Raw genomic sequence first — 115,343 nt, 5'->3', positions numbered from 1 at the left:
GCAGCCCGAGCGTCATCAGCACGAGCAGCACGTAGCCGACGTTGGTGAACAGCGTGATCAGCGACACGCGCATGCCCGTATCCATGCCGAGCGCGGGCATGAACTCGCCGTCGAGCCAGCGGCGCAGCGAGCGCAGCAGGTACAAGCCGATCGCGAAGCCGATCACGGCGTTCATGATCCGGTCGGGCATGATGTTCAGGCTCTGCAGCCGCTGGCTGCCGATCATCGCGACCGCGCTGTCGAGCAGGTCGCTCGGCGTGGTACCGAAGCCGCCGGTCAGCAGCGCGATCGCCGCGATCAGCATCAGCAGGCTCGTGCCGAAGCCGGACAGGACCGTACGCGCCTGGTCGAGGTGGCGGTCTTCGAGCGCGAACAGATGCTTGATCTGCTGGCCCGACGACAGGCTCGACGAGAACAGGCTTTCGCTCGCGTCGCGCGTCAACTGAATCAGGATGTAGGTCGCGCACAGCACGATCTCGAACCACACGAGCTCGTACGTGATGAAGCGCGCGACCGTGATGTAACCGATCAGGAGTGCGATCAACGAAGCGACGATCGCGAGCGTGACGCCGGCATGGATCAGGCCGGCGAGCGTCGAGCGTTGCTCGGGTGCCTCGCCTGCCGCCGCGAGTGCGCTGCGCGCGCGGTTCGCGCGCAACAGCGATGCGCCGACCGTCAGCGCGACGACGAGCGATACGATGCCGCGGCCGAGCAGCGTGACCGACAGGCTGGTATCGACGATCCGGTTGATCGATTCGAGCGTGCCCGACACCAGCAGCAGCGCGGCCAGGATGCTGGGGAACGGCTTCATCGCGAGCGCGACCGGGTCGGCGAGCGCAGGCAGTCGCCACGACGGATGCTTCGTGCAGAGCAGGGCGCGGCCGAGCCCGGCGATCAACGCGCAGGTTGCGGCGAGTTTCGCGAACTGGTCCCACAGATCGGTCAGCGACGGCGTGAGTTCGTAGTGGCGCGCGACGGCGAGGTAGAAAATCTGAATCGCGATGGCCGTCGCGAGGAAGGTCGACAGCGCGGTCGACAGCGCGAGCGCACTGCGGCGCAAGCGGGTGGGCGGCAGGCGGGTCAACGCGATCCACGCGAGCCCGCGCTCGATGAGCCGGCGGCCGCCGAGCCATGCGGCGAATGCAGCGATCAGCAGCAGCGTGGTGATCGCCCGTTGCCCGGGGACCCACGACGAATGCAGCATGTCGAACAGTTCGCCGTTGAAATCATCGAGCCGCTGGCGATCGTCCGGCGACAGGTGGAACAGCGGCAGCCAGAACTGCGCGCTGAAGATGCTGCTCGAACGGAACGCGAGCTGGTTCTTCAGCAGGCTGCGGTGCAGCTTCGCGAACTGCTCGGTCAGGTTCGCGAGGCTCGCCTTCTGGTCGGCGGCCTGCTTCAGCGCGGCGTCGATCTGCGTCTTGCGCGCGTCGAGCGCGGCCCGCTGCTTCGCGACGGCTGGCGTTTCCGGCGCGGCGCCCTCGGCCGGCGGCGGGCCGAGCACGTCGAGTTGCGCCTGGACCTGCGCGCGTTGCGGCGTGAGATCGCTCTGCAGTTTCGCGACATCGGTGCTCAGTTCCTGCGCCGAATCGTCGAGCGCGTCCAGCTCCTTGCTGTTGGACGTGGTCGAGGTCTGCTGCTTGATGCGGTCCAGCTCCGCCTGCATCTGTTTGAGCTGGGCGACGGCGTCGGACAGCGAGATGGCCGGCACGGATGCGCCGACGCCGCTCGCGACGGGAGCGGAAGCGGCGGCCGGGAATGCCGACGCGGTCGCGATGGCCGCGAACTGCAGCAGCGCGATCAGCGCGATCCGGCGGGCGTACGTGGATAGTCGTTGTATGGACATGGAATGCTTACGATTTGCCGACAATGCCGGTTGCCGAAAGGCAGCCGGAAGCCGGTAGTTGGCCCGCTAGCATGTTACCGGGGCGCGGAACGCGTGGTTGTACCGATTGCGTCTTGTCGTCCGCGGCGATTTCAGCGGCGCGCGCCCGCGCGAAACGGCGCGGCAGCCCCATTATTACCGGCCCGCGCGGCCTGCGCGCGCGGCCGATGGCACCGGAACGCCACGCGGACGCGCCTTTCGTCCCCGACACGCGGTTACGGAAGTTACACATTATTCGACGGGGGAACCGGGCATCGAATGGCCGCGGTGCCTGCAAGGCCTCCGGCCTGCTGGCTTGCCCATGCGTCGAGCGGGCGTGCCGGTACAATGCAGCGATTCGCCCGGCGGCGGTTCGGCAGTCCGCCGGACGGCGACGCACGACACGATACGACACGATCAGGAGACGCGCCCAAGATGGCCTCAACGGACAGCCTTTCCCAGGCACCTGCCCAATCCCCCTCCATCGACCCCGGCTCCATCTCGGCCCGCCTCGATCGCCTGCCGCCGACGCGCAGCGTCTGGAAGCTCGTCGTGCTGCTGAGCCTCGGCTTCTTCTTCGAACTCTACGACCTGCTGTACAGCGGCTACATCGCGCCGGGCCTCGTGAAAGGCGGCATCCTTTCCGCGACCACGCACGGCCTGTTCGGCACCACCGGCGTCGCGAGCTTCATCGCCGCGCTATTTTCCGGGCTCTTCATCGGCACGATCGCGTGCGGCTCTCTCGCCGACCGCTTCGGCCGCCGCGCGATCTTCACGTGGTCGCTGCTGTGGTACACGGCCGCGAACATCGTGATGGCGTTCCAGGACACCGCGGCGGGGCTGAACTTCTGGCGCTTCGTCGTCGGTCTCGGCCTCGGCGTCGAGATGGTGACGATCGGCACGTACATCTCCGAACTCGTGCCGAAGCAGATTCGCGGTCGCGCGTTCGCGTGCGAGCAGGCGGTGGGGTTCGTCGCGGTGCCGGTGGTCGCGTTCCTCGCTTACCTGCTCGTGCCGCACGCGCCGCTCGGCCTCGACGGCTGGCGCTGGGTCGTGCTGATCGGCGCGCATGGCGCGCTGTTCGTGTGGTGGATTCGCCGCGAACTGCCGGAAAGCCCGCGCTGGCTCGCGCAGCAGGGCCGGGTCGACGAAGCCGACCGCATCATGCGCGCGCTCGAGGCGAAGGTCGAAGCCGAATACGGGCGGCCGCTGCCGCCGCCGGCACCGGCCGAACCCGTGCCGCCGCGCGGCAGCTTCCGCGACATGTGGGTGCCGCCGTATCGCAGCCGCACGATCATGATGACGATCTTCAACGTGTTCCAGACGGTCGGCTTCTACGGGTTCGCGAACTGGGTGCCGACGCTGCTGATCAAGCAGGGCATCACGATCACGTCGAGCCTGATGTATTCGAGCGTGATCGCGCTCGCGGCGCCGATCGGCCCGCTGATCGGCCTCGTGATCGCCGATCGCTTCGAGCGCAAGTCGGTGATCGTCGCGATGGCGGCGGCGATCGTCGTCTGCGGGCTGCTGTTCAGCCAGACGACGGTGGGCGTCTTCCTGATCGTGCTCGGCATCGGTCTCACGCTGGCGAGCAACATCATGTCGTACAGCTTCCACGCGTACCAGGCCGAGTTGTTCCCGACGTCGATTCGCGCGCGGGCCGTCGGCTTCGTCTATTCGTGGAGCCGCTTCTCGGCGATCTTCTCGTCGTTCGTGATCGCGGCCGTGCTGCGCGGTTTCGGCACGTTCGGCGTGTTCGCGTTCATCGCGGGCGCGATGGTGATCGTGATGGCGGCAATCGGATGGATGGGGCCGCGCACGAAGGGCATCGCGCTCGAAACCATCTCGAAGTAGCGGACAGGTGCGCACGCGTGCCGTACGGTTCGTTGCGGCATGCGTGCGATGCGGTCCAACGTTTCCGGTTTGGGCCGTCCGGTCTCCCAGTTGCTTTGTTGTGCGAATCAACAGGGAAGTGCGATCGAACCGGCTCGAGCGCGCACGCGTTCGGCCGCGGGCGAAACGTCAACACACGAGCCTGCCACGCACCGACGACACGAGCGGCAACGAGTTGAAACAAAGCGTGACGAAGCGCAATGACACCGTGAAATCGCGATTTGCATCGCAGCCGATTCGCGTATGGACGAGTAAAATGAGGGGCCTGACGACTCATTAGCCGCCATCGGAGCGCCCGCGTTGGATCAGCGAACGGCTCCGCCGCGAAGAGGCGTCGGCGCCGGGCGCACGCGATGCGCCGGACGTGTCGATGGCTTGCGCGGAAGATGCGCCGCTCGCAACAGCACGCTGCGGCGTGCCGGATCGGCCGATGGCTTCGAACGTATGATTCTTGCCCACCTGGCGCGGCAATTTGCAAAGCCGCGTTGCCGTCACCGCGCAGTCGTCGCATATGTGTGGCTCGCGGCGACGGTGTCGATTTCCGTTCTCGCCGAACGGCCTGCCTTTGCCGCGCCCGACGCGCCGTCGTCGGCCGTGCAATCGTCATCCGGTGCGTCGCCTGCATCGGCGGCCTCTCCCACGCATCCCGCTTCGTCCGCGCATGCGGCGTCGGGCGCATCGGCCGCCGCGCCGACATCCGCCGCGTCACAAGCGAATCACGTGAATCACGCGGAACCCGCGAGCGCGGGATCGGGGGCGTCGGCCGCTTCCGCCGTGTCGGCCAGCGCGCCTGCGTCGGCTGCCTCCGGCACGCCTGCCAGCGAGGCCGAGCCGCCACCACCCACTCCGCCGCGTCGGCATCCGCCGCTGTCGGCCGAGGAGGCGCAGAACGCGACGACGCGCGCGCTCGACATGCGCAAGCGTTTCACGCAGGAAGTCACGCGACGCCTGAACGTGCCGGCGAGCGAGCAGCGCGCGTATGGCGAGCGGCTGCAGAAAGCGCTCGCCGATGCGGATCTCGGCGATCTCGCCGGCGAATACGTCGCGATGGTCGACCGCGCGCCGAACGTGCAGGCGCTGTTCATCTATTTCCGCGCGACGCCGGCCAATGCATGGCTGATGATCGGCGCATCGCCGGTCGGCACCGGCTTGCCGGGCCAGTACGACCATTTCCTGACGCCGCTCGGCGTGTTCCATCACTCGCCCGACACGATGGATTTCCGCGCGGAAGGGACGACGAACGAGAACGGTATTCGCGGCTACGGCCGCCGCGACATGCGTATCTACGACTTCGGCTGGGTGGACGGCGAGCGCGGCTGGGGCAAGGGCGGCGTGTCGCCGATGCGCTTCCAGATGCATGCGACCGATCCCGACCGGCTCGAGGCGCTGCTCGGCATCCGGCACTCGAAGGGTTGCGTGCGGATTCCCGCGTCGCTGAACACGTTCCTCGACCGGCACGGCCTGCTCGACGACGATTACCAGGCGCGTGTCGAGGCCGGCAAGTCGCTGTGGGTGCTGCGTCGCGATCGCGACATCACGCCGATCGCGGGCCGCTATCTGGTCGTGATCGACAGCGCCCGCAAGACCCGCCCGGCGTGGTCGCCGATGCCGGGGCGCGGCGCATGGTCGAAGCTGCCGAAGGGCGGCGACACGGCAGACTGAGCGCCGGCGCGCCGAACGCGGGCGCGCGAGGATGAGAATAAATCCGTTTTATCGAGATATAAAGAAAGCAAACTTTTATTATCCGATCCGGGTTCGTATAGTCGAGGCCAGTTTCGCGGAACCCTGCCGCGCCTGGACCACCACCGACCACACGACCCGCATGAAAACTCTTTACAAGCTCGCTCCGCTCGCGATGCTCGGCGCCTTCGCGACCCATGCCTGTGCGCAAAGCAGCATCACGCTGTACGGTCTCATCTCGGCCGGTGTCGGGTTCGCGACGAACCAGGGCGGCAAGAACGCGTGGCAGGCGCTGTCCGGCACGAACCAGAACCCGCGCTGGGGGCTGAAGGGCAAGGAGGATCTCGGGCAAGGGTTGTCCGCGGTCTTCCAGCTCGAGAACGGCTTCAACGTGATGACGGGCACGGCCGCGCAGAACGGCCGCGAGTTCGGGCGCATGGCGTACGTCGGCCTGGCCGACCGCACTTACGGCTCGCTGACCTTCGGTCGCCAGTACGACGCGATCCACGACTACATCGGGCCCGTGATCATCGCGAGCAACGGCGTGAACATCGGCGACAACGACAACGGCTACAACGACATTCGCGTGCAGCACTCGGTGAAGTACGTGAGCCCCGTCTACTACGGGCTGAAGTTCACCGCGCTGTACGGCTTCAGCAATGCGACCGGTTTCGCGAACAACAGCGCGTACAGCTTCGGGCTGGGCTATGAGCATGGCCCGCTGCGCTGGAGCGCGGTCTATGCGCAGTACAACCATCCTTACAGCGCGACGAACCAGGACGGCGCGATCGCGAACGACTACGCGTCTCCGCTGCTGATCTTCAGCAAGAGCGCGATGACGCCCGCCGCATATGCGAGCCGGCAGCGGATCGCGGGCACGGGCGGCTTCTACACGATCGGCCGCGCGCAGTTCGCCGCGATGTTCACCGACGTGCGCTACGATTACCTCGACAATTCGCACCTGCACCTGCAGAACCTCGGCGTGAACGTCGTCTACACGATGACGCCGCAGCTCTTTCTGGGCGCCGCGTATGCGTTCACGAACGGCAAGTACGACGTGATCGACAAGCGTCCGAAATGGCATCAGGTGAACCTGCAGGCCGATTACTTCCTGTCCAAACGCACCGACGTCGCGCTGACGGTGATCGCGCAGCAGGCGGCCGGCGACGCCGATCATGCGCAGATCTTCGCGTATGCGCGTTCGACCGGCACGCGCCAGATGATGGCGACGCTCGGCGTCCGGCACGTCTTCTGAGTACCCGACCATGAGCCATCCGGTCCCATCCCGCCGCACCTTCCTGAAACTGTCCGCCGCGCTGGCCGGCACCGCGCTGTTGCCCGAAACGGGGGCATTCGCGGCCGGCGACGCCGCCGCGCGCCGCACGGTGATCATCGATACCGATCCGGGGCAGGACGACGCCATCGCGATCCTGTTCGCGCTCGGCGCGCAGGATCGGCTCGACGTGCGCGCGCTGACGGCCGTGGCGGGCAATGTGCCGCTCGACCTGACCGAACGCAATGCGCGGATCGTCCGCGACTGGGCCGGCCGCACGACGACGCTGCCGGTGTACGCGGGCTGCCCGCGCCCGCTCGTGCGCGACCTCGTGACGGCCGCGAACGTGCATGGCAAGACGGGGCTCGAAGGCGTCGAACTGCACGCGCCGCGCGCGCCGCTCGCCGCCGGTCACGCGGTGTCGTACCTCGTCGATACGCTGAGCCGCGCGGCGCCGAACAGCGTGACGCTGTGCGCGCTCGGCCCGCTGACGAACATCGCGACCGCGCTGGTCGAGGCACCGCAGATTCGCGCCGCGCTGCGCGACATCGTGCTGATGGGCGGCGCGTTCTTCGAGCGCGGCAACATCACGCCGGCCGCCGAGTTCAACATCTACGTCGATCCGCAGGCGGCCGACGTCGTGTTCGGCAGCGGCGTGCCGATCGTCGTGCTGCCGCGCGACGTCGCGGTGAAGGCGCCGATCACGCCGGCGCGCGTCGCGCCGTTCCGCGCGCTCGGCAACCGCTGCGGCGCGATCGTCGCGGACATCATGGAGGCGGAGCTCGCGTACAACAAGAAGCGGCGCGGGATCGACGACGCGCCGATGTACGACCCGACGGCCGTCGGCTATCTCGTCGATCCGACGCTGTTCGGCGGACGCAAGGCGAACGTGGTGGTCGAAACGACCGGGCAGTGGACGCTCGGCGAGACGATCGTCGACTGGAACGGGCGCAGCGGCCGTGCGGCGAACGCGACGTGGATCAACGAGGTCGACGCGGACCGCTTCTATGCGACGCTCGTCGAGCGCATCGCGAAGCTGCCCTGAACGCGAGCGGCACGCGCGGCGAACGCGGCATCAGATGTGCTTCGCAATCCACTCGCGGCACGTGCGTACATGCGGGCCGCGATCGTCGGCGGCGAGCGAGATCAGCGAGATCGCACGCGTGACACGCGGTTTGTCGACGCGTAGTGCGACGAGTTCGGGATCGTGCAGATGCATCGTGTAGAGGCTCGGCAGCACGGCGGTGGCGAGGCCGTTGCGCGCGAGCGCGTAGAGCGGCTCGGTGTATTCCATCCGGTACGCGACGTTCAGGCGCAGCTTCCCGGCGCCGCCGGTGCGATGCAGCGATTCGCTGACGCTGCCGCGCACGAACACCGCGAGCTCGCGATCGACGAGCTTCGCCCACGTGACGCTCTTCGCGCGGGCGAGCGGATCGTCGTGCCGCACGACGATCACGATCTCGTCCTCGAACAGCTGCCGGTAGCGCAACGTGCCGTCGTCGCCGTCCGGTTCACGCACGCCGATGCCGAGATCCGCGACGCCGTCGCGCACCGCTTCGACGAGCGCGCTGTTCGGTAAATCGGTGAGCGTGAAGCGCAGCGTCGGGTGCGTGCCGCGCAATGCATTGAGCGCGGGCAGCAGGCGGCCCGCGACCGACGGAATGAACGCGATGCGCACGGTCTGGATGCGTTCGCCGATGAGCCGCGTCATGTCGTCGAAGGTGCCGCGCGCCTGGTTGAGCAGGCGTTCGGCGAGCGGCAGCACGGCTTCGCCGGCCGTGGTCAGCGTGAGCCGGTGCGCGGTGCGTGCGAACAGGCGGCCGCCGAGCAGGAACTCGATCTGGCGGATCGACGCGGTGAGCGCCGGCTGCGTGAGCGACAGCGCCTGCGCGGCTCGAGTGAAGCTGCGTGCATGTGCAAGGACGACGAAGTGCTGGACCTGCCGCAGCGTGAGCGCGGGGAGCAGCGACGAGCGGTCGGACATCGGGCAATAACGGTCGGGATGCGGTACGCGGCAGTATAAGGCCGCGCTGCACGAACCGACACGGGACAATATTCGGAATCACGGGAGAACCACCATGTCAGCGACTGACACGATGCCGGCACGTGCGCCGGCCAACTGGATCGAACGCCGCTTCGCGCTCGCCGCGCGCGGCACGAGCGTGCGCACCGAGACGATCGCGGGCGTCACGTCGTTCCTCGCGGCCGCGTACCTGCTCGTCGTGATTCCGTCGCTGCTTGCGACGGGCGGGATGGAGCGCGGCGCGGCGACGACCGCGACGATCGTCGTGTTCGTGCTGTTCACCACGCTGATGGGGCTGTACGCGAACCTGCCGTTCCTCGTCGGCCCCGGCATCGGCGGCTCGGTGATCATCGGCGTGACGCTCGCGACGACCGAGCACGTCGGCTGGCAGACGGGCCTCGGCATCGCGTGCGTGTCGGGCGTGCTGTTCTTCCTGCTGACGATCCTCGGCGCGCGCGGCGTCGTGGTGCGGCTGATTCCGGTGCAGATCAAGCTCGGCCTCGGCGCGTCGATCGGATTGTTCGTCACGATGCTCGGGCTGCGCAATGCGGGGATGGTCGTCGCGAACGCGAAGACCAACGCGTTCGCGCTCGGCGACTTCTCGCGGCCGGGCGCACTCGTCGCGCTGATCGGCCTCGCGGTGGCGATCGTGCTGCAGGCGCGCAAGGTGCCCGGCGCGATCCTGATCGCGATCCTCGTCGCGGCCGCGGCCGGCGTACCGCTCGGCGTCACGCACCTGCCGGCGTCGTTCGTGTCGCTGCCGCACAGCATCGCGCCAATCGCGTTCAAGCTCGATATCGGCAGTGCGTTGAGCGTGGCCGCCGCGCCGTACCTGTTCGCGTTCTTCGCGGCGGAATTCTTCTCGACGCTCGGCACCGCGCTGGCGGTCGGCGCGAAGGCGGACCTGCTCGACGAACAGGGCAACCTGCCGAACATCAATCGGCCGTTTCTCGTCGATTCGCTCGCCGCGACGCTCGGGCCCGTGTTCGGCATTCCGGCGCTGACCGCGCTGATCGAATCGGCTGCAGGCGTGGAAGCCGGCGGCCGCAGCGGGCTGTCGTCGCTGGCCGCGGCCGTGCTGTTCGCCGCGATGTTGCTGTTCGTGCCGGTCGCGCTCGCGATCCCGAAGGAAGCGACCGCGCCGGCGCTGATCCTGATCGGGCTGTCGATGTTCGCGACGATCCGCCATACGCATTTCGACGACTTCACCGATGCGCTGCCCGTGATGTCGATGGTGCTGCTCACGCTGATGTCGAACAGCTTCGGCACCGGCATTGCCGGCGGGCTGCTGTGCTACGTGCTCGTCAAGCTGCTGGCCGGCCGCTGGCGCGACGTGTCGTGGGGGCTCGTCGTGCTCGCGATTCCGCTCGGCTATTACTTCTGGACCGTCGTGAAGCCGCACTGAGAGACGGCTTGCGCGACGCATCGCACTACCGCAAAAGAGACTGACATGAAGGGAACACCAGGCAACGTCCCGGCCGCGCGCACGGGCATCGACATCACGCCGGCCCATCGGGCCTTCTTCCACGCGCTGCCGAAGGTCGAACTGCATTGCCACCTGCTCGGCGCGGTGCGGCACGACACGTTCGTCGCGCTGGCCGAACGCAGCGGCGCGCCGATCGAGCGTGCGCAGATCGATGCGTTCTATGCGCGCGGCGAGAAGCCGGTCGGCGTGCTGCACGTGCTGCGCGCGCTCGACCGGTATCTGCTGACGCAACCCGACGATCTGCGGCGAATCGCATACGAATATCTGGAAGACGCGGCTGCGCACAACGTGCGGCACGCGGAGTTCTTCTGGAATCCGACGGGAACGGTGCGCGTGTCGGGCATCGCATATGCGGACGCACAGGCCGCGATCGTGACCGCGATCCGCGATGCCGCGCGCGATTTTCGGATCGGCGCGCGCCTGATCCCGAGCATCGATCGCGAGCAGGACCCGGACGAAGCGGTTGCGATCGTCGAGTGGATGAAGGCGAATCGCGCGGACGAAGTCGCGGGGCTCGGCATCGACTATCGCGAGAACGACCGGCCGCCCGAGCTGTTCTGGAAGGCGTACCGCAATGCACGCGCGGCCGGTTTTCGCACGACCGCGCATGCGGGCGAGTTCGGGATGCCGTGGCGTAACGTCGAGACGGCCGTCGATCTGCTGCAGGTCGACCGTGTCGATCACGGCTATACGATCGTCGACAACCCTGAGCTGTGCGCGCGCTACGCGGAGCGCGGGATCGTGTTTACCGTCGTGCCGACGAATTCGTACTATCTGCGCACGTTGCCGCCGGAGCAATGGGCCGAACTGCATCCGATGCGCAAGATGCCGGGCCTCGGGTTGAAGATTCATCCGAACACGGACGATCCGACGTTGCACAAGGTCAATCCGAGCGAGGCGTGGGAACTGATGTTCAGTCATTTCGGCTTCACCGTGGCCGACTTGAAGCAGTTCATGCTGAACGGGATCGACGGCGCGTGGGTCGACGATGCAACGAAGGCTGCGTGGCGTGCCGCATGGGCGCCGGCGTTCGATGCGCTGGCTGCAACGCTCGCGGCAGGCTGAGCGGGCCGCCGGCATCGCGCAACCCGGCATAGCGGGGCAGCGGGTTCGCGATTTCGGTTGTGCCCGACGTCATGCGGCGTTCGGCGTCGATGGACGACGAAGCGGGCGGTGATGCGTGCCAAGCCCGCTTCGTTCAGGCGGGCCAGGGAGCGCATGAGTCGGTCGGGCCCGATGTCCCGCATCCGTAGCGTCGTCGCTGCGCACCGCGTGGCCGCAGTAGGCCCCCTTTCAGGCTGGCATACGCCGCTTGCGTTCGCTATATTGGCGTCCGGCGGCATCCGATTGCGATGCCGCTGCCGTGCGCGCCCGCGCCGGCATTCCAACAGCAATTCGAACCTGAGAGGCTCCGCCGTGCGCATTCCCGTTTTCTGTCTGATGTTGTTCGTTTCGCTGTCCGCGCGAGCCGGCAGTGCCTGCGATGGGCTGCTCGGCGATTACGCGCCGGCCGCCGGCAAGCCTGCGACCCTGCGGGTCGAGAAGGTGGGGAGCGACATCGTGCTGCGTGCGCGCGATGGCGGCCGCTGGAGCGTCGATACGGCTCCCGCGCACGAGGCCGAACTCGATACGGACGGTCCGGAGAAACCGCCTGCCGACGCATGCGTGCTCGAGGTGCCGGGCGGCCAGCTCGTCAGGATGACGATCGGTATGCCGTATCAGGTCACGTCCGTCACCGGCAACGGGTTCACGACGAAGCGTTCGACCACCGGCGTCCTGCTGCTGATGACGCAAGGCTTCCAGGTCGACGGCGTCGAACTGTATCGGGTCGCGCGCAGCGGCGATTCGCCGTCGGCGCCGTGAGGGCGATGGCCGCGCGCGGATGGCGAGCGGACCGGCGGGTTGCGGCACACGGCGACACAACAACGAGGCGACTCCTTCCGATGGGCAATCGAGCATGGCTGTATCTCCAGGCCGGTGACGGCGACGACGCGCGAACGATCCAGTTCGCGGAATCCAATAACCACTTCCCGCTGCTGTGGCGCGTGCTGCTTGCCGACGGCGGCGCAGGCAACGCGATTACCGATCAGCGCGTGTTCGGCGACGCCGGCACGCCTGACCTCGTGAGCGACGCCCGTGCCGCGCATGCGCGCGTCAGCCGGCTCGCATCGTTCGTCACCGCGTATCCGCTGCCGGGCGACGATCCGGCGCTGGCGCGCCAGTTCGATGCGCTCGTGCGTCATCTGGGCGAATCGATCGATGCGCTCGGCGACGCGCATGGCGCGCCGCGGCTGTCCGCGAACCTCGACGAACTGTCATGGTTCGACGGGGGCGACTCGAACGACTACATCGCCGGGGAGCGCGATGCGTGCACGCGCCTGTGGTGGCGCGTCGCGAACTGCATGGACTTCCGCGACGTGCGCGGCGTGCGCGACCTGCTGGAGATCGACACGCCCGCCGACTGGCGCGACTGGGCATGGGGCTTCGGGTTCGGCGGTGTGTCGCACTACTACTTCTGGCGGCAGGAGCCGCCGCGCAGCGCGACCTACGACGATCTGTTCGGCGGCGGCGAACTGCATGGCGACTATCTCGGCGACGGCACGTTCAGCTTTCGCTCGCGCAACGGGCAGTGGGGCGTACGGCGCGAAACCGACGATGCATGGCGCGTGATCGTGCCGCCGGAATGGGCGAACCTGTGGGCGAGCGGCGCGCGTGGCGACCGGTTGCTGTGGGCCGCGCGCGACGGCAAGGTCGGGCTGTTGCTGGCCGACGGCGACGAGGCGCGGATCGTGCGCGAACCGGCGTTCGACGCGGTGTGGGATTTCAGCGGCGACGTCGCCTGCGTGCGCGTGGGCGAGCGGTTCGGGCTCGTGCGCACGGATGGTGCGTGGGCGATCGAACCGACGCTCGACGATTTCGGCGAGTTCACCGGCGGCGTTGCGTCCGCGAGCTTGGGCGGCCGTTGGGGCTTCGTCGACACCCAGGGCGCATGGGCGATTCCGCCGCGTTTCGACGACGCGCACGAATTCGTGAACGGCGCCGTCGCCGCGGTGGCCGAAGGGGAGCGGTGGGGGCTGATCGGGCGCGACGGGCAATGGCGCGCGCAGCCCGAGTGGGCCGCGCTCGAATGGTCGTCCGAGTGCGGCGCGTTCGTCGCGCGGCGCAACGGTCACGTCGGTCTCGTCGATGCGAAAGGCCGGGTGATCGTCGAACCGTGTTACGCGGAAGTGGCCCCGCTGACCGACGGCGACCGCGCGGAAATGTTCGACGAACTCGGTGCGATCCGCCATATCGTGCGGCGTGACGACGGACGTTGCGCGATCGTCGACGGGCAGGGCCGCGTGCTGACGCCGTTCGACTTCGTCAACATGAGCGCGCTGTCGTGGTTGCCCGACGACGAAGCGGTGCCGGGCGAGCTGTTCACGCGTTACGCGATCGGCGTCCTGCCGGGCGAGCCGGTGCAACTGGCGATCTGCGATCTCGAGACGGGCGCGACGATCGCGCAGGGACGCTACGACGACGTGGCCGGGCTGTTCTGGGGCGCCGATCACGGCTGGCTGGCCTGCGTGCAGGATGACGACGGCGACGACGTGCGCGCGACGGTATTGCGCGCGGACGGCACCGTGCTCCATCCGGCGCATTACACGCGGCTCGGCGACGACACGCTGTTCGACGACGACCGCGACGACGATGCCGCGCCTGCGACGTCGATGCCGTGGTTCGTTCGCCGTGTCGAGATCGCGCAGCGCTGGAGCATGGACGAACCGGTCGCGGCACTGCGCGACGACGGCGTGCCCGTGTGGCTGTACGTGGACGGACACGCGACGACGACGCCCCGGTAGCCCGGAGCGTCGCCGGCACGTCAGCGAAAGAATCTCAGCCAGTCGAACAAACCCGAATGCTGCGCGCGCCGCTTCGGCGCCGGTGCGCTGCGCGGCCGGAAGTCCGGCGAGAACTGCACGTGCGGATCGATCGCATGCGCGCGCAGCGCCGCATCGTAGAACGATCCGACGATCGGCAGCGCGCTGTGCGCGCCCGCGCCCCAGTAGTCGCTGCGCAGCGTCACGCTGCCGTCGTCGAAGCCGACCCACGCGCCGGCCACCAGTTGCGGATGCATCAGGATGAACCAGCCGTCCGTGTTGTCCTGCGTCGTGCCGGTCTTGCCCGCGACGTCGATCCGGATTCCGTAGCGCGAGCGGATGTCGGCGCCGGTGCCGTAATCGACGACGCCGCGCATCGCGTCGACGAGCGTCTGCGCCGCGGCCACCGGTAACGCACGCTCGGGCGGCGCGCTGCCGAACGCGGCGAGCACCTTGCCGTCGCGATCCTCGATGCGCGTGATCATCTGCGGTGCGACGTACACGCCGCGGTTCGCGATCGTGCCGTACGCGGACACCATTTCCTTCAGCGTGACGGGACTCGTGCCGAGCGCGAGCGACGGCACCGCATCGAGCGGGCTGTCGCGCACGCCCATCGCACGCGCGAGCTGCGCGACCTTCGCGGCGCCTTCGTGCTGCATGACCTGCGCGGTGATGCGGTTGCGCGACAGCGCCAGCCCGTCGCGCAGCGTCATCGGCTCGCCGGTCGGCGGCTCCGCATCGGTCGGACGCCACACCGAGTGCGCGTCGATCGGGATCGCGACGGGACGGTCGACGAACGTGTCACCCGGCCGCATCCCGTCCGCAAACGCGGCGCCATAGACGAACGGCTTGAAGGTCGAACCCGGCTGGCGCCGCGCCTGCGCGACGTGATCGAACGGCGCGCTGCCGAAATCGGGGCTGCCGACCCATGCGCGGATCGCGCCGTTGCGCGGATCGATCGCGACGAAGCCTGCCTGTACCTGCGTCTTGCGCTCGCACAGCGCGCGCATGAATGCGCGATTCGCGCCGAGCTGCTTCAGCGCAATCTCGTCGGCGAGCCCGGTGTCGCGTGCCTGCCGATACTCGGGCGTCTGGCGCATGAAGCCGCGGAACAGATCGTTGCGCAGCCCGCAGCCGGACGGCCCGCGCCACGCGCCGTCGGCGATCGCCTGCAGCCGTTCGGTCTGCTGCGTCAGCGCCTGCGTGGCCATGTCCTGCAGCCGCGCATCGAGCGTCGTGCGCACGACGAGGCCATCCGAGTAGAGATCGTGGTCGTTGCGGTCGGCCCACGCGATCAGCCACTTGCGCAGTTGCACCGCAAAATGCGGCGCGAGGCCCGGCTGCGCCGTCTGCGGCTCGAAGTCGACGCGCAGCGGCTGGCGCTGCAGTTGCGCGAGTTGCCGCGGCGACAGCATGCCCATCTGCGCCATCCGGCCGAGTACGATGTTGCGCCGCTGGACCGCGCGTTCCGGATTCAGCACCGGATTGTAGTAACTGTTGCCCTTCAACATCCCGACGAGCGTCGCGCTTTCCGCGATGTCGAGCTGGTCCGCCGACTTGCCGAAGTAGGTGCGCGCGGCCATTTCGACGCCGTATGCGTTGTACAGGAACGGCACGGTATTCAGGTAGGTTTCGAGAATCTCGTCCTTGCTGTACACCGATTCGATCTTGAACGCGGTGATCAGCTCCTTCATCTTGCGCGTGAGCGTCGGTGCGCGGCCGACTTCGTCGGGATACAGGTTGCGTGCGAGCTGCTGCGTGATCGTCGAGCCGCCCTGGCGGCTGCCCGAGAACGTATGCAGCCCGGCCGCGAGCGTGCGGCGCCAGTCGACGCCGTGATGCGTGTAGAAGCGGTGATCCTCGGTCGCGATCAGCGCGTCGACCATGTGCGGCGAGATCTGCTCGAGCGGCACCCATTCGCGGTTCACGGACCGGAATTCGGCGATCAGCTGGCCGTCGGCCGACAGCACGCGCGCGGGGCGGTCGATGCGCGCCTTGCGGATGTCGCCGATGCTCGGCGTGAACGGAACGAACGCGAGCAGGACCAGCAGGCCCAGCACGGGGAGCGCGGCGAGCGTCAGCGCCACGCCGCGCCGCGCCGGGTCGGATGGCGCAGGCGATGCAGCGCGCCGGCACACAGTGCGCGCACGCGCGTGCGGCACGCGGCGGCGAGCGGCGCGACACGGGCGCGGCAACGGAGCCACGCGTCTCGGAGAAACGGCACGAAGCGATTCAAGGCGGCAGGGGCGCGGAACGAAGACGCGCGATCCTAGCAAACGGAACCCGCGCGCCGGCCGCCGAAACGGCCGTTTGCTTGCAGGATTTACAGACGATTACGTTTGTTGCCCGCCGCCAACCTTTTATCGCGTTCGGGGCCGCGATTCCACCGACGAAACCACGTCCGCGAGCCGCTGCGCGGCCGCTTCCATCTGCGCGCGGCCGAATCCGCCGAAGCCGAGCACGAGCCCGGGGCGCGCCGTGCCCGGCGCGAACATCGGCGACACCGCCCGCACCGCGACACCGGCCCGGGCGGCGCGCGCGACCACGTCGAGATCGTCGATGCCCGCCGCGAGCCACAGCACGACGTGCATCCCCTGGTCGCCCGGCTGTACCCACGCACGCTCGCGCGGCAGCCGCGCGCCGAGCGTGTCGATCAGCAGCGCGCGCTGTTCCGCATAGACGCCGCGCACGCGGCGGATGTGGCGATCGAGATGACCTTCGGCGATGAACGCGGCGAGCACGTGCTGGTCGGCGGTCGGCGCGTGGCGGTCCATCAGCGCGCGCGCGCCGCAGAACGCGGGCACGAGATCGTCGGGTGCGATCACGTAGCCGAGCCGCAGCGACGGAAACAGGATCTTGCTGAAGGTGCCGAGATAGATCACGCGGTCGGGCGCGAGGCCCTGCAGCGACGGGAACGGATAGCCTTCGTAGCGCAATTCGCTGTCGTAGTCGTCTTCGACGACCCATGCGCGGTGCGTGCCCGCCCACGCGAGCAGCGCATTGCGCCGCGCCATGCTCAGCGGCATGCCGAGCGGGTACTGGTGCGACGGCGTGACGAACGCGGCGCGCGCATCGGGCGCGAGACGCACGCCGGCGTCGACGTCGAGGCCGTCGGCGTCGACCGGCACGCGCACCATCGCGTCGCGCCGCCCGGTGCTTTCGAGCAGTGCGGTGATGCCGCGATAGGCCGGATTCTCGACCCACGCACGATCGTTCTCGCCGAGCAGCACCTGACTCGCGAGATGCAGCCCCTGCTGCGTGCCGCTCGTGATCACGACCTGGCCGGCATCGCAGCGCACCGAGCGCGACCGGCGCACGTAGTCGGCGATCGCCTCGCGCAGCGGCAGCGCGCCTTGCGGATCGGCATAGCCGGACGGCGCGCCGGCGCCGCGGGCGCGCAGGCGATTGCCGAGCCGGCGCCAGATGTCGTCGGGCGCGGTGAGGCCGAGCGGCACCGAGATCGCGAACGGCATGGCCGGCAGCGGACTGAATTCGTGGGCGAGCCGCGCGAAGGTGGCGGCGGGCTCGGGCAGGCCGTCGCGCGCCGGGCGCCGACGCCGGGCAGGCGGCTCGGGCTCGGTGCCGGGCGCCGCCTCCGCGAGCGCGTTCGCGACCCGCGTGCCCGCGCCGCCGCGCGATTCGAGAAAGCCTTCGGCGACGAGCTGCGCATACGCGTCGACGACGGTGCCGCGCGCCACCTGCAGCGACGCGGCTAGCAGCCGCGTGGAAGGCAGCGCGTCGCCGGGCCGGACGTCGCCGCGGCGCACGGCGTCGCGCAGCGCCTGCGCGAGCTGGCGGCTCAGGTCGCCGGCTGCGCGGTCGAGCGCGCCGAGCGACGGGATTTCGACGATCCGGGCCGTTCTTGCCATGATTCTGGTCTGCTGAAATTGTTTCAAACCGGCTCTACAGGATAAACCAGTTTGCAGCCACAATCGAACCATGACGGGTCAGCACCCGCGCCATTTCCCACCCCGTACGACCGTGGAGCCGACATGTACATCCCTGCCGCTTACAACGAACCCAACCCCGACGCGCTGCGCGAGCTGATCGTGCAGCATCCGTTCGGCAGCCTGATCACGCACGGCAAGAACGGGCTCGACGCGATCCATATTCCGTTCGTGCTGATGCCCGACGACGGCGGGCTCGGCGAACTGCACGCACACGTCGCGCGTGCGAATCCGATCTGGCAGGACGTCGCGGACGGCGACGAGGTGCTCGCGATCTTCCGTGCCGGCGACGCATACATCTCGCCGGGCTGGTATCCGAGCAAGCAGGCGACGCACCGGGAGGTGCCGACGTGGAACTACCGGGTCGTGCATGCGCACGGCCGCATCACGGCGCGCGACGACGAGAAGTTCGTGCGCGGCGTGGTCGCACGGCTGACGCGGACGCACGAAGCGTCGCAGCCGGTGCCGTGGAAAATGGGCGACGCACCGCAGGACTTCATGGACGAGATGCTGCAATCGATCGTCGGGCTGCAGATCAGGATCACGCAGCTCATCGGCAAGCGCAAGCTCGGGCAGAACAAGCCCGTGGCCGATATTCGCGGCGCGGGCGAAGCGCTGGTCGCGAACGGCAATCTCGCGATCGGGGAGGCGATGCTGGCGGAGGCCGACGCGAAGCGTACTTGAGCGCATGAGGACTGCAGCGCGCGGGCGCATGTCGCGCTCGCGCGCCGCGTCGGGTCACTCCGTGCGCGTCGCGCTCTTCATGCCTTCTCCCGCCTGCGCCAACGCCCCCCGAATCGCGGCCTCCGTCTTGTCGTACCCGCCTTCGCCATAACGCGTATAGACGATCTTGCCGTTCGCATCGATCAGGTACAGCGCGGGCCAGTACTGGTTGCCGTACGCGCGCCACGTGTCGTAGCGGTTGTCCTGCGCGACCGGATACCGGACGTCGAAGCGCCTGATCGCATCGGCGACGTTCTTCGCGTCGCGCTCGAACGGATATTCCGGCGTATGCACGCCGACCACGACGAGCCCCTGGTCGCGATACTTCCGATACCAGTCGTTCACGTACGGGATCGTATGAATGCAGTTGATGCACGAATACGTCCAGAAATCGACGAGCACGACCTTGCCGCGCAACTGGTCGAGCGTCAGCGGCGGGCTGTTGTGCCAGCGGTCGATGCCGGTGAAACCGGGCGCCGTCGCGCCGGCCGGCGACGCCTGCACGCCCGCGTCGTCGCGGGTGCCGGCGAAGGCGGCGAGCCCTGCCGTGGCGGCGAGGGCGATGACGAGGGCGGCGGTCTTGAGTCGGGGCAGCATGGCGTTCTCCTGATCTTTGGGGGCAGCGGCGCGATGGCGGCGGCCGGGACGGGTTTCGACAGGCCCCATTAGGCGGCGCCGACGTATCTGCGATGTGTCCGGCCGGCCGCGCGTGTGCAATGTTGTGTGTCGTCGCGGCGGCGCGATACATTGGGATACAAACGCGTGGCCGCCGTGCGGTATAAAAGCGGACATCGCCCGCCCGAACGAACCCCGACACCGATACCGACAACGACTCATGGACAAGATCGACCACGTGCTGATCGTCGACGACGATCGCGCGATCCGCGAACTGATCGCGGACTACCTGGAGAAGAACGGCATGCGCGTGTCGCTGGCCGCGAACGGCCGCGAGATGCGCAACGTGCTGGACGACGGCGCGCCCGACCTGATCGTGCTCGACCTGATGCTGCCTGGCGAGGACGGCCTGACGCTGTGCCGCGACCTGCGCGCCGGCAAGTTCCGCACGGTGCCGGTGCTGATGCTGACCGCACGCGGCGAGGAAACCGACCGCATCATCGGCCTCGAGATGGGCGCCGACGATTACCTGGCCAAGCCGTTCGCGGTGCGCGAGCTGCTCGCGCGGATCCGCTCGGTGCTGCGCCGCGCGCGCATGCTGCCGCCCGGCATGCAGGTGACGGAAACGGCCGCGCTGCTGGCGTTCGGCGAATGGCAGCTCGACACGACCGGGCGCCACCTGCTCGACGCCGACGGCACGCTGGTCGCGCTGAGCGGCGCCGAATACCGGCTGCTGCGCGTGTTCCTCGACAATCCGCAGCGCGTGCTGACGCGCGACCAGTTGCTCAACCTCACGCAAGGGCGCCAGTCCGATCCGTTCGACCGCTCGATCGACCTGCTCGTGAGCCGGCTGCGCCAGCGCCTGCGCGACGGCGCGCGCGAACCGCGCTACATCAAGACGCTGCGCAACGAGGGCTACGTGTTCTCGTCGGCCGTGACCGCCGTCGGCGGTACGCCGTGAGCGCGCGCATGTCGTGGCGCTGGCCGCGCTCGCTGTTCGCGCGGCTCGCGCTGATCCTGTGCGTGGGCCTCGCGCTCGCGCAGACGCTGTCGTTCTGGCTCACCGTGACCGAGCGGGACCAGGCGACCACGAACCTGATGATGGGCTACATCGAGCGCGAGGTCGCCAGCTCGGTCGCGCTGCTCGACCATCTGCCGCCGGCCGAGCGGGCCGCGTGGTTGCCGCGTCTCGCGCGGCGCAGCTATGCGTTCATCCTCGGGCCCGGCCAGACCGGCACGCCGCCGGAGGCGCGGCTGTCGGCGCGCGTCGAGCGCTCGATTTCGGACGGCATCGGCGGCGACTACCCGCTGACCGCGAATTCGATCCCCGGCGACCGCGAACATCTGCAGGTCCATTTGCGGCTGACCGACGGGTCGCCGCTGACGATCGACATCCATCCGATGTCGACGGTGCCGCTGTCGGGCTGGCTGCCGGCCGTGCTCGTGGTGCAGCTCGCGGTGCTGGCCGCGTGCTGCTGGCTCGCGGTGCGGCTCGCGACGCGGCCGCTCAAGCAGCTCGCGCAGGCCGCCGACGCGCTCGGCCCCGATCTGAAAGGCGAGCGGCTGAGCGAAGAAGGGCCGTCGGAAGTCGCGCGCGCCGCGCGGGCCTTCAACGCGATGCAGGACCGCATCGCGCAGTACATGGCCGAGCGCATGCAGATCCTCGCGTCGATCTCGCACGATCTGCAGACGCCGATCACGCGGATGCGGCTGCGCGTCGACGTGATGGACGACGACACGCAGGGCGCCAAGCTGCGCCAGGACCTGCTGGAGATGGAGCATCTGGTGAAGGAGGGCGTCGCGTACGCGCGAACGCTGCACGGTACCGAGGAAGCCGCGCGCCGCATCGATCTCGACGCGCTGCTCGACAGCATCGTGTACGACTACACGGATGCGGGGCAGGACGTCGCGCTGCACAGCCGCGCGCCGCTCGCGCTCGTCACGCGGCCGAAGGCGCTGCGCCGCATCGTCGGCAACCTGGTCGACAACGCGCTGAAATTCGCGGGCGCGGCCGAGATCGACGTGCAGGCGGCGCCGGACGGCGGCGCGGTGATCGCGGTGCTCGACCGCGGGCCCGGCATTCCGGACGATCAGCTCGACGCGGTGTTCGAGCCGTTCCGGCGCGTGGAGACGTCGCGCAATCGCGATACGGGCGGCACGGGGCTCGGCCTCGCGATCGCGCGGCAACTCGCGCTTGCGATGGGCGGCACGCTCACGCTGAACAACCGGCCCGACGGCGGTGGGCTCGAAGCGAGGCTGACGCTGAGGAACGCGGGATGACGCGATGCGGCGCACGAGCGTCGCGGTTTCTGTCGCGAGCCGATGCGTGTGACGCGTGCGATATGTGCGATGCGTGCGACGTCGTACGCGTTGCGGATGCGCGTCAGCAGCGGCCGGTGCGCAGCGCGACGGTCCAGTCGTCGCGGCCGCGCGAAGCCGCGACGGCGGCGGCCGTGTGCCAGTCGTATTCGACCGCATGGAATTCGACGGTCCAGCCGGCCGCCGTGCGCGACACCATCGCGTAGCGCGCATGGGGCGAGCCGGTCTCGATCCGGTGCGGATGCGGCAGGTCGTCCGCGTACGCCTGCAGCCCGACGCTGCCCGGATTGACGATCAGCCGGCCGTCGTCGAGCTTCGCGGTACGCGGCACGTGCGTGTGGCCGCACAGGATCAGCGAGGCCGCCGCGTCGCCCGCGCGTTCCGCGATCTCGTCGCGCGTGGCCGCGCGGCAGCCGTCGGGCGTGACCGTTTCGAGGAAATAGACGAGATCGCTGGCCGGCGTGCCGTGCACCATCAGCACGTCGCCGTCGAGCATCACGCGTTCGGGCAGCGCGGCGATCCAGTCGAACTGGTCGGCGCGCAGCGTATCGTGCGCCCAGCGATCGGACAGCCGCATCGCGTCGCGATCGTAGGTGAGCAATTGGTGTTCGTGATTGCCCTTGACGGTCGGCAGGTCGAGCGCGATCAGGCGGTCGGCCGTCTCGGCCGGATGGAGCGCGCCCGACACGATGTCGCCGAGATTGACGATCACGTCGGCGCCGCGGCGGCGGACGTCGTCGAGCACCGCGTCGAGCGCGGCGAGATTGCCGTGGATGTCGGACAGCGCGGCGATTTTCATGGCGGGGCGTCGATGGGGGGAGCGGCGATTGTCGCGCAATTCGGCGCGGGCCGTCCAATCGCGTCACGGCGTCACGGCGTCACGGCGTCACGGCGTCACGGCGTCGGCGCGCGAGGCCGCGGGCGGCGCGTCAGTCGGTCGCGAGCCGTGCGTACATCGCGAAATCGCCCGGCGTGCCGCGCACCATCTTGTAGGCGCGCAGCAGCCCTTCGTAGCGGTAGCCGCACTTCTGCAGCACGCGCGCGGAGCCGGCGTTGCCGGTCAGCACGACGGCCTGCATGCGGATGAAGCCGCCGTGCGCGAACGCCCACGCGGTGACGGCTTCGCATACCGCGCTCGCGATGCCGCGCCCCCAGTGCGTCGGCGCGAGGTCGTACGCGATCTCCGCCGAGCGGTTCGCGGTGGACACCGTATGCAGCCCGATCGTCCCGGCGAGCGCGCCCGATGCCGTGTCGACGATCGCGAGACGCCGGACCGAATCCGGATTGGCCGATTCGATGTCGTCGAACAGCGGCAGCAGATCGTCGGGCGAGCGCAGGTTCCAGCTCGTGTGGCGGACGACGTCGGGATTCGACAGATACGCGTACCACGCGTCGAGGTCCGCGCGTTCGAGTTGCCGGAGCGACAGGCCGGGGAATCCGCTGCGGGGCGGGGCGGCGATTTTCATCGAACCGGGCGCCTACGCGGCATGGCGTCGGTACAGCGCCAGCGACCCGGCGAGCGCGAGCAGCATCGCGCCGCACGTGCGTTCGAGCCACAGCGCGCCCGAGCGCTTCAGCAGTCGCACCGCGCGTGCGCCGAGCAGCGCGTAGCCGAACATCACGACGCCGTCGAGCAGCGCGAACGTGACCGCGAGCGCGACGTATTGCGGCGCGAGCGGCGCCTGCGGATCGAGGAACTGCGGCAGGAACGCGGAGAAGAACAGATAGCCCTTCGGGTTCGTCACCGCGGTCAGGAAGCTTTTCGCGAAGATCGACGCGTGGTGTCCGGCGGCCGTGCCGCCTTGCGCGACCGCCACGTCGAGCGATCCCTTCGACATCAGCAGCCGGATGCCGACATAGGCGAGGTAGGCGGCGCCGAGCCATTTCACGACCGAGAACCAGAACGCCGACGCCATCAGCAGCGCGCCGAGGCCGAGCGCGACCGCGACGATCAGCACGCAGTCCGACAGCATCGCGCCCGCGAAACCGTAGGCCGCGCGGCGCACGCCGTAGCGCGAGCCGTTGGTCAGCGCGAGCAGCACGGTCGGGCCGGGTGTCGCGATGCCGACGAACGCGACGGCGGCGAAGATCAGCAGGGTCGTTTCATGCATGAAGAAGCTCCCGATGGAAGGCGCGCAGCCGATTATCGTGCGCGTCGCCCCGTGCTGTACAGGCGCGACGACCGCGCATCCGGCCGTGCATTCGACTATCTCAATTTTGGCAAGAAACTGTTGTCATTATTCCGCTGTGGAACGGAACCGGTTCCAACTACCATACCGGCCGCAGCGGGCATGCCCGCCGCTTCGTCGCGCGCGAACGTCGCCGGCCTCGCACCGCCGGCGGATGTCGGCGCCCGCGCGCTACTCGCCACAGCCAGAACAACGGGTTCACCGCCCGGAGACATGAAAACCATGAACAAGCAACTGATCGCAGCCCCGCTGCTGCTCTCGCTCGCGGGTATCGCTGCCGCGCAAAGCTCCGTCACGCTGTACGGCATCGTCGACGCGGGCGTGACCTATCGCAGCAACGAACGCGTCGGCTCCGCGGGCGCGTACGCCGGGCATTCGAGCGTCGGGCTCACGACCGGCAACCTGTCCGGCAGCCGCTGGGGCATCAAGGGTTCGGAGGATCTCGGCGGCGGGATGCGCGCGCTGTTCGTCCTCGAGAACGGCTTCGACATCACCAACGGCACGTCGGGCCAGGGCGGCCGCCAGTTCGGCCGGCAGGCGTTCGTCGGCGTCGGCAGCGACCGCTACGGCACGATCACGCTCGGCCGCCAGTACACGTCGCTCGACGATTTCGTGAGCCCGGTCGGCCCGTCGTCGTTCATCGGCGGCTTCGGCGCGCACCCGGGCGACATCGACGATCTCGACCAGACCGCGCGCGTCGACAGCGCGATCAAGTACACGAGCGCGAACTACTCGGGCTTCACGTTCGGCGCGCTGTACGGCTTCGGCGGCCAGCCGGGCAGCATGAAGCAGCGCAACACGTGGAGCGTCGGCGCCGCGTACGCGGCCGGCCCGCTGCGCGTGGGCGTCGGCTACGAGCGCTCGGACAACAGCAAGACGGGCGCGACCGATCCGACGGCGGGCAAGTGGCAGAGCACCGACGACGGCCTGTTCAATTCGTCGATCAACGAAGGCTACGCGAGCGCGCAGTCGCAGCAGGTGATCGCGACGGGGGCGACGTACGACTTCGGCCCGGCCGTCGTCGGCGTGAACTACAGCAACGTGCAGTACCGCAGCGGCGCGCAGTCGCTGTTCAGCGGCCACGCGACCTTCAACGTCGCGGGCGTGTTCACGCGCTGGAACGTGCAGCCGCAGACGCAGCTGTTCGCCGGCTACAGCTACACGCGCGGCAGCGACGTCGACGGCATCGACAACCGCGCGCAGTATCACAACGTCACGCTCGGCGCCGTCTACGACCTGTCGAAGCGCACCAGCGTGTACCTGCTCGGCGCGTATCAGCATGCGTCCGGCACGACGCTCGACGCGCTCGGCCGGCCGGTGGCCGCGACCGCGTCGGTGTCGGACAAGGCGAACGGCCACTCGTCCGATTCGCGGTCGCAGGCAATCGTGAGCCTGGGGCTGCGCCAGAAGTTCTGACGCAGCGATCGTTGCGCATGCAACGGAGCCCGCTGCCGCTACGCGGCGGGCCCCGTCGTGTGCAGGCGCCTATACTGTCGCCTCCGTTTTCGAGGAGACGACATGACCCGAACGTTTTCCGCGCGCTGCCTGTGCGGCGCCGTGACCGTCACGCTGTGCGGCGAGCCGGCGGCGCGTGCGAATTGCCATTGCGCGACCTGCCGCGATTTCTATGGCACGCCGATGCTGTCCGCAACCGCATGGCCGCCGGAGCAGGTGACGATCGACGGCGGCCATGCGACGTTCCCGCATCCGTCGAAGTCGATGTCGCGCGCGTGGTGCGCGTCGTGCGGCGAGATCGTGTTCGGGACGAACCGGCTCGGCATGCGCGTCGTGCCGAACAGCCTGAGTGCGCGTGCGCATGGCGGGCAATTGCCCGGCGACCTGCAGCCGACGATGCACCTGTTCTACCGGCAACGCGTGATCGACGTCGTCGATGCCCTGCCGAAATACGTCGACGGCTGGGACGGCCCGACGTTCGACCCGACGAACTGAACGATCGGCGCCGCGTGCCGGTACGGCCGGCGCGCTTTTTTCCGCCGCATTTTCCTTTCCCATCCGCTTTCCCTGCCGTGCGCGAACTCGCAAAAAGCGGATCGCGCCGGATCAATATTTTTTTTCTTTCATTTAAATTTCGATTTGTAATAATCGGAACGACTTCCGGCGAATGAAAAGGAATGCGGTCATGTCAGAAAGAATGACGTGCCTGCATTCGGAGACCCGGAAGAAAATGCCGGGGAATGCGCTGAAACCGCGCGGCTGGCAGGCCGTCGCGGCGAGGGTTCGCAGATTTTGCGATCGTTGACGAAAAAGCGCCGGACGGCAAAAGGCGCGGAGTGAATAATTCGGGGTAACGGCGAATGCGCATTGCCGGAATCACCAATATTTCATGCGCCGCGATTTACAGTGTCGACCATTGTTCGTCTGGGAGCATTATTCATGTCAATGAAACGAATCCGCGCGGTATTGCTGGGAATGTGCATGGCGATGCTGGCGTCGGCAAGCCATGCGCAGGCGCAATACACGACCGACTGGCTCGCGAACACGTACGGCACGCTGGCGTCGCACGTCGGCAACGGCGCGCGCTCGATGTGGGTCGCGCCCGAAGGCGTGATCTACACGGCGTCGCGCTGGGACGAGAACGCGGGCGGCGTCGCGATCTACCAGAACGGCCAGCCGCTCGGCACGATCGGCATCCACGACGAATTCCAGGGCGGCGCGATCACCGGCAACTCGACGTCGCTGTTCGTCGCGCTCGGCTACAACCGCACGTTCGGCAGCGGCTCGGTGGGCCGCTACAACCGGAGCACGAACCAGCGCGACCTGCGCATTCCGGTCAGCACGTGGACGGGCATCCAGTATGCGGACGTGATCACGGGCCTCGCGACGGGCGGCAACCTGCTGTACGTGAGCGACTTCTACGGTAACCGCGTGCGCGTCTATACGACCGACGGCGTGTGGCAGCGCGACATCGGCGTCACGGGCCCTGGCGCGCTGGCGCTCGATGCGGCCGGCAACCTGTGGGTCGCGCGCAAGAGCGCGGGCGTCGTCGCGCAATTCAGCGCGACCGGCGCGGCGATGAACACGCTGCAGATGGCGGCCGGCGCGCGGCCGGCGTCGCTGTACTTCGATGCGTCGATGGGCCGTTTGATGGTGGGCGACGAAGGGCCCGACATGAACATCAAGGTGTATGGCGGGCTGCCCGGGATGCCCGTGCAGATCGGCACGTTCGGCGTGCAGGGCGGCTATCTCGACACGACGACGGGCATCAAGGGGCAGGTCGGCGACAAGCGCTTCACGCGCGTCGCGGCGCTCGGCAAGGATGCCGCCGGCAACCTGTACGTGTTGAACAATGCATGGGGCGGCGGCTGGGATCTCGGCCGCAACGGCAGCACCGATCTGCATGCGTACAGCCCGATCGGCACGCTGCAATGGAAACTGCAGGCGCTGAACTTCGAGGGCATCGCCGCGCCCGACCCCGCGACCGACGGCACGTTGTTCTTCAGCGGCAACAACGTCTATACGGGCACCGCGGGCGGCACGTTCGTCGCGAACACGGTCGATCCGTTCACCTATCCGAAGGACCCGCGCCTCGACATGAACGACTATCAGCGCGGCCAGCACTTCGGCCAGCTCGTGACGGTCGGCGGCAACCGGATCCTCGTCGCGTCGGGCCAGAACCCGGGCAACTTCAACTTCTACTACTTCAACCCCGCGAGCGGCTATATCGCGATTCCGGCCGGCTCGCTGCCCGGCAAGCCGTTCAACACGACGTTGCAGGTGACGGCCGGTTTCGACATCGACGGCAACGGCGACGTGTGGGCCGGCCTGAACGGCTCCAACGTGATCACGCGCTACCCGATGACGGGCTTCGACGCGACCGGCAAGCCGTCATGGGGCAAGCCGGTGACGACGGCCGTGCCGAGCAGCGTGGCGCCCGTGACGCGCATCATCTACCAGGCCGACAGCGACACGATGATCCTCGCGCAGGGCCTTGCGGGCAACTGGGACTGGACCGCGATGAACGGGCACATCGAGGTCTATCGCGGCTGGAAGAACGGCAACACGAGCACGCCGAACCCGGTGATCGACCTGACGAGCGCGAACCCCAAATCGATCGCGGCGGCCGGCCACTACCTGTTCGTCGGCTATGTGCACACGGTGCCGAACATCGACGTATTCGACCTGAACACCGGCGCGCTCGTCACGACGCTGACGAACTCGAACGCGGCGGCGATGGACGTCGGCAACGACGTCGATTCGATGTACGGCGTGCGCGCGTATCTGCGCTCGACCGGCGAATACGTGATCACGAAGGACAACTACAACGGCTCGAGCATCGTCGTGTATCGCTGGCGCCCGTGAGCGCGCCGCGGCGTCAGAACGATACCGTCGTGGTCAGCGTGACGAGCCGCGGCTCGCCGACCGCGACGATCAGGTTGCTGTTGCTCGACGGATAGTAGGTCTTGTCGAGCAGGTTCTTCACGTTGAGCTGGAAGCGGGTCGGGAATTTGCCGATCGTCGTTTCGTACGCCGCGAACGCGTCGACGCTCACGTAGCCGGGCAGCGTGAAGCTGTTCGCGGTGTCGCCCGAGCGCGCGCCGACGAGCCGCGCCCCGCCGCCGAAGCGCCAGCGTCCGGGCAGGTTCGCGATGGCCGTGTCGTAGACCGCGAACAGGCTGCCCGTGTGGCGCGCGACGTTGACGAGCGGCGTATTGCTGTCGCGATCGTTCGCGTTCGTATACGCATAGCTGCCGATCACGCTCAGGTGGCGCGTGATTTGCCCGGCGACGTCGAGTTCGATTCCGCGCGAGCGCGCGGTGCCGATCGTCGACGTGATGTCGCCGACCGTGACCGCGACGTTGCGCTTGTCGATCTGGTACACGGCGAGCGTGCCCGTGATCGCGGGCTTCAGGCTGAACTTCAGCCCGGCCTCGAGCACGCGGCCGTATTCCGGCGCAAGCGGCGCCGCGACGTTCGACGCGACGTTCGGCTTGAACGAGCGGCTCACGTTCGCGTACGCGGTCAGCGCCGGCGTGAGCGCATACGCGAGCCCGAACTGCGGCAGCCAGACGCTGCCGCGCGAGCGGTCGGCGAACACGAACGGCCGGCCCATCCCCGATTCCTGCTGCCAGTTTTCCCAGCGCAGCCCGCCTACCGCAGTGAGGCGCTCGGTGATTTTCACCGAATCCTGCACGATCGTCGAATACGCATGCACGACCGAGCGCGAATCGCTTTGCTTCGTATTGGGTATGCCGCCGGGCGCGAGCAGGCCGTACACGGGATCGTAGAGATTGAAGCCCGTCGTCGCCTTGCCGCGAATCGTGTCGCCGCGGAAGCTGCGCTGCCGTTCGTATTCGCCGCCGACATAGATCGCGTGGTGCATCCCCGCGAGCGTCACGTTGCCGAGCAGGCCGAGCGTCGCGATCTGGTCGGAATCGTTGCGTCCGAGGTTCGCATCGGACGAGCGCGTCAGCGCGCCGGTCCTGCTGTTGAACGCGGTGGCGCGCGTGATGAACTGGTCGTAACGGTCGCGGCCCCAGCCGTAGGTCGCGCGCACGCGCCATGCATCGGAGAAGCGGTGCTCGATGCGCGTACGCAGCGTTTCCTGGATGCCGCTGCTTTGCGACCACGCCTCCTCGTAGCGGCGATAGCGCAGCGCATCGTCGAGCTGGCCGTTCACGAGCACGGTGCCGCGGTCGAACGGCGTCGTGTAGTCGACGTACTGGTAACTGACGTCGATCGACGTGTTCGCGTCGTGCCACGACAGCGCGGGCGCGATCAACGCATGGCGTTCGCGGCCGAAGCTGCGCCAGTAGCGGCTCGTGTCGTATTCGCCGGTCAGCCGGAATGCGAGCGTGCCGCCCGCGACTTGCCCCGGCTTGCCGAGCGGCCCCGTGAGATCGAACTGCGCGTTGCTGCCGCCGTGGTTCGTGCGCGACGCGGAGATCGAGCCGCCGAACGTGTCTTCCGGCTTGCGCGTGACGAGGTTGATCACGCCGCCCGGATCCTGCATCCCGTACAGCAGCGAGGCGGGGCCCTTCAGGACTTCGACGCGATCGATCGTCGCGAGATAGCTGTGCAGCACCGGCGTGCGCACGCCGTCGACCAGCACCGAGCCGTCGTTGTTCGATCCGAAGCCGCGCTTGATGAACGCGTCGCGCGTGCCGCCGAGCGTGTTCGTCTGCGTGACGCCGCTGATGTTGCCGAGCACGTCGTCGAGCGAGCGCGCCTGCTGATCCTGCATCACGCTGCTGCTGACCACCGCGACCGACTGCGGGATCTCCGTGAGCGCACGGTCGCCGCCGCCCGCGATGCTCGTCGTGCGTGGCTGATAGCCGATCGTCGGATCGACGGCCGACGATGCGTTGACGCTGATCGTCGGGAGTTCGTGTTCGGCCGGCGCCGCAGCGGCGGTTGCGGGCGCAACGGGTTCGGCGCCCGCGGCCTGCACGCCGCTCGCGGCGCACAGGGTGAGCAGGACCGGCAGGCGTGTGCGCCACGGACGCAGGGTCCGGGCACGGCGAGGCATTCGGCGGAATGGCATGAATCGATGCAGGAAGAGGCGTGCTGAGGATCGTGTTGCGGGCCGCGGCGTTGCAGTGCGGCCAGGACGCGCATGATACACGTAATGAGAATCATTTGCAATTGTAATGAAGCGATCGGGCAGCGCTCGCCGCTCGATTGCCGGCCTGCCGGCAGTCTGCTACCGTAGCGGCCAAAATCAGACGCAGTGAAATTCAACGAGAGAGCCGGGGGCCGCACCATGTCATCTTCCTGTCGCGTCGCGTTCAGCGCGACGCCATGCACCGCGCACGACCATGCGGGCGATGAAGCGATCGCAGCCGTGTACCGCCATTCGAACGATTAAAGCAACGGAAACGAATTCGACCGGCGTCGCGCCGGGCTTCGATCACTTCAACCACCACGCTGGACGGGAGACCACCATGAAGAAGATTTCCGCGCCGTTCATGACGGCCGCGCTTGCGGCCTGCGCGCTGCTGCCGTGCGTTCACGAGGCCGCCCGTGCGGCGTCGAGCGCCGAACCTGCGCTCGACGTGCACTACGGCGCCGTAATCGAGGCCTATACGCAGGACATGGCTGTTGCGAAGACGAAGTACGACGGCAAGCGCCTCACGTTCGTCGGCGCCGTGATCCGGATGGGCAGCGATCCGGATGGCACGTATTTCGGTGCGCTGACGGCCGACGGCGAGCAGTTCGACACGCATTTCGACGTGGCCGACCAAGGCGCGCTGAAGCCGAAATTTCCCGGCGGCGAGATCAAGCCGTTCGTCACGTCCGCGGCGTTCCGGTTCAGCTGTGTGAACGAAGGCTATATCGACGCGCCGGTGCTGCCGGGGTTGAAGCTGTCGCATTGCCGGCTCGCCGATTGAGCCGAGCGATGGGGGCGCACCGAGCGCGATGGTCGAGCGGGGCCGGGTTGCAGCGCCATTGATCGGTCGGGAATTCAGGTGTCTTGATCGATGGCCGGCCAAGATGCGCCGTTGATCGTTCCAGTATTGCGATGGGCCGCCGCGAGTCGGGCGGTCCATCTACCGATCTACAGGTCTACAGATCGAGTACCAGCAGCTCGGTTCGCGACCGCGAGCAGCACGGCATGAACTGGTCGCCGGCCGCCTTTTCGTCGTCGGTCAGATACGCATCGCGATGATCGGGCTCGCCTTCGAGCACGCGAGTCAAGCACGTGCCGCACACGCCTTGCTCGCACGACGTCAGCACGTCGACGCCGTGCGCCGCCAGCGCCGCGATCACCGTGCATCCGGCCGGCACGTCGATCACCTTACCGCTGCTCGCGATCCGCACCTGGAATGCGCGATCCGCGCCGGACGATGCCACCGCGCCGCCGAAGAACTCGTAGTGCAACCGCGCGTCGCCCCAGCCGCGCTCGCGTGCCGCGTTCAGCACCGCATCCATGAAGCCGCGCGGGCCGCATACGTACAGGTGCGTGCCGTCGGGCGCGCCGGCGAGCACGGCAGCCAGATCGAAGCGTTGCGCGGGATCGCCGTCGTCGACGTGCAAGCGCGCGCGATCGCGAAATCCGGCCGCATTGATCCGCTCGACGAAGGCCATCCGATCGGCCGAACGCGCGCAGTAATGCATGTCGAACGGCATGCCCGACGAGAACAGCCGTTCCGCCATGCTGAGAATCGGCGTGACGCCGATCCCGCCGGCGAGCAACAGATGGTGCGGCGCGTCGCACGCGAGCGGAAATTGATTGCGCGGCAGGCCGATCCGCACGATATCGCCTTGCCGGACTTCGTCGTGAATCGCACGCGACCCGCCGCGGCCGTCGGCCTCGCGCAGCACCGCGATTTGATAGCGATCGCGTTGCTCCGGGTGGTTGCACAGCGAGTACTGACGCACGAGCCCGCCCGGAAGATGCACGTCGATATGCGCGCCGGCGTCGAAGCGCGGCAATGGCGAGCCGTCGTCGCTGACCAGTTCGAAGCCGCAGATGTCGCGCGCTTCCTGCCACTTGCGGGCCACGCGCACCGTCAATGTCGCGCCGCTCATGACGCCTCCTTGACGTGCGCGACCGGCATCACGGGCCGCTGCGGGCTCGCCGCGTTTTCGGCGGCGAGCAGCCGGTCGATCACCTTGCGCGACAGCACACCGCCGGCGTCGATGTTGAGCTTGAGGAGCGTGCGCTCGGGCCACTGCTCGAGATTGCGCTGCTGTCGCTCGAGCATCTCGAGATCCTCCGCGAAAATCTTGCCCTGGCCTTCGCGGATCTCGGCGGTCAGCGCGTGATCGTCGGGCCGGAAGTTGCGCGCCATCCCCCAGAAGTACCAGATCGACGTATCCGTCTCGGGCGTGATGAAGTCGACCACGATCGACGACGCCTTCCTGTCCGCCGGCGCGTCGTAGCCGCCGTGGCCCGCATGCGCGACGCCCACTTCGATCATCACGTGGCTCGGCGGCGTGAAGCGGCAGATCTGCCAGCGGTCGACCGGCACGTCGTCGGCGAGTCCGTTGCCGCGCAGCGCCATCCGCCAGAACGGCGGCGGCATCACGTTTTCCATGAAGCGGCTCGTGACGACTTCGTCGCCGTGGCTGGTCGTCTTCGGCGGCGCTTCGTCGATTTCCTTCTGGCCGATGCTCGTCGCATGCACGTAGGTCTCGTGCGTGAGATCCATCAGGTTGTCGATCATCAGCCGGTAGTCGCAGCGAATGTGATAGAGGCCGCCGCCGTGCGCCCAGGCCGGATCCTCGGCCCACGCCAGCGCGGGCAGTTTGGCGGGATCGGCTGCGGACGCGTCTCCCGGCCACACCCACACGAAGCCGTACCGCTCGATCGCCGGGAAGCTGCGAATCGGCGGGAAGCCGCCGACACGCTGGCCCGGCATGCCGGTCGTCCGGCCGTTGCAGCCCATTTCCAGCCCGTGATAACCGCACACGAGCACGCCGTCGCGCACGAACCCCAGCGACAGCGGCGCGCCGCGGTGCGGGCAGAAGTCCTCGAGCGCGGCGACCTGGCCGTCCGCCGCGCGGTAAAACACCATCGATTCGTTGCAGATCTTGCGGCCCAGCGGCTTGCCGTCGATCTCGTCAGGCGTGCACGCCACGTACCACGCGTTCTTGAGAAACATGATCTTTGTCTCCTTCGGGGCGGTGCCGCCGGGGATGCGGCCCGATCTTCATTCCGTGTACTGAATGAGATTCAGTGTACTTATTGAGATTGGCGAGAGCAAGGCGGGCGGTATACTGGTTTTCCCGGGAACGTGGCGCAACGCGGCGCCATGCCGACGGCGCGCGCAACCGGCGTGCGCCGCCTACGTCATCGACTCATTCATGGAAAAAACGAATCCCGCCGACCTGCCGGCTTTCCCGATCGACCTGTACGACGAACCCGGGCACCTGATCCGGCGCGCGCACCAGATCGCGGTCGCGATGTTCTACGAGAAGCTGGGCCGGGACGTGACGCCCGTGCAGTACGCGGTGCTGCGGATGCTCTACGAGAATCCGGGGCTCGACCAGGTGACGCTCGCGCAGCGCGTGGCGCTCGACACGTCGACCACCGCCGATCTCGCGGTCCGGCTCGAAGCGAAAGGATTGATCGTCCGCGAAGTGCTGCCGCGGCGTCAGCGGCGCCTGCTGTTGACGCCGGCGGGCGTCGAGTTGCTCACGCATCTGATTCCGTCGGTGCAGGAACTGCGCGCCGGCCTGTTCGACGGGATGGGCGACGACGATTCGCGGGAACTGATGCGCCTGTTGCGCAAGTTCGTCCATTTGAACAACGAGCAGAGTCGCGCGCCGCTGCGGGTGAGCGAGGATTCGTAGTGGCGCCGAGCCGTCGGCAGCGAAAGCGGTGGCGGGGCAGCCGCCGCGCTGCCCGACGGCGTCACGCGCGTGACGCTTCCCCTTCCAGTCGCCGCACGGCTTCGGACACTTCGTTCCGGAAGCGCACGAGCGCCGCCTGTTCCGGCGCCGGCGGCTGTACGGCGGCCCACAGCATGTCGATCAATTGCGTGGCCGTCGTTTCCGTATCGAGCTTGCGGTGCCCGAGGATCGCGTCCCACAGCACGTGCTCGATCGGCCCGAACACCATCGAGCGGAGCAGGCTCAGCGGCAGGTCCGCGCGAACCTGCCCGGCCGCCTGGCCGCGCGCGAGCACGTCCATCAGCGGCGCCGTGTAGCGGCGCTGCAGCGCGGTGAGCTCGTCGCTCAGCGCATGCTGCTTCGCGCGGCCTTCCGACAGCACCAGCGCGCACAATCCCGTGCCGTTCACGAGCATCAGCCGCAGGTGCGTGCGCACGATGAACGCGAACTGTTGCTGCACCGACGCGTCGCGCGGCATCCCGTGTTCGAACGCGGCGATGATTTCGTCGTACCAGTCGGCGATCACGCGCGCGCACAGCTCGCGCTTGCCGCGGAAATAGCTGAACACCGTCGCCTCCGACACGCCCACGCGCTGCGCGATCTCGGCGGCCGTCGCATGCTCGTAACCTTTTTCGGCAAACACTTCCCGGCCGGCGCGCAGAATGTCCTGCACGCGCTGCTGGGATTTGCGCCCGGCGGGTGCGCGCGGCGTGTCGGCGCGGTCGGCTTTGGCGGTGGCGGTCATGGTGTCGGGGGGGGGGCGGCTGTCATGCTCGCATGATAGCTGAGTATCACTCAGAAAACTATTGACGCCGAACCCGGCGAGGCGCGAAACTGTGCAAAATTTCCGCTGTATTGGTCAATGAATCGGCGTATTCATTCGATGTGAGCAAAACTCAGAAATCGGTGGGTGCGACACACTTTCTGGAGACGGAGGAGACATGATCAACCTGCCCGGCGTGCAATTCATGCTCGGTGAAGACATCGAGATGCTGCGCGACGCCGTCGCGACGTTTGCGGCGAAGGAAATCGCGCCGCGCGCGGCGGAGGTCGACCGCACCGACCAGTTCCCGATGGATCTGTGGAAGAAGTTCGGCGATCTCGGCGTGCTCGGCATGACCGTCTCCGAGGAATACGGCGGCGCGAACATGGGCTACACCGCGCACATGGTCGCGATGGAGGAGATCTCGCGCGCGTCGGCGTCGATCGGCCTGTCGTACGGCGCGCATTCGAACCTGTGCGTGAACCAGATCCACCGCAACGGCACCGACGCGCAAAAACGGAAGTACCTGCCGAAGCTCGTGTCGGGCGAACACGTCGGCGCGCTCGCGATGAGCGAGCCGAATGCCGGCTCCGACGTCGTCAGCATGAAGCTGCGCGCGGACAAGCGCGGCGACCGCTACGTGCTCAACGGCACGAAGATGTGGATCACCAACGGCCCCGATTGCGACACGCTCGTCGTCTACGCGAAGACGGACGTCGACGCCGGCCCGCGCGGCATCACCGCATTCATCGTCGAGAAGGGGATGAAGGGCTTCTCGGTCGCGCAGAAGCTCGACAAGCTCGGCATGCGCGGGTCGCACACGGGCGAGCTGGTGTTCCAGGACGTCGAAGTGCCGGAAGAGAACATCCTCGGCCAACTGAACGGCGGCGTGAAGGTGCTGATGAGCGGCCTCGACTACGAGCGCGCGGTGTTGTCGGGCGGCCCGACGGGCATCATGGCTGCGTGTCTCGATGCGGTGGTGCCGTATATCCACGACCGCAAGCAGTTCGGCCAGTCGATCGGCGAATTCCAGCTGATCCAGGGCAAGGTCGCCGACATGTACACCACGTTCCAGGCGTGCCGTGCGTACCTGTACGCAGTGGGCCGCCATCTCGACTCGGCGGGCAGCGACCACATTCGCCAGGTGCGCAAGGACTGCGCGGGCGTGATCCTCTACACGGCCGAGAAGGCGACGTGGATGGCCGGCGAGGCGATCCAGATCCTCGGCGGCAACGGCTACATCAACGAATACCCGGTCGGGCGCCTGTGGCGCGATGCGAAGCTGTACGAGATCGGCGCCGGCACGAGCGAGATCCGCCGGATGCTGATCGGCCGCGAGCTGTTCGCGGAAACGATGTAACGCCCACGTCACGCGAACGGAGCCCCGTCGATGCCGATCATCGAATCGAAACTGAACCCGCGTTCGGAAGACTTCCGCGCGAATGCCGCGGCGCTGGAAGCCGTTGTCGCCGACCTGCGCGCGAAGATCGAACAGCTCGCGCAGGGCGGCGGCCAGGCCGCGCGCGACAAGCACCTGGCGCGCGGCAAGCTGCTGCCGCGCGAGCGCATCGCGCAACTGCTCGATCCGGGCGCGCCGTTTCTCGAGCTGTCGCAGCTCGCCGCGAACGGCATGTACAACGACGACGCGCCGGGCGCGGGCGTCATCACCGGGATCGGCCGCATCGCCGGCCGCGAATGCGTGATCGTGTGCAACGACGCGACGGTCAAGGGCGGCACCTACTATCCGATCACGGTGAAGAAGCACGTGCGCGCGCAGGAAATCGCCGCGGAAAACCGGCTGCCGTGCGTGTACCTCGTCGATTCGGGCGGCGCGAACCTGCCGAACCAGGACGACGTGTTTCCCGATCGCGATCACTTCGGCCGCATCTTTTTCAACCAGGCGACGATGTCGGCCGCGGGGATCGCGCAGATCGCGGTCGTGATGGGCTCGTGCACGGCCGGCGGCGCGTACGTGCCGGCGATGAGCGACGAGTCGATCATCGTGAAGGACCAGGGCACGATTTTCCTCGGCGGGCCGCCGCTCGTGAAGGCTGCGACCGGCGAGGAAGTGAGCGCGGAGGATCTGGGCGGCGGCGACGTGCACACGCGCCTGTCGGGCGTGGCCGATCATCTCGCGCAGAACGACGCGCATGCGTTGTCGATCGCGCGCAACATCGTCGGCCATCTCGCACCGAAGATTGCGCCGCCGGTCGCGCTGCGCGAGCCGAAGCCGCCGCGCTACGACGCGAAGAGCCTGTACGGCGTGATTCCGGTCGACACGCGCAAGCCGTTCGACGTGCGTGAAGTGATCGCGCGCATCGTCGACGATTCCGAGTTCGACGAATTCAAGGCGCGCTTCGGCACGACGCTCGTCACGGGCTTCGCGCACATCTGGGGCCATCCGGTCGGGATCGTCGCGAACAACGGCATCCTGTTTTCCGAATCGGCCGTGAAGGGCGCGCATTTCATCGAGCTGTGCTGCCAGCGCAAGATTCCGCTCGTGTTCCTGCAGAACATCACGGGCTTCATGGTCGGGCGCAAGTACGAGAACGAAGGCATCGCGCGGCATGGCGCGAAGATGGTGACGGCCGTGTCGAATGCGAAGGTGCCGAAATTCACGGTGATCATCGGCGGCTCGTTCGGCGCCGGCAACTACGGGATGTGCGGCCGCGCGTTCGGCCCGCGCTTCCTGTGGATGTGGCCGAACGCCCGCATCTCGGTGATGGGTGGCGAACAGGCCGCGTCGGTGCTCGCGACCGTGCGTCGCGACGGCATCGAAGCGAAGGGCGGGTCGTGGTCGGCCGAGGAAGAGGACGCGTTCAAGCAGCCGATTCGCGACCAGTACGAGCGCCAGGGCCATCCGTATTATGCGAGCGCGCGGCTGTGGGACGACGGCGTGATCGATCCCGCGCAGACGCGCGACGTGCTCGGGCTCGGCCTTGCCGCGTCGATGAACGCGCCGATCGACGACACGCGCTTCGGCGTGTTCCGCATGTAACGCCCGGGAGGACAGACCGATGCGATACGAAACGATCAAGGTAAGCGAAGCCGGCCGCGTGGCGACCGTCACGCTCGCGCGGCCCGACGTGCGCAATGCGTTCAACGAGACGATGATCGCCGAGCTGACCACCGCGTTCGAATGGCTCGACGCGTACCAAGGCGTGCGCGCGATCGTGCTCGCCGCGGAAGGGACGGCATTCTGCGCGGGCGCGGATCTGAACTGGATGAAGAAGATGGCCGGTTACTCGGCCGACGAGAACCGCGCCGATGCGCGCAAGCTCGCGCGGATGCTCGAAGCGATTTATCGCTGCCGCAAGCCGGTGATCGCGCGCGTGCATGGCGATGCGTATGCGGGCGGCGTGGGCCTCGTCGCGGCGGCCGACATCGCGATCGCCGCCGACGGCGTGAAGTTCTGCCTGTCGGAAGCGCGGCTCGGGCTGATTCCCGCGACGATCGCGCCGTACGTCGTGCGTGCGATGGGCGAGCGCGCGGCGCGCCGCTATTTCACGACGGCCGAGGTGTTCGACAGCACGCGTGCCGCGTCGCTCGGCTTCATTCACGATGCGGTGCCGGCCGACGCGCTCGACGAAACGGTCGCGAAGCTGGCCGCGACGCTCGTCGCGAACGGCCCCGACGCGGTGACGGCGTGCAAGCGGCTCGTCGCCGACGTGGCCGGCCGCGCGCTCGACGCGACGCTGATCGAGCAGACCGCCGACTGGATCGCGCAGACCCGCGCCGGCGCGGAAGCGCGCGAAGGGATCGCGTCCTTCCTCGACAAGCGCACGCCGTCGTGGCGTGAATGATCGCGTGACCCCAACCTTCCGGACGACATCGAAGCCATGTTCGACAAGATTCTGATCGCCAACCGCGGCGAAATCGCGTGCCGCGTCGCCGCGACGTGCAAACGTCTCGGGATCGCGAGCGTCGCCGTCTATTCCGACGCGGACGCGAACGCGAAACACGTGGCCGCATGCGACGAGGCCGTGCACATCGGCGGCTCGGCCGCGGCAGACAGCTACCTGCGCATCGAGCGCATCATCGAAGCCGCGCGCGCGACCGGCGCACAGGCGATTCATCCCGGCTACGGCTTTCTGTCGGAGAACGAAGATTTTGCGCATGCATGCGAAGCGGCCGGCATCGTGTTCATCGGGCCGCCGGTCGACGCCATCGCGGCGATGGGATCGAAGGCGGCCGCCAAGGCGCTGATGCACGCGGCCGCCGTGCCGCTCGTGCCCGGCTATCACGGCGACGACCAGGACGCGGCCAGGCTGCATCGCGAAGCCGACGGGATCGGCTATCCGGTGCTGCTGAAAGCGAGCGCGGGCGGCGGCGGCAAGGGGATGCGCGTGGTCGAGCGCTCCGACGATTTCCCGGCGGCGCTCGCGTCGTGCCAGCGCGAGGCCGCGAGCAGCTTCGGCAACGATCGCGTGCTGATCGAGAAATACCTGACGCGTCCGCGCCACGTCGAAGTGCAGGTGTTCGGCGACACGCACGGCAATACCGTGTACCTGTTCGACCGCGACTGCTCGGTGCAGCGCCGTCACCAGAAGGTGCTCGAGGAAGCGCCGGCGCCGGGGCTGCACGACGACGTGCGCCAGGCAATGGGCGAAGCGGCCGTCGCGGCCGCGCGTGCGGTCGGCTATGTCGGCGCGGGCACCGTCGAGTTCATCATGACGGGCGACGCGTTCTACTTCATGGAGATGAACACGCGCCTGCAGGTCGAGCATCCGGTCACCGAGATGGTCACGGGGCTCGATCTCGTCGAATGGCAACTGCGCGTCGCGGCGGGCGAGCCGCTGCCGCTGAAGCAGGAGGCGTTGCGCGTACGGGGCCATGCGCTCGAGGCACGCCTTTACGCGGAGAACCCCGCGCGCGGCTTCCTGCCGTCGACGGGCACGCTGAAGCACCTGCGGCTGCCGGCCGGCGTCGAGTTCGACATCGGTGCGGCGGTGCGCGTCGACAGCGGCGTGCGCGAAGGCGATGCGATCACGCCGTTCTACGATCCGATGATCGCGAAGCTGATCGTCCACGGCGCGGACCGCGCGGAAGCGCTGGGCCTGATGCTGCGTGCGCTGCGCGCATGCGAAGTGGTCGGCCTGCATACGAACGCCGCGTTCCTGCAGCGGATCGTCGCGTGCGAGCCGTTCGCGACGGCCGATCTCGACACGGGCCTGATCGAGCGCAATCACGATGCGCTGTTCGCGCCGCAACAGCCGCCGCGCGCGGCGCTCGCACTCGCATGCGCGGCGCTGCTTGCCCGCGAACGCGGGGCAACGCAGGCCGCCTCGCCGTGGAGTGCGCTGCCGGACTGGCGGCTGAACGGCGGCTATCGCCGCACGTTCGAATGGCACGCGCCCGATCGCGAAGCGGACGTGACGGTGACGTACGAGGACGACGGCGACGGCACGCGCATCGCGATCGGCGACGCGGCCGCGCAACCGTTCGCATGGGCCCGCGGCGCCACGCCGCTCGATTTCGACGTGACGCTCGGCGGCGTGCGCGGCAGCGGCCGCGTCCATGCGGACGGCGACACGTTTCATGTGTTCACGCAGGGCGCGGCCGAAACGTTCGAATGGCGCAACCTGCTCGCGCATGCGGGCGACGCGGAGCAGGGCGGCGGCCGCCTGACCGCGCCGATGCCCGGCAAGGTGATCGCGGTGCTGGTCGAGCCGGGCCAGCAGGTCGAAGCCGGCACGCCGCTGATCGTGATGGAAGCGATGAAGATGGAACACACGATCGGCGCGCCGCGCGCGGGCGTCGTCGCGGAAGTGCTGTACGGCGTCGGCGACCAGGTCGCGGACGGTGCGCAGTTGCTGATGATGGCGGAAGGCTGAGCGGCCTTGCCACTCTACACGGGCCGGCCGCCGCTGCCGCGGCCGGCCCGCAGGAAAGCACTTCGTCATCCGCCGTCGTCGCGACAGCGCGGCGTCGGTATCGAGGACGCACGAAGCAGTACGCGCGATTCGCGCAAATCTTTCGAAATACTTACGAACTCCGCCGTTCCCGCCACGTCCCCGCGTGCCGCGCGCTGCGTGCCCCCCGATCTTCCCGCCGCTCGACACCGTCGTGTAACAAGTCGAACATAGCATCTCGGCGTCGATATGACCGGCGCGGCGTTCGCGCCTGCGTCACGTCGTCATCCTCACGGAGAACCGTTATGCGAACGTCGGCCCTACGGCCTTTCGCGGTCGCCGGCCTGATCGCGCTGACTGCGCTGCTCGGCGCCTGCAACGACGACCTGACCGCACCCGCCGCGCCCGTCGCGCAGCAGAAGGCCGCGTGCGGCGGCGCCGTGGTCGCCACCGCGCAGATGCGCTGCCCGCCGGGTTTCACCGCACCGGCTTCGTCGCCCGCTTCCTGATTCCGGCCGTTCCCTCCAGAAAACCCATCAAGAGCAACCAGCATGGCCATCCATTCGCGACGCGATTTTCTGAAGTTCTCGGCCGGCCTCGCCGGCGCGACCGCCGCCACCGCACTGCTGCCGGAATCGATCCGCAAGGCGCTGGCGATCGAGCCGAACACCGTCACGGGCACGATCCAGGATGTGCAGCACATCGTCGTGTTCATGCAGGAGAATCGCTCGTTCGACCATTACCTCGGTCATCTGAGCGGCGTGCGCGGCTACAACGATCGGTTCCCGGTGACGCTGCCGAACGGCAAGCCGGTGTGGTTCCAGCCGCGCCAGGAAGACAAGTCGAGCGTGATCGCACCGTTTCGCTACGACACGACCAATCCGGGCGTCAACGCGCAATGTATCGGCGGCCTGCCGCACACGTGGGCGACGACGCACGGCGCGATCGACAACGGCCGCGCGGACCAGTGGGCCGTGCAGAAGTCGAACATGACGATGGGCTATCACGTTCGCGACGACATCCCGTTCCACTACGCGCTCGCGGATGCGTTCACGGTGTGCGACAACTACTTCTGCTCGATCCCGGGCAACACGCACCCGAACCGCATGTACCTGATGACGGGCATGGTCGATCCGCTCGGCACGGGCGGCGGCCCGTTGCTCGACAACACCGACTACATCGACAACCAGTTCGACAAGGTCCAACTGCCGCCCTTCAACTGGACGACCTACCCGGAACGGCTCGAAAAGGCCGGCATCTCGTGGCAGATCTATCAGCAGGGCACCGGGTTCGACAACTTCACCGGCAACTACGGCACCAACATGCTGGCGTGCTTCAGCAACTTCGTGAACGCGCCGGCCGGGTCGTCGCTGCAGACGCGCGGGATGAGCACGCGTCCGATCACGCAGTTGAAGGCCGACGTGCAGGCGAATGCGCTGCCGCAGGTGTCGTGGCTGCTGCCGCCCGCCGCGTATTCGGAGCATCCGAAATTCACGCCGCTGTATGGCGCGTACTACCTGTCGACGATCCTCGATGCGCTGACGTCCAATCCGGACGTGTGGAGCAAGACGGTCCTGCTGATCATGTACGACGAGAACGACGGCTTCTTCGACCATGTCGTGCCGCCGTCGGCGCCGACGCTGCCGGGCTCCGGCATGAGCACCGTCGACGTGTCGCTCGAGCGGCACAACGTCGTGACGTCGACACAAGCCGGCACTTATACGGCCGACAACCTGCCGTACGGCCTCGGCCCGCGCGTGCCGATGTTCGTCGTGTCGCCGTGGTCGAAGGGCGGCTTCGTGTGCTCGCAGGTGTTCGATCACACATCGGTGCTGCAATTCATCGAGAAGCGCTTCGGCGTGATCGAAACCAACATCTCGCCGTGGCGTCGCGCGATCTGCGGCGATCTGACGTCGGCGCTCGATTTCTCGAAATCGGACGCGACGCTGCCGACCCTGCCGAGCACGCAGGCCTATGTCGCGCAGGCCGACCTGCAGTGCTCGCGCGCATCGTCGCAGACCGCGCCGGCCAGCACCGCGCAGCAGGTCGTGACCGCGCAGGAACCGGGCACGCGGCCGGCGCGTGCGCTGCCGTACGAATTGCACGTCACCGGCCAGTTGCAGGCGCAAGGCTACGCGCTGACGTTCGCGAATACCGGCACGCAGGGCGCGCACTTCTGGGTCTATACGGGAGACCCCACCGCGATGCCGCGCCGCTATACGGTCGAAGCCGGCAAGCAACTGACCGATACGTGGGCGCTCGATGCGAACGGCAACTATCTGGTGAGCGTGTGGGGGCCGAACGGTTATTTCCGGCGCTTCGCGGGGTCGGCGGCCGCCGATGCGGCGGCCAAGCCTGAAATCACGCCGTGCTACGACACCGCGAACGGCGATGTTTACGTGACGATCGCCAATGCCGGCACCGGCCCGCTGACGGTCACGGCGACCGATGTCGCCTATGGCGGCGCGGCGCGCACGCTGACGGTTCCGGCGGGCCAGCGCATCGAAGCGCACTGGGACCTGTCGTGCAGCAGCCACTGGTACGACCTGCAGTTCGCGGTGGCGGGCAATGCCGGCTGGATGCGCCGCATCGCGGGGCACGTCGAGACCGGCAAGCCGAGCATCACCGACCCTGCGGCCGTCGCGCCGACGATCACGGCGATCTGACGACGGCAACCGATGCGACGACGCGCCGGCCGGATTCAACCGGCCGGCGCCTCGGGTCTGCCGATCGAGGAGGTTGCAGCGGCGTCAGGGCAGCAGCCCGTCGTCGTGCGCCATCATCAGCGCCCGCATCGCGGACCACATGCCGTAGTAATGCACGATGTAGCTGTCCGCACGGCGAAACAGCCAGGGCGTGTTGAGGCTGACGAGATCGGCCACGCCTTCGTGCTGCAATCGTCCGTCGCGCTCCATCGCGCGAATGAAATGCAACTGGTCGCCATCGCTCGCATAGACGCTCGAGCGGTCGTGCAGCGCGGCGATCGTCGTCATCAGGGCGCGCAGCATCGCGTCGTTGCGTTCGGTGCGGCGGAACGCCATCACGCCCGAATTGAACGCCCACTGGCCGAGGTCCTGCGCGAGCAGCCAGTCGCGCCCGTCGAGCAGCGGTTCCAGCGGTTGCTGCCGGTTCGCGATCAGCACGTCGGCATCGAGCCACACGACCCATTCGTGATGCTGCAGATAGGCGTGCAGCAGCCACGGCTTGAACCAGTTGCCCGTGGCGTTCAGCCCGATCTCGGCGGGAATGTCGCGATGCACGTAGAGCGTGTAGCCGTGCGCGTTGCAGTAGCGACGGAAATTCCGTTCGGCCACGCGTGCATAGCTGCCGATGTTCGGCGTGTACAGCATCATCAAAGCAATCGGGCGGCCGGGGTTGTACGTGCTGCGCTCGGCGGCCTCGTCGGGCGCAGCGGCGTCGTGATCGAACGCGAACATCTGCCGGCCGGCGGCGCGGCAGCGATCGACGTACGCGACGAGCGTGTCGCGAAAGCGCGGCGTCGCGCCTTTCCGTTCGGGATCGTGCGGCGTGTCGTCGATGCTGATCGCGAACGTCGGTTCGCGGCTCCACATCGGATCGAGGTCGGGGCCGGACGGCATGATCGCGTACAGCCCGTCGATCGGCGTCATGTAGCGATGCGTATCGAGATCCGCGAAGAGCGCGGCTTCCGACGTCAGCCTCGGCTCGCTGCCGAGCTTGCAGCGCTGCACGAGCCGCATCGCGATTGCGCGCACGTCCGGCGTGTTGCGCCAGATCTGCACGTCGACCTGCGGCAGCGGCGATGCGAACGCGTCGACGAGCAGCATGTCGCGTCCGGCCATCAGGCGATCGAGCGCGACGGGTTCGATGATCGCCGCGTCTTCGCTCAGCAGCAGCACGAGTTCGCCGGGTCGCGCGCCGCGCAGCACGTGGAGCAGCGACTCGTAGCGATGCAGCGGCCGCAATGGCAGCGCTTGCGGCATGCCGGATGCGTCGACGATCTCGTGACGATAGCCATGCGTCTGCGCGTACCAGCGGTGGTTGTCGAGGCTCGCGGGCGCGTGCTGGCTGAAATGACTGAGGACGATCATCGCGCGTTCCGAACGCGGGGAGGCGCGCACACGCACCGCGCGGCGTTCTTCGGCTCGGCGTCCCATCCCGATACGCCTTTCTGCGAGCGTCGCCCCGGTTCGTCATGGATGGCCTGGAAGCCTTGCGCGGCATCGTATTCCATTCTGTGTGCCTCGGTTTTGATCGTGGTGCGGCGAGGTAGCGTGCTGCCCGTTCGAATGTCCCGGGAAAACCGGCCACCGGGCGGCACGAGTATCGCATAACGGTCGGACGGATTGGCCCGGCAGGGCCGCGCGCTGACCATCCCTGACAGTGTGCGGCCGGCTGCCTCCGCTAAAATGCCGGGTTGCCGCCGCTTGACGCGGGCGGCGCTTCGCGCGCTACACTGCGCCATGCCATTCCCGTTCAACCTTCCATCCCGCCGACGATGACGTCTCCTGTCCTGACCGGCCTGCGCATCGGTATCACGATCGGATTGCGTGCCCCCGACGAAAGCCTGTGGATCAACGGCATCAAGCAGAACGCGCTGTTCCTCGCGAAGCTGCTGATGGCGTCGCCGCACGGCTACCGCGTGACGCTGGTCAACACGACCGACGTGCCGCTCACCGACGCGCTGCCGTGGGATCGCAACGTGTACGACACGCGCGCGTTCGCGGACATGAAGGATGCGCTCGACGTGGTGATCGAGCTGGGCGGGCAGATCGACGGCGAGCAGACGGCTTATCTGAAAGCGCGCGGCGTGAAGCTGGTCAGCTATTGCTGCGGCGTCGAGTACATCAACGTGATGGAGTCGATCCTGTTCGGCCGTCGGCTGTGGGATTCGCTGTTCATCAACCGCGGCTATGACGAGGTATGGGCGATTCCGCAGATCGCGCCGTCGTCGCTGCCGTTCCTGCAGTCGCTGCGCCGCTGCCCGGGGCGCGTCGTGCCGTTCGTGTGGGATCCGATGTTCCTGACCGAACGCGCGCAGTCGCTGCCCGAGCGCGGCGAATACCGGCCGCGCAGCGAGCCCGGCAAGCGGCTCACGGTGATGGAGCCGAACCACGACGTCGTGAAGTTCTGCGTGTATCCGATGCTGATCATCGACGAAGCGTATCGGCGCGACCCCGACGCGATCTGCTTCGCGCACGTGACGAATGCCGATCGCCTCGCGCACGACAGCCCCGAGTTCGTGATGCTGATGAATTACCTGGACATCGTGCGCGCGGGCAAGGCGAGCTTCGTCGGGCGCTTCGAAACGCCGCTGTTCCTGGCCGACCTGACCGATATCGTCGTGTCGCACCAATGGTCGAACCCGCTGAACTATTTCTATTTCGACGTGTGCTGGCAGGGTTATCCGCTCGTGCACAACGCGAGCCTCGCGCCCGATCTCGGCTACTACTATCCGGACAACGACGTGCAGCTGGGCGCCGATGCGCTGCTGCGCGCGCTGCATGCGCACGACGACGACTGGCAAGCGTATACGCGGCGCCAGCGCGAAATCCTCGGCCGTTATACGTCGGCGAATCCGGCGCTCGTCGCCGAGTATGACGCGCTGCTCGCGAACCTGATCGGCGCGCCGGCCGCCTAGCGCCGAGTATCCGCGGCGCACGTTCGTGGCGCCGCCGTCCGCCGTCGGGTTTGTCCCGCCCTCATGTCTGACGAAATCGTGCCGTTAAAAAAAGAAACCGCCGAACCCGATGGATTCGACGGTTTTCGAAGGCACGAAATTGACGGCTCCGAGGGAAGTCCGTCGAAAACAAGTTTATAGGTTAACAAGTCGGAAAGATTGTCAAATATGTTTCAATCGATAATCTTCATATAATTGAAGTTGGTATTATTGGTTGGGCGTGGATTGATTCCGTTTGGAATCTTGATAATGTCGTTTGAAACGTGAAAATTGAACGCTGCGATGATCGAATGGCGCGCAGCGGCGCGTTTCGCGCGAGAGACGGCATGTGCGGAGACGGATGTTTCGGCTTGCGTATCGAGCACGGACGGCACTTCGCGGCGCGGTATTTATCTGAACAATCGATGGCGTCCCGATTCGTGGGACGAGTAAATCCGGAAAAGGCGGTCCGGATAAAACCGGCCGGATGAAAAAGATAAACGATTCGGTTTTTTTGGATTCTTGTAATTCCCGTTGTGTAACCTGTCGCACTGTCGGTATCGTGCGCGCGTGGTGTATTTAAAGTAACCGAATAGCGTAAAAAAATATCGAATTTGACGGCGCCGAAGCGAACAGTACGCTCCCCGGAAAAAATCGACATACAGGATGGGCCGGGTGGGCGGCGGAGCGCGTCGAGGTCGGCTCGTTCCGCCTATGTGTTGAGGTCGAGCCGCGATCGGCGGCTCGCCATTAGCCGGAGCGCCGGATGAATGCGGTCGAAGCTCGCCAGGAGGCGAATCGGAAAGCGAATCGCAACGAAATCGATCTCGTGTTCGGGGCACCCGACGATCACCCCGATCTTGCGTCGGTGCGCAGTTTCGTCGAAAGCCGGCTCGGATTCGCGCGCGAGCCCGTGTGCCGCGCCGACCTGTCGGGCGGCGTGCTGTACGAGGAATGCCTGGCGCGGCTGCGGTGGGGCGAGCGCGATGCGCTGCCGCCGCTCGCCTTTCTGCCGCGCCTCGAAGCGCTCGGGCTGATGCGCTGGTTCGACCGGCTGGTGGTCGGCCGCACGATCGATGCGCTGCGCGCCGATCCGGGCGCCGTGTACGGTTGCAACGTCGCGGCGGCAAGCGCGGTCGTGGACGACGCGTGGCTGGCGATTTTCAGGCGGCTCGAGCGCGAGCCGTCGGTGGCGGCGCGGCTGGTGGTCGAGATCACGGAGACGGGGCCGCTGAACCCGGTCGCCGGCCGGTCGTTCGTGTCCCGCTTCCAGCGGGCCGGGTGCCGGATCGCGATCGACGATTTCGGCGTCGGTTTCAGCGCATTGAACAATCTGGTGGTCGGCAATCCCGACATCGTGAAGCTCGACCGCTCGATCCTGTCGCTGATCAAGCGCAACGCGATCGGCCGCTACCAGTTCCGCCGGCTGATCGCGTTTGCGCATGAAGGTGCGCGGCACGTCGTCGTCGAAGGCGTGGAAAGCGAGACCGACCGACAGATCATCGTGGATGCCGGCGTCACGTGGGCGCAGGGCATCCGGTTTTCGTGGCGATCGCCGGCCGCCGCATGATCGCGGGAACGGGCGGGGCGGCGCGCGGAGTGTGCGTCGGGAGCAGGGGCGCGGAGCGGGACGAATCGCAAAGGGGCGTGGGCATGGCGGGAACGAAAGCCGGAGGCGGAACGGGCACGCAGGCGGCCGATGCGCGCGACCTGGTCGCGATCGCCGAACTGGTCGACATGCTGGGGCAACTCGGCGCCGAAGCGACCGATGCGCCGATCGACGTCGCGTCCTGTCTCAATGGCCTGACGATCGTCGCGCGCCGTATTCAGCGGATGAGCCCGCTCGACGCGGGCGGCCGCGAACTCGCGGCGCGGCACTATTACGCGGGGGTCATCGCCGGCGCGTGCGGCGACGAGTCGGCGATCGCGCGCGGCGTATCCGACAGCCTCGTCAGGCAATCGGGCGGGGCAGGCCGGTCGGCCACCCGTTGTTTCGCGGTGCTCGCGCGCATGGGGCGGCGGCATGGTCGCGCGTTCGCCGCGCAAAGCGGCGATCGGGTACTGGCGTAACGCAACCGGGGCGTGTGAAGGAACTCAGCCGAGCGAGCGGCCGGCGAACAGGTGCTGGATCTGCGTGGAATAGGCGCTCACATTGTGCTCGGCGAGCGTGTCGACCTGGTGCAGGCAGCGGCGAGCCGCCGCCGCGTAGTCGTCGAGCCGTGCGTCGTGCGTCTGCGCGGCGGTCGCGATCGCGCGCGCCGCATCGAAGATCTCGAAGTCCGGATAGTAGTAGCCGACGTCGCGCAGGAACGGCGAGTTGTGCACGAGCGGGTAGTTGCCGTACAGCGCGTCGTACAGCAGGTAGTTCAGGCCGTTTTCCCAGTGGTGCGACACGACGATGTCGGTGTGATGCGCGGCCCATGCGACGAACGGCGCGCGCACGTCGGCAGTGGCCTTGCCGTCGCGCACCATTTCGAGCCCGAGCGCGAGATGCTTGAAGGCGACGTTTTCCTTCTTGTCGAACGTGTTGGTCATGTACACGTGCTCGACCAGCTCCGGATGTTCGACGTAGCACGCGTTCGCGGCGAGCATCGGCACGATCGCGCTCTTCACGACGTTCAGGTTCGGTTCGAAGAACGCGATGCGCTTGGCCGGGCCGCGATTGCGATAGCCGAAGCGCGCCTTCAGTTCGGGATCCGCGTCGAGGCTGCGTTCGATGAAATACGGCGACCAGATGTGCGGCAGCTCGATCACCGGCGCGCGGTACACGGCCTGGAAATAGGCCGCGCACGTGTGCATGTGCTGCGGGTTGGTCCAGATCTCGTCGAACTGCACGCGGTGCGGGTTCGGCTTCCAGTCGTTCTTCTCGAAGTTGATCGTCTCGACCGCGATCACGTAGTCGTTGCCGAAGCGGTACGACACGCACTTGCCGCCGCGGCCGCGCACGGCGTCCGTGTGCGACGGGTCGACGAACGCATTCATCTCGATCAGCAGGTCGGTCTGGTGGATGATGGCCGACAGCGGCCGCAGCGCGTCGCCGAACGCGTCCAGCATCAGCGCCTGCGGATACTCGGTGACGCCATCGTCGTGCGCGAGCCAGACTTCGCCGATCAGCGGCGATTGCTTCAGCAGCATGTACAGGTACACGCAGTGCTGGTTCGCGCCGTTGTACCAGATCGACTGCGTCGCGTCGCGCTGCACGTTCATCGTTATCGCGACATTGAGTTTCATCGGATCGGCTCCGTGAGCGGGCGCGTGCGCCGCTTATTGCGTGAAGTTTTGCGACCGGCGCGGCACATAGCCCGTCAGGCGCCAGCGGCCGTCGTCATCGAGACGAAAGCTCAGCTTTTCGTAAACGGTCGCACCGCTCGCGAGCGTCGTCGTGTAGTCGACGTTCGCGTACAGGCCGTCGGGCATCGACGACGAGTTGCTGTAGCGGATCCGCGTGATTTGCGCCCAGCCGCGATGGTCGACCGCGCCGACCGACTGGCGTGCCTGCTGCATCTGTGCCGCGAACTGGTCCTGCTTGAAGCGCGCCTTGACGAACGGTGCGGCGTCGGTCCACACCGCGCCGTACTGGCCGGCGTCGAGCTGCTTGAACACCGCATCCGAGTCGCGGAGCAGCGCGTCGGCCGATTCGCCGGCGGATTGCGCGTGCGCGCCGATCGCGATCGATGCGGCGGCGCAGCCGATCAGCCATTTTGCGCGAGTGAGGGGCGTGCGTGCGTTCATGGTGAGGGTCCTGAAAGGGCGGCGCGTCACGCGTCGCGATAGAGGGCGGCGATCGCGTCCGTATAGGCCGCGACGTTCTCGGGGTTGTAGATGCTGACCGAGCTGAGCACATGCCTCGACTGCTCGCGGTACCCTTCCAGGTTCGCGTCGTGCTCGGCGAACGCCTTCAACAGTGCGCGGCCGCCCGCCTGGCAGTCGAAGTCAGGATAGAAATACCCGGCCTTGCCGAGGAACGGCGAGTTGTGGATCAGCGGATAGTCGCCGTACAGCAGTTCGTAGTACAGGTAATTCTGCGCGTTCTCCCACGTGTGCGACACCACCGCATCGCCGTACGCGGCCATGAACTCGTACACCGCATAGCGGCTTTCGAACGTCGTGATGCCGTGCTCGACGATGTCGAGACTCTTCGCGAAATGGATGAACGTCGTGTGATCCTTCAGGTGAATCGTGTTGCACACGCGCACGAATTCGAGGAAGGCCGGATTCGCACGGTAAGCCTCTTCCGTGATCAGCATCGGAATGATGCTCGTCTTCACCATGCAGATGTTCGGCTCGAACATCGTCACGCGCCAGCGCGGCTTGCCGGGCTGATAGCCGAACGTCAAGCCGGCGCCGAGCGTCGCGCGCGCCTTGTCGAACAGCATCGGGTGCCAGATGTGCGGGACGATCGTGACCGGCGCGCGCAGGCCCGTCTGGTAGTAGTGCAGGCACGAGCGCTCGAACTCGGGAATCGTCCACACCGCGTCGTACGGCGCGCCCGAGAACAGGAAGCCCGATGGCTTGTCGAACATCGCGCGTTCGATGTCGATCACGTAGTCGTTGCCGACCCGCATCGTGACCACCTTGCCGCCGCGCTCGCGGAACGCGCGCAGGTAATCCGCGCCGAACTGCGCGCTCATTTCGATCAGCACGTCGCAGCGCTCGAGCGCTTCGTCCATCGACAGCAGCGGCACGTCCCACTCGCCGAGCATCATCTGCGGATCGGCAACGTGTTCGCCGCCGTTCACCATCACGGCTTCGGCGACGAGCGGCGATTGGCGCAGCAACAGGATCAGCAGCAGGCAGTTCTGGAAAATGCCGTTTTCCCACAGCGACTGGCCGGCGCCGCGCACGAACAGCGACACGCCGACGACGAGACGCTTGCCCTCGCCGGGCGCTTGACGGGCATTGGAGTCCGACATGCGTATGCTCCGGTTCAGGCGACCAGACGCGAGACGAACGCGTCGAGGTTCGCGGGGTTGTCGATCGAGACCGACTGCAGCAGCCGGCCCGCCTTCGCGCGGTAGTCGTCGAGGCGTTCGTCGTGATGCAGCCACGCTTCGAGCAGCGCACGGCCGCCGGCGGCCGAGTCGAAGTCCGGGTAGTAATAGCCGGCGTCGCCGATCAGCGTCGAGTTGTGGATCAGCGGATAGCCGCCGTACAGCACGTCGTAATACAGATAGTTCTGCCCGTTTTCCCAATGGTGCGACACGACCGCATCCGCGTGACGCGCCATGAAGCCCGGCAGGTCGAGCCGCGGTTCGAACGTCGCCTTGTGCTGGCGCACGAGATCGAGGCTGTTCGCGAAGTGCACGAAGGTCGGATGTTCCTTCATGTGCATCGAGTTGACTACGAACATGTGCTGCACCGCGTCAGGCCGCGCGCGATAGAACTCGTCGCACGCGAGCATCGGGTAATGGCAGGACTTGGCGACCGAGATGTTCGGTTCGAGCGTCGCGAGCTTCCACGGCCGCTGGCCGGGCCGATAGCCGAACGTCGCGCCTTCGTCGGCGAGCGTGGCCACGCGGCGCTCGAGGAAGTACGGCGACCAGATGTGCGGCATCAGGTGGACGGGCGCGCGCAGGATCGTCTGCAGCATCGGCGCGGCGGTCTTGTCGTATTGCGGCAGCAGCCACACTTCGTCGAACGGTGCGCCGTTGAACACGTGCCCCGACGGTTTCCCGAAGATCGGCGTCTCGCACAGGCCCGCATACACGTGCCCGCAGAAGAACGCGGCGATCTTCTTGCCGAGCGCCTTCATGTGCCTGAGCCATTCGACCGGCAACTGCGCGCCCATTTCGATCACGACGTCGAGTTCGTGCGTGACGTCGGCGGGTTTCACGAGCGGGACGTCGAGGCCGTCGAGTTCGAGGCCGGCCGGCAGCGCGTTGGCGTCGCCGCCGTTCAGGAAATAGACGGGGCCGACGCGATCCGAACGCTTGAGCATCATCGCGAGGAACGCGATGTTCTGGTGAATGCCGTTCTCCCAGATCGCCTGGCCGTCGCGCGCAAACAGCGAGATGCCGACCGCCGGCCGTTGCTTGCGGGTGCCGCTCGCGGCGGCTTCATTGATGTCCGTCACCGGTTGTTTCCTCTGCGGCGTCGTGCGTCCGGGCATCGCGTCGAGCGTCTGGCCGGCAGCGGCGCGCCGTGGATCGTCATGGTTGGAGTCGCGCCGGTGCGCCGCCGTGCGCGAATCGGGCGACGGGATTCGCGCGGCCGGCAGCCGGATTCCGGCGTGTCGCCGGCACGCCTCGCACGGCGCGCGTCGGGCACGCTGCCCCGGCAACTGTCTGCCGGCGATTGTGGCACGGAAACCGCCGGTTTTGGCAGGACGTGACGAACTTTGACATCGCCGCCGGCCAACGGGAACGGGCGCCGACGAAGCGGCGCCCGGTCGTCCGGCGGCCTGCCGGCGCGGCGCGGTGGCCCGCCGGCTCGCGCGGCCGCATGAGCGGCCACGGGCGGCTCAGTGCTGCAGCCGGATTTCGACGCGGCGGTTGCTGGCGCGGCCTTCCGGCGTCGCGTTGGACGCGACCGGATCGGCCTTGCCGCGGCCCGAGACCGTCATCGCGTCGGTCTTCAGCCCGTGCGCCTTCAGATAGGCGGCGACCGATTCGGCGCGGCGCTTCGACAGCGCGAGGTTGTAGTCGTCGCTACCGACCGAATCGGTGAAGCCGGTGACCGTCACTTGCGAGTACGTGCGGTCGGCGCGCTCGCTCAGCAGCCGGTCGAGCGATTCGCGCGCGGTCGGTGCGAGCGTCGCGTGATCGGTGGCGAACAGCGCGTCGCCCGACAGGTTCACGCGTTCGACCACGGCGGCGGCCGGCTCGGCGGCCGGGGCTGCTGCGGCGGGCGCGGCGCCGCACTGGAAGACCAGCGTGGCCGGATCGGATTTGTCGCGCAGCGCGCGGGCCGAGTCGACGGCGCGCACGGGCTCGTCGCCGCAGATCCTGCGGGCGGCCTTCATGCAGGTCTGCGGGCCCGACAGCAGGCCGTGGCAGTCCACCTGGAAGGTGCGCACGCCGTCACGCGGCTGCAGTTCGGAGGCGCTGAAGGTCGGGCCGGATGCGGTCGAGCACGCGGCGAGGGCCATTGCGGAAAGCGCGAGCGCAAGAGCGAGTTTGTTCACGGTGACGTCCTTAAAGCTTGGGTTGACCGAGGCCCGCCGCGCGGCGCGCAGCGGGCTCGTCCTGCCGTCGGAGCCGCGGGCCGTCGGCGGCGAGCCGAACGGCCGGGCGGCGCGACGCGTTACTTCCACTGATACAGCATGCCGGCGCCGATCACCTTCTGACCGCCGCTGAAACCGCCGTTGATCGACGCCTTCAGGTTCTCCGTGATGCGCGCCTGCATGTTGACCGCCATCGCCTTCTGGCCGAGGAAGGTCGACGTGCCCACGCCCATCCCGAAGTTGGCGTCGCGATCGAGCTGCGGGATCGACGCCATCGCGCCGACGGCCGCGATACCCTGCTTCGCCATCTGATCGGTCTGCTGCAGTTGCGAACCCAACGAGTTGATCTGCGCCTGCTGGCCCGACAGTGCCGTCGACAGCGTCGTCTGCACCTGCGTCAGCTGGTTCACGTTCACCGCGTCGGTGCCTTGCGTACCCGGCGCGACGTTCGTGATCTGGCGCTGCTGCGTGTCGCTGCCGACCGACACCACGTTCGAGCGACCGCCGTCGTTCGAGCCCGCGCCGATCGCCACCGAGTTCGAGCCGGCGGTGACGGTCGGGACGTCGGTGCCCTTGCCGTTCATGTCGGCCGCGATGCCGTTGTTGTTCGCCGCACGCGTCGTGTTGTTGTTGAGCGTCGTCGACAGCTGGTTCAACTGGTTGTTGATGTTCGTCACGCCGGTCGACAGCGACGCCACGTTGCTGTTCGTCGTACTCAGGCCGGTGGACAGCGAGCCGATGCCCGTCGAGGTCGACGTGGACAGCGAGTTGACGTTGCTGTTCACCGTGCTGAGGCCAGTCGACAGCGAGTTGATCGCGGTCGAGGTCGACGTGGACAGCGACGCCACGTTGCTGTTCGTCGTGCTCAGGCCGGTCGACAGCGAGTTGATGCCGGTCGACAGCGACGCGACGTTCGATGCGGTGGACGTCGACAGCGTGTTGATCGCGTTGTTCGTCGCGTTCAGCTGGCTGCCGTTGATCGCGTCCGTGCTCGACGCCGAGATCCGGCCAGCGGCGACGTTCGTGATCTGGCGTTCCGCGCCCGGTGCGCCGACGCTCACCACGCCGACCGGCGAGCCGCCCGCGAACGGGTACGTGACGCCGCCGATCGTGGCGCTCGAGGTGCCGACCGCCGCGGCCGTGACCGAGTTCGCGCCGAGTGCGATCGAGTTCGCGACGTTCGCTTGCGCGTTCGTGCCGAAGGCGAGCGCGTCGGCGGCCGTGGCCTTGGCGGCCGAGCCGTAGGCCTGTGCGCCCGTGGCGCTGGCCGTGGCTTGGCTGCCCAGTGCGATCGTGTTGTCCGCGGTGGCCTGGTTCGAGCTGCCGAGGGCGAGCGCGCTGGCGCCGGTTGCCGTGTTCTGGTTGCCGAGGGACACCGCGCCGTCGCCGGTCGCCGTGTTGTTCGCACCCATCGCCACGGCGCCGGTGCCCGTCGCGACGTTCGGATCGCCGATCGCGACTGCGCCGTCGCCGGACGCGGTGTTGCCGGAGCCGATCGACACCGCCTTGCCGCCCGTCGCCGATGCGTTCTGACCGATCGCGACCGCGCCTGCCGTCTGCGCGTTCGAGCCGTCGCCGACTGCGACGCTGCTGGCGCCCGCCGCGCTGGCGTTCACGCCGGCGGCGAGGGCGTTGGTGCCCGTGGCGCCGTCGTTGGCGTAGTTGGCTTGCTGCACGCCGTTGTCGTTGACGCTGTAGTAGTGCGTCTTCGCGGCGTTGATCGCGGTCGAGGTCGACGTGGACAGCGACGACACCGAGCTGTTCGTGCTGCTCAGGCCGGTGGACAGCGAGCCGATGCCGGTCGAGGTCGAGGTGGACAGCGACAGGATCGTGCTGTCCGTGCTGCTCAGGCCGGTGGACAGCGAGCTGATGCCGGTCGAGGTCGAGGTCGACAGGGACGTGATGGAGCTGTTGGCCGAGGACAGACCCGTCGAGGTCGAGGTCGACAGCGAACTGATCGAGCTGTTGGCCGAAGACAGACCGGTCGAGGTCGAGGTCGAGAGCGAGGTGATCGAGCTGTTGGCCGACGACAGGCCCGTCGAGGTCGAAGTCGAGAGCGACGTGATCGAGCTGTTTGCCGACGACAGGCCAGTCGAAGTCGAGGTCGACAGCGAGGTGATCGAGCTATTCGCCGTGGACAGACCCGTCGAAGTCGAGGTCGAGAGCGACGTGATGGAGCTATTGGCCGTGGACAGGCCCGTCGAAGTCGAGGTCGACAACGACGTGATCGAGCTATTGGCCGTGGACAGGCCAGTCGAGGTCGAAGTCGACAGCGACGTGATGGAGCTGTTAGCCGTGGACAGGCCCGTCGAAGTCGAGGTCGAAAGCGACGTGATCGAGCTGTTGGCCGACGAGAGACCGGTCGAAGTCGAAGTCGAGAGCGACGTGATGGAGCTGTTAGCCGACGACAGGCCCGTCGAGGTCGACGTGGACAGCGAGGTGATCGAGCTGTTGGCCGTGGACAGACCCGTCGAGGTCGAAGTCGAAAGCGACGTGATCGAGCTGTTGGCCGTCGACAGACCCGTCGAAGTCGAGGTCGACAGCGACGTGATCGAGCTGTTGGCCGTCGACAGACCGGTCGAAGTCGAAGTCGACAGCGAGGTGATCGAGCTATTCGCCGACGAGAGACCGGTCGAGGTCGAAGTCGACAGCGACGTGATCGAGCTGTTGGCCGTGGACAGACCCGTCGAGGTCGAGGTGGACAGCGACGTGATCGAGCTGTTGGCCGACGACAGACCCGTCGAGGTCGAAGTCGACAGGGACGTGATGGAGCTGTTAGCCGTGGACAGACCCGTCGACGTCGAGGTGGACAGCGACGTGATCGAGCTGTTGGCCGACGAGAGGCCCGTCGAGGTCGAAGTCGACAGCGACGTGATCGAGCTGTTTGCCGAAGACAGACCCGTCGAGGTCGAAGTCGACAGCGACGTGATGGAGCTGTTCGCCGTGGACAGGCCAGTCGAAGTCGAGGTCGAGAGCGAGGTGATCGAGCTGTTAGCCGTCGACAGACCGGTCGAGGTCGAGGTCGAGAGCGAGGTGATCGAGCTGTTAGCCGTCGACAGACCGGTCGAAGTTGACGTGGACAGCGACGTGATCGAGCTGTTGGCCGAAGACAGACCCGTCGAAGTCGAGGTCGACAACGACGTGATCGAGCTGTTAGCCGTCGACAGACCCGTCGAGGTCGAAGTCGAGAGCGACGTGATCGAGCTGTTAGCCGTCGACAGGCCCGTCGAAGTCGACGTGGACAGCGACGTGATCGAGCTGTTGGCCGAAGACAGACCCGTCGAGGTCGAGGTCGACAGCGAGCTGATCGAGCTGTTGGTCGAAGACAGACCCGTCGAAGTCGAGGTCGACAGCGACGTGATCGAGCTGTTGGCCGTGGACAGGCCGGTCGAAGTCGAAGTCGACAGCGACGTGATCGAGCTGTTAGCCGTGGACAGGCCGGTCGAAGTCGACGTGGACAGCGACGTGATCGAGCTGTTAGCCGTGGACAAGCCGGTCGAGGTCGAAGTCGAGAGCGACGTGATCGAGCTGTTGGCCGTGGACAGGCCGGACGAAGTCGACGTGGACAGCGACGTGATCGAGCTGTTGGCCGTCGACAGACCCGTCGAAGTCGAAGTCGAAAGCGACGTGATGGAGCTGTTAGCCGTGGACAGACCCGTCGAAGTCGAGGTCGAGAGCGACGTGATCGAGCTGTTAGCCGACGACAGACCCGTCGAGGTCGACGTGGACAGGCTCGTGAGTCCCGAGCCGGTCGCCTCGAGCGCCTGATTGGTCTGGTAAAGCTGGGAGCCGTTGATGGCGTCCGTGCTGGTTGCACTGATCCGGCCAGCCGCGACGTTGGTGATCGTTCGTTCGGCACCGGCGTTGCCGACGCTGACCGTGCTGGTCGGCGACGTGCCCGCGAAGCCGTAGGTCGTGCCGTTGATGGTTGTCCCGGACGTGCCTACGACCTTCTGCGTGGCCGAATTGCTGCCCAGTGCCACGTCGCCGCTTTGCGCGCCGGCGACCGCATTGCTGCCGATGCTAACCGTGTCGTTGACCGCGATCTGTGCGCCGGCCTGGTTGCCCATCGCGACGTTGTTGTTGCCGGTGGTGCCTGCACCTGCATAGGAACCGAACGCCGAGTTGCCGCTGCCGGTCGTCGAGGTCCCGGCGTAGTAGCCCGCCGCAGTGTTGTAGGAACCATTGACGTAGGTGCCCGCGCCGACGCCGAATCCCGCGTTGTAGTCGCCGGTTACCGAAAGGCCTGCCGTGTTGCCGACAGCCGTGTTGCCGACACCGGCCGTGTTCTGGCCGGTAGCCGCGCCGATCGCGACGTTGTACGACCCGCTGCTGCCCGTACCGGCTGCCGAACCGATGCTGATGGAGGCGTCCGTCGCGGCCTGGGCGCCGTCGCCGATGGCAACGCTCTTGGCGCCCGCCGCGGTCGCATTCGTGCCTGCCGCAAGCGAGTTGAAGCCAGTCGCGCCGTCGTTGTTGTAGTTGCCTTGCGTCGTGCCGTTGTCGTTGACGCTGTAGTAGTGCGTCTTCGCATTGTTGATTGCGGTCGAGGTCGATGTGGAAAGCGACGTGACCGAGCTGTTGGTCGAGCTGAGGCCGGTTGACAGCGAACTGATACCGGACGAAGTCGACGTGGACAGCGAGCTGATCGAGCTGTTGGCCGTGGACAAGCCCGTCGAAGTCGAGGTCGAGAGCGACGTGATCGAGCTATTGGCCGTGGACAGACCCGTCGAAGTCGAGGTCGAGAGCGACGTGATCGAGCTGTTAGCCGTCGACAGACCCGTCGAGGTCGAGGTCGAGAGCGACGTGATGGAGCTGTTGGCCGACGACAGACCCGTCGAAGTCGAAGTCGAGAGCGACGTGATCGAGCTGTTAGCCGTGGACAGGCCAGTCGAAGTCGAGGTCGACAACGACGTGATCGAGCTGTTGGCCGACGACAGACCCGTCGAAGTCGAAGTCGAAAGCGACGTGATCGAACTGTTGGCCGTGGACAGGCCAGTCGAAGTCGAGGTCGACAACGACGTGATCGAGCTGTTGGCCGTGGACAGGCCCGTCGACGTGGAGGTCGAAAGCGACGTGATCGAGCTATTGGCCGTGGACAGACCAGTCGAAGTCGAGGTCGAAAGCGACGTGATGGAGCTGTTGGCCGACGACAGACCCGTCGAGGTCGACGTGGACAGCGACGTGATGGAGCTGTTAGCCGTGGACAGACCCGTCGAAGTCGAAGTCGAAAGCGACGTGATGGAGCTGTTGGCCGTCGACAGACCCGTCGAAGTCGAAGTCGAAAGGGACGTGATCGAGCTGCTAGCCGTGGACAGCCCAGTCGAAGTCGAAGTCGAAAGCGACGTGATCGAGCTGTTGGCCGTGGACAGACCAGTCGAAGTCGAGGTCGAGAGCGACGTGATCGAGCTGTTGGCCGTCGACAGACCGGTCGACGTCGAGGTCGAGAGCGACGTGATGGAGCTGTTAGCCGTGGACAGGCCCGTCGAAGTCGAGGTCGACAACGACGTGATCGAGCTATTGGCCGTGGACAGGCCAGTCGAGGTCGAAGTCGACAGCGACGTGATGGAGCTGTTAGCCGTGGACAGGCCCGTCGAAGTCGAGGTCGAAAGCGACGTGATCGAGCTGTTGGCCGACGAGAGACCGGTCGAAGTCGAAGTCGAGAGCGACGTGATGGAGCTGTTAGCCGACGACAGGCCCGTCGAGGTCGACGTGGACAGCGAGGTGATCGAGCTGTTGGCCGTGGACAGACCCGTCGAGGTCGAAGTCGAAAGCGACGTGATCGAGCTGTTGGCCGTCGACAGACCCGTCGAAGTCGAGGTCGACAGCGACGTGATCGAGCTGTTGGCCGTCGACAGACCGGTCGACGTCGAAGTCGACAGCGAGGTGATCGAGCTATTCGCCGACGAGAGACCGGTCGAGGTCGACGTGGACAACGACGTGATCGAGCTGTTGGCCGACGAGAGACCGGTCGAGGTCGACGTGGACAGCGAAGTGATCGAGCTATTAGCCGACGACAGGCCGGTCGACGTCGAACTCGACAACGAGGTAACCGAGCTGTTGGTCGAGCTGAGGCCCGTCGACAGCGACGTGATACCGGTCGACAGCGACGCAATGGCGCTGCCCGACGTCGATACCGTAGTCGAGAGGGAGTTCACGACCGAATTGGTTGCGAAGAGCTGCGAGCCGTTGATCGCATCGGTGCTGGTCGCAGTAATTTGACCGGCCGCGACATTGGTCACCTGACGCTCGGCGCCAGGCGCACCCACGCTGACCACGCTGGTCGGATTGCCGCCTTGGAACGTCGCCGTCACGCCACCGACGGTGCCGGTCGGCGTCGGGTTCGGCGCCGACGTCGTGGAGCCGCTGCCGAGTGCAACGTCGCCGGCGTTGTTGGCCGTCGCGTTCTGGCCGATTGCGACTGCACCGTTTGCCTTCGCGTTCGCGGTGTCGCCGACCGCGACGCTGCTTGTACCGGCAGCGCTGGCGGCCACACCGGCGGCCAGCGAGTTGACGCCGGTCGCGCCGTTGTTGTTGTAGTTGGCCTTTTGCGTACCACCGTCGTTGACGCTGTAGTAATGCGTCTTGGCGGCTTCGATCGCGGTCGAGGTCGACGTCGACAGCGAGGTGATCGAGCTGTTGGCCGACGACAGACCCGTCGACGTGGACGACGAAAGGGATGTGACCGAGCTGTTAGCCGAGCTGATGCCGGTGGACAGCGAGTTGATGCCGGTCGAAGTCGAGGTCGACAGAGACGTGATGGAGCTGTTGGCCGACGACAGACCCGTCGACGTGGACGACGAAAGGGATGTGACCGAGCTGTTAGCCGAGCTGATGCCGGTGGACAGCGAGTTGATGCCGGTCGAAGTCGAGGTCGACAGAGACGTGATGGAGCTGTTGGCCGACGACAGGCCGGTCGACGTGGACGACGAAAGCGACGTGACCGAGCTGTTTGCCGAACTGATGCCCGTGGACAGCGAGTTGATGCCCGTCGAAGTCGAGGTCGACAGAGAAGTGATCGAGCTGTTGGCCGACGACAGGCCGGTCGACGTGGACGACGAAAGCGACGTGACCGAGCTGTTTGCCGAACTGATGCCCGTAGACAGCGAGTTGATGCCCGTCGAAGTCGAGGTCGACAGCGAAGTGATCGAGCTGTTGGCCGACGACAGACCGGTCGACGTGGACGACGAAAGCGAAGTGACCGAGCTGTTTGCCGAACTGATGCCGGTGGACAGCGAGTTGATGCCGGTCGAAGTCGAGGTCGACAGAGACGTGATGGAGCTGTTGGCCGACGACAGACCGGTCGACGTGGACGACGAAAGGGACGTGACCGAGCTATTTGCCGAACTGATGCCGGTGGACAGCGAATTGATGCCAGTCGAGGTCGAGGTCGAGAGGGACGAAATCGAGCTGTTAGCCGACGAGAGGCCGGTCGACGTCGAAGTCGACAGGCTGCCGATCGCGCTCGTGGTCGTGCTCATGCCGGTGCTGAGCTGGGCGACGGTGACCGCGTCCTGCGGTGCCGAGCCGTCGGCGACGTTGGTGATACGGCGCAGTGCCGTCGAACTGCCGACGGACACTTCCGACAGCGGTGCGGTGCTGCCGGTCAGGTAACCCGTCCCGCTCGGTGCCGCAGCGCCGGTCACGCTGCCTGCACCGATCGCGACGCTGGACGCGTAGTTGGCCGTGCCGCCGAGTGCCAGGGCGTTGGTGCCGGTTGCCGTCGCGGCATTGCCGATGGCGGATGCGCCGGAGCCGGCCGCGGTGGCCGCCGAACCGAGTGCCGTGCCGTTGGTGCCTGCCGACGTAACGGCCGCGTTCGAGCCGATCGCGATACCCGACGTCGTTGCCGAGTTGACGTTGGAGAAGCGGCCCAAAGCAATAGCGTTGGTGCCGGCTGCAACGGCACCGCCCGAGCCTGAACTGTTGCCGCCGCCGATTGCAATCGAGCTGCTGCCCGACGCCGTGGAGTCGTTGCCAACGGCCGTCGCACCCGTATTCAGCGCCTTCGCGCCCGAGCCGATGCCGATCGCGCTTGCGCCGGTCGCCGTCGTGGCCTGGCCGAAAGCCTGCGAATAGTTGCCCGACGCAGTTGCGTTCGCGCCGATTGCAATCGACGTCGAACCGCTGGCCGTCGTCGTGCTCCCGTTGTTGCCGCCGATCGCGATCGACTGTGCGCCCGTTGCGGAGACGCCGCCCCCGCTATTGCCTGCCACATACTGCGCATGCGCGACGCCCGCCCCCGCGACGAGCACGGCGGCTGCAACGGCCTTCACGACGGCCGACTTGTTCGGCTTGCCCCGTGCCGAATCGTGTTCCGATGCCGCGACCCAGGCGCCAAGGGCTTCGTTCCAGATCGAGCGGTATGTGCGGTTCATGTCCTGCTACCTCCAAATGTGCACGCCACACACCGGTCTCTTTCGTTAGAGGATTACTCCGTGCGCTCGCGCGAATCTCAAAATTGATGGGCGGAGTTTATTGGAGGTGGTTTTTATAGATTGATAAAGAGTGATAAATAGAGGGTTTTGAAAGTTAAAATATGGTTAATGGGTCATGTTTTGATGCGTCAACGAAGAATGGTTTTGAAGGATGTAAGAATGTGTCGTGTAGGGTTTGAATTTCTTCGGACCAAGGTGAAATTCATCATAAAAATCAATGGTTTAAGATATTTTTGTGAAGTGGGTGCTCCAAGCAAACGTCTCAAAAGTAAGACAAATGAAATAGCAAACGTTTGCGGGATGGCAAATTCTTTCAATTTTGTAATGTAAATTTGGCGGCCGACAGTTGATGCTTCTTGAATTAAGTTAATTTATTAAATTATATTCTGTAAGAATTTATTTTTGCTTTGATGGATTATCTGAAAATAAATTTAAACAGAGAAATTGCATCGCCGGCTGTGCTGAATTGCGCATCCTGGCCAACGCCAGCGCCCGTCTGACGGGCGTTCCGGGCAGGCGCGGTCGCCAAATTTGTAAAAAAGTGCTATGGGCAATTGACCGGCGCTCAAGCATTCATATTTCGGATTTGTCCTATTGACAGGATCGGCGTGGAGGCGGAAAGAGAGGCGCTAAACAATCACCGGAAGGCAGCCCGTGGCGGTTTCCTGTCGGACATCGACAGATTGTTGAACGCGTCGTCCCGGGCGCGTCGGCGAGGGCTCCCCAATTGTCAGATCAGGGGGCGACAATTTGCCCGTGTGCCGGACTAAAAGGGGCGGGTACAACTGTGTCGGGGACGCGACATCCGGGAGGTGGATGCAGGTTGGTGCGAGGGCATGAGCCGTGCGATTGAGTGACTACGCGCTCGAGGCATCGACGCCCGCAAGCAGGACACCTGCTGGCCGAGGCGGAACCACGCGGGTTCGATTCCGTGCCCCCGTCCCGGAAGCACGGGCGATCCTTGCGCTTACATGCCGACGTGCCGAACGAGTGTGGCCGCCGTCACGGTCTCGCCGCGGGCGTACAGTCGATGGCCACGGTGGCGGACGGCCCCTGCGTCGCACTCGATCCGGCCAGCGCGGTCAGCAATCCAGCTTGGTTGGTCAGACACTGAACGTTGACCGTATGTGCATCGATCGGAGTCATCGTGATATTGCGGCCTTGCCACATGAAGACAAGGTTCGTCGACGGGATGTTCAGCGGCGTTGTCGTGCCGGTGGCGGTACATTGGCCACCGGAGGGCGAGCTGCATTGCAAGGAGATGGAGGAGCCGGCGGCGAATGCGGCACCGGCTGCGCTGGCAAGGACGATTCCGGCCAAGGCATGGGTAATCGATTTCATTTGGAATCCTGAGTAGTTGTGTGTGGGAAACCATACGATCCGGCCGTGCCACGGCGTGACTCACGAACCGTCAGCCCTGTCGCGACGCGTGCGGTGACATTCCCGGTACGGCCAGAGCCGGCCTGTCATCGCGGAACATAACGTACGTTAGCGTGACGACGCATGTCAAGAAAACGCAGTGCCTGAAAAGCGATTCGGTCGTGCCGATAGCGAGTGCCACCCGCAGGACAGCCTTTGCGAACCTCGAGCGTGCCAGTGACGGTGTTCCGCGGACGAGACGATTGCCGATTGCCGGATCCGGCAACCGGCAATCCCACGGTCTTACTTCCTCATGAACCGCAGCGCGAACCGCGCCATGCGCGGCACGAACATCGGGCGCAGCAGGCGCTCGTCGTAACCGGCCATCCGACGGTCGTTTTCCGCGAGACACAGCTCGATCAGCTCGCGCGGGTTCAGCGCATCGCCGATGTCGGCGGTGCTCGTTGCCGGGAAGTTCGCGTCGTGCGCGACGCCATCGGCGTCGATGCCGCGCGCAATGCCGATGCGCTCGCGGATCAGGTGCACCCATACGGCCGCGACGCGTACGAAGAACCACGGCCGGCGCCACCACGGCAGGTTGCGCCAGTGCCACGCGAACCAGTTCACGAAGAACAGGATGTGGCGGCCTTCTTCCTGGATCACCGGTTCGAAGGTTTCGACGAGTTCGGGCGGGAAATAGCCGGAGCGCTGCGCGGAACGGAACAGGCCGAACGCGAAGAAGCTGTCGATGCACTCGCTGAAGCCCGTGACCATCCATGCCCATTCGGCATGCTTCGGCGCCGGGTAGGGCGGTTCCGGCGCGAGCGCGATGCCGTACGCCTCGACGAGCTTCGACAGCACGACCTTGTGGCGGGCCTCCTCGCCGCCGTCCATCTCAAGCGCGCGGCGCAGCAGCGGATCGTCGACCGTCGCGGCGTAGGTCGCCACGCGGATCGACGCGCGGCCTTCGGTTTGCACGGCGATGTCCCAGATCGGCAGCGACGTGAGCCGCCGGAGTTCGGCCGGCTGGAGCGCCGGCCAGTCGATCACGGCCGGCTTGTACGGGTTGTGTGTGTCGAGCAGCATCCGACAGAACATCTGCTTGTGCGCATCGGAACCGATTCGGACCGGGCCTTGCCTCTCGAAGGTCCAGTTGCGCATCGCGTGATCTGCGGCTGCATGCTCTTCGTGCAGCGTGTCGGTCATGGCTATTGTTATGCGATTACGGATCGAAAGATTCTTGCACAGCTTCCGTCATCGCGTATTTTCGAGTGGCCATAGGCACGCCGGCCCCGCACGCGTCGCGGTCACGCGTTCGTGTCGACCCAGAGGCGGCCCCAGCGCGACGCGTAGGCGAGGGCGTGTTCTTCCTCGAAGAAGAAATCGATTGCGTCGAACGACACGGAGCGCGGCGACGGCCCGCCGCTCGCGCGTTCGATCGTCAGGTTGGCGGCGAACAGCCCGTTCGGCAACCGGGCGGCAGCGGGAGCGACTTCGTAGCCCTTGTAGCGGATCGTACGGTTCATGGGGTGGCGCGCAAAAAAGTTCGGACTTTCAGCGTACGAAAACGGGCCGCCTGCGTGAACCAATCTTTCGGCCAATGCAAATGACGCGCGGGGCTGAATCGTTATCGGGGCGGTGCGCGGGAGTCGTGCTTTCGGCAGGCGTGGCGGCGCGCCACGGCACGTCGCCACGCGTCGGAAGAGGCGGCGCGCACGCCCTCGTCGAATCCTGTCGACCGAAGGCGCGCGGCGGAATGCGGAGGTTACTGGTTGGCGACTTTCAGCACGGGTGCGAGCGCATCGACCGATGCCGCATGCGAGGCCGCACGATGCGACGCGAACGCGAGCGCGAATTCGGCGGCTTGCGCACCGACCGTCTCGAGTTGCGCGACGACCTTCGGATCCGAGCAGCTATCGGCGCTTTCGAAGCGGGTTTCGAGCGTGTTGACGGTGGCGCCGAACGGCGTCGGCCAGCCGCGCAGCGCATGGACGATCGAGCGCAGCGACGTCAGTACGGTGCCGGCCGCCTGCCAGCCGTACGCGGTGACGATCAAGCCGACCGCACGGCCGTCGAGATACGGGCGGTCGTCCGCGCGCAGCTCCTCGAGCGTGTCGAGCGCGTTCTTCACGAGACCGGACACGCCGCCGTGATAGCCGGGCGTGGCGATGATGATCGCGTCGGCCTGACGCACGGCGTCGATCAGCTCGCGCTGCGCGTCGGTCAGCGTTTTGTGTTCGGGCGCGTAGTGCGGCAGCGTATGCAGGAACGGGCCGTCGAACAGGCGCGTGCGCGCGCCGGCGGCTTGCGCGCCGCGCAGTGCGAACGACAGCGCGCGTTCGGTGGACGACGCGGCTCGGGTGGTCCCGCCGATGCCGACGACGAACGGGCGGCGGTGTTGATCGAATGCAGTCAAGGGGCGCTCCTCGGGAATGGCTTGCCCGGCTAAGCACAGGCTTAAAACCAGATGGTAACGACCCCGTCGCCACTCTGAAAACGACTTTTCGTTCTATCGATATGCCGCGCGGCGACGGCACGCGTGCGCGCGGCCCCGCAGATCGATAGCAGAAATGCTTGGTTGGGACGGTGCGCCACGGTCGATAAGATGGGCTCGTCTCCTCCATGATGTCTCTACTGACATGGGTTGGCCCCGCCGCGCGGATGCTGGCGGGGCTTTTTTTCGTCCTCGGCCGGAAAACGGGGCGGGATGCGCGGTGGCGCGGGTTCGTTACTCGAACACCGGCCGGAAGAAGCTGCGCTCGTAGCTGACGATGCACCGGGTTTGCTCCGCGTAGCGGAACGCGGCCTGGCAGGCGGGATCGTCCTTCGAGCGTTCGCGGTAGCGCTCGTATTCGGCGAGGCTCGGGAACGAGAACATCGCGAGCGCGATGTTGCTCGCGCCTTCGGACGGCAGGAAGTAGCCGTGATGCGTGCCGCCGAACTGCTCGACGAGCGGAATCCACATCTTGCCGTAGGTTTCGAATTCGTCGAGTTTGTACGGATCGACGACGTAGCGAAGGAAGCAGGTGATCATGGGCGCTCGCGGTGGGGTGACGGAGCGGCGAGTCTGGAGCGCGGGGCGGCACGTGTCAACGGCGAGCGCGCCGGCAGGCGCGTCGTCACCACGCGACTTCATCGCACGACGCGCTGCTTGCGCGGGCAACGATCGATGCTTCCCTGCACTCGCCGCGACACGCACGCGGCATCGGCGCGCACGAGATGCGCTTCCTCCGTCAGCCGCGTTACCCCGGGAGTTACTCGTCGCGGCTGCGCGTTTCGCCGCCGCCTTTCGCGAGGCGCCATGCGATCGCGCCGAGCACGCCGACCGCGACGATCAGCGCGCCCCACAGCACGTAGCGGCGCCCGGCATCCGCATCGGCGGCCGCCGCCGGCACGACCGCCGATGCCGGCAGCGCCGCGCCGACGCGGGCGGGCCGCACTTCCGGCACCATGCCGACCAGCAGCGCGTCGCGGCTCACGGCCGACGATACGAGCGACGCGTCGCCGACGCCGAGCGTAAACGGCGGCGTGCCGCGCGCGACGAAGGTCAGCGCGGCCGGATGCCAGCCGAGCGCGACGGCCGGCTGGCCGCCGCCGAGCCCGCCGTTGCGCATGTCGACGACGATTCGCCATGCGCGATCCGTGTTCGCGACGAACTCGAGCGGCGGATTGCGCTGCTCGCCGCCCTTGCCCTGCAGGCGGAACAGCACGGCGGCCGCGACGTCGCGCCACGGCGCCTGCGCATCGGCGCGGCTTTGCAGCGTCGCGCGCGCGACGGTGTTCGGCTGCGGCAGGTCGATGCGCACGCGGTCGACCGGATACGCGCCGTCGGTGTCGAACAGATACTCGCCCGGCGCAGCGCCGGCGCGTATCCGCACGGCGTCGCGCCACTGGCGCGGCACGGACGCCGTGTCGACGCCGCGTGCGTCGCGCGGATGCGTCTCGACGTCGACCGACGCGATCGACGGCGCGCCGTCGGGCCAGTCCAGCCGAAGGTAGCGCGGCGCCGCGCCGTCGAGCGCGATGCGCTCCTGCACCAGCATGTCGTTGCCGCGGCCGACCTTCAGCAACTGCGTGCTGCCGAGCGGCCGCCAGGTGCGCAGGTCGTCGCTGGCTTCGACGGACACACGTCCCTGGTAGCTGTCGTCGCCCACGTGTACGAGCAGCGCGTCGACGCTGCCGTCGGCATGCGACAGATCGACGAGGTCCGCGCCGTGCCGGGTGAGCGAAGGCGTCGCGACGGCCGCGCGCAGCGCGCCGTCCGGGCCGACCGTCACGCCGGGCGGCGCGTTGCCGTGTTCGGCGCGCGTGGGCGGCAGCGAGAACCAATGCACCGGCGTGCGGGACGGCGGCACGGCGGGCGCGGCCGCGGCGGGTGCGTCGAGCGAGTACGGCACCGGCTCGCCCGCGCCGTTGAAGACGCGCACGTCGCCGAGATCGTCGCGCCGGCTCGCCGCATACACGGGCTGAGGCACGGTGAGCTGGTAATACGCGGCGCTGCCGTCGAGATCGAGCGCGAAGCGCTGCATGGCGCGTCCGGCGTTCGGTGCGCCGTCGGCCGCCGCGAACGACGCGAGCAGGCTCAGCCCGAGCAGGGCGGCGCGTCGCTTCATGGCCGGCCGTCCTGTTGCGCGGCGGCCTTCGGCGGCAGCGGCGAGAAATAGCCGATCAACAGCAGCAGCACGCCGATGCCGATGAACGACACGATGCGCTCGATGCCGGTGACGTGCGACAGGTCGAACAGGAACAGCTTGACGACCGTGAGCGCGAGCAGCGCGGCGCCGACGAACCACAGCGGTCGCAGCCCGCGGCGCGTGGCCCAGATCGTGATGGCGAGCGCGCAGACCGTCCAGTACACGGACACCGATGCCTGCACGAGCGTCGATTCGGTCATCGCGCCGAATGCGTACGGCACGCCGGCCCAGTGATGCAGCGTGCGCAGCATCAGCACGTTGAACCACAGGAACACGGTCGCGATCGCCAGATAGCCGACGACGCGCGGATGCCACGCGATGCCGAGCGCTTTCAGGCGACGCAGCCACGCGGCGAATGCGACGAAGACGAGACCCTGCGCGACGTCGAGCGGATTGAGCAGCGGCAGCCAGAAGAGCGGCGCTGCGTCGCCGTCGCTCACCGTGCTGGCGAGACTCCACAGCCACAGCAGCGCGGCGAGCGGCGCGGCCCCCCACACCTGATAGGCGCGCGGGAACGCCGCGACGGGCCAGCGCAGGCGCGAGCCCGTGCCCGACACGAGCAGGAGCAGCGCGCCGAAGCCGTACGCCCATGCGCTCCAGCTCCATGCGCCTTCCGGGACGAACGCGCGCAGGCGCCAGAAACCTTCGAGCGACAGCAGCGCGCACAGGGTCCAGAACGTCAGCGTATGCAGCGGCGCGAGCAGGCGCGCTGCAACGGAGGGCGTCGCACCGCGCGCGTCGGCGGCGCCGGTGGTGCCGCGCGACTGGCGCCACAGCAGCGCAAGTCCCGCGCCGACGACCACGGGCCACGCGAACGCGCCCATGCCCGACAGCGGCGCTTCGTGCGCATCGAACGCACGCAGCGCGAGCAGCGCCAGCACGGGCGCGAGCGCGAGCGCGGGCCATTCGGCGAGCGGCCACGCGAGCCGGCGGCGCGTGGCGTGCGCGAGCCATGCGGTGCCGGCCGCGAACAGCGCGGTCGTATCGATGACGAAGCGCTCGACATGCAGGTCGACGTGTCGGCTCGCATAGACGAGGATCTCGTGCAGCCCGCCGCTGACCCACCACAGCAGCCCCCACGCGGCGGCCGCGACACCGATCTCGGGCATCCATGCGTGCCAGGCGCGCGCTTCGCCGCGTCCGTGCAGCCACCAGCCGGTGAACAGGCCGGCGAGCGCGATCAGCAGCATCGCGACATACGGGCTGTTGAGCACCGGCAGCGCGGCCGTGTCGGCCGGGCCAAGCAGGCTCGTGAAGAACGCGCCGGCCGCGGCGACCTGCATCAGCAGCCCGAAGCCGAACGGCAGCAGGCGTTTCTGGCGCACGCCGAGCCACACGACGGCCGCGCCTTCGATGGCCCACGCGGCGCTGGTCGTCGGCCCCGAGAACGCGAACGGCACCGCGAGCGTCGCGAAAATGACCGCAAGCGCGAGCATCGATTCGAACAGCAGCCCGAGGCGATCGCGGCGCCGCGCAAGCCAGGCGGCCACCGCGACGTAGAACGCCGACAGCGCGACCGCGCTCCATGCGAGCCCGAACGGCATGCCTTTCACGAGCGAAGCCTGCAGCGCGGTCGCGACGATCGGCGTGCCGAACACGAGCGTGCCGTCCACATAGTGTCGCAGCGCGAGTTCGCGTTTCACCGCATATAGCAGCGCGATGCCGACATACATCAGGAAGAACAGGACGAGGAACGGCTCGGTGCTCGCGAACAGCGTGGGGCGATAGGCCGTCACGCCCCACGCGGAGCCGATCGCGAACGTGAACACGAAGCCGAGCAGGTTCAGCGGGCGCCAGGCCTTGAACCACGCGATCGCGAAGATGCCCGCGTTCAGCAGTGCGTAGTAGCTGAACAGCGCGACGTGGTTGCCGTGGCCGGTCGACAGCAGGATCGGCGCGAGGAAGCCGCCCGCACTGCCCATGAACGCGAGCGGCAGCGCGTTCTGCCGCACCGCGAGGAATGCGCTCAGCGCGCAGACCGCGACCATCAGCGGGAACGCGGCGCCGACGGGCAGCAACGCATCGAGCCTGGTCGCGGCGAAGATCGTCAGGTACAGGATGCCAATGCCGCCGCCTTGCAGCACGAGGCCGTATGCGGCGCGGCGCGCACGCACGCGCCAGCCGATCGCGAGCAGCGCGGCCGCCGCGAGCGCCGTGCCCGCGAGACGGAATTCGATCGGCAGCATGTCGTTGTCGGCCGCGTACTTGAGCAGGAACGCGACGCCGAAGAACAGCACGACGATCCCGACACGCACGACCGTGTTGCCGCCGAGCAGCCAGTCGCGCGCGGCGCCGAACGCGCGTTCGGCGATGCCGGGTGTACGCGGCGCGGGCGGTTCGGGCGGAGCGGCAGGCGTGCCGGCGGGGGTGTCGGCGCGAGCGGACGCCGCTGCGGCGCGTGCCGCGGTGGCCGGCGCGGGCGGTGGAGTGGGCGCCGGCGTCGAAGAGGAGGCCGGCGTGTCCGCGCGTGCGGCGGCCGGTCGTGGCGCGTGCGGTGTCGGGAAGTGCGTCGGCAGCGGTGCGGAGGCGGCGTCGGCCGAAGCCGTCGGCGCGATGCCGCCGGATGTCGCCGCGCCGGCCTGCGTGCCCGCCAGTTGAGCGCGCAGCGCGTCGAGTTCGCGCGTGAGCGTGTCGACGGTGGCTTCGAGGCGCGCGACGCGATCGGCGAGCGGTAACGGGGCGGGAGACGGCGCGGCGGCGGCCCATGCGTCGGGCACGGCGCGCCGGCTCCGCAGCTTGCGTTGCCGCAGCACGTGCCCGACCCAGAACCCGGCGGCGGCCCCGAGCAGCGCGCCGCTCGCGGCCGGGAAATCCCCGATCAAGGCGGCGATGCCGCCCACGACGAAACCGATTACGGCGAATGCCCAGTTCAACGCCTTGCTCCCTCTCACTATCGTTATCGTCCTTCGACCGGAATCGCACCGGATCGAGGCGGTTTCAGCACGGCCGGCAGGCGAACCGGCATGCGCGCGCCATGCGGCTGGCGCCCTCGTGCGGAAGGCCCGCGGCAACGTCGCGATCGGCGTGTTTGCGGCGAATGTATCACAGCGTGCCTGCCCGGATTTCCGCGGTTGGCGCGGTATCGCGGCGTGCGCCGTTCGGTGTCGCCAAACGGCTTTTTGCACGGTCATGCTTTTTATCGGCGCATGCGGTGGGTGTTTTCGTCTGAGTAGAGGCGCGTCGGAACGGACGTCAACTTGTCGGAAAGCGACGCGTGCCGGATGCGGCCTGGCGCAAAATCCCATGTGCCGTTCGCCGCGCTGCTGCGCACAAGTCCGAAGGGCGATGCCCGTCGCAGCAGGCCGTGCGCGTATTGCGCCGCCGCAATCGGCGGCGCGGCCCGCCGGACGGGGCTGCCGGCCGTGTCGTATTTGCGCAAGCGTTTGTCGTAATTCGTCGGCAGGCCGGGGTTTTTTCTGGCAACTATGTAGGCACGCTATGACAAGCGCGAGTCCCCGCTACACGAGGAGAAGGTTTCGATGGATGCCCCCAAGGTTGTGGTCGAAGGTCTGTGCAAGGTGTTTGGAAGTAATCCGCAGCAGGCGCTCGACATGCTCGCCGCCGGCGCGACGAAGGACGATGTGCTCAAGCGCACCGGTCAGGTCGTCGGCGTGCACAACGTCTCCTTCGATGTGCAGGAAGGCGAAATTTTCGTGCTGATGGGCCTGTCCGGTTCCGGCAAGTCCACGCTGATCCGCCTCGTGAACCGGCTGGTCGATCCGAGCGCCGGCAAGGTGCTGATCGACGGGCTCGACGTCGCGTCGGCGCGCCGCTCGGCGCTGACCGCGCTGCGCCGCAAGGACATGAGCATGGTGTTCCAGTCGTTCGCGCTGATGCCGCATCGCACCGTGGTGTCGAATGCCGCGTTCGGGCTGGAAGTCGCGGGCATGGGCAAGAAGGAGCGCGAGCGCCGTGCGATGGAAGTGCTCGAGCAGGTCGGCCTCGCACCTTTTTCGCACAAGCTGCCGTCCGAGCTGTCGGGCGGGATGCAGCAGCGCGTCGGCCTTGCCCGCGCGCTGGCCGTGAACCCGTCGCTGATGATCATGGACGAGGCGTTCTCCGCGCTCGATCCGCTCAAGCGCCGCGAAATGCAGGACGTCTTGCTGCAACTGCAGAAGGACCAGCGCCGCACGATCATGTTCGTGTCGCACGATCTCGAGGAAGCGCTGCGCATCGGCAACCGCATCGCGATCATGGAAGGCGGCCGCCTCGTGCAGGTCGGCACGCCGCAGGACATCATCGCGAACCCGGCCGACGATTACGTGCGCGCGTTCTTCGACGGCATCGACACCAGCCGCTACCTCACCGCGGGCGACCTGATGCAGACGGGCGCCGTGCCTACCATGTCGAAGTGCGATGCCGCGAACGTCGCCGCGTCGCTGAACGGCAGCGCCGACTACGCGTTCGTGCTCGATGCCGAACGCAAGATTCGCGGTTTCGTCACGCGCGAGGCGCTCGGTCAGGACACGCCGTCCGTGCGGCCGATCGAAAGCATCCGGCGCGATGCGTCGCTCGAACACGTCGTCGCGCGCGTGGTCGCGAGCCCGAATGCACTGCCCGTCGTCGACGACGACGGCTGTTACTGCGGCTCGGTCGATCGTGCGCTCATCCTGAAGGCCATCACGCGTTCGCGAGGTTCCCATGTCTGAAATGATTCCGCTCGGTACCTGGGTCGACCAGTCCGTTCACTACCTGCTCGACCACGACGCGAAGACGTTCGACGCGATCGGTCGGGCGATCGAAGGGCTCGCGGCATTCGTCGAGCATGGCCTGCAGGCGATCCCGATGTGGCTGATGATGGCGATCTTCATCGGCGTCGGGCTGTGGCGGGTGGGCTGGCGTTTCGCGCTGTTCACCACCGCGTCGCTGCTGCTGATCTTCGCGACCGGCTTCTGGGATCAGACGGTCATCACGCTCGGCCTCACGCTGTCGTCGACGATCATCAGCCTCGTGCTCGGCATCCCGCTCGGCATCTGGGCCGCGAAGAGCAAGTGGGTCGCCGCGATCGTGCGCCCGATTCTCGACCTGATGCAGACGATGCCCGCGTTCGTCTACCTGATTCCGGCCGCGATGCTGTTCGGTCTCGGCCGCGTGCCGGGGATCCTGTCGACGGTGATCTTCGCGATGCCGCCCGCGGTGCGTCTCACGAGCCTCGGCATCCGCCACGTGAACCGCGAGATCGTCGAAGCCGGCCAGGCGTTCGGCTGCACGCCGTGGCAACTGCTGTACAAGGTGCAGTTCCCGAACGCGCTGCCGTCGATCATGCAGGGCGTGAACCAGACGATCATGATGGCGCTGTCGATGGTGATCATCGCGTCGATGGTCGGCGCGGGCGGCCTCGGCAACGACGTGCTCGCGAGTATCCAGCGTCTCGACATCGGCCTCGGTTTCGAAAGCGGTCTGTCGGTCGTGCTGCTCGCGATCATTCTCGACCGCATCACCGAGAGCTTCGGCCGCGCGCCGGGCACCGTGAAGGCGCCGCTGTTCTCGGGCCTCAAGCAGCTCTTTCGCGTGAAGGCCGAGCCCGCGCAGGCATGATCTCCGGCGGCCGGGCACGCGCCGGCCGCTCCCCCTCGTCGAACACGGCTCCCGCGGCTCGCGCCGCGGGGCTGGCTCCCTGCAACCTCCTCGCCAGGAGACCGATGTGACGTCCGCCGTCGCTGTCGCGCCCGCCGCCTGCGTTTCACCGGTTTCGTCCCTCGCCCATTTCGGCTTCCTGACGCTGCCGAACTTCTCGATGATCGCGTTCTCGAGCGCGGTCGAAGTGCTTCGGATGGCGAACTACGTCGGGCGGGCGGAACACTACAAGTGGTCGATCTACTCGCTCGACGGCGCGCCCGCGCATGCCAGCAACGGCATCGCGGTGCGGCCCACGCAGGCGCTCGACTACGACGACCTGCCCGACGTGATGATCGTGTGCGGCGGCATCCGCATCCGCGACATGGTCGACGAGCGCGCGCGCGATACGCTCGCGGCGCTTGCCGCACGCGGGCTGCCGCTCGGCGGCATCTGCACCGGCGCCTACGCGCTGATGGCGAGCGGGCTGCTCGACGGCTATCGTTGCACCGTGCACTGGGAGAACCTGTCCGCGCTGCATTCCGAATTTCCGCAGGTCGGATTCGCCGACGAATTGTTCGTCGTCGATCGCGACCGGCTGACCTGCACCGGCGGCACCGCGCCGCTCGATCTGATGCTGAACCTCGTCGGCATGCGGTTCGGCCAGCAGTTGGCCGCGCAGGTATCCGAGCAGTTCATCCTGGAGCGCATCCGCAGTTCGACCGATACGCAGCCGATTCCGGTCGACGCGCGGGTCGGTTTCTCGCGCGCGGAGCTGATCGAGGTCGTGCGGCTGATGGAGGCGAACATCGAGGAGCCGCTGTCGCTCGAGGAGCTCGCGCGGCTCGTGCGGCTCTCGCAGCGGCATCTGCAGCGCATGTTCAAGGTGTATCTGAACGTATCGCCGACCCACTATTACCTGACGTTGCGCCTGAAACGCGCACGCGACCTGCTGCGTACGACCGACGCATCGATCGCGCGCGTGACGACGGTCTGCGGCTTTCATTCGCCGTGTCATTTCAGCAAGGCATACCGCGCGCAGTTCGGCCATGCGCCGAGCTACGAGCGCCGGCTGCCGGGGCGCTGAACGGGGCGATCAATCGGTCCGCGACGTCGCCGGGATCGCGGCGCGCGGCTTCAACAAACGATCCCGCATTCAAGCAAACGACATCACTTTGAGGAGAAGCAAGATGAAGCGCCTATTGATCGCAGCGGTGTGCGGGATCGGGATAACCGCGCCGATGTCGGCCGTTTATGCGGCCGATCCGCCCGTTTGCAAGAACGTGCGCTTCGCCGATGTCGGCTGGTCCGACATCGCGGCGACCACGGGCCTCGCATCGACGATGCTGCAGGGGCTCGGCTACACCCCGACGAAGACGATCGCGTCGGTGCCGATCACGTTCGCGGGGATCAAGAGCAAGCAGATCGACGTGTTCCTCGGCTACTGGTCGCCGACGATGGACCCGATCATCCAGCCGTTCACGAAGGCCGGCACGATCAAGGTGCTCGCGACGCCCAACCTGACCGGCGCGAAATACACGCTTGCGGTGCCCGACTACGTGTATCAGGGCGGCCTGAAGTCGTTCGCGGACATCCAGAAATTCGCGGACAAGCTCAACGGCAAGATCTACGGGATCGAGCCGGGCAACGACGGCAACGCGCTGATCAAGAAGATGATCGACGGCAACCAGTTCGGCCTCGGCAAGTTCAAGCTGGTCGAGTCGAGCGAGGCCGGGATGCTGGTCGAGGTGAACCGCGCGATCCGCGACAAGCAGTGGATCGTGTTCCTCGGCTGGGAACCGCATCCGATGAACGTGCAGATGAAGATCGACTACCTGACCGGCGGCGACGACGTGTTCGGCCCGAACTACGGCGAAGCGAAGGTGCTGACGGCGACGCCGCCCGACTACGCGCAGCGCTGCCCGAACGTCGCGAAGTTCGTGTCGAACCTGCAGTTCACGACGTCGATCGAGAACCACGTGATGGTGCCGATCATGAACAAGCAGGATCCGAACAAGGCCGCCGCCGAATGGCTGAAGGCGAATCCGCAATCGCTCGACAAGTGGCTGGCCGGCGTGACGACGATCGACGGCAAGCCGGGCCTGCCGGCGGTGAAGGCCTACCTCGGCGTGCATTGAGCGTGACGCGTCGGGCTTTGCGGCCGCGGCCCGAAGCCTGACGCGAATGTCGAGCCGACGCAAGCAGGACGACCTGCTTGCGTCGGCTTTTTGCTGCGTGCCGCGCACGCGCGCCGACGGCCGGCGGGCGATGCGCTAGACTGCTCGATCCGCGCTCAGGAGACGGCAATGACCCGCAACCCGCTCGATGCATCCCGACGGCTACACGCAGCCGGCACGCGGCCGCACGGCGCGACCGCTTCGGTCGACGCAGGCCGCGACCGGGCGATCCGCTACTTCGGCCGTTCATTCGCATGAACCGCATCGGACAAGTCGTGCTCGCCGCCGATCTCGCGGGCACGGCGGTGTTCGCGATCGAAGGCGCCAATGCGGCGATCGGCGCCGGACTCGATCTGTTCGGCGTGATGGTGCTGTCGCTCGTCGTCGCGCTCGGCGGTGGCGTGATTCGCGACCTGCTGATCGGCGCCCGCCCGCCGAGCGCCGTGAGCGACTGGCGTTATCCGGCGCTCGCGTTCGCCGCCGGACTGTTCGCGTTCGTGTTTCATGCACGGGTCGCGTCGTTCTCGCCGTCGCTGCTGACGACGCTCGATGCGGCCGGCCTCGCATTGTTCGCGGTCGCGGGCGCGGTGAAGGCGCTCGAATTCCGCGTCCACCCGTTCATTGCGACGCTGATGGGCGCGGTGACCGGCTGCGGAGGCGGCGTCGTGCGCGATCTGCTGCTCGCGCGGATACCGGTCGTGCTGGTCACGGATATCTATGCGAGCGCGGCGTTGCTCGGCGCGGTCGTCGTCGTGTCGTGCCGGCGACTCGGTTGCCCGCCCGTCGTCGCGGCCGTGCTCGGCGGCGTCGCGTGCTTTGCGCTGCGGATGGCGGCGGTGCGCTTCGGCTGGCAGTTGCCGAAAATTGCCGCGGGGGCGTAGGGCCGGCGCAAGCCCGCGATTAGCGCGAGCAGGACCCAAGCGCCCGTTCACGACCCCTTCGTCGCCGCCGGCGCGTCGAACACGCGATCGAACGCCCACTGGAACACGAACGCGTAGCAGAAGAAGAATGCGAACAGCCCGATATCGACGACGAACGCATCGAGCCACGAGATGTCGAGCCACCACGACACGACCGGCACGAGGATGAAGATCAGCCCGCCTTCGAATCCGGTGGCGTGCAGGATCCGCCGCCCGAGCGTACGCGCCGGTTGCCGCCGCGACGCTTCCCAGCGTTCGAACAGCGCGTTGAAGATCATGTTCCACAGCATCGCGATCGCCGACATCGTCGCCGACAGCGCACCCGAATAGACGAGGTCCTGCTGGAAGATCGCCGCGATCGCGGGCGAAATGCAGGAAATGGCGATCGTTTCGTAGAGCACCGCCTGCGTGATCCTGCGCGGTAGGCCTTGCACGGGGTTCCTCCGGTTCGACGGCGGCGCCATGCCGCGACGTCCCGCAAGGCTAGCCGCGTTGCGCACCCGCTTCAATTCACCTAATCTCACCCCGATTGAATCGAATTCAACCCGGCCGCATCCGGCCCGCGAGGCTCCGTGTTCTCGAAAATCCCCCTGACCGCTTTGCGTGTATTCGAATCGTCGGCACGGCTGGGCACGTTCAAGGCCGCCGCGGACGAGCTGTCCGTGACGCCGGCTGCCGTGTCGCACCAGATCAAGTCGCTGGAGAGCCGCGTCGGCGTGCTGCTGTTCGAGCGCGGGGCGGGCGGCGTGCGGTTGACCGAAGAAGGCGAGCGGCTGTTTCGCGCGAGTCACGATGCGTTGCTGGCATTGAGCCGCGGGCTCGACGCCGTGCGTCCGGATGCGGCCGACGAGCGCCCGCTCGTGCTGACCACCACGCCGGCCTTTGCGGCGATGTGGCTGATTCCCCGTCTCGGTGCGTTTCGCCGCGTCGATCCGCACCTGCACATCAAGGTCGAAACGGGGAACGCGCTCGTCGATCTCGAACGCGATGCGCGGATCGATCTCGCGATTCGCGCGACGTCGCGCCAGTTTCCCGCGCTGCACGAGATTGCGTTGATCGACGAGTATTTCGGCGCGTATGCGGCCGCCGGCTTCGATGCGGATCGCACCGACGAGCCGCTCGACCTGATCGAGACCGTGTGGGATACACCGCTGCCCGTGTCGGTCGACTGGGCGTCGTGGTGTCGCGCGGCGGGCCGGCAGGCGTGGCTCGAACGCGCGGTGTTTCGCCATTACGACGACGAGCATTACGCATTGCAGGCCGTGCTGCACGGGCAGGGTATCGCGCTGCTCAGTTCGGTGCTGGCCGCCGAGCATGTCGAGCGCGGTGCGTTGATGCCGATCGAGCCCGCGGTGCGGCTCGACGGTGCGCGCTTCGTCGCGCTGTGCCGGCCGGGGCGCGAGCGCGAGCCGCAGGTCAGGCGGTTTCTCGACTGGCTCGAAGCGGAAATCGCACGGACGCGCGATGCGGTGGCGCGGATGGCGCCCGACGCGTCTCGCGCCGCTACCCGAACCTGACGCAATACACCGGCGGCAAATGCGCCGATACCTGTCGCCAATGGTCGCCGCCATCGACGGACGTCCATAACCCGCCCGTCGTCGAGGCCATCGCGAGGCGCGTGCCGGAATCGTCCACCGCGAGCCCATGCCGGTACACGAGGTCGTACGCGGGCGCGGCCGGCAACCCGTTCGACAGGCTCTCGAAACTGCGGCCGCCGTCGCGCGTGCGCGTGACGACGAACCGCCCGTTCACCGGAATCCGGCATGCGTCCTTCACGGCCGGCACGAACCACGCGGTATCCGGTTCGTGCGGATGCACGGCCACCGCGAAACCGAAGCTCGACGGTTGCGCTTCGATGCGGCGCCAGTGTTCGCCGCCGTCGGTCGAGCGGAAGATCGCGCAGTGATGCTGCGTCCACAGCACGTCCGGATTGGCCGCGCACTGCACGACGCGGTGCGGATCCTGCATGTTCGGCTCGCCGCGTCGCTCGGGCGGCATGTAGTCGGCTTCCATGCCTTCCGCGGTCACGCGCCAAGTCGCGCCGCCGTCGACGGTCTGCCAGACGCCGCCGCACGAGATGCCGACGGCGACGTGCCGGCTGTCGCGCGGGTCGACCATTACCGAATGGATGCCCGGCGCGTCGTACCCGCCGCCGCCCCATTCGGCGCGTTCGGGGCGATCCCACAGCGCGCGGTTGAGTACCCATGAATCGCCGTGGTCGTCGGAGCGGAACAGGCCGCCGGGAATCGTGCCGGCCCACAGTACGCCGGGCTCGTCGGTGCCGCCGGCTTCGAGCGACCAGATCTGCTGAAGGGTCCACGGCGGCTGCGGCCCCGCCGGCTCGTCGTCGGCGTCGCCGCTGCCCGCGTGCGGGTCGGTGCGGGCGGCCGACGCGTCGGCGGGCTGCGGCGGATAAACCGGGGCCGCACATTCCTCCCAGTCGGTGGCGCCTGCGCGCAGCCGGTGCAGCTTCACGCCGAAATGGCCGAGATTGAGCGCCGCATACAGCGTGCCGTCGCGCGGGTCGGCGAGCGCCATGCTGACGGGCTCGCCGATGAAATGCGGTTCGCCGAGCGTCCAGCCGTCATGACCGTCGGGTTGCAGGACGAACAGGCCCTTGCGGGTGGCGACGAGCAGTCGATCGTTCATGCGATGTCTCCGGATGGTCCGCCTTGGCGCGACGGCGCTTGGTATGAGGGAATGCGGCGGTGCATCGGTCCCTTTATCCGCCGGTCAGCGCCTGCACGACATATACGCGGCTGGCGGCCTCGAGCGCGTCGGACAGGCGCTGCCGGTCTCGGATCGGCTGGCCGTCGATGAACACCGACAGGTGCTTTCGCAACGCGCCCTGATCGTCGACGATGTAGCCGCGCAGCCGCGGTTGCTCGCTGAAAATGGTGTCGAATGCTTCGCCGACCGTGTGCGCGTCGATGTCGCGCTCGGGCGTTTCGACATGCCGCTGGATCGATGCGGCGAAGAAGAGATGCGCCATGGCGGTAGCTGGCAGGAGCCGCACGAAGGGACGGCTTGTAGTTTAGGCGATCCGGCGGGCGCCGAAAGGGGAAACGGCGCTGCCGTGCGGGCGGCTGCTAGACCGGAATCGACCGCCCCCTGATCCGGATCCCGAGCCGCACGACGCCGATCACCGCATTCGACAGCCACGTGAGCCAGCGCGGCATCCCGCGCCGACGGATATCGAGCAGCAGCACGATCCGCACGGCGTCGCTGTCGTTCCATACCTCGTGCGTGAACGTGTCGTCCCACAGCAGGAAGCGGCCTTCGTCGAGCCGGTATTCGCGGCCGTCGACCTTCAGCACGGCGGCCGGCGTGCCGTCCGCGCGCCTGGGCATCGACAGCACGAGATACCCGCGCAGGATGCCGCGAAACGGCCCGCGATGCGGCGGGATGTGCTTGCCGGGCGCGAGGAACGACAGCGACGCGGACAGCACGTCCGGCGACGCCGCGACGAGCGACGCGACGGTCGGGCAGCGCGACAGGTTGCGCGCAAACGGCTGGCCGTACGCCTGCATGATGAACATGCGCCAGTCGCGTGCGTCGTTGGCCGAGATGTCGTACTGCTCGCGCATGATGTCGTGAAAGCGCGGGATGCGCGGCATGTCGCGTGCGACGTCGAGCGCCTCCGCGCGGATCGCGGGCCACGCGCGCACGAATCGCTCGGCATCCGGGAATGCGGCCGTGTCGAGCACCGCGCCGCTGTCGATATGGCGGTCGTACAGCCTGCGCAGCAGGGCGGCTGCATGGTCGTAAGCGGCGGACATGGTCGATCGATGAGCGGTCCGGATGAAGTGGTGGTCAGTCTGCCCGAAGCACGACGGGCGCTGCGTTACGTCAGGTTACGCCGGCTGACGAATGAATGACAGTTCGGTGAAGGTCCGGCGAGGGCGGCCCGACGGACCGGGAATAAACACGCTTCCTCCGTCGTCATACGGGTGTAGCACGTCGTCTCGTTGACTTCCGAAGGAGTGGAACATGAACAAGCACTGGCTGGTGGCCGCCACGGTGGCGGCGATGTCTCTCGCAGGTGTCGCGACGCAAGCGTCGGCACAGGCGCTCACGCGCGAGCAGGTCCGGCAGGAACTGATCGACGCCGAAAACAACGGGCTGCGCTTCGTGACCGATACGTCGTATCCGGATGTGAGCTCGCTGTTCCGGCAGCAGGTCGATCAGTTGCCGCAGCGGCAGGCCAGCACGGCAGTCGGCGGCGATCCGGCCATGTCGTCCGAAGCGGGCAAGCCGGCGGCGATGTCGCCGCGTCAACGCGCCGCCGCCTGCGTCGGCCCCGCGAGCTTCTGCGCGATCTATTTCGGAAGCTGATCCAGCCGCCTGCGTCCGCAGGTCACGCGTATCCCGTGGTCGATCGATACGTCACATTGAAGGAGTTCATGATGAAAACTTATATCGCAGTCCTGACTATGGTTGGCTCAATCGCCGGTCAGGCAGCATTCGCACAAGCGGCCGCGCCGCTCACGCGTGCGCAGGTTCGCGAGGAGTTGATGCGTCTGGAAGCGGCCGGGTACGACCCGGCGAAGGGCGACGACGGCGAGTATCCGGCCGACATCCAGGCTGCGGAAGCGAAGCTCGCCGAGCAGGAACGGGCGCGCATGGCGGCGTCGGTTGCGCACGCACCGGACGCCGGTATGCCGGCGCAAACCGGCGACTAGGTGTCGACATGATCGTGTGTCACGGCTGGCCGCCGTGTTCGCGGGACGGCAAATCGCACGCGCTTCGCGCCGCGCGACGTGCCCGAAGGGCGCCGGCTGAGACGCCGGTCGTGGCGCGCCGCTTCGCGCGGCGTCGCGATCAACTCGTCAACCGGTTCCGACCGACGGCGCGATCGATCACCACGGCATCATGCGCTGCACGACCTGGTCGCGCAGCACGAAGCGGTGCATCAGCGCGGCCGCCACGTGCACGCAGATGCCGGCGAACAGGACCCACGCGAGAATGCCGTGCACGTCGCCCATCGCGTGACCGAACCCCGAGCCGGCCGCCGACAGCGCCGGCAACGGAATGATGCCGACGAGCGTCACGGCCCACGCGCGTGACGACGCGTTGATCCAGCCGAGCAGCGGCACGACGATCAGCAGCAGGTAGAGTGCGCCGTGCGTGATGCCGGACAGCGCGCGCATCGCGGGCGACAGCTCGCTGGCAGGCGGGCGATGCGTCGCACGCCACAGCACGCGGCATGCCATCGCCGCGAGCAGCGCCGTGCCGACGATCAGGTGCGCGGCGATCAGGCCGACCGGCTGCGTGTCGCGATGTACGTCGGGCATCGTCCAGCCGATCGCGTATTGCGCGACGACCAGCGCCACGATCAACCAGTGAAGAAGGCGGGCAACGGCGTCGTAACGAGTGGGTGTGGACATGAAGGCTCCTGACGGGCATGGCGGGGCAGCGTGCGGCGGATTCTACGGCCGAATCCTTAACGAAACGTTAAGCGCGCGGCGCCGGTCGGCCTGCATCCGCCGACGGCAGCGTGATCGCCACGCCGAGGCCGTGGCCGCCGATGCCGGATTCGAACCGGACGGTGCCGCCGAAGTATTGCGCGATGCGGATCACGATCGACAGTCCGAGCCCGCTGCCGGGCGACGGCGTGCCGCTGCCGCGATAGAACCGGTCGCCGAGCCGTTCGCGCTCGCCGGGCGCGACGCCCGGCCCGTCGTCGCGCACGACGATGCATTGCTGCGGGCCGTCGTCGTGTACGCCGAGTTCGATGCGTCCGCCAGGGCGGCCGTACTTGATCGCGTTGTCGACGAGATTGTCGAGCAGGATGCCGATCAGGATCGGATCGGCGTCGATCATCCGTGCAGACAGGTCGCCACACACGATGTCGATGGCCTTGTCCGCGGCTTTCGACAGATGGCGGTCGACAGCGGCATCGACGAGTTCGCGCACGACGAGGGCACGCGCCGGAATGCGTTCGTACTCGTCGAGCCGTGCGAGCAGCAGCAATTGTTCGGCGAGCCGCGCACTGCGGTCGACGCCCTGCACGACGCGCTGCATCGCCAGTTGCTTGCGCGCGGGATCGTCGGTCGCGATGGCCACCTGGGCCTGCACCTTGATCGCGGCGAGCGGCGTCTTCAGTTCGTGCGCGGCGTCGGACGTGAACGCGCGCTCCCGGACGATCGATTGCCGCAGCCTCGCGAGCAGGCGATCGATCGAGTCGACCAGCGTGCGGACTTCGTCCGGCACGGTCGCGATGCCGAGCGGTTCGAGCGATCGGGCATCGCGTGCGCCGATCAGCGTGGACAGCGTCTTCAGCGGGGCGAGACTGCGCCCGATCGTCACCCACAGCAGCAGCGCCAGCAGCGGCAGTGCGATGACGAGCGGCTGGACGATGCCGCGTGCGATGCCGGTGGCCAGATCGCTGCGCGTATTCGACATCTCCATCACGCGCACCCGGCGCCCCGACGCGGGCGCGCGCAGCGCGTGCGTGCGCCATCGCACGTCGCGAATGACGATCGTTTCCGGTTTGCCGGACGCGCCGGGCGCGTCCGGCAAACCGGTGGCGTCGGCCGGCAGGCTCGACGCGACGACGTTGCCCTGTGCGTCGCGCACCTCGAACAGCACGTCGCGCGGCACGCGATCGCCGTCGGCATCGGGGCCGGACTTCGCATCGCCGCGGGCCAGTTCGACGCGGGCGTCGGGCGGGAAGCGCGCGAGACGGCCGAGGTCGGCCGCCGACAGATCGACGAGCAGCGACGCGTATTCGACGAGGCGCGCATCTTGCCATTCGCCGATCTCGCGCGTCGCGTGCCGGAAGCTGCCGAACACGGCGACGAGCCAGACGACGGTCACGCAACCGATCGCCATCAGCGACACGCGGCGTCGTATCGAGCCGGCGATCATGGGAGTTCGACCACGTAGCCGATACCGCGGACGGTACGGATCAATTCCGAGCCGAGCTTCTTGCGCAGGTTCGACACATGGACCTCGATTGCATTGCTTTCGATGCCTTCCTGCCAGCCGTACAGGCCGTCCTCGAGACGCGCGCGCGACTGCGGGATGCCCGGATGCGTGACGAGCTGAACGAGGATCGCCCACTCGCGCGACGTGAGCGCAATGCGCGCCGCATGGCGCGTCACGGTATGCGCGGTCAGGTCGATCGTGATGTCGCGCCAGACGATCTCATCGCCGGCACGGCCCTGCGAGCGCCGCACGAGCGCGCGGCAGCGGGCGAGCACTTCGGACAATTCGAACGGTTTCGCGAGATAGTCGTCCGCGCCGTCGTCGAGGCCGCGCACACGGTCCGCCACGGTGCCGCGTGCGGTCAGCACCAGCACGGGGACCGTATCGCCGGCATCGCGCAGCGCGCGCAGCAGTTCCGTGCCCGATTTGCCGGGCAGCCCGAGATCGAGTACGACGAGTGCGAAGCGCGTCGTCGCGAGCGCGGCTGCGGCCGCATGACCGTCGCGCAACCAGTCGACGTGAAAGCCGGCCTGGCTCAGGCTGGTCTCCAGGCCGCTGCCGATCAGGTCGTCGTCTTCAACAAGGAGGAGTCGCATGGTCGATTCGGGGTGCAGGCGTCTGCGATTGTACGAGCATGACTCTGCGCACCGTGAAACGGATTGTAATTGCGCTGCCGCAAATGTCGGCCGATTCTGAAGAACGCTTAAGGTTTGGCGCCGGCAATCCCGTTACCATCGGCGACGACATTTCCGGGGCGGCGTTCCGCTTCCCCCGATCCCGAATCGCTCGGGCGCGTCCGGCGCGAGCCGCCCGCACCCGGGCGCCAACCCGCGCCCCTTTCGATCGATATCCGTTCGATGCGCGTCGCCCGTACGGGAGGTTCGATCCTGATGGCATCCTCGACGATCGAGCGCTGGCGCGCCCACCTGCTGATCGCCGCACTCGCCGCCATGTTCATTCAATGCTTCGTGCTGGTTTCGTTGCTTGCATGGCGCGTACCCGAAGCATTTTTCACCACGATGACGTTCCGCGTCTGGACCGTCGTTGCCGTCGCCGCCGCGATCCTGTCGGCCCGTAAGCTTGCCGACGCGGCGTTCAAGGCTGCGCTGGCGTGCGGTTGCGTGCGTGTGACCGGAATCGATCGCCGCACGGTAGTCGTGTCATCCGATTGCGCGTACCGTCGGCTGGTCGTTCTTCATATCCGGCTCAACGGGAACCGGTACGGCGGCGTGCATGGGTGAGCCCGCGTGTGCGCCGCCGTTCGCTGCCACTGCGGTCGTACGGGTCATCACCGGGGGAAAGCATGGTTGTGTTGCATGTGCTGCGCGCGCTGGCCGGCGCGATGTCGATCGTCTGCGGGCTCGGCGTGGTGCTGGGCGTCGCGTACACGCTCACGGCGGGCGTGCTGGTCGGCCGGTTCTTTTCCCGGGCGATGGCGCCGCCGCGCACGTATCCGGGCGTCACCGTCGCGCAGCCGCTGCACGGCGACGAATGGGATCTCGTACAGCATCTCGAAAGCTACTTCGTGCAGGATTATCCGGGGCCGGTGCAGCACCTGTTCGGCGTGCACGATGCGGGCGACGCGGCACTCGCGGCGGTCAAGACGTTGCGCGCGCGGTATCCGGGCGCGAACGTCAAGGTCGTCGCCGATGCGCGGCTGTACGGGCCGAACCGCAAGATCGCCAATCTCGTGAACATGCTCGAACACGCGGAGCATTCGGTGCTCTGTCTCGCCGACAGCGACGTGGTGGTCGAGCGCGATTATCTGCGCGCCGTCGTCGGTGCGCTACAGCAGCCGGATGTCGGCATCGTGACGAGCGTGTATCGCGGCGTCGCAGCGCCGGGATTCTGGCCGGGGGTCGCCGCAGCGATGACGAACTACCATTTCCTGCCGGGCGTGATCACCGGGCTCTTCATCGGGCGCGCGCGGCCCTGCTTCGGCCAGACGATCGCCATCACGCGCGCGACGCTCGAACGCATCGGCGGGCTGACGCGCTTTGCCCATCATCTGGCGGAAGATCACGCACTCGGCGAAGCCGTGCGGCAAGCGGGCGCGCAGGTCGTCATTCCGCCGTTCGTCGTCGGGCATGCGTGTGTCGAAGAGACGTTCGCGCGGTTGTACGCACACGAATTGCGTTGGAGCTGCACGATCCGCGCGGCGGACCGGCTCGGTCATCTCGGATCGGTACTGATGCATCCGGTGCCGCTGGCGCTGCTGGCGGTGCTGTGCTCCGGCGGCACGGCCGCCGCGTGTGCGCTCGCGGTTGCGGCGCTGGCGTCGCGCGCCTGGTTGATGCTGAGAACGAGCCGCGCGACCGGCGCCGGCCTGCGCCGCGCATTCTGGCTGCCGTTCGTCGATCTCCTGCAGTTCGTGATCTTCGTATCGAGCTTCTTCTCGTCGCATGTCGTGTGGCGCGGCACGCGCTTTCGCGTCGACCGGCAAGGCCTGCTGTCGCCGGCGGGTGAGTCATGACGACGGAGCCGAACCTCGACGCCGCGGCGCCCGGCCGGGTCGCCCTGCGCGGCGACGCACGGCTTCGCCATGCGGGGCGCGCGATCGCGCTCGTCGGGCTGGCGCTCGCGGTGTGGCTCGTCTGGCGCGAGCATCCGCAAGACATTCTGCATCGGCTGCGGGCCGCCGGCGCCGGGCTGCTGGTCGCCGCGCTCGCGCACATCCTGCCGATGCTCGCGAACGCGTGGGACTGGCGGATGCTGATCCGCGGTCCGCGCCGGCCGTCGTTGCCGACGATGCTGAAACTCGTGTGGATCCGCGAATCGATCAACGGGTTGCTGCCGGTCGCGCGCATCGGCGGCGAGATCGTGTCGTTCGGATTGCTGCGGCAGGCGGGCGTGCGTCCGGCGACCGCCGTGGCCAGCCTCGTCGCCGACATGCAGCTCACGCTGATCAGCCAGCTGATCTTCGCGCTGGTCGCGATCGGCTATGTGCTCGAACGCGTGTCGTCCGATGCGGCGCGGGTGGCGGCCAACCTCGCGATCGGCATGGCCGCGCTGGTGCCGGTGCTGCTGCTGTTCGCGCTGGTGCAGCACGCGCGGCCGTTCGAACGCGCGATGCGCGTGCTCAACCGCGTCACGAGCGGCAAGGTGGTGGCGCTGGTCGGCGAATCGGCACGCACCGACCAGTCGATCCGGATGATCTGGAGAAAGACGGGCGTGGTCGTCCGCTATCTCGGGATCTGGCAGACGCTGCAGTTCGCGGGCTATGCGTTGGAAATCTGGCTGGCGCTGGTCTTCCTCGGCGCCGATCCGAGCTTTGCGCAGGCACTGGCGATCGAGGCGCTGATCCAGCTCGTGAGCAGCATCGCGTTCCTGATGCCGGGCGGCCTGGGGGTGCAGGAGGGCGGGTTCGTGCTGATCGGCGGGCTGCTCGGTTTCGACCCGCCGACCTGTCTCGCGTTGGCCGGCGCGCGCCGCGTGCGCGACCTGCTGTTCTATCTGCCGGGGCTGATCGCATGGCAGTGGGCGGCGGGTTCGGCGGCCCGGCCGGGTGGACCGACACGTGCGCCGTTGCCCGCCGGGGACGCCGCCGGGCCGCAGTGACGCGGCCCGACGCGACGCAGCCGGATTCAGCGCCGCTCGTCGGCGAGATGGCTGCGGATCACGTCCGCGAACGACGTGTCGCCTTTCAGCCCGAGCGCTTCCGCACGCGACGTATCCCAGCGGCCCGGCCAACTGCCGACGATCTTCTCGACGCGTTCGTCGGGCACATGGCGGATCAGCTTGACGACCGCGTCGCCCGCGACTTCGCGCAGCGCCGCGATCATCTCGTCGACCGACACCGACAGCCCCGGCAGATTGATCACGCGCTTGTTGCCGAGCTTCGCGGCATCGATCTCGCAACCGGCGACGAGCGCGTCGATCGCGCCGCGCGGCGACAGCAGCCACAGCCGTGTCGAGCCGGGCACCGGGCATACGCTTTCCTCGCCGTTCAGCGGCTCGCGGATGATGCCGCTCGCGAACGACGACGCGGCCGCGTTCGGGCGGCCGGGCCGCACGCTGATGGTCGGCAGCCGCAGCACGCGGCCGTCGACGAAGCCGCGGCGCGCGTAGTCGCACAGCAGCAGTTCGGCGATCGCCTTCTCGGCGCCGTATGACGATTGCGGGTTCAGCGCGGTGTCGTCCTGCACGACGTCGGGCAGCGCGCCGCCGTACACCGCGACGGAGCTCGTGAACACCACCCGCGGCCGGTGGCCGCGCGCGCGACACACCTCGAGCAGCGTGCGCGATGCGTCGAGGTTGATCCGCATGCCGAGATCGAAATCGGCTTCGGCTTGCCCGCTGACGATCGCCGCGAGGTGGAAGATCGCGCCCGTGCGCGTGTCGATCGCGCGTTCGAGCACCGCGCGATCGGCGATGTCGCCGACGATCGACGTCACGCGCGCATCGCCGAAATCGCTGCCCTGGACGACGTCGAGCAGCACCAGCTCGTCGATTGTCTCGACGCGGCCGTCGGGGCCGGTCAGTTCGCCGCGCTCGAGCAGCTTGCGCGCGAGACGCTGGCCGAGAAAGCCGGCGCCGCCGGTGATCAGTACTTTCATGTTCTTCATCCTTTCGGGGAATACGGGAATCACAGGTACGGCCGGAGCCAGCCGAGGCCTTCGGACGTGCCGGCCTTCGGCCGATATTCGCAGCCGATCCAGCCGTCGTAGCCGAGCGCGTCGATCAGCGCGAACAGGTACGGGTAGTTGAGTTCGCCGACGTCCGGCTCGTGGCGTTCCGGCACGCCCGCGATCTGGATATGGCCGATGCCCGCGAAATCGCGCTCGAGTTTCACCGCGAGATCGCCTTCGACGATCTGGCAGTGATAGCAGTCGAACTGCACTTTCAGGTTCGGCGCGCCGACTTCCGCGCAGATCGCCTGCGCGTCGTCCTGGCGATTCAGGAAATAGCCGGGCATGTCGCGCGGGTTGATCGGCTCGATCAGGATCGTGATGCCGTGCGCGGCGCCCGCTTGCGCCGCATGCCGCAGGTTCGACAGATAGGTGTCGCGATGGCGCGCGCGATCGGCGCCCGGCGGCACCATGCCGGCCATCACGTGCAGCTTCTTGTTGCCGATCGTGCGTGCATAGTCGAGCGCCTGGTCGATGCCGCGGCGGAACTCGTCCTCGCGGCCCGGCAGCGACGCGATGCCGCGTTCGCCCGCGGCCCAGTCGCCCGGCGGCGCGTTGAACAGCGCCTGTTCGAGGCCGTGCGCGTCGAGGCGCGCGCGGATGTCCTCGGCGGCGAAGTCGTACGGGAACAGGTACTCGACGGCCTTGAAGCCGTCGTGGGCGGCAGCGGCGAAGCGTTCGAGAAACGCATGCTCGGTGTACATCATCGAGAGGTTGGCGGCGAAGCGTGGCATGACGGCGGGTCCTGTGAATGAATGGGGCGGGGCGCCGTGCGCCCCGCGTCGAATGACGAATCGGCCGGCGACGGATCAGCGGTTCACGAGTTTCGCGGGCGTGAGCCACACGGCGATCGCGCCGATCACGAGCATCGCGGCCAGCACGTACATGCCGGACGACGTGCTGTGCGTGACGTCCTTCATGTAGCCGATCACGTACGGGCTCGCGAAACCGGCGAGGTTGCCGACCGAGTTGATGATCGCGATCCCGGCCGCGGCCGCGGAGCCTGCGAGGAACGCGGTCGGCAGCGACCAGAACAGCGGGGCGCAGGTCAGCACGCCGCCTGCCGCGAGCGACAGGAACACGATCGACACGGCCGTATTGTGCGAGTACGACGCGGCGACCGCAAACCCGAGCGCGCCCATCAGCGCCGGCACGATCAGGTGCCAGCGGCGTTCGCGGCGCTTGTCCGCGCTGTGGCCGAACAGGTTCATCACGACGATGGCGACGACGAACGGAATCGCCGACAGCAGGCCGATCTGCAGCGTATCGGTGATGCCGGTCGATTTCACGAGCGTCGGCATCCAGAAGGTGAGCCCGTACTGGCCGGTGACGAACGCGAAGTAGATCAGCGACATCCACCACATGCGCGGGTCCGAGAACACGGCCTTCAGCGAATGGCCGTGCTTCTGCCGTTCCTGCGGCTGCGCGGCGATTTCGTCTTCGAGCAGCTGCTTCTCGCGCTCGTCGAGCCACTTCGCGCCGCGGATGCCGTTGTCGAGATACAGGATCGTCGCGATGCCGACGAGCACGGCCGGCACGGCTTCGATCATGAACATCCATTGCCAGCCGTGGAAGCCCGAGCCGCCGTGGAAGCGCTCCATGATCCAGCCCGACAGCGGGTTGCCGAAAATGCCCGACACCGGAATCGCCGACATGAACACCGCGATGATCTTCGCGCGGCGATGGGACGGGAACCAGTACGTGAGGTACAGGATCACGCCCGGATAGAAGCCGGCTTCCGCGAGGCCGAGCAGGAAGCGCAGCACGTAGAACTGCGTCGGCGTCTTCACGAACGCGAACAGCGCGGACAGCACGCCCCACGTGATCATGATCCGCGCGATCCAGATGCGCGCGCCGAGGCGGTGCATCAGCATGTTGCTCGGCAGTTCGAACAGAAAGTAGCCCAGGAAGAAAATCCCCGCGCCGAGCCCGAACACGGTTTCGCTGAACGCGAGATCCTGCGACATCTGCAGCTTGGCAAAGCCGACGTTCACGCGGTCGAGATACGCGACCACGTAGCAGAGCATCAGGAACGGCACGATGCGCCAGAACACTTTCCTGTAGGTGCGGTCGAGTTCGCCCGACTGGGCGGCCGCGGCGGGCGAGCGGCTTGCGGCCGCGTCGAGAGCAGTCATCGTCGTGTCTCCAAGGACGTCGTGTGCCGGCGGCGCGTAGGCTGCCGGTTCGTATGCGTGTGCTGACGGAAGGGCCCGCGCACACTGCGGGCAGGTGAATCGGTATCGGGTGCGCGGCGCGTCACCAGCGCGCGTCGAAGGTGCGGCGCAATTCGTCGAGCGCGGCGTCGGACAGCGGTTCCGGCTTCGGCTGCGTCATCAGCCACAGCCGCGCCGTTTCCTCGAGCTCCTCGAGCGCATACGACGCATGCGACACCGACGGCCCCCACATCACGGGGCCGAGGCGATCGAGCAGCACGCCGCGCACCTGGTCGGCCAGCGCCGCGACTTCGGCCGCGACGGCGGGGTCGCCAGGGCGGCGGTAACGGATCAGCGGGATGTGGCCGACCTTCATCACGTAGTACGGCGTGATCGGCGGCAGCACGTCGGTGTCGCGCCACACGCCCGCGAGCGTCAACGCGACGAGATGCGTCGAATGCGTGTGGACGACGCCATGCGCGTCCGCGTTGCGCGCGTAGATGCCGCGATGCAGCGCGAGCGTCTTCGACGGCTTGCCGCCCGATACGGGCCGGCCGTCGGCGCCGACCTTCGCGATGTCGTTCGGGTCGAGCCGGCCGAGGCACGCGTCGGTCGGCGTGATCAGCCAGCCGTCCGCGAGACGCGCGCTGATGTTGCCGGCGCTGCCGACCGCATGGCCGCGCGCATACAGGCTCGCGCCGACCACGCAGATCTCTTCGCGCAGTTTCGCTTCGTCGCTCATCGTGCGGCTCCGTCCAGCGCGCGCAGCGCCTTGTCGAAAAAGTCCGTCGTGCCGAAGTTGCCGGATTTCAGCGCGAGGCCGAGCGGCTGCGCGTCGATGGTGGCCGTGGCCGGCACGCCCGGGTCGATTTGCGCGCCGATCTGCAGCGACTTCACGTCGAGCGCCTGCACGACCGCGCCGGACGTCTCGCCGCCGGCGACGACGAACTTGCGCACGCCGAGTTCGCGCAGCCCGCGGGCAATCGCCGCGAGCGTGCTTTCGACGAGATGGCCGGCCGCATCGACGCCGAGCGCTTGCTGCACGGCTTTTACTTCGTCGGGCGTGGCCGTTGCATAAATCAGCACGGGGTGCGGCAGGTGCGAGCGCGCAAACGCGAGCGCCTGCTCGACGACCGGCTCGCCGCGCGAGGCCGCGAGCGGATCGATGCGGAAGGCCGGTCGCGTCGCGCGCCACGCGGCGACCTGTGCGTGGGTCGCCTTCGACGCGCTGCCGGCGAGCACGGCCGACAGGCCGTCGATGCGCGGCAGCGACGCCGCGTTGTCGCGCTCGGGCAGTTGCTCCGCGCGGCGGAAATTCGCGGGCAGGCCGAGCGCGATGCCCGAGCCGCCGGTGACGAGCGGCAGGCCCGCGCACGCTTCGCCGAGGACGTAGAGGTCGCGGTCCGACAGCGCGTCGGCGATCGCGAAACGCATCCCTTCCGCGCGCAGCTGGTCGATCCGCGCGCGCACGGCGGCCGCGCCGAGCGCGATCGTGTCGTAGCGGATCAGGCCGACCGGCGACTTCGTCTGCTGCTGCAGCACGCGTACGAGGTTCGCATCCTTCATCGGCGTGAGCGGATGATGTTCCATCCCCGATTCGTTCAGCAGCACGTCGCCGACGAACAGGTGGCCGCGATAGATCGTGCGGCCGTTCTCGGGGAACGCCGGGCACGCGATCGTGAAGCCGCCGCCGACCGCATCGAGCAGCGCGTCGGCCACCGGCCCGATGTTGCCCGCGGCGGTCGAATCGAACGTCGAGCAGTATTTGAAGAAGAACTGGCGGCACCCTTGCGCGCGCAACCATTCGTACGCGGCGAGGGATTGCGCGACGGCGTCGGCGGCGGGAATCGTGCGCGACTTCAGCGCGACGACGATCGCGTCGGCGTCGACGATCGTGTCGGCGGCCGCGCCGTCGGCGGGCACGCCGATCGTCTGTACGGTGCGCATGCCGCTCTTGACTAGCATGTTCGCGAGATCGGTCGCGCCGGTGAAATCGTCGGCGATGCAGCCGAGCAGGGGACGGGAAGCGGAAGCGGTCATGGCAGGAACGTCGGTCGAATCAGCGGGCGGGCGGCAGCGTGATGCCGGGGAAAGTCTTGATCACGGCGGAATCGTCCTCGCCGCCGTGGCCGGCGCTCGACGCGCTCATGAACATCTGGTGCGCGGTGGCCGACAGCGGCAGCGGGAATTTGCTGCGGCGCGCGGTATCGAGCACGAGGCCGAGATCCTTCACGAAGATGTCGACGGCCGACAGCGGCGTGTAGTCGCCGTTCAGGATGTGCGGCACGCGGTTCTCGAACATCCACGAATTGCCGGCGCTGTGCGTGATCACGTCGTACAGCGCGTCGGCATCGACGCCTTCGCGCAGGCCGAGCGCCATCGCTTCGGCCGCCGCCGCGATATGCACGCCGGCCAGCAATTGATTGATGATCTTCACTTTCGAGCCGATGCCGTGCGCGTCGCCGAGGCGGTACACCTTGCCGGCGATCGCCGCGAGCACGTCCTCGCAGCCTGCATACGCGGCGGCCGGGCCGGACGTCATCATCGTCATCTCGCCGGAGGCCGCGCGCGCGGCGCCGCCCGACACGGGCGCGTCGAGCATCTGCAGGCCGGCCGCCTCGATGCGCGCGCCGAGCGCGACCGCGAATTCGGGCGCGACGGTCGCGCTCGCGATCACGACGCCGCCGGGCTTCATCGCCGCGACCGCACCGTGTTCGCCGAACAGCACCGTTTCCGTCTGCGCGGCGTTGACGACGAGCGTGACGACGACGTCGCACTGCGCACCGAGTTCGGCCGGCGTCGCGCACGCGATGCCGCCTTCGGTGGCGAATGCCTGCAGCACGGTGTCGCGCACGTCGCATGCATGGACGCGCAGGCCGGCGCGCAGCAGCGAGCGTGCGACGCCGAGGCCCATCGCGCCGAGGCCGATGACTCCAACGTTTCTTGACATGGTCAACCTTGATCGATTCGGGAGAGGTTCCGGACAGCGGCGGCGGGCGCCGCCGGTTTCAGCAGATGCCGGCTTCCGCGAGGCGGCGGGCGGCGTTGTACATGTGCGTGCGCGCCGCGTTGCGGGCGGCCATCGGGTCGCGCGCGCGGATCGCGTCGGCGATCGCCGCGTGCTCGTCGCGCACCTGCCGCGAGAAATCGTCGCGCGTCGCTTCGTTGCCTCGCGTGACCTTCACGCCGGCTTCGAGGTACTGGTTCAGGAATTGCAGCGTCTTCAGGAAATACGGGTTGCCGGTGACGGCCGCGATCGTGCGGTGGAACGCGACGTCTTCCGCGACGCCGTCGCGCCCGTCGGCCACCGCTGCGTCGATCTTGCGCAGCGCGTCGTCGATGTCGGCCATGTCGTCGTCGGTGTGGTGCAGCGCGGCTTCGGCCGCGACTTCGGCCTCGATCGCGCGGCGCACCGCGAGCAGGTGCGGCAGCGAGCTCGCCTCGACGGCTTCCGCGTAGTCGATGCGCAGCGGCCGGATCGCGCCGTGCTGGTTCACGAACACGCCGCTGCCCTGGCGCGGCTCGACCACGCCTTCGTTCTTCAGCCGCGAGATCGCCTCGCGGATCACGGTGCGGCTCACGCCGAATTCCTGCGCGAGCACGGCTTCGGTCGGCAGCTTGCCGGTGGCCGAGAAACTGCCCACTTCGATCTGCTTGAGCAGTTGCTGCGCGACATGGTCGCTCATCGCGCGGGCCGGAATTTTCTCGAACATGATGCTCAGGTTTGTAAGGTGATGTGGTCATCATACAAATTTGAGTGCGCATCAGCATCCGGGATAACCCTCGTTTTACAGCGGACAACGTCGGCTAAATTGACTGAAACCGGTTCCAAAAACGGGGAAAGCGATGCGAACGCGTCGGTTCTGCAATCAATCGCTCAAGGAAGGGGGCCGGCGCCCCAGAGTCGTCAGTCCGCGATGTCCTCGACGGCGTCGACCGACGCATCGGGCGTCGCATCGACTTCGGCCACGTCGCCGCCGCGCTCGCGATACGTCGCCGGCGGCACGCCGAACTGTTTGCGGAATTCGCGCCCGAGGTGCGACGCATCGGCGAATCCGCAACTCGACGCGATATCGGCGACCGTGCGGTCCGAACTCGTCAGCAGCCAGGCGGCCGTGCGCAGTCGCACCTGTTTCGCGAAGGCCTGCGGGCTCTTGCCGGTCTCGGCCTTGAAGAGCCGCTCGAGCTGCCGCGTCGACAGGTCGAGCTTGCACGCGAGTTCCTCGAGCGGCAGCGCGCGCCCGACGTGCTGTTCCATCAGAAGAATCGCGCGCTTGACCTTCGGATGCGTCGCCGGTTCGAGGCCCGGCGGATGCGGCTGCGGCGCGTTGCCTTTCTGCATCTCGCCGACGAGCAGGATGCGCAGCGCCTTCTGCACGGTCGCGTGATCGAAATGGCGCAGCAGGATCGCGGCGGCGACGTCGATCGACGCGCGGCCGCCCGAGCACGTGATCCGGCGCCGGTCGATCACGAACAGCCGGTCGGCGATCAGCAGGTCGGGATCGGCGGACGGAAAGCGCTCGATGAAATCCCAGTAATGGAACCAGCTCACGCAGGTGCGATAGCCGTCGAGCACGCCGGCGCGCATCAGCGTGAACACGCCGGTGCAGATGCCGACGACCGTCGCGCCGCCCGTCGCCGCGCGGCGGATGAAGTCGAGCGTTTCAGGGCCGGCCTGCGGCCCCGAATGCAGCAGCCCGCCGACCACCACCACGTAGTCGAACGGCTCGGCCGCGTCGAACGTCTCCCACGGCGTGATCTGGATCCCGCAGCTCGCGCGCACCGGCGCGAGCGTCTCGCCGATCACGCTCCATGCGCAGCGCACGGGCTTGCTGTAGTCGCCGTCGTCGGCCGACAGCCGCAGCATGTCGACGAAGCCCGAGAAGGCCGTCAGCGTGAAGTTCGGCAGCAGCACGATGCCGAAGCGGAGGCGCCGCGGCGCGGGTTCTGCGAGGGGGGAAGCGGGTACGTCGGGGGTCATCGCGGCCAATCTCGTCACGCCGGGAAGGCGGTCTCACTCGTTTCACTCTGTTTGCGGGCTACGGCTGCCGGAGGGCGGCACGGATGCAGCCAGCGTCGCCGATCGGCCGCGGCCGGACTTGTGGTTTTTCGTCGCGAACCATCGCCAAAACGCACTTTCCGGGCGGCCGGCGCGGCGCTTGGCGGTGCTATCCCACGCCGATGCCGTTTTTGTTCTATCGGCCGATTTTACGCCCTGATGTACTGAGGCCCAACGACATTTCACGCATGCAACCCAAAGGAAGCCAGATGAACGTCAGCGTGTTCGACCTGTTCAAGATCGGCATCGGCCCGTCCAGTTCGCATACGGTCGGACCGATGATCGCCGCGTGCCGCTTCGCGTCGCACGTCGAGGACGCGAACCTGCTCGGCTTCGTGCGCCGCGTGCGGGTCGAGCTGTACGGCTCGCTCGGCGCGACCGGCAAGGGCCACGGCACCGACAAGGCCGTGCTGCTCGGCCTCGAGGGCCACCTGCCCGACACGATCGATCCCGACCTGATCGAGCCGCGGCTCGCCGCGATCCGCGCGGAGAAGTCGCTGACGCTGCTCGGCAAGCAGACGGTCCGCTTCGACGAGAAGGAACACATCGGCTTCTATCGCAAGCTGATGAGCGGCACCGGCATCGTGCACCCGAACGGGATGCGCTTCCAGGCATTCGACGAACACGGCCAGTTGCTCGTCGAGAAGGAGTATTACTCGGTCGGCGGCGGCTTCGTCGTGAATCGCGACGGCGATCGCGTGAACGGCGTGCGCGCGGCGGTCGACGTGCCGTATCCGTTCCGCACCGGCGACGACCTGATGCGCCAGTGCCGCGAACACGGGCTGTCGATCGCCGAGCTGATGCTGCGCAACGAATCCGCGCTGCGTCCGGCCGACGAGGTGCGCGCCGGGCTGATGGCGATCTGGCGCACGATGGCCGCGTGCGTCGAGCGCGGCTGCAAGGTCGAGGGCGACCTGCCGGGCCCGATGCGCGTGAAGCGCCGCGCGGCCGAACTGAACGGCCGCCTGCGCGCGCGTTCGGAAGAGTCGCTGCGCGACCCGCTGTCGATGCTCGACTGGGTCAACCTGTATGCGATGGCCGTGAACGAAGAGAACGCGGCCGGCGGCCGGGTCGTCACCGCGCCGACCAACGGCGCGGCCGGCGTGATCCCCGCGGTGCTGCACTACTACGTGAAGTTCGTGCCGGGCTCGAACGACGCCGGCATCGTCGAATTCCTGCTGACGGCCGCGGCGATCGGGATCATCTACAAGGAAACCGCGTCGATCTCCGGCGCGGAAGTCGGTTGCCAGGGCGAAGTGGGCGTCGCGTGCTCGATGGCCGCCGCCGCGCTCGCCGCCGTGATGGGCGGCACGCCCGCCCAGGTCGAGAACGCGGCCGAGATCGGCATGGAGCACAACCTCGGGATGACCTGCGATCCGGTGGGCGGGCTCGTGCAGATCCCGTGCATCGAGCGCAACGCGATGGGCGCGATCAAGGCGCTGAACGCGTCGCGCATGGCGCTCAAGGGCAACGGCCAGCACTACGTATCGCTCGATTCCGTGATCAAGACGATGCGCGAAACCGGCGCCGACATGAAGACGAAATACAAGGAAACGTCGCGCGGCGGCCTCGCCGTGAACGTCATCGAATGCTAACGAAGGATCCAAACATGAGCCGCTACTCGATATTCAGCCTGTTCCGCAACGGCCTCTCGTATCACGAGAACTGGGAGAAGCAGTGGAAGAGCCCGGAGCCGAAGAAGGAATACGACGTCGTGATCGTCGGCGGCGGCGGCCACGGCCTCGCGACCGCGTACTACCTCGCGAAGGAGCACGGGATCACGAACGTCGCGATCCTGGAGAAGGGCTGGATCGGCGGCGGCAACACCGCGCGCAACACGACGATCGTGCGCTCGAACTACCTGTGGGACGAATCGGCCGCGCTGTACGAGAAGGCGATGAAGCTGTGGGAAGGGCTGTCGCAGGATCTGAACTACAACGTGATGTTCAGCCAGCGCGGCGTGATGAACCTCGCGCATACGCTGCAGGACGTGCGCGACACCGAGCGCCGCGTGAACGCGAACCGGCTGAACGGCGTCGACGCCGAATTCCTGACGCCCGCGCAGATCAAGGAAATCGAGCCGACGATCAACCTGAACAGCCGCTACCCGGTGCTCGGCGCATCGATCCAGCGCCGTGCGGGCGTCGCGCGTCACGACGCGGTGGCCTGGGGCTTCGCACGCGGCGCGGACCGCGCCGGCGTCGACATCATCCAGAACTGCCAGGTGACGGGCATACGCCGCGAAGGCGGCGCGGTGGTCGGCGTCGACACGGTGAAGGGGTTCATCAAGGCGAAGAAGGTCGCGGTGGTGGCCGCCGGCAACACGACGACGCTCGCCGACATGGCCGGCATCCGCCTGCCGATCGAAAGCCATCCGTTGCAGGCGCTGGTGTCCGAGCCGATCAAGCCGGTGGTGAACTCGGTGATCATGTCCAACGCGGTGCACGCGTACATCAGCCAGTCCGACAAGGGCGACCTCGTGATCGGCGCCGGTATCGACCAGTACACGGGCTTCGGCCAGCGCGGCAGCTTCCACATCATCGAAAGCACGCTGCAGGCGATCATCGAGATGTTCCCGGTGTTCTCGCGCGTGCGGATGAACCGCCAGTGGGGCGGCATCGTCGACGTGTCGCCGGACGCGTGCCCGATCATCACCAAGACCGACGTGAAGGGCCTGTATTTCAACTGCGGCTGGGGCACCGGCGGCTTCAAGGCGACGCCCGGTTCGGGCTGGGTGTTCGCGCACACGATCGCCCGCGACGAACCGCATCCGCTGAACGCTCCGTTCGCGCTCGACCGCTTCTACACGGGCCACCTGATCGACGAGCACGGCGCCGCCGCCGTCGCGCACTAACCCCCGCACTGAAGGAGAAACAAACATGTTGCTGATCGAATGTCCGTGGTGCGGGCCGCGCGCCGAATCCGAATTCACGTGCGGCGGCGAAGCCGATATCGTGCGCCCGGTGGCGAACGAGACCATGACCGACCGCGAATGGGGCGAATACGTGTTCATGCGCGAGAACAAGCGCGGGCTGCACAAGGAGCAGTGGCTGCATACGCAAGGCTGCCGCCGCTGGTTCAAGGTGACGCGCGACACGGTCACCTACGATATCAAGGGCTACGAAAAGTTCGGCGGGGCTGCCAACGGTGCAGCTGCCGGCAACGCACACGAAGAGGGCACGAGCAAATGAGCCAGAAAGACCGCCTCGGCACCGGTGGCCGGATCAATCGCGCGATTCCGTTGACGTTCACGTTCAACGGCCGCACGTACCAGGGCTTCCAGGGCGACACGCTCGCGTCCGCGCTGCTCGCGAACGGCGTGCATTTCGTCGCGCGCAGTTTCAAGTATCACCGTCCGCGCGGGATCGTGACGGCGGATGTGGCGGAACCGAATGCCGTCGTGCAGCTCGAAACCGGCCCGTACACCGTGCCGAACGCACGCGCGACCGAGATCGAGCTGTACCAGGGGCTCGTCGCGACGAGCGTGAACGCCGAGCCGACGCTCGAGAACGACAAGTACGCGATCAACCAGAAGTTCTCGCGCTTCATGCCGGCCGGGTTCTACTACAAGACGTTCATGTGGCCGCGCAACATGTGGCCGAAGTATGAAGAGAAGATCCGCGAGGCCGCCGGCCTCGGCAAGGCGCCCGAGGTGCTCGACGCCGATCGTTACGACAAATGCTACGCGCACTGCGACGTGCTCGTGGTTGGCGGTGGCCCGTCGGGTCTCGCCGCCGCGCATGCGGCCGCGACGGCCGGCGCGCGCGTGATCCTCGTCGACGACCAGCGCGAGCTCGGCGGCAGCCTGCTGTCGTGCCGTGCCGAAATCGACGCGAAGCCGGCGCTGCAGTGGGTCGAGAAGATCGAGGCCGAGCTGCGCAAGCTGCCCGACGTGACGATCCTGTCGCGCAGCACCGCGTTCGGCTATCAGGACCACAACCTCGTGACGGTCACGCAGCGCCTGACCGATCACCTGCCGGTGTCGATGCGCAAGGGCACGCGCGAGCTGCTGTGGAAGGTCCGCGCGAAGCGCGTGATCCTCGCGACCGGCGCGCACGAGCGGCCGATCGTGTTCGGCAACAACGACCTGCCGGGCGTGATGCTGGCGGGCGCGGTGTCCACCTACGTGCATCGCTTCGGCGTGCTGCCGGGCCGTAACGTGGTCGTGTTCACGAACAACGACCGTGCATACCACAGCGCGCTCGACCTGAAGGCGTGCGGGGCGAAGGTGACGGTCGTCGATTCGCGCGCGTCGTCGAACGGCGCGCTGCCGGCCGCGGCCAAGCGGCAGGGCGTGACGGTGATGAGCGGCGCGGTCGTCACGGCCGCATCGGGCAAGTGGCGCGTATCGTCGGTCGACGTCGCGTCCTACTCGAACGGCCAGACCGGCGGCAAGCTGCAGACGCTGCCGTGCGACCTCGTCGCGATGTCCGGCGGCTTCAGCCCGGTGCTGCACCTGTTCGCGCAGTCGGGCGGCAAGGCGTGCTGGAACGACGAGAAGGCGTGCTTCCTGCCGGGCAAGCCCGTGCAGGCGGAAGCGAGCATCGGGGCGGCGGCCGGCGAATTCGGGCTGGCCCGTGCGCTGCGGCTGGCGGTCGATGCGGGCGTGGAAGCGGCGAAGGCCGCCGGCTTCACCGCCGCGCAGCGCCCGGCCGTGCCGCAGGTCGCCGAAGCCGTCGAAGGCGCACTGCAGCCGTTGTGGCTCGTCGGCAGTCGCGAGGCGGCCGCGCGCGGCCCGAAGCAGTTCGTCGACTTCCAGAACGACGTGGCGGCCGCCGACATCCTGCTCGCCGCGCGCGAAGGCTTCGAGTCGGTCGAGCACGTGAAGCGCTATACGGCGATGGGCTTCGGCACCGACCAGGGCAAGCTCGGCAACATCAACGGGATGGCGATCCTCGCGGGCGCGCTCGGCAAGACGATTCCGGAAACGGGCACGACGACGTTCCGCCCGAACTACACGCCCGTGTCGTTCGGCACGTTCGCGGGCCGCGAGACGGGCGATTTCCTCGACCCGATCCGCAAGACGGCCGTGCACGAATGGCACGTCGAGCACGGCGCGATGTTCGAGGATGTCGGCAACTGGAAGCGGCCGTGGTATTTCCCGAAGAACGGCGAGGATCTGCATGCGGCCGTGAAGCGCGAATGCCTCGCGGTGCGTAACGGCGTCGGCATTCTCGACGCGTCGACGCTCGGCAAGATCGACATCCAGGGTCCGGACGCGGTGAAGCTGCTGAACTGGATGTACACGAACCCGTGGAACAAGCTCGAAATCGGCAAATGCCGCTACGGGCTGATGCTCGACGAAAACGGGATGGTGTTCGACGACGGCGTGACCGTGCGCCTCGCCGACCAGCATTTCATGATGACGACCACCACCGGCGGCGCGGCGCGCGTGCTGACGTGGCTCGAGCGCTGGCTGCAGACCGAATGGCCGGACATGAAGGTGCGGCTCGCGTCCGTCACCGATCACTGGGCGACGTTCGCGGTGGTCGGCCCGAAGAGCCGCAAGGTCGTGCAGAAGGTGTGCCAGGACATCGACTTCGGCAACGAAGCGTTCCCGTTCATGAGCTACCGCAACGGCACCGTCGCCGGCGCGAAGGCGCGCGTGATGCGGATCAGCTTCTCGGGCGAGCTGGCCTACGAAGTGAACGTGCCGGCGAATGCGGGCCGCGCGGTGTGGGAAGCGCTGATGGCGGCGGGCGCCGAGTTCGACATCACGCCGTACGGCACCGAGACGATGCACGTGCTGCGCGCGGAGAAGGGCTACATCATCGTCGGCCAGGATACCGACGGCTCGATCACGCCGTACGACCTCGGGATGGGCGGGCTCGTCGCGAAGTCGAAGGACTTCCTCGGCAAGCGCTCGCTGACGCGCTCGGATACCGCGAAGGAAGGCCGCAAGCAGTTCGTCGGCCTGCTGACCGAGGACGAACAGTTCGTGCTGCCGGAAGGCGCGCAGATCATCGCGAAGGACACGCAGGTGTCGGCGGTCGATCCGACGCCGATGATCGGCCACGTGACGTCGAGCTACTACAGCCCGATCCTGAAGCGCTCGATCGCGCTCGCGGTGGTGAAGGGCGGCCTGAACAAGATGGGCGAGAGCGTCGTGATTCCGCTGGCCAACGGCAAGCGGATCACCGCGAAGATCTCGAGCCCGGTTTTCTACGATACAGAAGGGGTGCGTCAGCATGTGGAATGAAACGAGAAACCAGACGCAGGTGGCGGGCGCGGGCGGCGTGACGCTCGAGTCGCCGTTCGTCGGCGCGGCCGACGTGCTGAAGGCGCACCAAGCGCGCGCATCGAAGAAGTTCGCGCTGCGCGAGCGGCCGTTCCTCGATCTCGTCAACGTGCGCGGCGAGTTGAGCGACCCGGCATTCGTCGCCGCGTTCGAGCGTGTGGTCGGCTGCCGGCCGCCGGCGGAGCCGAACACGGTGGCACGCGGCGCCGAGTACGACGTGCTGTGGCTCGGCCCCGACGAATGGCTCGTGCGGTCGAACGGGCCGGTTCAGGCCGGCGTGCTCGAAGCGAAGCTGGCGGAGGCCGTGCAGGGCGCGTATGCGGCGACCGTCGACGTCGGCAGCGGCTACACGGTCGTCGAGGTCAGCGGCGAACGCGTGCGCGACGTGATCGCGCGCGGCTGCCCGCTCGATCTGCATCCGCGCGTGTTCAAGCCGGGCCAGTGCGCGCAGTCGCACTACTTCAAGTCGCCGATCACGCTGATCCCGACCGGCGACGCGTCGTTCGAGATCGTCGTGCGTCGCAGCTTCGCCGACTATTTCGTGCGCATCATGCTCGACGCCGCGGCGCCGCTCGCATCATGAAGCCGTTCGACGAACCGTTCGTGGCGATCGACGCGCCGCGCCTGCGCGGGCGCGGCTGGAGCGTGTTCGTCGACGAACTGAAGGTGCCCGCGCGAATCGGCATCCACGCGCACGAGCATGAAGCGCCGCAGCCGATCGTGATCGATGCGCGGCTCGGGTATCGCTGCGAGCCGAGCGAGCAGGGCGAGTGGATCGATTACGACGGCTATTGCGCGCGCGTCGCGTCGTTCCTGTCGCACAAGCCGCATACGCGGCTGCTGGAGACGCTCGTCGCCGATCTCGCGGTGCTGTCGTTCCGCGAATGGCCGGCGCTGGAATCGCTGACGCTGTCGATGTACAAGCCGAAGATCCGGCCCGGCACGAAACGCGTCGGCGTGTCGCTCGACTGGACGCGTGGGGATTACCTGCGGTGGACGGGGGCGGCGGGGCAGTTGTGATTGGAGAGGGCCGGATCGAGGCACGAGGGAGGTATCCGGCGAACCCGGCAGCGCGGCGGCACGGATGTGCCGCCGCACTCGTTTATAGTTCCTGAAATATGCGAACAATCGGTGGTCGTTGGCTGCCGTTCGCTTTGTTCCTGAAATCCCGGAATTATGGCCCGCACGCTACCGCGACCTATTGCAAAGCCCGACCCGCTTGCGCTCGATCTCGCTGCATTGGGAGCGCTCGTGCGCAACCGGCGCGCGCAGACCCAGATGCGGATTGACGATGCGGCCGACATGCTCGGCGTCTCCAAGGACGTACTGTCGCGCCTCGAGAACGGGCGTGCGGTGAGTCTCGACAAGCTGTTCAAGGTGCTGGACGGTTTTGGCCTGAATTTGCTCGTCGTGCCGAAACGAGACGTTCAGGTGGCGCGCAACGCAGTGCGCGATCACGCGACGGCGCGCGCCGCTACCCCGGAGTCCCGTGAGGGCGCGTGACTGCGCCGGAGATCAACGTTGAATCTTGCCGGTATCGGCCTGCCGCACTTACTTCGCGTTGCGGTTCGCGGCGGGCGCCGCTGACGGATCGCTGACCGGCACCATGTGCGCCTTCGGGTCGTTCCCGGTATTCGCGCTTTTCGCGTCGTCCTCGGGTTCGAGCACGAACCGGAACGAATCGACCCGCTGCATCACCTTCGCCGCATACGCACTGGATCCGCCGCTGTAGCTCTTCAGCCCGGCCTGCACGTTGCCGCCGGCCGCTTTCACGTAGCCCGACAGAATGCGCGAGCCGGCGTCGACGTTCGCATTCGGCTCGGTGAGATCCTTCACGTTGCGCAGCATGCCTCGGTGCGCGGACGGCACGACCTGCATCAACCCGGTCGCGCCATGCTGGCCCCGCGCCTTTTCCTGGAAGCGCGATTCGATCGAAATAATCGCGTAAACGAGTGCTGGCGGCAGCGAATATTTCGTCGCAGTCACGCTCACGATATCGGCGAGCTTCGCAGCCTTTTCTCTTGCGACGCCGAATTTCTTCGTCAGGTAGGACGTGATGCGGCGGTTTGCTTCGTTGGGCTGATCGTTGGCGTTCGCCAGCGGCGCGGACGCGACAGTCGGCGCCGATGCCAGTCCGTCGGGCGCGGAGGCGGGCAATGCGGGCGCCTGCTGCGCCGCGGCCTGTTGCGCAATGCCGAGCGAAAGCACGATCAGCCAGAAGAACCGTCGTCGCATGGTCGAGTGCGGGGAAATGGGAGGCGCATAGTATATCGGCCAATCGCGAAAGACGGTCGAGCGCCCGCTCGAATGAAAGCGATGTGTAGGCTTGTGACGTCCACGACGATCGACGCGCCGATCGTTGCACGGACACGCATCGGAGTCCGGACGAACGCTAGTTGATGATCTCGCCGATGCCGGTTTCGATGCGGCTTCTGAGTTGCCGGATGAACTCGGGATCGTAGGGTTCCCAGCTGTCGAGTTCGCCGACGATTTTCAAAGGCGAGGTACTTCGATACGATCGCGTCGGATTGCCCGGGAATTTCTTGTCCGTGACGTTCGGATCGTTTTCGAATTCCCCGGTGGGCTCGACGATGTAGACGCGCGGTCGACCCTCGCCTTTGGCCATTTCCGCAGCCAGGCCCGCGCCTTTGGGCAGGGCCGTGAAATAAACGTGGTTCATGACGACGTCGTCCCGATAATTCGATCTGAAGCCCGCCGTCAGCAAATCGCCGATGCGTAAATTCGCTTTCGTGCCATGAAAAAACGGGCCGGCGTCCAGGACAGACATGGTGGCTCCTTCGAAAAATTAAGTGACGACGCTAGGCGCGTCGCGCGCTCGCCACCCGCGCAATCGCGCCGATCGCGTCGCTGACGAGTACCGCGAGCAAACCGACGATCACGCCGCCTTGCAGCACGAACGCGGTGTTCGACGTCTGCAGGCCCGCGATGATCACGTCGCCGAGCCCGCGCGCGGCGACCGTCGAGCCGATCGTCGCGGTGCCGAGATTGATCACGACCGCGAGGCGGATGCCGTTGACGATCACCGGGAACGCGAGCGGCAGCTCGACGGACACCAGTTGCTGCCAGCCGCTCATGCCCATCCCGCGCGCGGCGTCGACGACGTCGCGCGGCACGTCCTCGAGCCCGGCGATCGTGCTTTCGAAAATCGGCAGGAGTCCGTACAGTACGAGCGCGATCAGCACGGGCTTCAATCCGAAGCCGACCGCCGGCACGGCAAGCGCGAGCACGGCGACCGGTGGGAAGGTCTGGCCGATGTCGACGACGCTGCGCGCGACCGGCAGGAAATCTGCGCCGAACCGCCGCGTGACCGCGATGCCGGCCGCGACCGCGACGATCGTGCCGATCAGGCTCGACAGCGCGACCGTGCCGAGATGCGCGAGCGTGAGATCGAGCAGGCTCGCGCGATCGTAGATCACCGGCGCGCCGTTGTCCGCGAACGGCGCGAACAGGCCGTGCAGCCACGCGGGGCGCAACAGCAGCACGAGCAGCAGCGCGAGCGCGGCCGCGCGGGCGACGTACGCGGCAAGCGAAGACCGCTTGGGCCGCACGCTGCCGCGCGTCGTCATGCGGGCTGCCTCGCGTGCGAGCGGATCGCGTCGAGCGTGATGCGGCGGGGGCCGTGCGCGGTGCCGTTGGCCGTATCGTCGACGGGCAGCGCGTCGACACCGCGCCACAACAATTCGGACACCGCATCGCGCAGCGTGCGCGTCGCCGCGATCGGCTCGCCGTCGGCGCGGCCGGCTTCGGCCACGGCGTCGATCGGCGTCAGCGCGAGCAGGCGCAGCGGACGGTCGACGCCCGCGACGAGCTGCTCGACGACACCCGCTGCCGGCTTGCCGAGAATTTCGGCGGGCGGCGCGACCTGCAGCAGCCGGCCGCCGTCCATCACCGCGATCGTGTCGCCGAGCTTCAGCGCTTCCTCGATATCGTGCGTGACGATCACGACCGTGATGCCGAGACGGCGCTGCAGCGCGAACAAGTCGTCCTGCGCCTTGTTGCGGATGATCGGATCGAGCGCGCCGAACGGTTCGTCCATCAGCAGCATCGCGGGCTCGGCCGCGAGCGCGCGCGCAACGCCGACGCGCTGCTGCTGGCCGCCCGACAGTTCGTGCGGCAGCTTGCCCGCGAATTCGGCCGGCGCGAGATGGAACAGGTCGAGCAGTTCGTTCACGCGCGCGTCGATGCGGGCGGCCGGCCAGCCGAGCAGGCGCGGCACGGTCGCGATGTTGCGCGCGACGCTCCAGTGCGGAAACAGCCCGTGCCCCTGGATCGCGTAGCCGATGCCGCGGCGCAGTTGCTCCGGCGCGACGGTCGCCGTATCGACGCCGTCGATGCGGATCGTGCCGCTGGTCGGTGCGATCAGCCGGTTGATCATGCGCAAGAGCGTCGATTTGCCGCTGCCCGATGCGCCCACGAGCGCGGTGATCGTGCCGCGCTGCATCGTCAGCGATACGTCGTCGACGGCGACCAGGTCGCCGAAGCGTTTGCCGATCCGTTCGATCTCGATCATCCTGTACGCCCCTTCGCGAGCGACGTCGCGGCTTCGAACACGACGGCGGCCGCCAGTGCGAGCGCGATCGTCGGGATCGCGCCGAGCAGCACGAGATCGGCGGCCGATTGCCCGATCCCCTGGAAGATGAACGTGCCGAATCCGCCGCCGCCGATCAGCGCGGCCACCGCGGTCAGGCCGATGTTCTGCACGAGCACGATGCGCACGCCGCTCAGGATCACCGGCAGCGCGAGCACGAGATCGACGCGCAGCAGCCGCTGCGCGCGTGTCATGCCCATCGCGCGCGCCGCTTCGGTCACGTGCGGCGGCACCTGTCCGAGCCCGACCGCGACGCTCGATGCGATCGGCAGCAGCGAGTAGAGGAACAGCGCGAGCGCGGCCGGCGCGACGCCGATGCCGCGGATGCCGAGTGCGGCCGCGAGCGGCACGTGTGCGGCGAGCAGGCCGAGCGGCGCCATCATCAGCCCGTACATCGCGATGCTGGGGATCGTCTGCACGATATTGAGCACGGGCATCGCGACGGTGCGTACCGCCGCGATGCGCGCGCACGCGATGCCGAGCGGCACGCCCGCGACGAGCGCGGCGGCGACGGAGCCGCCCGCGAGCGACACGTGACGGATCGCTTCGCGCCAGAAATCGTCGCTGCGCACCGCGTATTCGCGCATCACGGAGAGGCCGTCCCACCAGCCGCTCGCAAGCGGCACGGAAACCGCCGCTATCGCGACGGCGAGCGCGACGAGGCGCCGCCACGGGCCGAACGCGAGGCGGGCGAGCGCGTCGGCGATGAGCACCGCCCACGCGAACAGCAGCAGCCAGACGCCGGCGTCGGGCGACACGCGGGCCAGCATGTCGTCGGGCGCGACGACGTGCGTCGCGGCCGCGCCGACCGCATACGCGAGCGTCGCGAGCCCCGCGCAGCCGGCCGCGAGCCGCCACGCGGGACGGCTCGCCGTCATCGTCCACAGCGCGCCGGCGGTCCATAGCGCGGCGAGCGCGGCGCCCTGCATCGCGGGCAGCGCGGCGAACACCGATAGCCCGGTGCCGGCCGCGATCCGGTTCGGCCGCAGCACCGCGAACGACAGGCCGAACACGGCGACGATCGTCAGTACGCCGATCAGGATGCCGACCTTGTCGAGCGTGACGCGCCGCGCGGACGCCGCCGCGCGCTCCGTCATTTCACGAAACCCTTCGATTTCAGGTAGCTTTTCGCGACGCCGGCAGCCGGCTCGCCGTTGAGCTGGATGCGCGCGTTCAGCGATTGCAGCGTCTTCAGGTCGAGGCTCGCGAACACGGGCTTCAAATACTCGGCGATTTGCGGATGCGCTTTCAGTGCGGCTTCGCGGATCACCGGCGCCGGCGCATAGACGGGCTGCACGTGCTTGTCGTCGTCGAGCACCGCGAGGCCGCTCGACGCGATACCGCCGTCGGTGCCGTAGACCATCGCGGCGTTCACGCCGTCGGTCTGGTTCGCGGCGGCCTTGATCGTCGCGGCCGTGTCGCCGCCGGACAGCACGACGAGCTGCTCGGGCTTCAGTTTGAAGCCGTACGCTTTCTCGAACGACGGCAGCGCGGACGCGCTGTTTACGAATTCGGCCGATGCCGCGAGCTTCACCTTGCCGCCGCCGGCCACCCACTTGCCGAAGTCGGAGAAGGTCTTCAGGTGCTGCGACTGTGCGACGGGCGCGAGCAGCGCGACGCCCCACGTGTTGTTCGCGGGCGCCGGGGCGAGCCACACGAGATGGTTCGCCGCGTAGTCGAGTTGCTTCGCGGTGTCGTAGCCTTGGCTCGCGTTCTTCCACACCGGGTCGTCGGCCTTGTTGAAGAAGAACGCGGCGTTACCCGTGTATTCGGGGTAGATGTCGATCTCGCCGCTCGTGAGCGCCTTGCGCACGATCGGCGTCGTGCCGAGCGCGATCTTTTCGGTGACGGGAATGCCGTGGGCCTTCAGCACCTGTGAAATGAGGTTGCCGAGCAGGTTGCCTTCGGTGTCGATCTTCGACGACACCACGACGGGCGTGTCGGCGTGCGCGCCGGGCGCCGCGATGGCGGCGGCGAACGCGAGGCCCAGGATCCGGGCGGGCAGGGCGAGCTTCATCGGGGCCAATCTCCAGGACGGGGGCGTACGCCGAAAGTTACTTGACTGAGCCGGCTTTGGCAAACCGCGTGCGGCGGCGTGTCCACAGCCGGTGTGGGGATAACCCGCACCCGTCATGCGGGCTTGTTACACTGAAATTCGTTCCCCGCCTGCGGACATTTGCTGACATGAAGCCCGAGCTGCTGGTCCTCATCGCGTTGCGCGGCGACGCGCATCGCGAGATCGCCGCGTCGTTCGACGTGCGCTACGCCCCGACGCCCGACGAGCGCGAACGCGCGATCGCCGCACACGGCAGCACGATTCGCGCGGTGCTGACCAACGGCAGCACGGGGTTGACCGCCGCCGAGATCGACCGGCTGCCGCAGCTCACGTTCGTCAGCGCGCTCGGCGCGGGCTACGAGCACATCGATGTCGCGCACGCGAAGGCGCGCGGCATCGTCGTGGTCACGGGCGCCGGCACCAACGACGACTGCGTCGCCGATCACGCGTTCGCGCTGCTGCTCGCGGCGGTGCGCAACGTCGTGCAGCTCGATGCGAAAGCCCGCGCGGGCGTGTGGCGCGACGGGCTGCCGATGCCGCCGAACGTGTCGGGCAAGAAGCTCGGCATCGTCGGGCTCGGCAAGATCGGCGAGAAATGCGCGCGCCGCGCGGCTGGCTTCGACATCGAGATCGGCTATCACAACCGGTCGGAGAAGCCGGGGCCATACCGCTATTTCGACCGGATCGACGCACTCGCGCAGTGGGCCGATTTCCTGATCGTCGCGACGCCGGGCGGCGCGGGCACGCGGCACCTGATCGATCGCACCGTGCTCGACGCGCTCGGCCCCGGCGGCTTTCTCGTCAACGTGTCGCGCGGCAGCGTTGTCGATACCGCTGCTTTGGCAGACGCGCTGCGCGAACGACGCATCGCGGGGGCGGCGCTCGACGTGTACGAAGGCGAACCGGAGCCGCCGCGTGCGCTGACGGATCTCGACAGCGTCGTGCTGACGCCGCACATGGGCGGCTGGTCGCCCGAGGCGCTCGATCGTTCGGTGCGGCAGTTTCTCGACAACGCGACGCGGCATTTCGCCGGGCAACCGGTGTTGACGCCGGTGTAGGCAGCTCTCGGCGGTGCCGGCGCGAAACGAGGCCGGATCAGCTCGCGGGGCGGCCGCCTGCCAGGTCCGCAGCCGCCACTTCGTCGGTGGACGGTAGCGGCCGAATGGTCACCTCGCCCGAAATGAACCTTTTTCCTTTGAAATCCCGGCCGTGGTAGCGCGTGCTGATCGCGTGGAATTCGGCATTGCCGGACGCCAGATGCTCCAGTTCGGTCACGTATGCACGCACGTCCGCGTCCTGTCCGAGCGGGCCGGCGAGGACGCGCTCGCGCGCGGCGATCAGGTTGCGCTCGTTCTCGGCAACCAGCGTGGCGAGCTTGTTCAACGCGTCCTGCAGCGTCAGGCCTTCGCGGTACATCAGCAACCAGACGGAATTGACCGAATCCGCGATGTGAATCTCCTTGCGGAACGAGTACGGGTCGTTGACGAGCGTAATCGAATCGATCGCGGCCGTTCTCATTTCCGCCAGCGACCGGTCGGCGATCAGGTGGTCGGTCATGTCCACGTCGATCGCGTACTCGGTCATGAGGGCCGCCCATTCCCCGTAATTGTCGATGCGCCGCATCTCCAGATACGCGTCGAACGTGAGCTCGTCCATCTTCAATGCCAACGGATCCGTCTGCCTGACGATCAACGTACGAAGCGATTCCTCCAGCCGTTGCCAGACGCGGGGTTTCGACGCCAGCTGTTCCTTGACGGGCAGCAGCCCCTCATACAGCAACTGCGCGATCGGCGCGCTGTCCGGCGGGCGGACGCCGGCGATCGCGTCGAAGTAATGCTGTCGCAACGTCGAACGCCGGTGCGCCTGGTCCAGCATGTCGGGGTTGGTGATGGTGTCGTCGATCAGCGTGGTGATGCTCATCATCCGCTCCAGATCGTAGATCCTGTCGTTCCGGGTGTGCGGATAGCACAGGCCGCCGAACGACGGCATGCTTTGCGCCAGATAATGTTCGACGGCCTTCTGGCTGCCGTAGTACGCGAGGATGTACGGGCTGTCCGTGAGCGCGATCCGGCGTTCCGCCTCGTCGTGATGCGGATGCCACATGGGCTTCAACTGCAGATGGAAGTCCGGGTGGAAGATTTTTTCCCCGGGCTTCGGCAGGCCGGGGAGATCGCGAACGAAGTTGGGAATCTCTTTCATGGCGGGTTCTCGGGCTGGAGGTCGGGCGGCCTGCAAGGGCACCTTCATCGATCGCGCTTGAGCACGAAGCTGTAGATCGACACCTGGCGCTTCACGATGGCGACGGCCAGGCTCTCGCACATCACGCGCAGTTCTTCCAGCGCGCCGACGGCGCCCCCCGGGAAATGGCGCTCGATGTTCTCCTGCACGCTCAGCAGCCATCGTGTCGCGTCCATCCGGTTCGGCAGGATTCTCATGTCGTGGACGCGAAAGCCGCTTTGCTCGAACACCTGGCGCAGGTACGCCGGCGTCTTGCGATACTTGCATGCCAGCCTGTCGACCAGATCGGGCGTATCGGAGCGGTATGCCTGGAGGTCGACGTTATACAAGTTGTCCGAAATGACGATCGTTCCGTTCGCGGACAGCCGTTGCCGCAATTTGGCCATCACGATTTCGAAAAGATCGTAGGGGAAATGGGAAATCACCCCGCGCATGATCGCAAGATCGTAGAGGTGCTCGACATCCGGCAGCAAATCGATATCCAGCGCATTACACCGGAACAGGTTGATCCTGTCGGACAAGGCGCGCGCGGCATTGACTTCGGCGCAGTATGCGAGCTGGCGTTCGCTGATGTTGATGCCGTCCAGGCGACGACAGTCGGGAAACCGTTCGGACAGATCCCGCAGCACCGTTCCCCAGCCGCACCCGATGTCGAGTACCCGGTCGATGCGCGGGCGGCCGGGCGAGTCCAGGCCGGCGAGCTTCAATTGCAGCTCGAAATACCTGAGGCCGGATTCGTCGAGGTCGATCGGTTCCGGCGATCGGGCAGGGTCGTAGATACCGAACTGGAACCACAGGCGCTCGCCGATCGCGCTGCTCCAGCTTTCCGGGTCGTCCTGGTAGGCCAATGCGACCCGCGCCTCATAGTCGTTTCGTTCCCGGCCTCGTATCGACGCGAATGGCTTGCCCGCGCGGCCACTCAATGGCGATCCCGATCCGACGGCGGTTTCCGTGCTGATAGTGTTCATTGCCATTCTCCGAGGCTGGCGCGACGTCATGCACGTGGTGGCCGGACTACGGTGTCCGGCCAGTCCGGTTGCGGCTGAATTGCGATTGCGTGATTGAAACTGGCGCATTCCTTTCTTCGATCGATACGGAGAATCAGTGACACCCCATTCAAAAAAGAACAAATGATCGCCATGGGCCGCGACGCCAGCAATCGCGGTCTAGCTGGAAACGGGAGACGGTATGCAGGTGAAGGGAATCCCCGGGGGCGACCGGTTACGAATGTCCGGATTATCGATTTTCAAATCTAGTCGATCGGATTTCGATGTCAAGCGACGGAATTCGTTTCGTTTTTTGATTTAAAGCGTCGCTTGGTTCATGAAACGCGGAATGATTATTCCGGCGGGTCTTTTTTCGCGAAAAACAGAAAATCGGACCGGACGAACAACATGATCCGGGATGCCGGCGTACCGGCATCCCGGATCGCTTCAAGGCGGTGCCGCCGCCGCCGCGGCTCAGGAAGCCGCGAGCGGCACTGTCACCGACGTGCCGGCCGGATCGAGCGTCAAACCCGTGCCGGGCGTCGGCCGCAGCGTCGCCTCGTAGTCGCTGGAGAGGACGACGAGTCCCAGCCGGTGGCCGGCTTCCAGCTTGTAGTCGCGCGGCATGAAGGTCAGCTTCAGGTCGTACGGCATGCCGGGCAGCACGGGTTGCGACACCCACTCGGACAACCGGTTGCGCGGGTCGGTCCACGCACGCGTGACGATCGTCGCCGTGCCGTCCGGTGCGCGGTCGACCAGCAGTGCCGTCACGTTCGCGACATCCGTGAAGGTCAGCCTGACGCGCGCGGTCGCGGCGCCGGAGAGGCGCGCCGCGGCCGTCAGCGGGGCCGTCTCGAAGCGGCTGCGGTTTTCGCCCGTCGGCGTGTTCGCCAGCGTGAGCGCGGGAATGCGCGCATCGTCGGTGAAGCGTGCGAGCGGGCCGCCGCTCGGCAGCCGCAGCAGCGTGCCGGTGGTTGCGCCGTCGCCGCCCGCGAAGTACGTGACCGGCGTGGCGTGCCGCGCGGCCCAGTCGGCTTCCTTCAGCAGCGTGCCGTCCGCTTGCGCGATCACCGCGCGCGGATCGCGTTCGACGCCGTTGTCATAGCCGATCAGGTAGCGCGTGAACCACCGGTTCACCTCCGCGGTCCAGGCGTCGGCCATCGCCGGCACACGGGTCGGATCGGTGTGTTTCAGGCGATGCAGCCACAGCTGGGTCGGCACGCCCTGGCGTCGCATCGCCAGATACCACGACGTCGACTGGTCGACGCGCACGTTGTCGTCGGTGAGCCCCTGCGCGACGAGCGCCGGTGCGACCGCGAACGCGGTCGGAATGTCGCGCGCGGCCCAGAACGGCGAATAGTCGCCGGTCTTGCGGTCTTCCTGCTGCAGCGCTTCGTCGATCAGGTGCGTGCAGCGCTCCGGATGCGCGTTCGTCAGCAGCGCCTTGATGTACACGTCGACATCCTCGCCCTGGTAGCCTTCCGGCGCGCGCACGAGCCCGCCCGAGCGGTAGTAGCCGTACATGTTCGACAGCCCGGCGATCGGCACGATCGCGTCGAGCCCGCGCGTGCGCAGGCTCGCGACCATCTTCGGCAGCGTGCCGTCGTACGACACGCCGTACATGCCGACGTGGCCGGTCGACCAGTTCGCGACGACCGTCTTGCCGTTCGCGTCCTTCGCGGTCGCGTCGCGGCCGAGCCAGCGGATCACCGACGCCATCGCGACCGATTCGTCGCGCGTCAGGATCGTCGGGCAGCCGTCCGAGCCGGCGGTGCCGAGCGAATCCGCATAGACGATCGTGAAGCCGCGCGGCACGAAGTAGCTTTCGATCCACGAGCGGCCGGCGGCGGCCGCCTCGACCTGCTGCAGCATCCGCGATTGCGGCGCGGCGGCCAGGATGCGGGTGGACGCCGAGGCTGCGGCGCCGGCCGCCGCGGCCGGATGCGGCGTGCCGTCGAGTTCGACGTCGACGTCGTGGTCGGGGCTGTCGGCGAGCCCCGCGTAATACGGGCTCGCAAGCACGATGACGGGCGTGCGCGCGCCGTTCGCGGTCTCGGACGGCCGCACGATGCGCACGTGGATGCGGTCGCGCGTGCCGTCGCCATCGGAGTCGACCGGCGTGTCGACCCACGCGTGCTCCTCGATCGTGCCGCCCGACAGCGACGGCTGCACCTGGCCGTTGCTGATCACCGGCTTGTAGCGTCCGTTGCTCGCGGGATTCGCGTAGGGAACGCCGGACGGCGAAAAATGCGACGCGAGCGATTGCGTATCGGCCGTATCGGCCGCGGCGGCGGCCCCCTCCCGTTGGCCCTGCGCGAGCGCTGACACGCCCGCCACGCTGCCGTCGTCGCCGCCGCACGCGGCGAGCGTCGCGGCCGCCACGAGCGCGGGCAACCATGCGCGCCGCACTCCGGTTCGATGAATGTTCATTGAATCGACCTCGTCTCTTGTGTTTGTCTGGAACCGGCCGGCTCGCGATACGCCCCCTGCGGCCTGGCCGGGTGCTGCGTCGGATGAAGCGGAACTGCACCATCGAACAACGACGGGCGAGACGTACGGGACGCTCGCCCGGTGCCCGCGCGCGTCAGGCGACGCGCAGCCGGCCGGCGTCGAGGCGAGCGCATCGCCCCGAACGGAAATCGTCAGTGCGGCGGTTCGCTGCGAACGCCGTGAATACAGGAGTGCGAATCGAATGCGGGCATGCCCGGGCTTCCTTCAGGTTTCGGATGAAACGGAACGGCACGATGCAATGAGGCGGGAATGTTGCGAACGACGGTGCTGCAACGGCAGGAAAGCGCGACGCGGGCCGCGCACGCTGGCCGGATTGCTTTCCGGAAGCTTGCACAAAAGTTATCGCAGTGAAATGTCCGTGTCAAACTTTTTTAGTTCATGTCAAACAAAGTTTCGGTCCGCGCTCGGGAGGCGGCCTCAACTTCCGCGAAATCCCTCCGTAAACAGTGAAAAACTTGCTGAAAAACGAGAGAGAGGGCAATGACGATTCCGGTCACGGCGGCGGGCGGCCTGACGCTCGCGCAAATGGCGCAGGCGGCGCCCGATGGGCGCCGGACAACGGACACGACCGCGTCCGGCGCGTCGCAAGACGAGCCGATGAGCATCCGCGCGATCGACCCGGAGGCGATGCAGGCGGCGATGACGAAACAGTTGTCGATGGTGGGCGACCTGTCGATGAAGCTGCGCGGCGTGACCGACGCGCTCGCGACGAGCCTGCAGGACATCGTCGCGAAGCGCCCCGATCTGGCCGATGCGCAGTTCGACTTCACGACCGACGACGGCCGGATCAAGGTCGTGTCGGAGACGCTGACGGACAGCGACCGCGCGTGGGTCGAATCGACGCTGAACGCGAACGCCGGCCTCGTGCTCGCGACGCGCGATTTTCACGAGCAGGCCGTCGACCTCGCCGCGCAAGGCGCGGCCGTGCGCGGCGACACGTTCACGGACACCGATCGCGCGGCGGCGAGCCGGGGCGCCGATGCGCGCTTTCACTTCATGAGCCTGCTCAACCGGTCGGTCGCGGACAACCCGCCGCCCGTGCCGCCCGGCGGACACTTCACCACGCAGGACGGCGCGCTGCTGAAGATCGCGCCCTCGGCCGGCAGCGCGCGCGGCACGCTGGCGCTGCTGAACACCGCGCGCCAGTTGTCGTCGGGCACGGCGATTTTCATCGACGCGTCCGGCAACGTGTCCTACGGCATGCGCAC

The 115,343-nt window shown here is 67.4% G+C and carries 94 protein-coding genes and 3 pseudogenes (2 of these 97 running past the window's edge); 46 read left to right on the top strand and 51 right to left on the bottom strand.

Annotated elements, in window-relative coordinates:
- Positions 1 to 1,846, bottom strand: partial view of a DUF3772 domain-containing protein gene (locus WS95_RS09675; protein ID WP_059823502.1) — the 5' portion only. 617 nt of this gene lie to the left of the window's left edge; the window shows 1,846 of its 2,463 coding nt (coding positions 1-1,846); the start codon lies at positions 1,844 to 1,846; its stop codon lies beyond the left edge, outside the window.
- Positions 1,847 to 2,299: 453 nt separating this feature from the next.
- Between WS95_RS09675 and WS95_RS09670 the strand changes: the two genes are divergently transcribed.
- The 4 genes and pseudogenes from WS95_RS09670 (at position 2,300) to WS95_RS09655 (ending at position 7,755) form a co-directional block, all read left to right on the top strand.
- Positions 2,300 to 3,718 (top strand): MFS transporter, encoded by a 1,419-nt coding sequence (locus tag WS95_RS09670; protein WP_059823500.1) that lies wholly within the window; start codon positions 2,300 to 2,302, stop codon positions 3,716 to 3,718.
- A 392-nt stretch (positions 3,719 to 4,110) separates the two neighbouring features.
- A pseudogene (locus WS95_RS09665) lies at positions 4,111 to 5,419 on the top strand (hypothetical protein).
- Positions 5,420 to 5,579: 160 nt separating this feature from the next.
- Positions 5,580 to 6,692 (top strand): porin, encoded by a 1,113-nt coding sequence (locus WS95_RS09660; protein ID WP_059823498.1) that lies wholly within the window; start codon positions 5,580 to 5,582, stop codon positions 6,690 to 6,692.
- A gap of 10 nt (positions 6,693 to 6,702) precedes the next feature.
- The gene (locus WS95_RS09655; protein WP_059823496.1) at positions 6,703 to 7,755 is read left to right on the top strand and encodes a nucleoside hydrolase; all 1,053 of its coding nucleotides are present in this window, start codon (positions 6,703 to 6,705) and stop codon (positions 7,753 to 7,755) included.
- Between the two features lie 30 nt (positions 7,756 to 7,785).
- Here the strand turns inward: WS95_RS09655 and WS95_RS09650 are convergent, their stop codons facing one another.
- On the bottom strand, positions 7,786 to 8,694 hold the full coding sequence (locus WS95_RS09650) for a LysR family transcriptional regulator (protein WP_059823494.1): 909 nt from the start codon (positions 8,692 to 8,694) through the stop codon (positions 7,786 to 7,788).
- A 94-nt stretch (positions 8,695 to 8,788) separates the two neighbouring features.
- Between WS95_RS09650 and WS95_RS09645 the strand changes: the two genes are divergently transcribed.
- From WS95_RS09645 to WS95_RS09630, 4 genes are all read left to right on the top strand, one after another.
- Entirely contained in the window at positions 8,789 to 10,138 is a 1,350-nt protein-coding gene (locus WS95_RS09645; protein ID WP_059823492.1) for an NCS2 family permease, read from the top strand.
- Positions 10,139 to 10,183: 45 nt separating this feature from the next.
- Entirely contained in the window at positions 10,184 to 11,284 is a 1,101-nt protein-coding gene (add, locus tag WS95_RS09640; RefSeq protein WP_034204131.1) for an adenosine deaminase, read from the top strand.
- Between the two features lie 375 nt (positions 11,285 to 11,659).
- The gene (locus WS95_RS09635) at positions 11,660 to 12,082 is read left to right on the top strand and encodes a hypothetical protein (RefSeq protein ID WP_059823490.1); all 423 of its coding nucleotides are present in this window, start codon (positions 11,660 to 11,662) and stop codon (positions 12,080 to 12,082) included.
- An 80-nt stretch (positions 12,083 to 12,162) separates the two neighbouring features.
- Positions 12,163 to 14,061 (top strand): WG repeat-containing protein, encoded by a 1,899-nt coding sequence (locus WS95_RS09630; protein ID WP_059823489.1) that lies wholly within the window; start codon positions 12,163 to 12,165, stop codon positions 14,059 to 14,061.
- 20 nt (positions 14,062 to 14,081) lie between these two features.
- On the opposite strand, the pseudogene WS95_RS09625 reads toward WS95_RS09630, so the two are convergent.
- Together WS95_RS09625 and pdxR are read right to left on the bottom strand one after the other, a co-directional pair.
- Positions 14,082 to 16,315: pseudogene (locus WS95_RS09625) on the bottom strand (penicillin-binding protein 1A).
- 124 nt (positions 16,316 to 16,439) lie between these two features.
- Complete coding sequence (pdxR, locus tag WS95_RS09620) at positions 16,440 to 17,948, bottom strand: MocR-like pyridoxine biosynthesis transcription factor PdxR (protein WP_059823487.1); 1,509 nt, start codon at positions 17,946 to 17,948, stop codon at positions 16,440 to 16,442.
- A 123-nt stretch (positions 17,949 to 18,071) separates the two neighbouring features.
- On the opposite strand from pdxR, the gene WS95_RS09615 reads away from it, so the two are divergent.
- Entirely contained in the window at positions 18,072 to 18,710 is a 639-nt protein-coding gene (locus tag WS95_RS09615) for an FMN-binding negative transcriptional regulator (protein WP_059823486.1), read from the top strand.
- A gap of 54 nt (positions 18,711 to 18,764) precedes the next feature.
- Here the strand turns inward: WS95_RS09615 and WS95_RS09610 are convergent, their stop codons facing one another.
- On the bottom strand, positions 18,765 to 19,346 hold the full coding sequence (locus tag WS95_RS09610) for a thioredoxin family protein (RefSeq protein ID WP_059823484.1): 582 nt from the start codon (positions 19,344 to 19,346) through the stop codon (positions 18,765 to 18,767).
- A gap of 238 nt (positions 19,347 to 19,584) precedes the next feature.
- Between WS95_RS09610 and WS95_RS09605 the strand changes: the two genes are divergently transcribed.
- Together WS95_RS09605 and WS95_RS09600 are read left to right on the top strand one after the other, a co-directional pair.
- Positions 19,585 to 20,325, top strand: coding sequence for a response regulator (locus WS95_RS09605; protein ID WP_034204138.1), 741 nt, complete (start codon positions 19,585 to 19,587; stop codon positions 20,323 to 20,325).
- Entirely contained in the window at positions 20,322 to 21,644 is a 1,323-nt protein-coding gene (locus tag WS95_RS09600; protein ID WP_059823482.1) for an ATP-binding protein, read from the top strand. Before WS95_RS09605 ends, WS95_RS09600 begins: the two co-directional genes overlap by 4 nt.
- A 103-nt stretch (positions 21,645 to 21,747) precedes the next feature.
- Here the strand turns inward: WS95_RS09600 and WS95_RS09595 are convergent, their stop codons facing one another.
- From WS95_RS09595 to WS95_RS09585, 3 genes are all read right to left on the bottom strand, one after another.
- Entirely contained in the window at positions 21,748 to 22,482 is a 735-nt protein-coding gene (locus WS95_RS09595; protein WP_059823480.1) for a metallophosphoesterase family protein, read from the bottom strand.
- Between the two features lie 130 nt (positions 22,483 to 22,612).
- Positions 22,613 to 23,149 (bottom strand): GNAT family N-acetyltransferase, encoded by a 537-nt coding sequence (locus WS95_RS09590; RefSeq protein ID WP_034204141.1) that lies wholly within the window; start codon positions 23,147 to 23,149, stop codon positions 22,613 to 22,615.
- 12 nt (positions 23,150 to 23,161) lie between these two features.
- Entirely contained in the window at positions 23,162 to 23,794 is a 633-nt protein-coding gene (locus tag WS95_RS09585; RefSeq protein ID WP_059823479.1) for a LysE family translocator, read from the bottom strand.
- 300 nt (positions 23,795 to 24,094) lie between these two features.
- Between WS95_RS09585 and WS95_RS09580 the strand changes: the two genes are divergently transcribed.
- The 3 genes from WS95_RS09580 (at position 24,095) to WS95_RS09570 (ending at position 28,192) form a co-directional block, all read left to right on the top strand.
- Complete coding sequence (locus tag WS95_RS09580) at positions 24,095 to 25,288, top strand: porin (RefSeq protein WP_059823477.1); 1,194 nt, start codon at positions 24,095 to 24,097, stop codon at positions 25,286 to 25,288.
- A gap of 102 nt (positions 25,289 to 25,390) precedes the next feature.
- Positions 25,391 to 25,822 (top strand): GFA family protein, encoded by a 432-nt coding sequence (locus WS95_RS09575; protein WP_034204144.1) that lies wholly within the window; start codon positions 25,391 to 25,393, stop codon positions 25,820 to 25,822.
- A gap of 444 nt (positions 25,823 to 26,266) precedes the next feature.
- A complete protein-coding gene (locus WS95_RS09570; protein ID WP_059823475.1) occupies positions 26,267 to 28,192 on the top strand; it encodes a hypothetical protein in 1,926 nt (641 codons plus the stop codon).
- Positions 28,193 to 28,205: 13 nt separating this feature from the next.
- Here the strand turns inward: WS95_RS09570 and WS95_RS09565 are convergent, their stop codons facing one another.
- Positions 28,206 to 30,374 carry a TonB-dependent siderophore receptor gene (locus WS95_RS09565; RefSeq protein WP_059823474.1) on the bottom strand — a complete coding sequence of 723 codons (2,169 nt, stop codon included), beginning with the start codon at positions 30,372 to 30,374 and terminating at the stop codon, positions 28,206 to 28,208.
- Between the two features lie 400 nt (positions 30,375 to 30,774).
- Between WS95_RS09565 and WS95_RS09560 the strand changes: the two genes are divergently transcribed.
- The gene (locus WS95_RS09560; protein ID WP_059823472.1) at positions 30,775 to 31,221 is read left to right on the top strand and encodes a hypothetical protein; all 447 of its coding nucleotides are present in this window, start codon (positions 30,775 to 30,777) and stop codon (positions 31,219 to 31,221) included.
- A gap of 175 nt (positions 31,222 to 31,396) precedes the next feature.
- Here the strand turns inward: WS95_RS09560 and WS95_RS09555 are convergent, their stop codons facing one another.
- Together WS95_RS09555 and WS95_RS09550 are read right to left on the bottom strand one after the other, a co-directional pair.
- A complete protein-coding gene (locus WS95_RS09555; protein WP_059823470.1) occupies positions 31,397 to 32,362 on the bottom strand; it encodes a PDR/VanB family oxidoreductase in 966 nt (321 codons plus the stop codon).
- Complete coding sequence (locus WS95_RS09550; protein ID WP_059823468.1) at positions 32,359 to 33,438, bottom strand: aromatic ring-hydroxylating dioxygenase subunit alpha; 1,080 nt, start codon at positions 33,436 to 33,438, stop codon at positions 32,359 to 32,361. The genes WS95_RS09555 and WS95_RS09550 overlap by 4 nt, the downstream gene beginning before the upstream one ends.
- A gap of 202 nt (positions 33,439 to 33,640) precedes the next feature.
- Here WS95_RS09550 and WS95_RS09545 point away from each other — a divergent pair, with 202 nt between their 5' ends.
- On the top strand, positions 33,641 to 34,129 hold the full coding sequence (locus tag WS95_RS09545; RefSeq protein WP_034204150.1) for a MarR family winged helix-turn-helix transcriptional regulator: 489 nt from the start codon (positions 33,641 to 33,643) through the stop codon (positions 34,127 to 34,129).
- A gap of 61 nt (positions 34,130 to 34,190) precedes the next feature.
- Here the strand turns inward: WS95_RS09545 and WS95_RS09540 are convergent, their stop codons facing one another.
- The gene (locus tag WS95_RS09540) at positions 34,191 to 34,913 is read right to left on the bottom strand and encodes a TetR/AcrR family transcriptional regulator (protein ID WP_059823466.1); all 723 of its coding nucleotides are present in this window, start codon (positions 34,911 to 34,913) and stop codon (positions 34,191 to 34,193) included.
- 196 nt (positions 34,914 to 35,109) lie between these two features.
- Between WS95_RS09540 and WS95_RS09535 the strand changes: the two genes are divergently transcribed.
- From WS95_RS09535 to WS95_RS09510, 6 genes are all read left to right on the top strand, one after another.
- On the top strand, positions 35,110 to 36,291 hold the full coding sequence (locus WS95_RS09535; protein WP_059782861.1) for an isovaleryl-CoA dehydrogenase: 1,182 nt from the start codon (positions 35,110 to 35,112) through the stop codon (positions 36,289 to 36,291).
- 30 nt (positions 36,292 to 36,321) lie between these two features.
- Positions 36,322 to 37,929: a carboxyl transferase domain-containing protein gene (locus tag WS95_RS09530; protein WP_034204153.1), complete on the top strand. Its 1,608-nt coding sequence runs from the start codon at positions 36,322 to 36,324 to the stop codon at positions 37,927 to 37,929.
- Between the two features lie 19 nt (positions 37,930 to 37,948).
- Positions 37,949 to 38,734: an enoyl-CoA hydratase/isomerase family protein gene (locus tag WS95_RS09525; protein WP_059823464.1), complete on the top strand. Its 786-nt coding sequence runs from the start codon at positions 37,949 to 37,951 to the stop codon at positions 38,732 to 38,734.
- 36 nt (positions 38,735 to 38,770) lie between these two features.
- Positions 38,771 to 40,765: an acetyl-CoA carboxylase biotin carboxylase subunit gene (locus tag WS95_RS09520; RefSeq protein ID WP_059823462.1), complete on the top strand. Its 1,995-nt coding sequence runs from the start codon at positions 38,771 to 38,773 to the stop codon at positions 40,763 to 40,765.
- Between the two features lie 323 nt (positions 40,766 to 41,088).
- Positions 41,089 to 41,292, top strand: coding sequence for a hypothetical protein (locus WS95_RS09515; RefSeq protein WP_034204156.1), 204 nt, complete (start codon positions 41,089 to 41,091; stop codon positions 41,290 to 41,292).
- A gap of 42 nt (positions 41,293 to 41,334) precedes the next feature.
- Entirely contained in the window at positions 41,335 to 43,449 is a 2,115-nt protein-coding gene (locus WS95_RS09510; RefSeq protein WP_059823461.1) for a phosphocholine-specific phospholipase C, read from the top strand.
- 84 nt (positions 43,450 to 43,533) lie between these two features.
- Here WS95_RS09510 and WS95_RS09505 read toward each other — a convergent pair whose 3' ends face one another.
- Positions 43,534 to 44,853: a galactosyl transferase GMA12/MNN10 domain protein gene (locus WS95_RS09505; protein ID WP_156444463.1), complete on the bottom strand. Its 1,320-nt coding sequence runs from the start codon at positions 44,851 to 44,853 to the stop codon at positions 43,534 to 43,536.
- A 407-nt stretch (positions 44,854 to 45,260) separates the two neighbouring features.
- Here WS95_RS09505 and WS95_RS09500 point away from each other — a divergent pair, with 407 nt between their 5' ends.
- The gene (locus WS95_RS09500) at positions 45,261 to 46,403 is read left to right on the top strand and encodes a DUF2827 domain-containing protein (protein WP_059823457.1); all 1,143 of its coding nucleotides are present in this window, start codon (positions 45,261 to 45,263) and stop codon (positions 46,401 to 46,403) included.
- Between the two features lie 212 nt (positions 46,404 to 46,615).
- On the opposite strand, the gene WS95_RS35670 is transcribed toward WS95_RS09500, so the two are convergent.
- Positions 46,616 to 46,807 carry a hypothetical protein gene (locus WS95_RS35670; protein ID WP_230624746.1) on the bottom strand — a complete coding sequence of 64 codons (192 nt, stop codon included), beginning with the start codon at positions 46,805 to 46,807 and terminating at the stop codon, positions 46,616 to 46,618.
- Between the two features lie 380 nt (positions 46,808 to 47,187).
- Between WS95_RS35670 and WS95_RS09495 the strand changes: the two genes are divergently transcribed.
- Both WS95_RS09495 and WS95_RS09490 read left to right on the top strand, forming a co-directional pair.
- The gene (locus WS95_RS09495) at positions 47,188 to 47,991 is read left to right on the top strand and encodes an EAL domain-containing protein (RefSeq protein WP_034204160.1); all 804 of its coding nucleotides are present in this window, start codon (positions 47,188 to 47,190) and stop codon (positions 47,989 to 47,991) included.
- Between the two features lie 83 nt (positions 47,992 to 48,074).
- Positions 48,075 to 48,491, top strand: coding sequence for a hypothetical protein (locus WS95_RS09490; protein ID WP_059782879.1), 417 nt, complete (start codon positions 48,075 to 48,077; stop codon positions 48,489 to 48,491).
- Between the two features lie 24 nt (positions 48,492 to 48,515).
- On the opposite strand, the gene WS95_RS09485 is transcribed toward WS95_RS09490, so the two are convergent.
- The 13 genes from WS95_RS09485 to WS95_RS09395 form a co-directional block, all read right to left on the bottom strand.
- Positions 48,516 to 49,652: a DUF2827 family protein gene (locus WS95_RS09485; protein WP_059823456.1), complete on the bottom strand. Its 1,137-nt coding sequence runs from the start codon at positions 49,650 to 49,652 to the stop codon at positions 48,516 to 48,518.
- A 33-nt stretch (positions 49,653 to 49,685) separates the two neighbouring features.
- Positions 49,686 to 50,153 carry a DUF4019 domain-containing protein gene (locus WS95_RS09480; RefSeq protein ID WP_059782884.1) on the bottom strand — a complete coding sequence of 156 codons (468 nt, stop codon included), beginning with the start codon at positions 50,151 to 50,153 and terminating at the stop codon, positions 49,686 to 49,688.
- Positions 50,154 to 50,179: 26 nt separating this feature from the next.
- Positions 50,180 to 51,334: a DUF2827 domain-containing protein gene (locus WS95_RS09475; RefSeq protein ID WP_059782887.1), complete on the bottom strand. Its 1,155-nt coding sequence runs from the start codon at positions 51,332 to 51,334 to the stop codon at positions 50,180 to 50,182.
- Positions 51,335 to 51,348: 14 nt separating this feature from the next.
- The gene (locus WS95_RS09470; RefSeq protein ID WP_059823574.1) at positions 51,349 to 52,494 is read right to left on the bottom strand and encodes a DUF2827 domain-containing protein; all 1,146 of its coding nucleotides are present in this window, start codon (positions 52,492 to 52,494) and stop codon (positions 51,349 to 51,351) included.
- A 387-nt stretch (positions 52,495 to 52,881) separates the two neighbouring features.
- Positions 52,882 to 53,544 carry an OmpA family protein gene (locus tag WS95_RS09465; protein ID WP_034204166.1) on the bottom strand — a complete coding sequence of 221 codons (663 nt, stop codon included), beginning with the start codon at positions 53,542 to 53,544 and terminating at the stop codon, positions 52,882 to 52,884.
- 119 nt (positions 53,545 to 53,663) lie between these two features.
- Positions 53,664 to 61,961, bottom strand: a complete 8,298-nt coding sequence (locus tag WS95_RS34730) for an ESPR-type extended signal peptide-containing protein (protein WP_156444465.1) — start codon at positions 61,959 to 61,961, stop codon at positions 53,664 to 53,666.
- 1,062 nt (positions 61,962 to 63,023) lie between these two features.
- Positions 63,024 to 63,362 (bottom strand): hypothetical protein, encoded by a 339-nt coding sequence (locus WS95_RS34725; RefSeq protein WP_156444462.1) that lies wholly within the window; start codon positions 63,360 to 63,362, stop codon positions 63,024 to 63,026.
- A gap of 321 nt (positions 63,363 to 63,683) precedes the next feature.
- Positions 63,684 to 64,586 carry a hypothetical protein gene (locus tag WS95_RS09420; RefSeq protein ID WP_059823446.1) on the bottom strand — a complete coding sequence of 301 codons (903 nt, stop codon included), beginning with the start codon at positions 64,584 to 64,586 and terminating at the stop codon, positions 63,684 to 63,686.
- A 101-nt stretch (positions 64,587 to 64,687) separates the two neighbouring features.
- On the bottom strand, positions 64,688 to 64,906 hold the full coding sequence (locus WS95_RS09415; protein WP_006480563.1) for a hypothetical protein: 219 nt from the start codon (positions 64,904 to 64,906) through the stop codon (positions 64,688 to 64,690).
- A 239-nt stretch (positions 64,907 to 65,145) separates the two neighbouring features.
- Positions 65,146 to 65,796 carry an NADPH-dependent FMN reductase gene (locus tag WS95_RS09410; protein ID WP_059502143.1) on the bottom strand — a complete coding sequence of 217 codons (651 nt, stop codon included), beginning with the start codon at positions 65,794 to 65,796 and terminating at the stop codon, positions 65,146 to 65,148.
- Positions 65,797 to 66,108: 312 nt separating this feature from the next.
- On the bottom strand, positions 66,109 to 66,414 hold the full coding sequence (locus WS95_RS09405; protein WP_059823444.1) for an NIPSNAP family protein: 306 nt from the start codon (positions 66,412 to 66,414) through the stop codon (positions 66,109 to 66,111).
- Between the two features lie 220 nt (positions 66,415 to 66,634).
- Complete coding sequence (locus WS95_RS09400; protein WP_059823442.1) at positions 66,635 to 67,993, bottom strand: DUF3999 domain-containing protein; 1,359 nt, start codon at positions 67,991 to 67,993, stop codon at positions 66,635 to 66,637.
- Complete coding sequence (locus WS95_RS09395) at positions 67,990 to 70,947, bottom strand: DUF2339 domain-containing protein (protein WP_059823440.1); 2,958 nt, start codon at positions 70,945 to 70,947, stop codon at positions 67,990 to 67,992. The genes WS95_RS09400 and WS95_RS09395 overlap by 4 nt, the downstream gene beginning before the upstream one ends.
- A 283-nt stretch (positions 70,948 to 71,230) precedes the next feature.
- On the opposite strand from WS95_RS09395, the pseudogene WS95_RS09385 reads away from it, so the two are divergent.
- From WS95_RS09385 to WS95_RS09365, 6 genes and pseudogenes are all read left to right on the top strand, one after another.
- Positions 71,231 to 72,723: pseudogene (locus tag WS95_RS09385) on the top strand (quaternary amine ABC transporter ATP-binding protein); the annotation flags it as partial.
- Positions 72,716 to 73,612 (top strand): choline ABC transporter permease subunit, encoded by an 897-nt coding sequence (choW, locus tag WS95_RS09380; protein WP_059781119.1) that lies wholly within the window; start codon positions 72,716 to 72,718, stop codon positions 73,610 to 73,612. The pseudogene WS95_RS09385 and the gene choW, both read left to right, overlap by 8 nt.
- A 106-nt stretch (positions 73,613 to 73,718) precedes the next feature.
- The gene (locus WS95_RS09375) at positions 73,719 to 74,717 is read left to right on the top strand and encodes a GlxA family transcriptional regulator (RefSeq protein ID WP_034204175.1); all 999 of its coding nucleotides are present in this window, start codon (positions 73,719 to 73,721) and stop codon (positions 74,715 to 74,717) included.
- A gap of 103 nt (positions 74,718 to 74,820) precedes the next feature.
- Positions 74,821 to 75,768: a choline ABC transporter substrate-binding protein gene (locus WS95_RS09370; protein WP_034204176.1), complete on the top strand. Its 948-nt coding sequence runs from the start codon at positions 74,821 to 74,823 to the stop codon at positions 75,766 to 75,768.
- A 168-nt stretch (positions 75,769 to 75,936) separates the two neighbouring features.
- Complete coding sequence (locus WS95_RS35665) at positions 75,937 to 76,065, top strand: hypothetical protein (protein WP_257139666.1); 129 nt, start codon at positions 75,937 to 75,939, stop codon at positions 76,063 to 76,065.
- The gene (locus WS95_RS09365; RefSeq protein WP_059823438.1) at positions 76,062 to 76,688 is read left to right on the top strand and encodes a trimeric intracellular cation channel family protein; all 627 of its coding nucleotides are present in this window, start codon (positions 76,062 to 76,064) and stop codon (positions 76,686 to 76,688) included. Before WS95_RS35665 ends, WS95_RS09365 begins: the two co-directional genes overlap by 4 nt.
- 47 nt (positions 76,689 to 76,735) lie before the next feature.
- Here WS95_RS09365 and WS95_RS09360 read toward each other — a convergent pair whose 3' ends face one another.
- Positions 76,736 to 77,161 (bottom strand): PACE efflux transporter, encoded by a 426-nt coding sequence (locus WS95_RS09360; RefSeq protein WP_059823569.1) that lies wholly within the window; start codon positions 77,159 to 77,161, stop codon positions 76,736 to 76,738.
- A 138-nt stretch (positions 77,162 to 77,299) separates the two neighbouring features.
- Between WS95_RS09360 and WS95_RS09355 the strand changes: the two genes are divergently transcribed.
- Positions 77,300 to 78,244: a LysR substrate-binding domain-containing protein gene (locus WS95_RS09355; protein ID WP_059823436.1), complete on the top strand. Its 945-nt coding sequence runs from the start codon at positions 77,300 to 77,302 to the stop codon at positions 78,242 to 78,244.
- Here the strand turns inward: WS95_RS09355 and WS95_RS09350 are convergent.
- The 3 genes from WS95_RS09350 to WS95_RS09340 all read right to left on the bottom strand — a co-directional run bounded on the left by WS95_RS09350 (position 78,231) and on the right by WS95_RS09340 (position 80,506).
- Positions 78,231 to 79,376 carry a WD40/YVTN/BNR-like repeat-containing protein gene (locus WS95_RS09350; protein ID WP_059823434.1) on the bottom strand — a complete coding sequence of 382 codons (1,146 nt, stop codon included), beginning with the start codon at positions 79,374 to 79,376 and terminating at the stop codon, positions 78,231 to 78,233. The two genes, WS95_RS09355 and WS95_RS09350, sit on opposite strands and share 14 nt — an antisense overlap.
- Positions 79,377 to 79,449: 73 nt before the next feature.
- Positions 79,450 to 79,719: a MoaD/ThiS family protein gene (locus tag WS95_RS09345; RefSeq protein ID WP_034204180.1), complete on the bottom strand. Its 270-nt coding sequence runs from the start codon at positions 79,717 to 79,719 to the stop codon at positions 79,450 to 79,452.
- 97 nt (positions 79,720 to 79,816) lie between these two features.
- Entirely contained in the window at positions 79,817 to 80,506 is a 690-nt protein-coding gene (locus WS95_RS09340) for an aspartyl/asparaginyl beta-hydroxylase domain-containing protein (protein ID WP_059823432.1), read from the bottom strand.
- 211 nt (positions 80,507 to 80,717) lie between these two features.
- On the opposite strand from WS95_RS09340, the gene WS95_RS09335 reads away from it, so the two are divergent.
- Positions 80,718 to 81,062 carry a DUF4148 domain-containing protein gene (locus WS95_RS09335; protein ID WP_059823431.1) on the top strand — a complete coding sequence of 115 codons (345 nt, stop codon included), beginning with the start codon at positions 80,718 to 80,720 and terminating at the stop codon, positions 81,060 to 81,062.
- A gap of 71 nt (positions 81,063 to 81,133) precedes the next feature.
- On the top strand, positions 81,134 to 81,409 hold the full coding sequence (locus tag WS95_RS09330) for a DUF4148 domain-containing protein (protein WP_059823567.1): 276 nt from the start codon (positions 81,134 to 81,136) through the stop codon (positions 81,407 to 81,409).
- A 177-nt stretch (positions 81,410 to 81,586) separates the two neighbouring features.
- Here the strand turns inward: WS95_RS09330 and WS95_RS09325 are convergent, their stop codons facing one another.
- From WS95_RS09325 to WS95_RS09315, 3 genes are all read right to left on the bottom strand, one after another.
- Positions 81,587 to 82,114 (bottom strand): cytochrome b, encoded by a 528-nt coding sequence (locus WS95_RS09325; protein ID WP_059781127.1) that lies wholly within the window; start codon positions 82,112 to 82,114, stop codon positions 81,587 to 81,589.
- 67 nt (positions 82,115 to 82,181) lie between these two features.
- Positions 82,182 to 83,597, bottom strand: a complete 1,416-nt coding sequence (locus tag WS95_RS09320; protein ID WP_059823429.1) for an ATP-binding protein — start codon at positions 83,595 to 83,597, stop codon at positions 82,182 to 82,184.
- A complete protein-coding gene (locus WS95_RS09315; RefSeq protein ID WP_059823427.1) occupies positions 83,594 to 84,253 on the bottom strand; it encodes a response regulator in 660 nt (219 codons plus the stop codon). The genes WS95_RS09320 and WS95_RS09315 overlap by 4 nt, the downstream gene beginning before the upstream one ends.
- Positions 84,254 to 84,514: 261 nt before the next feature.
- Between WS95_RS09315 and WS95_RS09310 the strand changes: the two genes are divergently transcribed.
- From WS95_RS09310 to WS95_RS09300, 3 genes are all read left to right on the top strand, one after another.
- Positions 84,515 to 84,898: a hypothetical protein gene (locus WS95_RS09310; RefSeq protein ID WP_034204186.1), complete on the top strand. Its 384-nt coding sequence runs from the start codon at positions 84,515 to 84,517 to the stop codon at positions 84,896 to 84,898.
- 62 nt (positions 84,899 to 84,960) lie between these two features.
- Positions 84,961 to 86,130, top strand: a complete 1,170-nt coding sequence (gene hpnI, locus WS95_RS09305) for a bacteriohopanetetrol glucosamine biosynthesis glycosyltransferase HpnI (protein ID WP_059823425.1) — start codon at positions 84,961 to 84,963, stop codon at positions 86,128 to 86,130.
- Entirely contained in the window at positions 86,127 to 87,215 is a 1,089-nt protein-coding gene (locus tag WS95_RS09300; RefSeq protein ID WP_059823423.1) for a lysylphosphatidylglycerol synthase domain-containing protein, read from the top strand. Before hpnI ends, WS95_RS09300 begins: the two co-directional genes overlap by 4 nt.
- Positions 87,216 to 87,241: 26 nt before the next feature.
- On the opposite strand, the gene denD is transcribed toward WS95_RS09300, so the two are convergent.
- The 8 genes from denD to WS95_RS09260 all read right to left on the bottom strand — a co-directional run bounded on the left by denD (position 87,242) and on the right by WS95_RS09260 (position 95,419).
- Positions 87,242 to 88,213 carry a D-erythronate dehydrogenase gene (denD, locus tag WS95_RS09295; protein WP_059781209.1) on the bottom strand — a complete coding sequence of 324 codons (972 nt, stop codon included), beginning with the start codon at positions 88,211 to 88,213 and terminating at the stop codon, positions 87,242 to 87,244.
- Between the two features lie 29 nt (positions 88,214 to 88,242).
- Positions 88,243 to 89,019, bottom strand: coding sequence for a 2-oxo-tetronate isomerase (gene otnI, locus WS95_RS09290; protein ID WP_059823421.1), 777 nt, complete (start codon positions 89,017 to 89,019; stop codon positions 88,243 to 88,245).
- Between the two features lie 75 nt (positions 89,020 to 89,094).
- The gene (locus tag WS95_RS09285) at positions 89,095 to 90,420 is read right to left on the bottom strand and encodes an MFS transporter (protein WP_059823420.1); all 1,326 of its coding nucleotides are present in this window, start codon (positions 90,418 to 90,420) and stop codon (positions 89,095 to 89,097) included.
- 121 nt (positions 90,421 to 90,541) lie between these two features.
- Entirely contained in the window at positions 90,542 to 91,180 is a 639-nt protein-coding gene (gene otnC, locus WS95_RS09280) for a 3-oxo-tetronate 4-phosphate decarboxylase (RefSeq protein ID WP_059781143.1), read from the bottom strand.
- Positions 91,177 to 92,478 carry a 3-oxo-tetronate kinase gene (gene otnK / locus WS95_RS09275; RefSeq protein ID WP_059823418.1) on the bottom strand — a complete coding sequence of 434 codons (1,302 nt, stop codon included), beginning with the start codon at positions 92,476 to 92,478 and terminating at the stop codon, positions 91,177 to 91,179. The genes otnC and otnK overlap by 4 nt, the downstream gene beginning before the upstream one ends.
- A gap of 19 nt (positions 92,479 to 92,497) precedes the next feature.
- A complete protein-coding gene (gene ltnD, locus WS95_RS09270; protein WP_059823416.1) occupies positions 92,498 to 93,388 on the bottom strand; it encodes an L-threonate dehydrogenase in 891 nt (296 codons plus the stop codon).
- A 58-nt stretch (positions 93,389 to 93,446) separates the two neighbouring features.
- Positions 93,447 to 94,151, bottom strand: coding sequence for a FadR/GntR family transcriptional regulator (locus WS95_RS09265; protein ID WP_059823414.1), 705 nt, complete (start codon positions 94,149 to 94,151; stop codon positions 93,447 to 93,449).
- A 194-nt stretch (positions 94,152 to 94,345) separates the two neighbouring features.
- On the bottom strand, positions 94,346 to 95,419 hold the full coding sequence (locus WS95_RS09260) for a GlxA family transcriptional regulator (RefSeq protein WP_059823412.1): 1,074 nt from the start codon (positions 95,417 to 95,419) through the stop codon (positions 94,346 to 94,348).
- 287 nt (positions 95,420 to 95,706) lie between these two features.
- Between WS95_RS09260 and WS95_RS09255 the strand changes: the two genes are divergently transcribed.
- The 7 genes from WS95_RS09255 to WS95_RS09225 all read left to right on the top strand — a co-directional run bounded on the left by WS95_RS09255 (position 95,707) and on the right by WS95_RS09225 (position 103,238).
- Positions 95,707 to 97,092 (top strand): L-serine ammonia-lyase, encoded by a 1,386-nt coding sequence (locus tag WS95_RS09255; protein ID WP_059823410.1) that lies wholly within the window; start codon positions 95,707 to 95,709, stop codon positions 97,090 to 97,092.
- Between the two features lie 14 nt (positions 97,093 to 97,106).
- Complete coding sequence (locus tag WS95_RS09250) at positions 97,107 to 98,351, top strand: sarcosine oxidase subunit beta family protein (protein WP_034204196.1); 1,245 nt, start codon at positions 97,107 to 97,109, stop codon at positions 98,349 to 98,351.
- Between the two features lie 25 nt (positions 98,352 to 98,376).
- Positions 98,377 to 98,688 carry a sarcosine oxidase subunit delta gene (locus WS95_RS09245; protein WP_034204197.1) on the top strand — a complete coding sequence of 104 codons (312 nt, stop codon included), beginning with the start codon at positions 98,377 to 98,379 and terminating at the stop codon, positions 98,686 to 98,688.
- Positions 98,685 to 101,696, top strand: coding sequence for a sarcosine oxidase subunit alpha family protein (locus tag WS95_RS09240; protein WP_059823408.1), 3,012 nt, complete (start codon positions 98,685 to 98,687; stop codon positions 101,694 to 101,696). The genes WS95_RS09245 and WS95_RS09240 overlap by 4 nt, the downstream gene beginning before the upstream one ends.
- Positions 101,686 to 102,318 carry a sarcosine oxidase subunit gamma gene (locus WS95_RS09235; RefSeq protein ID WP_059823406.1) on the top strand — a complete coding sequence of 211 codons (633 nt, stop codon included), beginning with the start codon at positions 101,686 to 101,688 and terminating at the stop codon, positions 102,316 to 102,318. The genes WS95_RS09240 and WS95_RS09235 overlap by 11 nt, the downstream gene beginning before the upstream one ends.
- Positions 102,315 to 102,755, top strand: a complete 441-nt coding sequence (locus WS95_RS09230; RefSeq protein ID WP_006749884.1) for a dihydroneopterin aldolase — start codon at positions 102,315 to 102,317, stop codon at positions 102,753 to 102,755. The genes WS95_RS09235 and WS95_RS09230 overlap by 4 nt, the downstream gene beginning before the upstream one ends.
- Positions 102,756 to 102,911: 156 nt before the next feature.
- Positions 102,912 to 103,238 carry a helix-turn-helix domain-containing protein gene (locus tag WS95_RS09225; RefSeq protein WP_059823404.1) on the top strand — a complete coding sequence of 109 codons (327 nt, stop codon included), beginning with the start codon at positions 102,912 to 102,914 and terminating at the stop codon, positions 103,236 to 103,238.
- Positions 103,239 to 103,286: 48 nt separating this feature from the next.
- Here the strand turns inward: WS95_RS09225 and WS95_RS09220 are convergent, their stop codons facing one another.
- From WS95_RS09220 to osmF, 6 genes are all read right to left on the bottom strand, one after another.
- On the bottom strand, positions 103,287 to 103,970 hold the full coding sequence (locus tag WS95_RS09220; protein WP_059823402.1) for a lytic transglycosylase domain-containing protein: 684 nt from the start codon (positions 103,968 to 103,970) through the stop codon (positions 103,287 to 103,289).
- Between the two features lie 157 nt (positions 103,971 to 104,127).
- Entirely contained in the window at positions 104,128 to 104,523 is a 396-nt protein-coding gene (gene arr / locus WS95_RS09215) for an NAD(+)--rifampin ADP-ribosyltransferase (protein WP_034204202.1), read from the bottom strand.
- 31 nt (positions 104,524 to 104,554) lie between these two features.
- Positions 104,555 to 105,322, bottom strand: coding sequence for an ABC transporter permease (locus WS95_RS09210; protein WP_034204203.1), 768 nt, complete (start codon positions 105,320 to 105,322; stop codon positions 104,555 to 104,557).
- Entirely contained in the window at positions 105,319 to 106,266 is a 948-nt protein-coding gene (locus WS95_RS09205; protein WP_059823401.1) for an ABC transporter ATP-binding protein, read from the bottom strand. Before WS95_RS09205 ends, WS95_RS09210 begins: the two co-directional genes overlap by 4 nt.
- Complete coding sequence (locus WS95_RS09200; RefSeq protein ID WP_059823399.1) at positions 106,263 to 107,441, bottom strand: ABC transporter permease; 1,179 nt, start codon at positions 107,439 to 107,441, stop codon at positions 106,263 to 106,265. The genes WS95_RS09205 and WS95_RS09200 overlap by 4 nt, the downstream gene beginning before the upstream one ends.
- Positions 107,438 to 108,361 carry a glycine betaine ABC transporter substrate-binding protein OsmF gene (osmF, locus tag WS95_RS09195; protein ID WP_034204206.1) on the bottom strand — a complete coding sequence of 308 codons (924 nt, stop codon included), beginning with the start codon at positions 108,359 to 108,361 and terminating at the stop codon, positions 107,438 to 107,440. Before osmF ends, WS95_RS09200 begins: the two co-directional genes overlap by 4 nt.
- Positions 108,362 to 108,528: 167 nt before the next feature.
- Here osmF and WS95_RS09190 point away from each other — a divergent pair, with 167 nt between their 5' ends.
- Positions 108,529 to 109,458, top strand: coding sequence for a 2-hydroxyacid dehydrogenase (locus WS95_RS09190; protein WP_059823398.1), 930 nt, complete (start codon positions 108,529 to 108,531; stop codon positions 109,456 to 109,458).
- Between the two features lie 37 nt (positions 109,459 to 109,495).
- Here the strand turns inward: WS95_RS09190 and WS95_RS09185 are convergent, their stop codons facing one another.
- The 3 genes from WS95_RS09185 to WS95_RS09175 form a co-directional block, all read right to left on the bottom strand.
- Complete coding sequence (locus WS95_RS09185; protein ID WP_156444460.1) at positions 109,496 to 110,647, bottom strand: terpene synthase family protein; 1,152 nt, start codon at positions 110,645 to 110,647, stop codon at positions 109,496 to 109,498.
- The gene (locus tag WS95_RS09180; protein WP_059823394.1) at positions 110,644 to 111,606 is read right to left on the bottom strand and encodes an SAM-dependent methyltransferase; all 963 of its coding nucleotides are present in this window, start codon (positions 111,604 to 111,606) and stop codon (positions 110,644 to 110,646) included. Before WS95_RS09180 ends, WS95_RS09185 begins: the two co-directional genes overlap by 4 nt.
- A 492-nt stretch (positions 111,607 to 112,098) precedes the next feature.
- Positions 112,099 to 114,054, bottom strand: a complete 1,956-nt coding sequence (locus WS95_RS09175; protein ID WP_034204209.1) for a Xaa-Pro dipeptidyl-peptidase — start codon at positions 114,052 to 114,054, stop codon at positions 112,099 to 112,101.
- A 561-nt stretch (positions 114,055 to 114,615) separates the two neighbouring features.
- On the opposite strand from WS95_RS09175, the gene WS95_RS09170 reads away from it, so the two are divergent.
- Positions 114,616 to 115,343 carry the 5' portion of a hypothetical protein gene (locus WS95_RS09170; RefSeq protein ID WP_059823392.1) on the top strand. 85 nt of this gene lie beyond the right edge of the window, so 728 of the gene's 813 nt are visible here — the first part of the coding sequence; its start codon is at positions 114,616 to 114,618; its stop codon lies beyond the right edge, outside the window.

The organism is Burkholderia sp. MSMB1826, from assembly GCF_001526325.1.
Taxonomy (GTDB): domain Bacteria; phylum Pseudomonadota; class Gammaproteobacteria; order Burkholderiales; family Burkholderiaceae; genus Burkholderia.
The sequence above is the reverse complement of the archived record's forward strand: the minus strand, read 5'-3'. Positions and strand labels throughout refer to the sequence as shown.

What these genes read in the sequence shown, in the direction of transcription:
- WS95_RS09670 (WP_059823500.1), top strand. Translation starts at nt 2,300, where the DNA reads ATGGCCTCAACGGACAGCCTTTCCCAGGCACCTGCCCAATCCCCCTCC.
- WS95_RS09660 (WP_059823498.1), top strand. Translation starts at nt 5,580, where the DNA reads ATGAAAACTCTTTACAAGCTCGCTCCGCTCGCGATGCTCGGCGCCTTC.
- WS95_RS09655 (WP_059823496.1), top strand. Translation starts at nt 6,703, where the DNA reads ATGAGCCATCCGGTCCCATCCCGCCGCACCTTCCTGAAACTGTCCGCC.
- WS95_RS09650 (WP_059823494.1), bottom strand. Translation starts at nt 8,694, where the DNA reads ATGTCCGACCGCTCGTCGCTGCTCCCCGCGCTCACGCTGCGGCAGGTC.
- WS95_RS09645 (WP_059823492.1), top strand. Translation starts at nt 8,789, where the DNA reads ATGTCAGCGACTGACACGATGCCGGCACGTGCGCCGGCCAACTGGATC.
- add (WP_034204131.1), top strand. Translation starts at nt 10,184, where the DNA reads ATGAAGGGAACACCAGGCAACGTCCCGGCCGCGCGCACGGGCATCGAC.
- WS95_RS09635 (WP_059823490.1), top strand. Translation starts at nt 11,660, where the DNA reads ATGTTGTTCGTTTCGCTGTCCGCGCGAGCCGGCAGTGCCTGCGATGGG.
- WS95_RS09630 (WP_059823489.1), top strand. Translation starts at nt 12,163, where the DNA reads ATGGGCAATCGAGCATGGCTGTATCTCCAGGCCGGTGACGGCGACGAC.
- pdxR (WP_059823487.1), bottom strand. Translation starts at nt 17,948, where the DNA reads ATGGCAAGAACGGCCCGGATCGTCGAAATCCCGTCGCTCGGCGCGCTC.
- WS95_RS09615 (WP_059823486.1), top strand. Translation starts at nt 18,072, where the DNA reads ATGTACATCCCTGCCGCTTACAACGAACCCAACCCCGACGCGCTGCGC.
- WS95_RS09610 (WP_059823484.1), bottom strand. Translation starts at nt 19,346, where the DNA reads ATGCTGCCCCGACTCAAGACCGCCGCCCTCGTCATCGCCCTCGCCGCC.
- WS95_RS09605 (WP_034204138.1), top strand. Translation starts at nt 19,585, where the DNA reads ATGGACAAGATCGACCACGTGCTGATCGTCGACGACGATCGCGCGATC.
- WS95_RS09595 (WP_059823480.1), bottom strand. Translation starts at nt 22,482, where the DNA reads ATGAAAATCGCCGCGCTGTCCGACATCCACGGCAATCTCGCCGCGCTC.
- WS95_RS09590 (WP_034204141.1), bottom strand. Translation starts at nt 23,149, where the DNA reads ATGAAAATCGCCGCCCCGCCCCGCAGCGGATTCCCCGGCCTGTCGCTC.
- WS95_RS09585 (WP_059823479.1), bottom strand. Translation starts at nt 23,794, where the DNA reads ATGCATGAAACGACCCTGCTGATCTTCGCCGCCGTCGCGTTCGTCGGC.
- WS95_RS09580 (WP_059823477.1), top strand. Translation starts at nt 24,095, where the DNA reads ATGAACAAGCAACTGATCGCAGCCCCGCTGCTGCTCTCGCTCGCGGGT.
- WS95_RS09575 (WP_034204144.1), top strand. Translation starts at nt 25,391, where the DNA reads ATGACCCGAACGTTTTCCGCGCGCTGCCTGTGCGGCGCCGTGACCGTC.
- WS95_RS09570 (WP_059823475.1), top strand. Translation starts at nt 26,267, where the DNA reads ATGTCAATGAAACGAATCCGCGCGGTATTGCTGGGAATGTGCATGGCG.
- WS95_RS09565 (WP_059823474.1), bottom strand. Translation starts at nt 30,374, where the DNA reads ATGCCATTCCGCCGAATGCCTCGCCGTGCCCGGACCCTGCGTCCGTGG.
- WS95_RS09560 (WP_059823472.1), top strand. Translation starts at nt 30,775, where the DNA reads ATGAAGAAGATTTCCGCGCCGTTCATGACGGCCGCGCTTGCGGCCTGC.
- WS95_RS09555 (WP_059823470.1), bottom strand. Translation starts at nt 32,362, where the DNA reads ATGAGCGGCGCGACATTGACGGTGCGCGTGGCCCGCAAGTGGCAGGAA.
- WS95_RS09550 (WP_059823468.1), bottom strand. Translation starts at nt 33,438, where the DNA reads ATGTTTCTCAAGAACGCGTGGTACGTGGCGTGCACGCCTGACGAGATC.
- WS95_RS09545 (WP_034204150.1), top strand. Translation starts at nt 33,641, where the DNA reads ATGGAAAAAACGAATCCCGCCGACCTGCCGGCTTTCCCGATCGACCTG.
- WS95_RS09540 (WP_059823466.1), bottom strand. Translation starts at nt 34,913, where the DNA reads ATGACCGCCACCGCCAAAGCCGACCGCGCCGACACGCCGCGCGCACCC.
- WS95_RS09535 (WP_059782861.1), top strand. Translation starts at nt 35,110, where the DNA reads ATGATCAACCTGCCCGGCGTGCAATTCATGCTCGGTGAAGACATCGAG.
- WS95_RS09530 (WP_034204153.1), top strand. Translation starts at nt 36,322, where the DNA reads ATGCCGATCATCGAATCGAAACTGAACCCGCGTTCGGAAGACTTCCGC.
- WS95_RS09525 (WP_059823464.1), top strand. Translation starts at nt 37,949, where the DNA reads ATGCGATACGAAACGATCAAGGTAAGCGAAGCCGGCCGCGTGGCGACC.
- WS95_RS09520 (WP_059823462.1), top strand. Translation starts at nt 38,771, where the DNA reads ATGTTCGACAAGATTCTGATCGCCAACCGCGGCGAAATCGCGTGCCGC.
- WS95_RS09515 (WP_034204156.1), top strand. Translation starts at nt 41,089, where the DNA reads ATGCGAACGTCGGCCCTACGGCCTTTCGCGGTCGCCGGCCTGATCGCG.
- WS95_RS09510 (WP_059823461.1), top strand. Translation starts at nt 41,335, where the DNA reads ATGGCCATCCATTCGCGACGCGATTTTCTGAAGTTCTCGGCCGGCCTC.
- WS95_RS09505 (WP_156444463.1), bottom strand. Translation starts at nt 44,853, where the DNA reads ATGATCGTCCTCAGTCATTTCAGCCAGCACGCGCCCGCGAGCCTCGAC.
- WS95_RS09500 (WP_059823457.1), top strand. Translation starts at nt 45,261, where the DNA reads ATGACGTCTCCTGTCCTGACCGGCCTGCGCATCGGTATCACGATCGGA.
- WS95_RS09495 (WP_034204160.1), top strand. Translation starts at nt 47,188, where the DNA reads ATGAATGCGGTCGAAGCTCGCCAGGAGGCGAATCGGAAAGCGAATCGC.
- WS95_RS09490 (WP_059782879.1), top strand. Translation starts at nt 48,075, where the DNA reads ATGGCGGGAACGAAAGCCGGAGGCGGAACGGGCACGCAGGCGGCCGAT.
- WS95_RS09485 (WP_059823456.1), bottom strand. Translation starts at nt 49,652, where the DNA reads ATGAAACTCAATGTCGCGATAACGATGAACGTGCAGCGCGACGCGACG.
- WS95_RS09480 (WP_059782884.1), bottom strand. Translation starts at nt 50,153, where the DNA reads ATGAACGCACGCACGCCCCTCACTCGCGCAAAATGGCTGATCGGCTGC.
- WS95_RS09475 (WP_059782887.1), bottom strand. Translation starts at nt 51,334, where the DNA reads ATGTCGGACTCCAATGCCCGTCAAGCGCCCGGCGAGGGCAAGCGTCTC.
- WS95_RS34730 (WP_156444465.1), bottom strand. Translation starts at nt 61,961, where the DNA reads ATGAACCGCACATACCGCTCGATCTGGAACGAAGCCCTTGGCGCCTGG.
- WS95_RS34725 (WP_156444462.1), bottom strand. Translation starts at nt 63,362, where the DNA reads ATGAAATCGATTACCCATGCCTTGGCCGGAATCGTCCTTGCCAGCGCA.
- WS95_RS09420 (WP_059823446.1), bottom strand. Translation starts at nt 64,586, where the DNA reads ATGACCGACACGCTGCACGAAGAGCATGCAGCCGCAGATCACGCGATG.
- WS95_RS09415 (WP_006480563.1), bottom strand. Translation starts at nt 64,906, where the DNA reads ATGAACCGTACGATCCGCTACAAGGGCTACGAAGTCGCTCCCGCTGCC.
- WS95_RS09405 (WP_059823444.1), bottom strand. Translation starts at nt 66,414, where the DNA reads ATGATCACCTGCTTCCTTCGCTACGTCGTCGATCCGTACAAACTCGAC.
- WS95_RS09400 (WP_059823442.1), bottom strand. Translation starts at nt 67,993, where the DNA reads ATGAAGCGACGCGCCGCCCTGCTCGGGCTGAGCCTGCTCGCGTCGTTC.
- choW (WP_059781119.1), top strand. Translation starts at nt 72,716, where the DNA reads ATGTCTGAAATGATTCCGCTCGGTACCTGGGTCGACCAGTCCGTTCAC.
- WS95_RS09370 (WP_034204176.1), top strand. Translation starts at nt 74,821, where the DNA reads ATGAAGCGCCTATTGATCGCAGCGGTGTGCGGGATCGGGATAACCGCG.
- WS95_RS35665 (WP_257139666.1), top strand. Translation starts at nt 75,937, where the DNA reads ATGACCCGCAACCCGCTCGATGCATCCCGACGGCTACACGCAGCCGGC.
- WS95_RS09365 (WP_059823438.1), top strand. Translation starts at nt 76,062, where the DNA reads ATGAACCGCATCGGACAAGTCGTGCTCGCCGCCGATCTCGCGGGCACG.
- WS95_RS09350 (WP_059823434.1), bottom strand. Translation starts at nt 79,376, where the DNA reads ATGAACGATCGACTGCTCGTCGCCACCCGCAAGGGCCTGTTCGTCCTG.
- WS95_RS09345 (WP_034204180.1), bottom strand. Translation starts at nt 79,719, where the DNA reads ATGGCGCATCTCTTCTTCGCCGCATCGATCCAGCGGCATGTCGAAACG.
- WS95_RS09340 (WP_059823432.1), bottom strand. Translation starts at nt 80,506, where the DNA reads ATGTCCGCCGCTTACGACCATGCAGCCGCCCTGCTGCGCAGGCTGTAC.
- WS95_RS09335 (WP_059823431.1), top strand. Translation starts at nt 80,718, where the DNA reads ATGAACAAGCACTGGCTGGTGGCCGCCACGGTGGCGGCGATGTCTCTC.
- WS95_RS09330 (WP_059823567.1), top strand. Translation starts at nt 81,134, where the DNA reads ATGAAAACTTATATCGCAGTCCTGACTATGGTTGGCTCAATCGCCGGT.
- WS95_RS09325 (WP_059781127.1), bottom strand. Translation starts at nt 82,114, where the DNA reads ATGTCCACACCCACTCGTTACGACGCCGTTGCCCGCCTTCTTCACTGG.
- WS95_RS09320 (WP_059823429.1), bottom strand. Translation starts at nt 83,597, where the DNA reads ATGATCGCCGGCTCGATACGACGCCGCGTGTCGCTGATGGCGATCGGT.
- WS95_RS09315 (WP_059823427.1), bottom strand. Translation starts at nt 84,253, where the DNA reads ATGCGACTCCTCCTTGTTGAAGACGACGACCTGATCGGCAGCGGCCTG.
- WS95_RS09310 (WP_034204186.1), top strand. Translation starts at nt 84,515, where the DNA reads ATGCGCGTCGCCCGTACGGGAGGTTCGATCCTGATGGCATCCTCGACG.
- hpnI (WP_059823425.1), top strand. Translation starts at nt 84,961, where the DNA reads ATGGTTGTGTTGCATGTGCTGCGCGCGCTGGCCGGCGCGATGTCGATC.
- WS95_RS09300 (WP_059823423.1), top strand. Translation starts at nt 86,127, where the DNA reads ATGACGACGGAGCCGAACCTCGACGCCGCGGCGCCCGGCCGGGTCGCC.
- denD (WP_059781209.1), bottom strand. Translation starts at nt 88,213, where the DNA reads ATGAAAGTACTGATCACCGGCGGCGCCGGCTTTCTCGGCCAGCGTCTC.
- otnI (WP_059823421.1), bottom strand. Translation starts at nt 89,019, where the DNA reads ATGCCACGCTTCGCCGCCAACCTCTCGATGATGTACACCGAGCATGCG.
- WS95_RS09285 (WP_059823420.1), bottom strand. Translation starts at nt 90,420, where the DNA reads ATGACTGCTCTCGACGCGGCCGCAAGCCGCTCGCCCGCCGCGGCCGCC.
- otnC (WP_059781143.1), bottom strand. Translation starts at nt 91,180, where the DNA reads ATGAGCGACGAAGCGAAACTGCGCGAAGAGATCTGCGTGGTCGGCGCG.
- otnK (WP_059823418.1), bottom strand. Translation starts at nt 92,478, where the DNA reads ATGACCGCTTCCGCTTCCCGTCCCCTGCTCGGCTGCATCGCCGACGAT.
- ltnD (WP_059823416.1), bottom strand. Translation starts at nt 93,388, where the DNA reads ATGTCAAGAAACGTTGGAGTCATCGGCCTCGGCGCGATGGGCCTCGGC.
- WS95_RS09265 (WP_059823414.1), bottom strand. Translation starts at nt 94,151, where the DNA reads ATGTTCGAGAAAATTCCGGCCCGCGCGATGAGCGACCATGTCGCGCAG.
- WS95_RS09260 (WP_059823412.1), bottom strand. Translation starts at nt 95,419, where the DNA reads ATGACCCCCGACGTACCCGCTTCCCCCCTCGCAGAACCCGCGCCGCGG.
- WS95_RS09255 (WP_059823410.1), top strand. Translation starts at nt 95,707, where the DNA reads ATGAACGTCAGCGTGTTCGACCTGTTCAAGATCGGCATCGGCCCGTCC.
- WS95_RS09250 (WP_034204196.1), top strand. Translation starts at nt 97,107, where the DNA reads ATGAGCCGCTACTCGATATTCAGCCTGTTCCGCAACGGCCTCTCGTAT.
- WS95_RS09245 (WP_034204197.1), top strand. Translation starts at nt 98,377, where the DNA reads ATGTTGCTGATCGAATGTCCGTGGTGCGGGCCGCGCGCCGAATCCGAA.
- WS95_RS09240 (WP_059823408.1), top strand. Translation starts at nt 98,685, where the DNA reads ATGAGCCAGAAAGACCGCCTCGGCACCGGTGGCCGGATCAATCGCGCG.
- WS95_RS09235 (WP_059823406.1), top strand. Translation starts at nt 101,686, where the DNA reads ATGTGGAATGAAACGAGAAACCAGACGCAGGTGGCGGGCGCGGGCGGC.
- WS95_RS09230 (WP_006749884.1), top strand. Translation starts at nt 102,315, where the DNA reads ATGAAGCCGTTCGACGAACCGTTCGTGGCGATCGACGCGCCGCGCCTG.
- WS95_RS09225 (WP_059823404.1), top strand. Translation starts at nt 102,912, where the DNA reads ATGGCCCGCACGCTACCGCGACCTATTGCAAAGCCCGACCCGCTTGCG.
- WS95_RS09220 (WP_059823402.1), bottom strand. Translation starts at nt 103,970, where the DNA reads ATGCGACGACGGTTCTTCTGGCTGATCGTGCTTTCGCTCGGCATTGCG.
- arr (WP_034204202.1), bottom strand. Translation starts at nt 104,523, where the DNA reads ATGTCTGTCCTGGACGCCGGCCCGTTTTTTCATGGCACGAAAGCGAAT.
- WS95_RS09210 (WP_034204203.1), bottom strand. Translation starts at nt 105,322, where the DNA reads ATGACGACGCGCGGCAGCGTGCGGCCCAAGCGGTCTTCGCTTGCCGCG.
- WS95_RS09205 (WP_059823401.1), bottom strand. Translation starts at nt 106,266, where the DNA reads ATGATCGAGATCGAACGGATCGGCAAACGCTTCGGCGACCTGGTCGCC.
- WS95_RS09200 (WP_059823399.1), bottom strand. Translation starts at nt 107,441, where the DNA reads ATGACGGAGCGCGCGGCGGCGTCCGCGCGGCGCGTCACGCTCGACAAG.
- osmF (WP_034204206.1), bottom strand. Translation starts at nt 108,361, where the DNA reads ATGAAGCTCGCCCTGCCCGCCCGGATCCTGGGCCTCGCGTTCGCCGCC.
- WS95_RS09190 (WP_059823398.1), top strand. Translation starts at nt 108,529, where the DNA reads ATGAAGCCCGAGCTGCTGGTCCTCATCGCGTTGCGCGGCGACGCGCAT.
- WS95_RS09185 (WP_156444460.1), bottom strand. Translation starts at nt 110,647, where the DNA reads ATGAAGGTGCCCTTGCAGGCCGCCCGACCTCCAGCCCGAGAACCCGCC.
- WS95_RS09180 (WP_059823394.1), bottom strand. Translation starts at nt 111,606, where the DNA reads ATGAACACTATCAGCACGGAAACCGCCGTCGGATCGGGATCGCCATTG.
- WS95_RS09175 (WP_034204209.1), bottom strand. Translation starts at nt 114,054, where the DNA reads ATGAACATTCATCGAACCGGAGTGCGGCGCGCATGGTTGCCCGCGCTC.